This is a genomic window from Niallia circulans (assembly GCF_003726095.1).
GTDB lineage: Bacteria > Bacillota > Bacilli > Bacillales > Cytobacillaceae > Niallia > Niallia circulans_A.
This window is the reverse complement of record NZ_CP026031.1, coordinates 3,344,952-3,460,294: the sequence shown is the minus strand read 5'-3', so window position 1 is coordinate 3,460,294 and position 115,343 is coordinate 3,344,952. Positions and strand designations below refer to the sequence as shown.

At 36.6% G+C, this 115,343-nt stretch carries 113 protein-coding genes and 1 pseudogene (2 of these 114 cut by a window edge); 89 read left to right on the top strand and 25 right to left on the bottom strand.

Annotation, left to right across the window (positions count from 1 at the left end):
* From C2I06_RS16565 to C2I06_RS16530, 8 genes are all read left to right on the top strand, one after another.
* Positions 1-354: the 3' portion of a DUF2500 domain-containing protein gene (locus C2I06_RS16565; protein ID WP_095329622.1), read on the top strand. 21 nt of this gene lie to the left of the window's left edge; 354 of the gene's 375 nt are visible here — the last part of the coding sequence; its start codon lies beyond the left edge, outside the window; the stop codon is at positions 352-354.
* On the top strand, positions 351-836 hold the full coding sequence (locus C2I06_RS16560; RefSeq protein WP_095329623.1) for a GNAT family N-acetyltransferase: 486 nt from the start codon (positions 351-353) through the stop codon (positions 834-836). Before C2I06_RS16565 ends, C2I06_RS16560 begins: the two co-directional genes overlap by 4 nt.
* Positions 837-955: 119 nt before the next feature.
* Complete coding sequence (locus C2I06_RS16555) at positions 956-1,885, top strand: ABC transporter ATP-binding protein (protein ID WP_123258478.1); 930 nt, start codon at positions 956-958, stop codon at positions 1,883-1,885.
* Entirely contained in the window at positions 1,860-2,597 is a 738-nt protein-coding gene (locus tag C2I06_RS16550) for an ABC transporter permease (RefSeq protein ID WP_123258477.1), read from the top strand. Before C2I06_RS16555 ends, C2I06_RS16550 begins: the two co-directional genes overlap by 26 nt.
* A gap of 8 nt (positions 2,598-2,605) precedes the next feature.
* The gene (locus C2I06_RS16545) at positions 2,606-3,739 is read left to right on the top strand and encodes a sensor histidine kinase (protein WP_123258476.1); all 1,134 of its coding nucleotides are present in this window, start codon (positions 2,606-2,608) and stop codon (positions 3,737-3,739) included.
* Entirely contained in the window at positions 3,736-4,338 is a 603-nt protein-coding gene (locus C2I06_RS16540; protein ID WP_095329627.1) for a response regulator transcription factor, read from the top strand. Before C2I06_RS16545 ends, C2I06_RS16540 begins: the two co-directional genes overlap by 4 nt.
* 381 nt (positions 4,339-4,719) lie before the next feature.
* On the top strand, positions 4,720-5,463 hold the full coding sequence (locus tag C2I06_RS16535) for a hypothetical protein (protein ID WP_095329628.1): 744 nt from the start codon (positions 4,720-4,722) through the stop codon (positions 5,461-5,463).
* 5 nt (positions 5,464-5,468) lie between these two features.
* Positions 5,469-6,272, top strand: a complete 804-nt coding sequence (locus tag C2I06_RS16530) for a metallophosphoesterase (RefSeq protein WP_123259179.1) — start codon at positions 5,469-5,471, stop codon at positions 6,270-6,272.
* 44 nt (positions 6,273-6,316) lie between these two features.
* Here C2I06_RS16530 and C2I06_RS16525 read toward each other — a convergent pair whose 3' ends face one another.
* Positions 6,317-6,886, bottom strand: a complete 570-nt coding sequence (locus tag C2I06_RS16525; RefSeq protein WP_095329629.1) for an HAD hydrolase-like protein — start codon at positions 6,884-6,886, stop codon at positions 6,317-6,319.
* 1,343 nt (positions 6,887-8,229) lie between these two features.
* Here C2I06_RS16525 and C2I06_RS16520 point away from each other — a divergent pair.
* From C2I06_RS16520 to galU, 8 genes are all read left to right on the top strand, one after another.
* Entirely contained in the window at positions 8,230-8,976 is a 747-nt protein-coding gene (locus C2I06_RS16520; protein WP_095329632.1) for a DUF2087 domain-containing protein, read from the top strand.
* Between the two features lie 17 nt (positions 8,977-8,993).
* Positions 8,994-9,350 carry a GIY-YIG nuclease family protein gene (locus C2I06_RS16515; RefSeq protein ID WP_123258475.1) on the top strand — a complete coding sequence of 119 codons (357 nt, stop codon included), beginning with the start codon at positions 8,994-8,996 and terminating at the stop codon, positions 9,348-9,350.
* A 311-nt stretch (positions 9,351-9,661) separates the two neighbouring features.
* Positions 9,662-10,174: a GNAT family N-acetyltransferase gene (locus tag C2I06_RS16510; protein WP_123258474.1), complete on the top strand. Its 513-nt coding sequence runs from the start codon at positions 9,662-9,664 to the stop codon at positions 10,172-10,174.
* Positions 10,175-10,186: 12 nt separating this feature from the next.
* On the top strand, positions 10,187-10,696 hold the full coding sequence (locus tag C2I06_RS16505; RefSeq protein ID WP_123258473.1) for a DinB family protein: 510 nt from the start codon (positions 10,187-10,189) through the stop codon (positions 10,694-10,696).
* Between the two features lie 105 nt (positions 10,697-10,801).
* On the top strand, positions 10,802-12,829 hold the full coding sequence (locus C2I06_RS16500; RefSeq protein WP_095329636.1) for a Na+/H+ antiporter: 2,028 nt from the start codon (positions 10,802-10,804) through the stop codon (positions 12,827-12,829).
* A 136-nt stretch (positions 12,830-12,965) separates the two neighbouring features.
* On the top strand, positions 12,966-14,657 hold the full coding sequence (locus tag C2I06_RS16495; RefSeq protein WP_095329637.1) for an ATP-binding protein: 1,692 nt from the start codon (positions 12,966-12,968) through the stop codon (positions 14,655-14,657).
* A gap of 60 nt (positions 14,658-14,717) precedes the next feature.
* Positions 14,718-15,272: a YdhK family protein gene (locus C2I06_RS16490; RefSeq protein ID WP_095329638.1), complete on the top strand. Its 555-nt coding sequence runs from the start codon at positions 14,718-14,720 to the stop codon at positions 15,270-15,272.
* A gap of 344 nt (positions 15,273-15,616) precedes the next feature.
* Positions 15,617-16,513, top strand: a complete 897-nt coding sequence (gene galU / locus C2I06_RS16485) for a UTP--glucose-1-phosphate uridylyltransferase GalU (protein WP_095329639.1) — start codon at positions 15,617-15,619, stop codon at positions 16,511-16,513.
* Positions 16,514-16,912: 399 nt separating this feature from the next.
* Here the strand turns inward: galU and C2I06_RS16480 are convergent, their stop codons facing one another.
* From C2I06_RS16480 to selD, 3 genes and pseudogenes are all read right to left on the bottom strand, one after another.
* The gene (locus tag C2I06_RS16480) at positions 16,913-17,314 is read right to left on the bottom strand and encodes a hypothetical protein (RefSeq protein WP_123258472.1); all 402 of its coding nucleotides are present in this window, start codon (positions 17,312-17,314) and stop codon (positions 16,913-16,915) included.
* A 149-nt stretch (positions 17,315-17,463) separates the two neighbouring features.
* Positions 17,464-18,524: pseudogene (gene mnmH / locus C2I06_RS16475) on the bottom strand (tRNA 2-selenouridine(34) synthase MnmH).
* An 18-nt stretch (positions 18,525-18,542) separates the two neighbouring features.
* Positions 18,543-19,592, bottom strand: a complete 1,050-nt coding sequence (gene selD / locus C2I06_RS16470) for a selenide, water dikinase SelD (protein ID WP_095329641.1) — start codon at positions 19,590-19,592, stop codon at positions 18,543-18,545.
* Positions 19,593-19,790: 198 nt separating this feature from the next.
* Between selD and C2I06_RS16465 the strand changes: the two genes are divergently transcribed.
* Positions 19,791-20,843, top strand: a complete 1,053-nt coding sequence (locus C2I06_RS16465) for a permease (protein WP_095329642.1) — start codon at positions 19,791-19,793, stop codon at positions 20,841-20,843.
* 20 nt (positions 20,844-20,863) lie between these two features.
* Here the strand turns inward: C2I06_RS16465 and C2I06_RS16460 are convergent, their stop codons facing one another.
* Positions 20,864-21,991 carry a GntR family transcriptional regulator gene (locus C2I06_RS16460; RefSeq protein WP_095329643.1) on the bottom strand — a complete coding sequence of 376 codons (1,128 nt, stop codon included), beginning with the start codon at positions 21,989-21,991 and terminating at the stop codon, positions 20,864-20,866.
* Positions 21,992-22,427: 436 nt separating this feature from the next.
* Between C2I06_RS16460 and C2I06_RS16455 the strand changes: the two genes are divergently transcribed.
* From C2I06_RS16455 to mgrA, 4 genes are all read left to right on the top strand, one after another.
* On the top strand, positions 22,428-23,387 hold the full coding sequence (locus C2I06_RS16455; RefSeq protein ID WP_095329644.1) for an acetylxylan esterase: 960 nt from the start codon (positions 22,428-22,430) through the stop codon (positions 23,385-23,387).
* A gap of 244 nt (positions 23,388-23,631) precedes the next feature.
* On the top strand, positions 23,632-25,023 hold the full coding sequence (locus C2I06_RS16450; protein ID WP_123258471.1) for a glycoside hydrolase family 1 protein: 1,392 nt from the start codon (positions 23,632-23,634) through the stop codon (positions 25,021-25,023).
* A 91-nt stretch (positions 25,024-25,114) separates the two neighbouring features.
* Entirely contained in the window at positions 25,115-25,990 is an 876-nt protein-coding gene (locus tag C2I06_RS16445; RefSeq protein WP_123258470.1) for an ROK family protein, read from the top strand.
* Positions 25,991-26,269: 279 nt separating this feature from the next.
* Positions 26,270-27,262, top strand: a complete 993-nt coding sequence (gene mgrA, locus C2I06_RS16440) for an L-glyceraldehyde 3-phosphate reductase (protein WP_123259178.1) — start codon at positions 26,270-26,272, stop codon at positions 27,260-27,262.
* 420 nt (positions 27,263-27,682) lie between these two features.
* Here mgrA and C2I06_RS25120 read toward each other — a convergent pair whose 3' ends face one another.
* From C2I06_RS25120 to C2I06_RS16420, 5 genes are all read right to left on the bottom strand, one after another.
* The gene (locus tag C2I06_RS25120; protein ID WP_163186384.1) at positions 27,683-27,850 is read right to left on the bottom strand and encodes a hypothetical protein; all 168 of its coding nucleotides are present in this window, start codon (positions 27,848-27,850) and stop codon (positions 27,683-27,685) included.
* A 452-nt stretch (positions 27,851-28,302) separates the two neighbouring features.
* Positions 28,303-28,596: a MazG-like family protein gene (locus tag C2I06_RS16435; protein ID WP_095332542.1), complete on the bottom strand. Its 294-nt coding sequence runs from the start codon at positions 28,594-28,596 to the stop codon at positions 28,303-28,305.
* Positions 28,597-28,735: 139 nt separating this feature from the next.
* Positions 28,736-29,602, bottom strand: a complete 867-nt coding sequence (locus C2I06_RS16430) for a TetR/AcrR family transcriptional regulator (RefSeq protein WP_095332544.1) — start codon at positions 29,600-29,602, stop codon at positions 28,736-28,738.
* A gap of 158 nt (positions 29,603-29,760) precedes the next feature.
* Positions 29,761-30,639, bottom strand: coding sequence for an alpha/beta fold hydrolase (locus C2I06_RS16425; RefSeq protein WP_095332546.1), 879 nt, complete (start codon positions 30,637-30,639; stop codon positions 29,761-29,763).
* Positions 30,640-30,902: 263 nt separating this feature from the next.
* Positions 30,903-32,333, bottom strand: coding sequence for an MDR family MFS transporter (locus C2I06_RS16420; protein WP_123258469.1), 1,431 nt, complete (start codon positions 32,331-32,333; stop codon positions 30,903-30,905).
* Between the two features lie 386 nt (positions 32,334-32,719).
* On the opposite strand from C2I06_RS16420, the gene C2I06_RS16415 reads away from it, so the two are divergent.
* Both C2I06_RS16415 and C2I06_RS16410 read left to right on the top strand, forming a co-directional pair.
* Entirely contained in the window at positions 32,720-33,628 is a 909-nt protein-coding gene (locus C2I06_RS16415) for a glycoside hydrolase domain-containing protein (protein ID WP_123258468.1), read from the top strand.
* A gap of 78 nt (positions 33,629-33,706) precedes the next feature.
* A complete protein-coding gene (locus C2I06_RS16410; RefSeq protein ID WP_123258467.1) occupies positions 33,707-34,699 on the top strand; it encodes a Gfo/Idh/MocA family protein in 993 nt (330 codons plus the stop codon).
* Here the strand turns inward: C2I06_RS16410 and C2I06_RS25115 are convergent.
* From C2I06_RS25115 to C2I06_RS16385, 7 genes are all read right to left on the bottom strand, one after another.
* Complete coding sequence (locus C2I06_RS25115) at positions 34,665-34,874, bottom strand: hypothetical protein (protein WP_164463729.1); 210 nt, start codon at positions 34,872-34,874, stop codon at positions 34,665-34,667. The two genes, C2I06_RS16410 and C2I06_RS25115, sit on opposite strands and share 35 nt — an antisense overlap.
* A 51-nt stretch (positions 34,875-34,925) precedes the next feature.
* Positions 34,926-35,120, bottom strand: coding sequence for a hypothetical protein (locus tag C2I06_RS16405; protein ID WP_123258466.1), 195 nt, complete (start codon positions 35,118-35,120; stop codon positions 34,926-34,928).
* Positions 35,077-35,259, bottom strand: a complete 183-nt coding sequence (locus tag C2I06_RS25110) for a hypothetical protein (protein WP_164463728.1) — start codon at positions 35,257-35,259, stop codon at positions 35,077-35,079. Before C2I06_RS25110 ends, C2I06_RS16405 begins: the two co-directional genes overlap by 44 nt.
* A gap of 145 nt (positions 35,260-35,404) precedes the next feature.
* Positions 35,405-37,279, bottom strand: coding sequence for a DHA2 family efflux MFS transporter permease subunit (locus C2I06_RS16400; protein WP_123258465.1), 1,875 nt, complete (start codon positions 37,277-37,279; stop codon positions 35,405-35,407).
* A 9-nt stretch (positions 37,280-37,288) separates the two neighbouring features.
* Complete coding sequence (locus tag C2I06_RS16395; protein WP_095332556.1) at positions 37,289-37,939, bottom strand: HlyD family secretion protein; 651 nt, start codon at positions 37,937-37,939, stop codon at positions 37,289-37,291.
* Positions 37,936-38,388, bottom strand: coding sequence for a MarR family winged helix-turn-helix transcriptional regulator (locus C2I06_RS16390; RefSeq protein ID WP_047942612.1), 453 nt, complete (start codon positions 38,386-38,388; stop codon positions 37,936-37,938). Before C2I06_RS16390 ends, C2I06_RS16395 begins: the two co-directional genes overlap by 4 nt.
* Positions 38,389-38,516: 128 nt before the next feature.
* On the bottom strand, positions 38,517-39,434 hold the full coding sequence (locus tag C2I06_RS16385) for an HD-GYP domain-containing protein (RefSeq protein ID WP_095332558.1): 918 nt from the start codon (positions 39,432-39,434) through the stop codon (positions 38,517-38,519).
* Positions 39,435-39,584: 150 nt separating this feature from the next.
* On the opposite strand from C2I06_RS16385, the gene C2I06_RS16380 reads away from it, so the two are divergent.
* The 4 genes from C2I06_RS16380 (at position 39,585) to C2I06_RS16365 (ending at position 42,326) form a co-directional block, all read left to right on the top strand.
* On the top strand, positions 39,585-40,148 hold the full coding sequence (locus C2I06_RS16380; protein WP_095332560.1) for a CBO0543 family protein: 564 nt from the start codon (positions 39,585-39,587) through the stop codon (positions 40,146-40,148).
* 59 nt (positions 40,149-40,207) lie between these two features.
* Positions 40,208-40,678 (top strand): CBO0543 family protein, encoded by a 471-nt coding sequence (locus C2I06_RS16375; RefSeq protein WP_095332562.1) that lies wholly within the window; start codon positions 40,208-40,210, stop codon positions 40,676-40,678.
* Positions 40,679-40,732: 54 nt separating this feature from the next.
* The gene (locus tag C2I06_RS16370; protein WP_123258464.1) at positions 40,733-41,053 is read left to right on the top strand and encodes a YnfA family protein; all 321 of its coding nucleotides are present in this window, start codon (positions 40,733-40,735) and stop codon (positions 41,051-41,053) included.
* Between the two features lie 175 nt (positions 41,054-41,228).
* Positions 41,229-42,326 (top strand): GGDEF domain-containing protein, encoded by a 1,098-nt coding sequence (locus tag C2I06_RS16365; protein ID WP_249877588.1) that lies wholly within the window; start codon positions 41,229-41,231, stop codon positions 42,324-42,326.
* A gap of 91 nt (positions 42,327-42,417) precedes the next feature.
* Here C2I06_RS16365 and C2I06_RS16360 read toward each other — a convergent pair whose 3' ends face one another.
* Positions 42,418-42,708, bottom strand: a complete 291-nt coding sequence (locus C2I06_RS16360; RefSeq protein WP_047942606.1) for an AbrB/MazE/SpoVT family DNA-binding domain-containing protein — start codon at positions 42,706-42,708, stop codon at positions 42,418-42,420.
* 188 nt (positions 42,709-42,896) lie between these two features.
* Here C2I06_RS16360 and C2I06_RS16355 point away from each other — a divergent pair, with 188 nt between their 5' ends.
* The 12 genes from C2I06_RS16355 (at position 42,897) to C2I06_RS16300 (ending at position 56,528) form a co-directional block, all read left to right on the top strand.
* Entirely contained in the window at positions 42,897-43,739 is an 843-nt protein-coding gene (locus tag C2I06_RS16355; protein ID WP_123258463.1) for an aldo/keto reductase, read from the top strand.
* A gap of 77 nt (positions 43,740-43,816) precedes the next feature.
* On the top strand, positions 43,817-45,043 hold the full coding sequence (locus C2I06_RS16350; protein WP_249928236.1) for a nuclease-related domain-containing protein: 1,227 nt from the start codon (positions 43,817-43,819) through the stop codon (positions 45,041-45,043).
* A 507-nt stretch (positions 45,044-45,550) separates the two neighbouring features.
* A complete protein-coding gene (locus C2I06_RS16345) occupies positions 45,551-46,915 on the top strand; it encodes a PTS sugar transporter subunit IIC (protein WP_095332572.1) in 1,365 nt (454 codons plus the stop codon).
* Between the two features lie 34 nt (positions 46,916-46,949).
* A complete protein-coding gene (locus tag C2I06_RS16340; RefSeq protein ID WP_249877593.1) occupies positions 46,950-47,243 on the top strand; it encodes a PTS sugar transporter subunit IIA in 294 nt (97 codons plus the stop codon).
* The gene (locus C2I06_RS16335) at positions 47,243-47,545 is read left to right on the top strand and encodes a PTS sugar transporter subunit IIB (RefSeq protein WP_095332574.1); all 303 of its coding nucleotides are present in this window, start codon (positions 47,243-47,245) and stop codon (positions 47,543-47,545) included. Before C2I06_RS16340 ends, C2I06_RS16335 begins: the two co-directional genes overlap by 1 nt.
* A 70-nt stretch (positions 47,546-47,615) precedes the next feature.
* Positions 47,616-49,082, top strand: coding sequence for a sulfatase family protein (locus tag C2I06_RS16330; RefSeq protein WP_235850328.1), 1,467 nt, complete (start codon positions 47,616-47,618; stop codon positions 49,080-49,082).
* Between the two features lie 31 nt (positions 49,083-49,113).
* Positions 49,114-50,994, top strand: a complete 1,881-nt coding sequence (locus tag C2I06_RS16325; RefSeq protein WP_164463727.1) for a BglG family transcription antiterminator — start codon at positions 49,114-49,116, stop codon at positions 50,992-50,994.
* A 492-nt stretch (positions 50,995-51,486) separates the two neighbouring features.
* Positions 51,487-51,981: a PTS sugar transporter subunit IIA gene (locus C2I06_RS16320; protein WP_095332578.1), complete on the top strand. Its 495-nt coding sequence runs from the start codon at positions 51,487-51,489 to the stop codon at positions 51,979-51,981.
* Between the two features lie 33 nt (positions 51,982-52,014).
* The gene (locus tag C2I06_RS16315) at positions 52,015-52,851 is read left to right on the top strand and encodes a PRD domain-containing protein (RefSeq protein ID WP_095332580.1); all 837 of its coding nucleotides are present in this window, start codon (positions 52,015-52,017) and stop codon (positions 52,849-52,851) included.
* Positions 52,852-53,004: 153 nt separating this feature from the next.
* Entirely contained in the window at positions 53,005-54,846 is a 1,842-nt protein-coding gene (locus C2I06_RS16310; protein ID WP_123258461.1) for a PTS transporter subunit EIIC, read from the top strand.
* A gap of 15 nt (positions 54,847-54,861) precedes the next feature.
* A complete protein-coding gene (locus C2I06_RS16305) occupies positions 54,862-56,196 on the top strand; it encodes a sulfatase family protein (protein ID WP_123258460.1) in 1,335 nt (444 codons plus the stop codon).
* 143 nt (positions 56,197-56,339) lie between these two features.
* Positions 56,340-56,528 carry a hypothetical protein gene (locus C2I06_RS16300; protein ID WP_123258459.1) on the top strand — a complete coding sequence of 63 codons (189 nt, stop codon included), beginning with the start codon at positions 56,340-56,342 and terminating at the stop codon, positions 56,526-56,528.
* Between the two features lie 487 nt (positions 56,529-57,015).
* Here the strand turns inward: C2I06_RS16300 and C2I06_RS16295 are convergent, their stop codons facing one another.
* Positions 57,016-58,080 (bottom strand): zinc metalloprotease, encoded by a 1,065-nt coding sequence (locus tag C2I06_RS16295; RefSeq protein ID WP_123258458.1) that lies wholly within the window; start codon positions 58,078-58,080, stop codon positions 57,016-57,018.
* Positions 58,081-58,246: 166 nt separating this feature from the next.
* Here C2I06_RS16295 and C2I06_RS16290 point away from each other — a divergent pair, with 166 nt between their 5' ends.
* The 4 genes from C2I06_RS16290 to C2I06_RS16275 all read left to right on the top strand — a co-directional run bounded on the left by C2I06_RS16290 (position 58,247) and on the right by C2I06_RS16275 (position 63,131).
* Entirely contained in the window at positions 58,247-58,804 is a 558-nt protein-coding gene (locus C2I06_RS16290) for a thioredoxin family protein (RefSeq protein WP_123258457.1), read from the top strand.
* A 154-nt stretch (positions 58,805-58,958) separates the two neighbouring features.
* A complete protein-coding gene (locus tag C2I06_RS16285) occupies positions 58,959-60,716 on the top strand; it encodes an ABC transporter ATP-binding protein (RefSeq protein ID WP_123258456.1) in 1,758 nt (585 codons plus the stop codon).
* Positions 60,709-62,550, top strand: a complete 1,842-nt coding sequence (locus C2I06_RS16280; protein WP_420845917.1) for an ABC transporter ATP-binding protein — start codon at positions 60,709-60,711, stop codon at positions 62,548-62,550. The genes C2I06_RS16285 and C2I06_RS16280 overlap by 8 nt, the downstream gene beginning before the upstream one ends.
* Before the next feature lie 77 nt (positions 62,551-62,627).
* Positions 62,628-63,131 (top strand): MarR family winged helix-turn-helix transcriptional regulator, encoded by a 504-nt coding sequence (locus tag C2I06_RS16275; protein WP_095332595.1) that lies wholly within the window; start codon positions 62,628-62,630, stop codon positions 63,129-63,131.
* 344 nt (positions 63,132-63,475) lie between these two features.
* Here C2I06_RS16275 and C2I06_RS16270 read toward each other — a convergent pair whose 3' ends face one another.
* A complete protein-coding gene (locus tag C2I06_RS16270; protein WP_164463726.1) occupies positions 63,476-64,324 on the bottom strand; it encodes a MerR family transcriptional regulator in 849 nt (282 codons plus the stop codon).
* Positions 64,325-64,344: 20 nt separating this feature from the next.
* Positions 64,345-65,508, bottom strand: a complete 1,164-nt coding sequence (locus C2I06_RS16265) for an MFS transporter (protein ID WP_095332598.1) — start codon at positions 65,506-65,508, stop codon at positions 64,345-64,347.
* A gap of 185 nt (positions 65,509-65,693) precedes the next feature.
* Between C2I06_RS16265 and C2I06_RS16260 the strand changes: the two genes are divergently transcribed.
* The 6 genes from C2I06_RS16260 to C2I06_RS16235 all read left to right on the top strand — a co-directional run bounded on the left by C2I06_RS16260 (position 65,694) and on the right by C2I06_RS16235 (position 72,775).
* On the top strand, positions 65,694-66,380 hold the full coding sequence (locus C2I06_RS16260) for a response regulator transcription factor (protein WP_123258454.1): 687 nt from the start codon (positions 65,694-65,696) through the stop codon (positions 66,378-66,380).
* Positions 66,381-66,392: 12 nt separating this feature from the next.
* Entirely contained in the window at positions 66,393-67,847 is a 1,455-nt protein-coding gene (locus tag C2I06_RS16255; protein WP_123258453.1) for a HAMP domain-containing sensor histidine kinase, read from the top strand.
* Entirely contained in the window at positions 67,844-68,953 is a 1,110-nt protein-coding gene (locus C2I06_RS16250; protein ID WP_123258452.1) for a WD40 repeat domain-containing protein, read from the top strand. Before C2I06_RS16255 ends, C2I06_RS16250 begins: the two co-directional genes overlap by 4 nt.
* Before the next feature lie 279 nt (positions 68,954-69,232).
* Positions 69,233-71,020, top strand: coding sequence for an acyltransferase family protein (locus tag C2I06_RS16245; protein ID WP_123259175.1), 1,788 nt, complete (start codon positions 69,233-69,235; stop codon positions 71,018-71,020).
* A gap of 40 nt (positions 71,021-71,060) precedes the next feature.
* A complete protein-coding gene (locus C2I06_RS16240) occupies positions 71,061-71,759 on the top strand; it encodes an SGNH/GDSL hydrolase family protein (RefSeq protein ID WP_123258451.1) in 699 nt (232 codons plus the stop codon).
* Between the two features lie 62 nt (positions 71,760-71,821).
* Positions 71,822-72,775, top strand: a complete 954-nt coding sequence (locus C2I06_RS16235) for an LCP family glycopolymer transferase (protein ID WP_123259174.1) — start codon at positions 71,822-71,824, stop codon at positions 72,773-72,775.
* 131 nt (positions 72,776-72,906) lie between these two features.
* On the opposite strand, the gene C2I06_RS16230 is transcribed toward C2I06_RS16235, so the two are convergent.
* Positions 72,907-73,815, bottom strand: coding sequence for an AraC family transcriptional regulator (locus C2I06_RS16230; protein WP_164463725.1), 909 nt, complete (start codon positions 73,813-73,815; stop codon positions 72,907-72,909).
* Positions 73,816-73,981: 166 nt separating this feature from the next.
* Here C2I06_RS16230 and melA point away from each other — a divergent pair, with 166 nt between their 5' ends.
* The 5 genes from melA (at position 73,982) to C2I06_RS16205 (ending at position 79,622) form a co-directional block, all read left to right on the top strand.
* Complete coding sequence (gene melA / locus C2I06_RS16225; RefSeq protein WP_123258449.1) at positions 73,982-75,283, top strand: alpha-glucosidase/alpha-galactosidase; 1,302 nt, start codon at positions 73,982-73,984, stop codon at positions 75,281-75,283.
* Positions 75,284-75,377: 94 nt separating this feature from the next.
* Positions 75,378-76,307, top strand: a complete 930-nt coding sequence (locus C2I06_RS16220; RefSeq protein WP_123259173.1) for an ABC transporter permease — start codon at positions 75,378-75,380, stop codon at positions 76,305-76,307.
* Between the two features lie 28 nt (positions 76,308-76,335).
* Positions 76,336-77,220, top strand: a complete 885-nt coding sequence (locus C2I06_RS16215) for a carbohydrate ABC transporter permease (protein ID WP_123258448.1) — start codon at positions 76,336-76,338, stop codon at positions 77,218-77,220.
* A gap of 16 nt (positions 77,221-77,236) precedes the next feature.
* On the top strand, positions 77,237-78,874 hold the full coding sequence (locus C2I06_RS16210; protein WP_123258447.1) for an extracellular solute-binding protein: 1,638 nt from the start codon (positions 77,237-77,239) through the stop codon (positions 78,872-78,874).
* 148 nt (positions 78,875-79,022) lie between these two features.
* The gene (locus C2I06_RS16205; RefSeq protein ID WP_095332610.1) at positions 79,023-79,622 is read left to right on the top strand and encodes a YesL family protein; all 600 of its coding nucleotides are present in this window, start codon (positions 79,023-79,025) and stop codon (positions 79,620-79,622) included.
* An 81-nt stretch (positions 79,623-79,703) separates the two neighbouring features.
* Here the strand turns inward: C2I06_RS16205 and C2I06_RS16200 are convergent, their stop codons facing one another.
* Together C2I06_RS16200 and C2I06_RS16195 are read right to left on the bottom strand one after the other, a co-directional pair.
* Positions 79,704-79,889 (bottom strand): hypothetical protein, encoded by a 186-nt coding sequence (locus tag C2I06_RS16200; RefSeq protein WP_095332612.1) that lies wholly within the window; start codon positions 79,887-79,889, stop codon positions 79,704-79,706.
* Positions 79,890-80,032: 143 nt separating this feature from the next.
* Complete coding sequence (locus C2I06_RS16195) at positions 80,033-81,148, bottom strand: mechanosensitive ion channel family protein (RefSeq protein WP_123258446.1); 1,116 nt, start codon at positions 81,146-81,148, stop codon at positions 80,033-80,035.
* A gap of 337 nt (positions 81,149-81,485) precedes the next feature.
* On the opposite strand from C2I06_RS16195, the gene C2I06_RS16190 reads away from it, so the two are divergent.
* From C2I06_RS16190 to C2I06_RS16060, 27 genes are all read left to right on the top strand, one after another.
* Positions 81,486-82,238 (top strand): YveK family protein, encoded by a 753-nt coding sequence (locus C2I06_RS16190; RefSeq protein WP_095332616.1) that lies wholly within the window; start codon positions 81,486-81,488, stop codon positions 82,236-82,238.
* Entirely contained in the window at positions 82,210-82,908 is a 699-nt protein-coding gene (locus C2I06_RS16185; RefSeq protein WP_123258445.1) for a CpsD/CapB family tyrosine-protein kinase, read from the top strand. The genes C2I06_RS16190 and C2I06_RS16185 overlap by 29 nt, the downstream gene beginning before the upstream one ends.
* 573 nt (positions 82,909-83,481) lie before the next feature.
* Positions 83,482-84,105, top strand: a complete 624-nt coding sequence (locus tag C2I06_RS16180; protein WP_235850330.1) for a sugar transferase — start codon at positions 83,482-83,484, stop codon at positions 84,103-84,105.
* Between the two features lie 16 nt (positions 84,106-84,121).
* The gene (locus tag C2I06_RS16175; RefSeq protein ID WP_123258444.1) at positions 84,122-85,054 is read left to right on the top strand and encodes a glycosyltransferase family 2 protein; all 933 of its coding nucleotides are present in this window, start codon (positions 84,122-84,124) and stop codon (positions 85,052-85,054) included.
* Between the two features lie 5 nt (positions 85,055-85,059).
* A complete protein-coding gene (locus C2I06_RS16170) occupies positions 85,060-86,211 on the top strand; it encodes a glycosyltransferase family 4 protein (RefSeq protein WP_095332624.1) in 1,152 nt (383 codons plus the stop codon).
* A 16-nt stretch (positions 86,212-86,227) separates the two neighbouring features.
* Positions 86,228-87,658 (top strand): hypothetical protein, encoded by a 1,431-nt coding sequence (locus tag C2I06_RS16165; RefSeq protein ID WP_141231361.1) that lies wholly within the window; start codon positions 86,228-86,230, stop codon positions 87,656-87,658.
* Entirely contained in the window at positions 87,639-88,772 is a 1,134-nt protein-coding gene (locus tag C2I06_RS16160; protein WP_123258443.1) for a glycosyltransferase, read from the top strand. The genes C2I06_RS16165 and C2I06_RS16160 overlap by 20 nt, the downstream gene beginning before the upstream one ends.
* A 38-nt stretch (positions 88,773-88,810) precedes the next feature.
* A complete protein-coding gene (locus C2I06_RS16155) occupies positions 88,811-89,962 on the top strand; it encodes a glycosyltransferase family 4 protein (protein ID WP_123258442.1) in 1,152 nt (383 codons plus the stop codon).
* Between the two features lie 19 nt (positions 89,963-89,981).
* A complete protein-coding gene (gene gmd, locus C2I06_RS16150) occupies positions 89,982-90,992 on the top strand; it encodes a GDP-mannose 4,6-dehydratase (protein ID WP_144547089.1) in 1,011 nt (336 codons plus the stop codon).
* A gap of 71 nt (positions 90,993-91,063) precedes the next feature.
* The gene (locus C2I06_RS16145) at positions 91,064-91,645 is read left to right on the top strand and encodes a glycosyltransferase (protein WP_095332634.1); all 582 of its coding nucleotides are present in this window, start codon (positions 91,064-91,066) and stop codon (positions 91,643-91,645) included.
* Positions 91,632-92,195: a glycosyltransferase gene (locus C2I06_RS16140; RefSeq protein WP_123258441.1), complete on the top strand. Its 564-nt coding sequence runs from the start codon at positions 91,632-91,634 to the stop codon at positions 92,193-92,195. Before C2I06_RS16145 ends, C2I06_RS16140 begins: the two co-directional genes overlap by 14 nt.
* A 14-nt stretch (positions 92,196-92,209) precedes the next feature.
* The gene (locus C2I06_RS16135) at positions 92,210-93,097 is read left to right on the top strand and encodes a glycosyltransferase family 2 protein (protein ID WP_164463724.1); all 888 of its coding nucleotides are present in this window, start codon (positions 92,210-92,212) and stop codon (positions 93,095-93,097) included.
* Positions 93,087-94,448 carry a lipopolysaccharide biosynthesis protein gene (locus tag C2I06_RS16130; protein WP_123258439.1) on the top strand — a complete coding sequence of 454 codons (1,362 nt, stop codon included), beginning with the start codon at positions 93,087-93,089 and terminating at the stop codon, positions 94,446-94,448. Before C2I06_RS16135 ends, C2I06_RS16130 begins: the two co-directional genes overlap by 11 nt.
* A complete protein-coding gene (locus tag C2I06_RS16125; RefSeq protein WP_123258438.1) occupies positions 94,445-95,368 on the top strand; it encodes a beta-1,6-N-acetylglucosaminyltransferase in 924 nt (307 codons plus the stop codon). The genes C2I06_RS16130 and C2I06_RS16125 overlap by 4 nt, the downstream gene beginning before the upstream one ends.
* Complete coding sequence (locus C2I06_RS16120; protein WP_123258437.1) at positions 95,365-96,426, top strand: polysaccharide pyruvyl transferase family protein; 1,062 nt, start codon at positions 95,365-95,367, stop codon at positions 96,424-96,426. Before C2I06_RS16125 ends, C2I06_RS16120 begins: the two co-directional genes overlap by 4 nt.
* A gap of 23 nt (positions 96,427-96,449) precedes the next feature.
* On the top strand, positions 96,450-97,637 hold the full coding sequence (locus C2I06_RS16115; protein ID WP_123258436.1) for a glycosyltransferase family 4 protein: 1,188 nt from the start codon (positions 96,450-96,452) through the stop codon (positions 97,635-97,637).
* A gap of 18 nt (positions 97,638-97,655) precedes the next feature.
* Entirely contained in the window at positions 97,656-98,861 is a 1,206-nt protein-coding gene (locus tag C2I06_RS16110) for a glycosyltransferase family 4 protein (protein WP_123258435.1), read from the top strand.
* Between the two features lie 11 nt (positions 98,862-98,872).
* Positions 98,873-99,184 carry a PqqD family peptide modification chaperone gene (locus C2I06_RS16105; protein WP_163186326.1) on the top strand — a complete coding sequence of 104 codons (312 nt, stop codon included), beginning with the start codon at positions 98,873-98,875 and terminating at the stop codon, positions 99,182-99,184.
* Positions 99,172-99,660, top strand: coding sequence for a lasso peptide biosynthesis B2 protein (locus tag C2I06_RS16100; RefSeq protein WP_123258433.1), 489 nt, complete (start codon positions 99,172-99,174; stop codon positions 99,658-99,660). The genes C2I06_RS16105 and C2I06_RS16100 overlap by 13 nt, the downstream gene beginning before the upstream one ends.
* Entirely contained in the window at positions 99,638-100,819 is a 1,182-nt protein-coding gene (locus C2I06_RS16095) for a nucleotidyltransferase domain-containing protein (protein WP_123258432.1), read from the top strand. Before C2I06_RS16100 ends, C2I06_RS16095 begins: the two co-directional genes overlap by 23 nt.
* Before the next feature lie 3 nt (positions 100,820-100,822).
* Complete coding sequence (locus tag C2I06_RS16090; protein WP_123258431.1) at positions 100,823-102,631, top strand: ABC transporter ATP-binding protein; 1,809 nt, start codon at positions 100,823-100,825, stop codon at positions 102,629-102,631.
* 22 nt (positions 102,632-102,653) lie between these two features.
* Positions 102,654-104,039: a sugar phosphate nucleotidyltransferase gene (locus C2I06_RS16085; RefSeq protein WP_123258430.1), complete on the top strand. Its 1,386-nt coding sequence runs from the start codon at positions 102,654-102,656 to the stop codon at positions 104,037-104,039.
* Between the two features lie 133 nt (positions 104,040-104,172).
* Positions 104,173-106,122: an asparagine synthase-related protein gene (locus C2I06_RS16080; RefSeq protein ID WP_095332655.1), complete on the top strand. Its 1,950-nt coding sequence runs from the start codon at positions 104,173-104,175 to the stop codon at positions 106,120-106,122.
* Between the two features lie 43 nt (positions 106,123-106,165).
* Complete coding sequence (locus C2I06_RS16075) at positions 106,166-106,303, top strand: paeninodin family lasso peptide (RefSeq protein WP_123258429.1); 138 nt, start codon at positions 106,166-106,168, stop codon at positions 106,301-106,303.
* A 122-nt stretch (positions 106,304-106,425) separates the two neighbouring features.
* The gene (locus C2I06_RS16070; protein ID WP_095332657.1) at positions 106,426-107,355 is read left to right on the top strand and encodes a phosphoenolpyruvate carboxykinase (ATP); all 930 of its coding nucleotides are present in this window, start codon (positions 106,426-106,428) and stop codon (positions 107,353-107,355) included.
* The gene (locus C2I06_RS16065; protein ID WP_123258428.1) at positions 107,352-107,651 is read left to right on the top strand and encodes a lasso peptide biosynthesis PqqD family chaperone; all 300 of its coding nucleotides are present in this window, start codon (positions 107,352-107,354) and stop codon (positions 107,649-107,651) included. The genes C2I06_RS16070 and C2I06_RS16065 overlap by 4 nt, the downstream gene beginning before the upstream one ends.
* A gap of 18 nt (positions 107,652-107,669) precedes the next feature.
* Positions 107,670-107,918 (top strand): helix-turn-helix domain-containing protein, encoded by a 249-nt coding sequence (locus tag C2I06_RS16060; protein WP_095332661.1) that lies wholly within the window; start codon positions 107,670-107,672, stop codon positions 107,916-107,918.
* A 344-nt stretch (positions 107,919-108,262) separates the two neighbouring features.
* On the opposite strand, the gene C2I06_RS16055 is transcribed toward C2I06_RS16060, so the two are convergent.
* The gene (locus C2I06_RS16055; protein WP_123258427.1) at positions 108,263-109,063 is read right to left on the bottom strand and encodes a hypothetical protein; all 801 of its coding nucleotides are present in this window, start codon (positions 109,061-109,063) and stop codon (positions 108,263-108,265) included.
* Positions 109,064-109,288: 225 nt separating this feature from the next.
* Here C2I06_RS16055 and C2I06_RS16050 point away from each other — a divergent pair, with 225 nt between their 5' ends.
* The 8 genes from C2I06_RS16050 to C2I06_RS16015 all read left to right on the top strand — a co-directional run.
* The gene (locus tag C2I06_RS16050; protein ID WP_123258426.1) at positions 109,289-110,035 is read left to right on the top strand and encodes a YveK family protein; all 747 of its coding nucleotides are present in this window, start codon (positions 109,289-109,291) and stop codon (positions 110,033-110,035) included.
* A complete protein-coding gene (locus C2I06_RS16045; protein ID WP_123258425.1) occupies positions 110,022-110,732 on the top strand; it encodes a CpsD/CapB family tyrosine-protein kinase in 711 nt (236 codons plus the stop codon). The genes C2I06_RS16050 and C2I06_RS16045 overlap by 14 nt, the downstream gene beginning before the upstream one ends.
* A 125-nt stretch (positions 110,733-110,857) precedes the next feature.
* The gene (locus tag C2I06_RS16040; protein WP_123258424.1) at positions 110,858-111,622 is read left to right on the top strand and encodes a tyrosine-protein phosphatase; all 765 of its coding nucleotides are present in this window, start codon (positions 110,858-110,860) and stop codon (positions 111,620-111,622) included.
* 112 nt (positions 111,623-111,734) lie between these two features.
* Positions 111,735-112,409: a sugar transferase gene (locus tag C2I06_RS16035; protein WP_095332671.1), complete on the top strand. Its 675-nt coding sequence runs from the start codon at positions 111,735-111,737 to the stop codon at positions 112,407-112,409.
* A 123-nt stretch (positions 112,410-112,532) separates the two neighbouring features.
* A complete protein-coding gene (gene pssD / locus C2I06_RS16030) occupies positions 112,533-112,982 on the top strand; it encodes a PssD/Cps14F family polysaccharide biosynthesis glycosyltransferase (RefSeq protein ID WP_123258423.1) in 450 nt (149 codons plus the stop codon).
* Entirely contained in the window at positions 112,983-113,474 is a 492-nt protein-coding gene (gene pssE / locus C2I06_RS16025; RefSeq protein ID WP_095332675.1) for a PssE/Cps14G family polysaccharide biosynthesis glycosyltransferase, read from the top strand.
* Entirely contained in the window at positions 113,475-114,611 is a 1,137-nt protein-coding gene (locus C2I06_RS16020; protein WP_123258422.1) for a polysaccharide pyruvyl transferase family protein, read from the top strand.
* Positions 114,612-114,640: 29 nt separating this feature from the next.
* On the top strand, positions 114,641-115,343 hold the 5' portion of the coding sequence (locus tag C2I06_RS16015) for a nitroreductase family protein (RefSeq protein ID WP_123258421.1). The gene runs 299 nt beyond the window's last position; the window shows 703 of its 1,002 coding nt (coding positions 1-703); its start codon is at positions 114,641-114,643; its stop codon lies off the right edge, out of view.

Sequence of the window (115,343 nt, the reverse complement as noted above, 5' to 3'; positions counted from 1 at the left end):
GGGGATATTATGTTTACAGTTGTACGCCTCTTTATTTTTCTTGTATTTGCTATTATTTTATTTAATGTTTTAAAGGGAATCTTTCAGTGGGGCAAGAACAATCAGCAGCCACGTCTTACTTCTGCTGCGAAGGTAATAGGCAAGCGAACAAGTATTCACGGCGGAGGAAATACTCATGCATATAATCATTACTTTGCCACATTTGAATTTCCGAATGGAGATCGCACCGAATTTCAACTGAAAGACGAAGAATACGGCATGCTGGCTGAAGGGGACAGCGGGGAACTGCAATTTCAAGGAACAAGATATTTAGGATTTACGCGAAATAAAAGGACAGGAGAAAATAGCGGATGAATTACACTATCCAAAAGATGACAGAAGAGGTGGCCAGGGAAATCCTTAGCTGGACCTATCCTGCCCCCTATGATTTATATAATGGGGAGGTAACAGAGGAATCGTTACAAGAATTTGCAGAAAACCCTTATTATGCGATTGAACAGGAAGGGAATCTAGTCGGATTCTATTGCACAGGCTTTGTTGCTCAGGTTCCAATTGGATATCTGTTTCAAGCATATCCAGAAGGATACCTCGATATCGGCCTCGGTATGCGTCCTGACTTAACAGGACAGGGACGGGGCATGGGCTTTATGCAATTTATTATCGATTCCATAGAAACGAAGCAGCCGTTGCGCTTAACAGTTGCAGCCTTTAATAAACGAGCCAATGCCTTATATGAAAAATTTGGCTTTCGTAAAGTTTCTGCTTTTATGAATGCAAATGATGTAGAGTTTTTCGTAATGACAAGAGAAGAAGGAAACAAACCGTGTTCTGGTTAGTAACCAGAGCATTTTTTTATAAAAAAATGACATTTGTCATCTTAAATTCCTGACATCTGCGACTAAACCGCCCCTTATTTGCTCGCTATACTAAGGATAATAGCTTGGAGGTGGAGTAGTTGGAAACAATTGTAGAGTTAAGGCATGTAACGAAAGAGTTTCAGGGGAAGAAAGCAGTTCAAGATATATCCTTTTCAATAAAACGGGGAGAAATGGTGGCAATCTTAGGAGCGAATGGCGCAGGGAAAACGACAGCGATGCGGATGATGCTTGGCTTAATTAAGCCTACCCGAGGAACTATCTCTCTTTTTCACAAGAATCCTAGACAAAAGGAAGTATTAGAAAAGGTAGGTGGGATGCTGCAGGAAGTTAGTGTGATGGACAGCTTGAAGGTAAAGGAGCTAATCCAATTAGTTCAAAGCTATTATCAAAGTCCGCTAGCGTTATCAACTCTGTTGGAACTAACGGGGCTTCAAGAAGAAGTGTGGAATCAACGGACGGAAAAGCTTTCTGGCGGGCAGAAACGACGCTTGAATTTTGCGTTGGCACTGGCAGGAAATCCTGATTTGTTGTTTTTAGATGAACCAACCGTGGGCATGGACGTAACGTCAAGAGAACAGTTTTGGCAAAAAATCAAAGAATTGAATAGGCAAGGAAAGACAATCCTTTTTACAACCCATTACTTACAAGAGGCAGACGAAGTAGCGGAAAGAATTATTATGATTAATAAGGGGGAGGTAGTAGGCGACGGTACGCCAGAGCAATTGAAGGAAAAACTTACAAAACCAAGGGTAATGTTTCAGGAGAAAACTCTTTATAGTCTAAATTTCTACCGAGAATTGCCATATGTTGTGGATGTACAGAAAGAGAAGGAGAAAGTAACGCTGATTGCTACAAATTCGGATCAGCTTTTACAAGAACTTTTCGAAAGACAGTTGGATATTCAGCATATTGAAGTAAAGCTTGGTCAGTTAGAAGAAGTTTTCTCGCAGTTAATGGAAGATACGAAGGGGGTTAATGAGAATGAAATCTTTTTGGATGCAAAGTAAAGCGGAAATCGTCCGAACACTGCGGAATAAATATTATATCTTTTGGTCCTTACTTATTCCCGTCCTTTTTTATTTTTTATTTACCAATATTTTCACGGCACCACGAGATGATGAGGCGTTATGGAATGTACATTATTTAATGTCGATGACAACATTTAGTATTATGGGGTCTAGTATTATGACATTAGGAATCAAAATTGTGCAGGAAAAAGCAGAAGGGTGGACCATTTTCCTGCATATTACGCCTCTTTCCCAATTTGCTTACTTTGGGGCTAAGATGGTGGCACAAACAGTTATTCATTTATTTTCTATCTTGGTAATATTTACAGCTGGAGTCCTTATTAATGGGGTACATCTTTCTTTTTCCCAGTGGATGTTTTGCGGAATCTGGATTCTCTTCGGGTCCCTCCCGTTTCTAGCGCTTGGAACGATTATCGGTAATATCAAAAAAGTAGAAACGGCTTCAGGAATTAGTAATCTATTATATATGTCTATGGCAATAACAGGAGGAATGTGGATGCCGATTGATGTGTTTCCAACCTTTATGCAGCAAGTGGCGAAATGGGTTCCTTCCTATCATTTCGCTAATGGAGCGTGGGAGATTATTAGAGATCAATATCCATCCTTTCTAAATTATCTGATGATTATCGGGTATCTTCTCCTATTTATGGTATTATCAATTTATATTGGAAAAAAACAAGAGGCGGTGTAAGGCGCAAAATGGATACCAAAAAGAGATTCGAGCTTTTTCCGAAAAGATATGGTTTTTTTCCTTATATCTTTTTAGTATACGTATTACTTCCGATTATTCAGGTAATGCAGGAGAAGGGGATAAAGCAATTGATTGGTATCCTGCTTGTACTTGTTTTCCTCCTGGCGTATCGACAATTATACTGTCATATGGAAGAGAGTATATTTAATTATTGGCTGGTTGTGCAAATCTTGATAGTCATGTTTTTTAGTATCTTCTATGATCCTAATCTATTATTTATGGGGTATTTTCCTGCTAACTTTATCGGATATTACTCAGGCAAAAAGTACTTCTATTACTTTTACAGCCTTTTCGCCATTTCTTTGGTTATTCCAATTATTTTTAGTTGGAAGGGTGTCAATCCTCAGTCTCTCTTTTTCTTAGTGCCGTTCTTTATCATTATGCTGATTTCTCCTTTTGGAATCCGCTCGATGAACCGACGGATGGATTTAGAAAGACAATTAGATATAGCGAATGAGCAAATTAGCCATCTTGTCAAAAGAGAAGAACGAATGAGAATTGCTCGAGATTTGCATGATACGCTCGGCCATACCTTATCCCTGCTGACATTAAAAAGCCAGCTTGTCGCAAAAATGGTACCGGCTCAACCAGATAGTGCTATACAGGAAGCAAAGGAAATGGAAAGCATATCACGCTCGGCATTAAAGCAAGTTCGCGAGCTTGTGTCTGATATGCGCGCCATAACCATTCGTGAAGCAATAGTAGAGATACAGACAGCTTTACAGGCAGCAGAGATAGAAAGCGAACTAACAATCGAACTAGAAGATGAAAAGGTCCCGCTTTTAACCCAGAATATTATTAGTCTCTGCTTAAAAGAAGCAGTAACAAATATAATCAGGCACAGTGCGGCGACCATCAGTAAAGTATTGATTCAACAACGTTTAGGCGAGATAGAGCTTATCGTGCAGGATAACGGGAAAGGGGTGAAGGCGGAGGAAACGCAAGGGAATGGATTAAAGGGAATGCGTGAAAGACTGGAATTGGTTGACGGAAAATGGAGTATGACATCTGATTCGGGAACCACTATTCACATCATTGTCCCCATTATTCAAAAGGAAGGAAGAGAGGAGGAGATATTGTGATACGAATTATCATCTCTGAAGATCAGCGCATGCTAAGAGGAGCATTAGGAACCTTGCTTAATTTTGAAGAGGATATGGAGGTCGTGGGACAAGCAGAAAATGGCGAACAGGCATTAGAGCTTATAAAAAAATATAATCCAGATGTCTGCCTATTAGATATTGAAATGCCTATTAAAAGCGGCCTGGATGTCGCAGAGGAATTACAGCGGCAGAAATCCCCCTGTAAAGTGATTATTTTAACGACATTTGCGCGACCAGGATATTTTGAAAGAGCGCTAAATGCCAATGTTCATGGCTATTTATTAAAGGATGGTCCTAGCGAGGAATTAGCAGAAGCTATTCGCAAAATCATGAACGGCAAAAGAGAGTTCGCCTCTGAACTGATTTTTGGCAGTATAGGAAAGGAAAACCCATTGTCAAAGCGCGAAAGAGAAATATTAGTACTGATTGAAGAAGGGAAATCGGTAAAGGAGCTTGCGGCAATGCTTTATTTATCTTCTGGAACGATTCGCAATTATATCTCAGAAGCAATCAGCAAATTAGGGGCAAAAAACCGAATGGAGGCCATTGCCGAGGCGAAGCGGAATGGTTGGTTATAATATGCCCTCCTCCTCCTCACAGCTTATAAAAGCTAAATCCCCCACAGCATAATAAATTTTCGAATCCCAATAGGATAACTTAAAGAGAGCTGCTTGACCGTCAAAATAGAAAATAAGGAGATAGCAATCTTCATGTTACTTCCTGAAAAATATATAGATAAGGATATCTACTCGTGATTATTTGAGACGGAAAAGAATAAGATGATAAAAGCATATAAAATCAATAATTGATTTTATCGCATGCCTAAAGGCTAGGATAACCATCTCAGCAAAACCGACTGATGGAAGTTTTCCTTAACTTATGCTTATTTTCCAAAATTTTAACAATTTATTTTCTTATTTTGATAGAATATGAGTAACTATCCTTTAGGAGGAACAAATATGGTAGATAGTCAGAATTTTAGAAGGGGAATGGGATATGCCTTCATAAAACTAGCAGGAGCTGGTTTTGCGGCAACACTCTTTTTTTCTTATATTTTTCTATCGAGTTTCGATTTATATTTATTTTCACATGAAATTGAAAATCCATACTTTTGGATAGGCTTTTTTGGCTTTGGAATTCTTATTTCGATCGTAATAGATTGGGTATCTAACTATTTTCCAAAGCTAGAATTATTATTATATATTGTGGTTGGAGTCTGTCTTTTTTTGCCGATTATGTGGAATGTTCTACCTATCCTTGCTATCGTTTCTGGTTTTAGCGCGATTTTATTCTATATAGGGATTAAAATAGCCGCAAAAGTAAGTTGGTTTAAGTGGATATTTGCTTGTACACCTATTCTCTTTCTTTTGTTAACAATCCCAGACTTCACGGTGAAAAAAGAATGGAATACAGTAAGAGGCGAACAGTCCTACGAAGCCTATTTTGCTTATTTTAACGGGGAGGATGAGGTTCCGATTAAAGCGAAAAAAGGGGAAAGGGTTACCGTTCACATTGATTTTACCAATCGCAATGGCGGTGGCTTCGGGTATTATTTGATAGATGAAAAAAATCGAAGAATTGGCATAAGTAATGAAGAGAAAAAAGTTTTAACCTTTGATGCAAAAAAAACAGAAACCTATAAGCTTATTGTGACCGGAGATGGATTACAAGGTGGATTTGAGGTGAACTGGGAGAAAGAGTGAATATAGTGAAAAAAAGAGTGTTGCTTCTTGCTATTTTAATAGGCATATGTATATTTTTTTCATACTACCAGAATAATCATTTATCGACCTTGAACTTTACTCTCTCGTCTCCCAAAATAACAAAGCCGATAAAAATAGTGCAGTTATCGGACCTACATAGCAAGCAATTTGGAAAAGAGCAACAGCGTTTAATACAGCAAGTAAAAAAGCTAAAACCAGACCTGATTGTTTTTACGGGAGACCTTGTGGATTCAAAAAAATACGATAAGCAAAAAAGTATGACTTTAATGGAAAGGCTTGTTAAGCTAGCGCCAACGTATTATGTAACAGGTAATCATGAATACTGGTCAGGGGAATTTCCGTCGCTAGAAGCGAATTTAAAGCATGCAGGTGTATTTGTGTTAAGAAATGAACAGACTCTTGTAGAGGTTGGAGGAGAAACGATTAATATTATGGGTGTAGATGATCCAACCTTTTTATCTAGAGAGGATGAGCTAGTTGAAATAATAGGTGGATTGAAGGATGAAGAACATTTCAATTTATTGCTTTCCCATCGGCCAGAGCTTTTTTCTCTCTATGAAAAAATAGATTTAGTTTTAACAGGTCATGCCCATGGTGGTCAAGTAAGATTGCCCTTTATCGGTGGAGTCGTCGCACCAGATCAAGGATTCATGCCAGAATACACAGCTGGTATGTATAAAAAAACAGACACAGCAATGATTGTGAATAGGGGCTTAGGAAATAGCATCATTCCCCAGCGGATTTTTAATCGCCCTGAAATCATCGAAGTAGTGTTGGAAAAAGAGTAAAGAGCATTCCGTGATGGAAGGAATGCTCTTTGTTATCTTTATCATTACGCCTTCATTGGGTATACTTTGAAAAAATCAGCAAAGTTTGAAAGTTGAAAGTCAGCAAATTCACATTGATTTTGAAATATACAAGTTTGTATGCCTAATTCCCTAGCCGGAATCAAATCTAGTTCTCTATCACCAATAGCTAAGTCAATAGAATACTTCGTGTGCAAATAGTGATAGGCATCAACCGCAGGCTTCCGCGGAAAACCATTCTCCAATGTTACTATTTCAGCAAAATAAAGCTCCCACCCATAGTGCCGAAGAAAATGGACAACACCATTATAGCTTTTATGCGTCATAATTACATTTGTTTTCGCAGCTTTCAAAATCTCTTCTACCCCTGTAAAAGGTTTTACCTCATCCGCAGCAATTCCTTTATTCATAAGCTTAATCTCACTTCGCTGCTGGTCTGATATGTTGAAATATTCCATCGCATGAGAAAAAGATACTTTTAGCTCTTTATAGATAAGGGCTTTGTCCACCTTTTCACCTAATACCTTATAAATAATATTTGTATAAGCAGGATACGTATCAAATAACGTACCATCAAAATCCCAAAGAATATTCATCCATATATCCTCCAATAAAAGCTGTTTCTTTCATGGTAGTACACTTGTTTGGGAATGTCCATTCAGAGATTGATAGATGGAGAGTTAAGATGAAAGAGAGCAGGGAAGAGAAAAAAGGCGTTCATAGCGCAGATGAAAACCAAAAAGGAGAGCAGGGAAGAGAAAGATGGTGTTCATAGCGCAGATGAAAACCAAAAAGGAGAGTAGGGAAGAGAAAGATGGCGTTCATAGCGCAGATGAAAGCCAAAAAGGAGAGCAGGGAAGAGAAAAAAGGTGTTCATAGCGCAGATGAAAACCAAAAAGGAGAGCAGGGAAGAGAAAGATGGTGTTCATAGCGCAGATGAAAGCCAAAAAGGAGAGCAGGGAAGAGAAAGATGGTGTTCATAGCGCAGATGAAAACCAAAAAGGAGAGCAGGGAAGAGAAAAAAGGCGTTCATAGCGCAGATGAAAACCAAAAAGGAGAGCAGGGAAGAGAAAGATGGTGTTCATAACGTTGATGAAAACCAAAAAGGAGAGCAGGGAAGAGAAAAAAGGCGTTCATAGCGCAGATGAAAACCAAAAAGGAGAGCAGGGAAGAGAAAGATGGTGTTCATAGCGCAGATGAAAACCAAAAAGGAGAGCAGGGAAGAGAAAGATGGCGTTCATAGCGCAGATGAAAGCCAAAAAGGAGAGCAGGGAAGAGAAAGATGGTGTTCATAACGTTGATGAAAACCAAAAAGGAGAGCATTGAAGAGAAAAAAGGTGTTCATAGCGCAGATGAAAACCAAAAAGGAGAGCAGGGAAGAGAAAGATGGTGTTCATAGCGCAGATGAAAGCCAAAAAGGAGAGCAGGGAAGAGAAAAAAGGCGTTCATAACGTTGATGAAAGCCAAAAAGGAGAGCAGGGAAGAGAAAGATGGTGTTCATAGCGCAGATGAAAACCAAAAAGGAGAGCAGGGAAGAGAAAGATGGCGTTCATAGCGCAGATGAAAGCCAAAAAGGAGAGCAGGGAAGAGAAAAAAGGCGTTCATAGCGCAGATGAAAGCCAAAAAGGAGAGCAGGGAAGAGAAAGATGGTGTTCATAGCGCAGATGAAAACCAAAAAGGAGAGCAGGGAAGAGAAAGATGGCGTTCATAGCGCAGATGAAAGCCAAAAAGGAGAATAGAGAAGAAAAATAGCTTGCATAACCTAACTCCAATAGAAGCTGAAAAAGAAAGAAACCCCAAAAGCCTCAAAGCACGCCAAAGATCCATCAACAAAAAACTCCTAAGACTATTGACGATTATCCAAAGAAAGTTTAATATTTAACTAACGTAAATAATAATTGTTTGTAAAATAACAAACGAATTAATGGAGTGTTTATAAATGAATGTTTCATCTTATTTTCAAAATGCAACGATTGATGAATTAAAAAAAGGTTATATAGAGAATTCAGATTCGTATCTTTGTCTTTTATGTGGGGAGGAGATCGAGAAAGGGGTTATCTACCCGGAAGGCGGCAGATTATATGAAGCGGAAAAGTACATGAAGCGTCATATCGAGGATGTCCATCAATCAGTTTTTCATTATTTACTAAGCTTAGATAAAAAGCTGACAGGGTTAACGGAGCATCAGACAAAATTGCTGGAGCTGTTTTATCAGGGAAAAAGGGATGAAGAAGTGAAAGAGGAGTTGAAAATCGGCAGTGCTTCAACCATTCGGCATCATCGTTTTGCTCTTAAGGAAAAAGAAAGGCAGGCGAAAAATTTTCTGGCAATAATGGAGCTGCTGAAGGAAAAGGACCATCATGCGCCAAGCTTTGTCCCTGTTCATCCTACTGCTGTAATGGTTGACGACAGATATAATATCACGGAAGAAGAGCAGGAAAAGATAGTAGCCAAATATTTCAATAATGGTATATTAAGTAAATTTCCAATCAAACAAAAGCAGAAATTAGGGGTGCTTCGGGAAATAGCGAAGTATTTAGATGCGCAAGAAAGCTACACGGAGAAGCAATTGAATCAACATTTAAAAACAATTTACGATGACTATGTTCTTATTAGAAGATATTTAATCGAATACGGATTTCTTGACCGTAAAGCAGATGGAAGTCTTTACTGGTTAAAAAAATAAGAGAAAGGTGAATCACAATGGATCGAAAAAAAGAGTTGAAAATGCAATATAAAGAAATTCCAGTTGAAGCCGGTATTTATACAATCACTAATAAGAAGAATGGGAAAGTCTGTGTCGTTAGTACAAGAAATTTCAAAACCATTAATGGCGTGAAATTTTCCTTGGAAAATGGCGGATATGCAAATAAAAAACTGGTGGACGAATGGAAGCAATATGGAAAAGAGGCATTTTCCTTTGAGATAGTAGAAGTATTAAAGCCAAGGAAAGATGATCCTTATTACAATGAAAAGGAAGAGCTGACTAAGTTGGAAGAAAAGTGGCTGGAGAAATTACAGCCGTTTGGAGATAGTGGCTATAATAGCAGGAAAGAGTAAGGGATGTCTTTAATAGACATCTCAGTTTGTCGATAAAAAGGTATTGGTGAAGTAGAATTGCATTTTTATCGTTGCTTGGAGCGGAAAGTAACCCCTTGATTCAAAGAGGTTAATAAATATTTTTTTAGTTAAACTTCTATTTCCAAAATACAGGAGTTTGTCTACAGTCTGGGATGTCTTTAATAGGACATCTTTTTTCATTAGATAAGGTAGATAATACTTTCATTTTTCGCCCCAAATTGGTATCTTACTTAATAAGATTATAAAATTAGATGGAATTTTTCAAATTATAGAAAAAAGGGGATATGGCGATGATCCGTGAGATGAAGGAAACAGATTTAGAAGAGGTTTTGGAAATATATAATGATGCTATTTTACATACAACGGCTGTATATGATTATCGTGCACATTCCTTAGAAGACAGAAAAGCATGGTATAACCAGAAACTGGAGGGCGGATATCCTCTTTTTGTTTTCGAGGAGGCTGGGAGGGTGCTTGGTTTTGCAACATATGGACCATTTCGCGCATGGCCTGCTTATAAATATTCGATTGAGCATTCGGTGTATGTTCATAAAGAAGCAAGAAAGAAAGGAATTGGCACACACTTATTAAAAGCGCTGATCGAGCGGGCGGAAGAAGAGGGATATGCAACCCTTATTGCAGGAATTGACAGTACGAATAAAGGAAGTATTTTTATTCATGAAAAATTAGGATTTACGTATTCAGGCACGATCAAAAAAGCCGGCTATAAATTTGAGAAATGGTTAGATTTAGCTTTTTATCAGCTAGAATTAATAGGACCTAAATCTCCAGTAGAAGAATAAGGAGGAGTCAGCATGATAAGACCAGCAATTTGCGATTATCCAGAACATTATCGGGGGTATGTAGGCTTAGTTCCAGAGGGAGATATTATTGCAATAATTAATGCTCAAATAGAAGAAACAGTTGCTTATATAAAGAAAAACGAAGACCGAAGAGATTTTCGCTATGCAGAAGGAAAGTGGTCGCTCATCGAAGTAATTGGTCATATGATCGATACGGAGAGAATTCAGGCATATCGCTTAATGCGGATTGCTCGAGGAGATAAAACACCATTAGCCGGCTATGATGATGAAGGCTATGTGGAGAATGCCCGCTTTTCGACAAGAACAATAGAGGACCTATTAGAAGAATTGGTGGCAGTCCGCAAATCTACGGTAAGCTTGTTGAGAGGTCTTTCAGAAGATACTTGGGAAAACAGGGGTTTTGCTAATAATGGAGAATTTACTGTCCTGGCTCTTGCTTATATTATCGCCGGTCATGAGCTTCATCATTTGAAACTGATAAAGGAAAGATATATGGTTTAATTATGGATTGAGGTTCCTGTTGGGAATCTCTTTTTAATCTCATTCCAACATAATCTACATAAAAAGGAGAAAAACTAGCATAAGAATCTGCAAGGAGCCAACAAGATGGAGTTATTAATAACAATTATTTTATTATTATTTTGTTTACTGATTTCAAATATTGTCAGTCATTATCTTCCCTCTATCCCAACTGCCTTAACGCAAATTGCCTTTGGAGTAGTGATGGCACTTCTCTTCTCCGACTTTGAGCTTGAACTAGAGGCAGAGTGGTTTTTGCTTTTGTTCGTTGCCCCCTTGCTCTATAACGATGGTAGGCATTTTCCAAGAGAAGAGCTATGGAAGATGCGCACTTCTATTTTAGGCAATGCCATCATTTTAGTATTGCTTACAACTATCGTTGGCGGCTATTTTGTTCATTGGCTTATTCCCAGTATCCCGCTCGCAGCAGCTTTTGCTTTAGCGGCAATTTTATCCCCGACAGATCCAGTAGCTGTCAATGGGATTGCGAAACGTATTCATATTCCGGCAAGTGTGCTCAACCTTGTAAGAGGAGAATCGCTGATTAATGATGCTTCAGGACTAGTGGCATTTAATTACGCAGTTGCTGCTGTTGTCACAGGATATTTCTCGATTACAGAGGCATTGACTGATTTCACGTATACCTTTTTTATAGGAGCTGTAGCAGGACTTGTTTTAAGTCTCCTTATCATCATCATCCGCTTTATTTTACGAAAACAGGGAATTCAGGATGTTACATTTCACTCCTTGTTACAGGTGCTGACACCGTTTCTAATTTTTATTATAGCGGAGGAAATGCTCCATGCTTCTGGGGTGATTGCTGTTGTAGTAGGTGGAATTATTCACTCCTTAGTCAGTGAACGAACAGAAACGATGCTTGCGGAGGAACAGGTATTAACGGAAAATATTTGGTCTATCGTTATCTTTATTCTTAACGGAATAGTCTTCTTATTACTCGGATTGAATATCCCATCTTCTATTGTGGATACAGTGGAAGATCCTTCTTTAAGTAACTGGTTAATTATCGGATATGTTATGTTAATTGGAATGGTTATTCTTGGTATTCGCTTTTTCTGGTCCTATTTATTTTCCATTTATGAATATAAAATGAACAAGAAGAGAGAAATTGAAAAGCCGAGTATTAAACATACTTTACTTGTCAGTCTAACAGGAGTCCGCGGGGCGGTAACAATGGCAGGGGTGCTGTCTATCCCCTTTGTCATCCATACTGGTCAAGGATTTCCTGAGCGTTCCTTAATTCTTTTTCTAGCTGCAGGTGTTATCATGTTCACTTTACTTGCAGCTACGATATTTTTGCCATTTCTTAGTAAAAGTAGTGGAGAGACAGAAATAAATGATGAAGATCTAGTAATTAGGGCAAAGAAAAAAATTATGCTTTCTACTATTGATAAGCTCTATTTAGAAATGAATGAAGAAAATACAGCGGCTGCTTATGAACTAATTGATGAGTATAAACGACGCATTAAGCAATTAAATTATCAAGTGGCAAGAACAGAAGAGGAAGAGAATAATTATTCAGCCTTGGTTGAAATTAGATTGCGCGCCTTAAAAGAAGAACGTAACTATGTACACCAGTTAGTAAAAAAGGAAAAAATTTCAGAAGAAGTGTTTGCGATTTTTGAAAAATCATTGGATTATCGCGAAGAAATTCTATGTACCAATGTGCAGACTGGGACGAGATTTCTGTTTGGAAAGGCCATGAGAGGCTGGAAACGTTTTGTTCGGAAGCACCGCGGCAATAAATCCGATCGAAGAGAACAAATTCGTATTAGCAAAGAAGTTCTATTAAATTCGATGAAATCTGCTCTTTTCTATTTAGAACAATGGAAAGAGACAGCGGAACATAAACAGCAGGTGGAATCCGTTATTTTAGAATACCGACGGATGGTCGATCGCTGGGAAAAACCAACTGCATCATTTAATGAAAGGCTGCAGGAACAAATAGAAGAATTGCGTCTAGGTATCGTGGATCAGCAACGTGCAGCCATACAGAAGATGTATGAAAAAGGAGAAGTGAATCGAGAACAGGCGAAAGAACTTCGTAGATTTGTTCATTATATTGAGAGTGTAACATTGTATGAATATGAAGAATAGATGGAGAGAGAGTTCCTTCCTGCATAGTAAGGAAGGAACTCTTTTTGAAAAAATAATAAAATCATCCAAATAGTCGGAAATTTACATGCTATAATAAAAGGATATTAAACTTTATAAAGAAAGTTGGGGGTTTTTAATGGCTGTATATACTCCTCAGACAAGGTTTCATCCAGAGGTTGCTCTTACAAATCTCTCTGATATGACAAGTGGCGCCCATATCTTGTACTTAATGAACGATGAAGATAAATACATAACTAATGCGGCGTCCTTCTTAAAAACCGGTCTGCTTTTGGAGCAAATAGTAATTTTTGTCGATCAGAAGAAAATATGGCCACTAATAATAAAAAAGTTGGAAGCGAACGGATTACATACTAAGCTAATTGATAAAATAAACTTTATTAATAGTGAAGATGTTTATTTTAAAAACGGAGAGCTATGTTTGGAGAATATGTTGGAGGCAAGCAAAGACTTGGTGGATCCTACCCTTTTTTTCAATAAAGAAATTACCATCCGTTATTGGGGGAAAATAATACCAAGAGTCTTAAGTGAAAAAAGTAACATAGACAAATTACTTCAATATGAGGATGAAGTGGATGAGTACATAAGGAATTATCATAATTATACGGTATGTGTTTATGACGGGATGGAGTTATCAGCAAGCAATTATATACGCTTAAAAAAATACCATCCATATGTGATGACAGATACGGAATTTACATTATCCAGTGTTTATGAAAAAGAAATCTTACCTCCATCCCCCGTGCGAAATGGTAAATATGAAGAGACAATTGCCAATTTACAATTAGCACAAACCTACTATTCCCGGCTAGTAGAGGACATGCTAGACGCGGTATTTATTACTTCCAACAATATTATTATGTATGTAAATAAAGCAGCTGCAAAGTTACTAGATGCAGAAGATCTTGTCGGAAAGTCAGCTTATGAGATTATGGAGCCAGATTTTCTAGAAAACTATTTAGATAAAAATAGAAATATATGGAGAGAAGAAATTTCGACTCCGTATGAAATGCAGCTGATTACCTCAAAAGGAAAAAAGGTAGAGGTAGAAGTTTTAGCTTATCCGTTTCTTTTTGAAGATTTAAGTTCCACCATTATTATCATTGCTCGAGATATAAGTGTCAGAAAAGAGAATCAGCAGCTTCAGATAAAAAATGAAAAACTTGGAATAGCAGGACAACTAGCAGCAAGTATTGCCCATGAAATTAGAAATCCTCTCACGGCTATTAAAGGTTTTTTAAAGCTGGCATACCAAGGTGCGATGAAATTAGATGATATTTATCCAATCCTTGATCTTGAAATCAATCGAATCGAAACAATCGCAAGCGAGCTAATGTTCTTAGGAAAGCCAGCCAGATCAGAGATTAAAGAAACAAATATTGGAAAAATTCTTCTCGATGTCTATACATTGATGCAATCACAAGCCAATTTAGATAATGTTGTCATTAATTTAGATACATATGGAGATCATTTAATTACATTATGCAATGTGGATCAGATTAAACAAGTTTTTATCAATTTGGTCAAAAATGCGATTGAAGCAATGGATAATGGCGGCACCATAAATATGGAAGCAAAGCTTGATGGAAAATGGGTAGTTGTTACTATTAATGATAATGGGAAAGGAATACCAGATGAAGTAAAGAATAAGCTGGGGGAACCCTTTTATACAACAAAAGAAAAAGGAACCGGGCTAGGGCTAGTAATCTGCTATAACATTATCGCAGAACATAAGGGCAAAATAGATTTTGTCTCAGAAGATGGAATGGGTACCACATTCACAATCCAATTACCTCTCGCTAATAAATAGACGTATGTTTAAAATAACCTCTAAAGTGAAAGAATTCATAATAATAGAGGAGGTAATGAAATGAAAAGAAGGCATTTTTACATGGCGGCGATTTTTGCCGTACTGTTACTATTTTACGGTTGTTCATCTGGTGAAAAAAATAGCGATGGTGAAAATCAATCTACGCAAACTCAGCATGAACACAAAGAAACAGGATCTTCAGATATTCCCGATGACCTAGAGCCAGCATCAGATCCAACTTATAAAGAAGGTAGTCAAGTCATCTTAAAGGCAGATCATATGGAAGGAATGGACGGAGCAGAAGCGACGGTATTAAATGCATTTAACACGATTGCGTATGAAGTGACTTACACTCCGACAACAGGTGGAAAACCAGTCAAGCATCATAAATGGGTTATCCAAGAGGAAATAAAGGATGCTGGAAATGAAATGCTTGAAAAAGGGACAGAGGTTACCTTAGAAGCAGATCATATGGAAGGGATGAAAGGTGCAAAAGCAACGATTGAATCCGCTGAGAACACAACCGTATATATGGTAGATTATCAACCGACAACAGGTGGCGAAAGGGTAACAAACCACAAGTGGGTCACCGAAGAAGAAGTATATCCAGAATAATATTAGAAGAAAAGGGTTGTCATCACAACTCTTTTTTTGTATGCTGAAATAATAAGTTTTCTGAAAATTATAGATGTAATTAATGCTTATTAGGGATAATTTGACAAAATATTGTAAAAAGTGATAAGTTATTAAAAAATACATATACAACTATTCTCAAAGAAAAGCCAAAGTGATATAATAGTTGTACGTTATAAAGAACGAAGTGGTAGGATGATAGGATTTTATACAGAACATCTTTGTGTTTTTTACTAATAATTTACAAAGAAGAAATTCGTATTTGAATTCCTTTTTAGCAAAAAAATGGTATAATCAAAAGTGAATTGCCTAAAGGAGGAAATAAGTTGAAAAAAGTAAGAAAAGCGATCATTCCAGCCGCTGGTCTAGGTACTAGATTTTTGCCAGCAACGAAAGCGATGCCGAAAGAAATGTTACCAATTGTCGATAAACCTACTATTCAATATATCGTAGAAGAAGCAATTGCTTCTGGTATTGAAGATATTATTATCGTTACAGGTAAAGGAAAAAGAGCGATTGAAGATCACTTCGATTACGCACATGAATTAGAACAGAATCTTCGTGATAAAGAGAAATTTGAATTGCTTGAGAAAGTTCAATATTCTTCAAATCTTGCAGATATTCATTATATTAGACAAAAAGAGCCAAAAGGCTTAGGACATGCTGTATGGTGTGCAAAAAGCTTTATTGGCGATGAGCCATTTGCTGTTTTACTTGGTGACGACATCGTTCAGAGCGATACACCATGCTTAAAACAATTAATTGACCAATACGAAGAAACACATGCTTCTGTTATCGGCGTTCAAACAGTGCCAGATAATGAAACACACCGTTACGGAATTGTCGATCCAGGCGAGAGCGAAGGAAGAAGATACCAGGTGAATAATTTCATTGAAAAACCAGCTCCTGGAACAGCACCTTCTAACCTAGCAATCATGGGTCGCTATGTGCTAACGCCAGAAATCTTCATGTACTTGGAAAATCAAAAAACAGGTGCAGGCGGAGAAATCCAATTAACAGATGCCATCCAACAATTAAACCAAATTCAACGTGTTTTTGCTTATGATTTCGAAGGAGATCGTTATGATGTTGGTGAAACATTAGGATTCGTAAAAACAACATTAGAATTTGCTTTACAACGCGATGAAATGCGAGAAGAAATTATTGAATATATGAAAACGGTACTGGATAAAGCTGATCTAGATAAAATCAAAGTATTGTAATAAGAGAACGCCTTTTGGATGTAGATAATCTGCATGTGAGAGGCGTTTTTATTTGGAATTTGTGGTGTGAGTGAGAGGGGGTTGGTAGTTGCTGGTGGTTTGGCTGATAAGTACTGAGGTTTGGCTGATAAGTTATGAGGTTTGGCTGATAAATCTGAAGTTTGGCTGATAAGTTATGAGGTTTGGCTGATAAGTGCTGAAGAATGGCTGATAAATCTGAAGTTTGGCTGATAAGTACTGAGGTTTGGCTGATAAATCTGAAGTTTGGCTGATAAGTACTGAAGTTTGGCTGATAAATCTGAAGAATGGCTGATAAGTTATGAAGTTTGGCTGATAAATCTGAGGTTTGGCTGATAAGTACTGAAGTTTGGCTGATAAATCTGAAGAATGGCTGATAAGTTATGAAGTTTGGCTGATAAATCTGAGGTTTGGCTGATAAGTTATGAGGTTTGGCTGATAAGTACTGAAGAATGGCTGATAAATCTGAAGAATGGCTGATAAATCTGAGGTTTGGCTGATAAATCTGAGGTTTGGCTGATAAATCTGAGGTTTGGCTGATAAATCTGAGGTTTGGCTGATAAATCTGAGGTTTGGCTGATAAATCTGAGGTTTGGCTGATAAATCTGAAGTTTGGCTGATAAATCTGAAGAATGGCTGATAAGTACTGAGGTTTGGCTGATAAGTGCTGAAGAATGGCTGATATCCTAAAATCTCTTCGTTTAATTTTGCTCTTGTCTCAGTGTTTCTAGCCAATAATTCCAAATCTCCGCCAAAATTAGAAGGATTACCACAAAACGGCACTCAAATCGACTCCACATTCAATCACCACTGCAAATTCCCTTCCTTCATTTAACATTCTACTCGCACCACGCCTTCCAAACTAAAAAAAGCTTTATCACTTGTCCTCAATAACAAGTAATAAAGCTATTTCCAAAAGCAAAGTTTCTAAATTAGTTCACTTCACTCTTCGCTGAAGTCCGACTCTTCTTTTGCCAAAACTCCTTCACTTTGATGATCGCATCCTCTGTGTTTTGCACATATAAATCGATAGTTTGCTCATCTTTATATTGTAAAGCCGTTCTTTCATAGAGTGGATCATAATAGTAGGTTAACAGCAATTCAACAGCTTCAGCATAATTTCTAGTCTGCAGAGCTTCTTCAATTTTAGCAGCCGCGGGTGTGTGGATGCGCCGTTTGATTAATTGGAATGCTTCTACACATTCATCATGATGATCGGCTGGAGAATAGTCAGCCAATATATGCTGAACTCGCTCCTCGATGGGCATATGAATAAATAGCTGAAGGCCAGCCTCCTTTTTTTCAGAAGAAAGTTAGGCATCAGTACTTTGCCAATCCGCTTGCTTTCACCTTCCATTAAAAAATAGGGAGAAGCAGGCAGCTTTTCGATTTCACCGACAAGCAAGGAGTCGAAAGTCTTCTGATTATGGGGCTTGAGTCCAATTTGTCCGAAGATGGAGCCACGATGATTGGCCATTCCTTCCAAGTCCAATACAGGAAGTCCTTCTTGTTTTAAATGCTGTAAAATAACAGTTTTATTGGAACCGGTGTAGCCGTTTAAGACAATTGCTTCCTGAGCCATTTCCATTGTATCTAATTGGTGGATAACCCATTGACGGTACGTTCGGAAACCGCCTTGCAAGCGGTAGCTATGCACGCCCATTAAATCAATAACGGTTGCCGCTGTTTTACTGCGCATGCCGCCCCGCCAGCAAAAGACCACTACATCCCTTGATAATTCTTGGAAGGACTGGATGAAAGCAGGCAGTTTAGCAGACACGATTTCCAAGCCGCGAGCTTTTGCCGCTTCCACACTTACCTGCTTATAAAGAGTCCCAACTTCTGCTCTTTCCTCATCTGTAAAAAGAGGGATATTGATACTGCCAGGAATTGTATGCTCGTTAAATTCAGAAGGAGAGCGAACATCTACTAAAGAAAATTCCTTTTTCTCCCGTAATTCAAATAATCGTTCGATTGTTATATCTTGAAACAAGGTAGCTCCGCCTTTCTCTTACCCAACAAAAATATGGCCAGGGCTCTCTTCTGTGACTTCTCCAATGATCGCCGCTTCTACACCGGCATCAACTAATTCTTGCAGCAATGCATCTGCTTGTTCACCTTCCACCGAAATAAGCAATCCGCCAGACGTTACAGCATCACATAAAATCAACTGATCAAGCTCATCTAAGTCAGAAGCAAAAGTAACATCGCCTTCTAGGTGGGCAAAGTTATTTTTCGTACCGCCAGGAATTACTCCTTGTTCCGCTAATTCTTTTACGCGTGGAAGAACAGGAACTTGATCGCGCTTAATATGGATGGTTGTATTGCTTCCTTTCGCCATCTCTGAAGCATGTCCAAGTAATCCAAATCCAGTTACATCTGTACAAGCATGCACATTATAAGCCTCCATCACTTCAGCCGCCTTCTTATTCAGTGTAGCCATAACTTTTGTCACACGATCAATTTCTTCTGCTGATAAAAGACCTCTTTTAATAGAAGTGGTTAGAATACCGACACCGATTGGTTTTGTTAAAATTAGTTTGTCAGTAGGCTTAGCACCGGCATTTGTACGTACTTTATCTGGATGAATGGTTCCAGTGACAGCAAGACCAAATTTGGGTTCTTTATCATCAATGGAATGTCCGCCAACAAGGGTAGCTCCAGCCTCTTTCACTTTATCGCCAGCACCTCGCATAATATCAGCCAAAATTTCTTTTTCCAAAACAGAAATAGGGAAAGCCACAATGTTTAGGGCAGTTAACGGTTTTCCACCCATTGCATAAATATCACTTAAGGCATTTGCTGCAGCAATTTGTCCAAACGAGTAAGGATCATCCACAATTGGCGTAAAGAAGTCGACTGTTTGCACGATTGCTAATTCATCTGTCAGCTTGTAAACGCCAGCATCATCGCTTGTATCTAAGCCAACAAGAAGATTTGGATTTTTCTCTGCTGGTGGTAATGTACGAATAACTTCAGATAAGTCAGCAGGACCAATTTTGCAGCCGCAGCCCCCTTTGGAGGATAAAGATGTAAGTTTAACGGAATAAGACTGTGTCATATGACACCAACCTTCTTTCTAGTAAATTAAATATTTTTTATTAAGTATCCTTCTCTATTATAAAGCAATGGGCGGTTCATTGCATGCCTAGTAGATTGGATGGGAAAAAAAGGAGGTTGAATCATTTTTCGGGTACCTAAAATTTAAAATATGATATAATTTATACGCAATTAATCTAATATATCGAAGGTGAAAGTGATGAGTACGTTAGCAGAGGAGCAATCAAGCAAAAAAAGAACGTTTTGGTTCGCTTTTCTATTTGTTTTAGTCGCAGTAATCGGTCTCACATATGTGAAATGGTGGCCATATTATCATAAAGCCATCCTTTCTTTTCAAACAAATTCTATCGGAGATTCGATTTTACAGGATCAAATTTCCGGAACATTCACATGGAGTGCCGCAGTAGATTATACGGTCACTTACTTCCAATCTGTTTGGAAGGCAGCAATTTTAGGTATTCTACTTGGTTCCCTTGTGCAAGTGCTTCTGCCGACTGGCTGGCTATTAAAGGTGCTAGGAAAAACGAGCTTTGGCAGTACTGCAGCAGCAGGACTAGCATCCATACCAGGAATGATGTGTACTTGCTGTGCCGCGCCAGTCGCTGTGGGGCTTCGTAAAAAAAATGCTTCCGTCGGCGCAAGCTTGGCTTTTTGGATTGGGAATCCAACCATCAACCCAGCAACCTTAATTTTTATGACCTTTGTCCTTTCTTGGAAGTTTACATTATTACGTCTTATCGTTGGACTAGTTTTAACATTTGGCATTAGCTATTTTGCCAACCGCTTTGTTAAAAATCCAACTCCTGTCTCTGTGGATAAATTAATAGAAGATGCGGAAGTAGATAAGCGTCCATTTTTAAATAGATGGCTTACTTCTCTTGGAAGCATGGTTCTTTATGTGGTACCGGCCTATGTTCTGTCCGTATTAATTCTAGGGGCAGCGCGTTTTTGGCTCTTCCCGCAGCTAAGTGACAGCATGTCTAATAGTTTGCTTGCTATTCTGCTTTTTGCAGTTGCTGGGATGCTTTTTGTTATTCCAACAGCCGCAGAAATTCCAATTATTCAAACGTTAATGGCGATGGGTCTTGGAGCAGGACCAGCTGCAGCCCTGCTTATTACACTGCCAAGTATAAGCTTGCCATCTTTATTGATGGTAGCAAAATCCTTTCCAAGAAAAGTGCTCGTATTTGTATCCATATCGGTAGTCGTTTTAGGAATTATCAGTGGATTAATAGGAAAATTAATATTCTAGTATGTTAAGATCCGCGTGTGTCAATACACGGCGGATCTGTTCTTTTTTACAATGTTAGTGGAGGAACGGATGACTAGTTCTGGTTCATAAATAATCGGGTCTTTCAAGAAAAGCGTGTATTCTTTTCCTTCAATGGCTGCAATTATTCTTCTAGCTGCATCTCTTCCCATATGACTTTTCGGATGGGCGATAGTAGTTAAGGGAAGATTTGGTGAGTCAGCTAATGCAGTATCATCGAAGCCAACAAGGGAGATATCCTCTGGTACAGATAAATGCAATTTTTGTAAAACTTTTTGAACAATAACGGCAATATTATCATTGTAGCAGACGATAGCAGTAGGTATATTCTTTCGATTTGTAAGCGTATTCAAAATTTTCTCCTCCAAACCAGCATGTAATTCTTCTGTTGTAAAAGTAACGACAAGCTCTGGTGCAATCGGAAGCTTTTCATTTCGCAGCGCCTGCAAAAAGCCTTGCATGCGATGAACGCCTTGTAAATCATCTGATTGAAAGAGACCAAGAAGTTGTTCATGCCCAAGCTGGATTAAATGATTTGTTGCCATATATCCGCCTTTTACATCATCCATGATTAAATAGAAGGGAGAAAGCTGCGAATAATATTGATTGATCATTACATAGGGAATATGGCGTTCCTCCAGCTCCAGGTAATAATCTAGATTAGGATTGAAATGACTACTTTTCGTAGGTTCTAAAATAAGCCCATCCATATTCAAATCAAGGAGCTTGCGGATACATAATCGCTCCTTTGCATGATCATTTTCCGTACAAACTAATGTTAAAGTATAGCCTTTTTCTGTTAAATAAGTTTCCATTCCACGGATAATCGATGGAAAAATATAATCAGAAAGATAAGTGGTCATCACCCCAATGTTTTTCCCATTCGCTATTTTCTTACCTTTTCTACTAGCAAAAGGTTCCCCGCAAAAGGTGCCAACACCCTGCTCCCGATAGAGCCATCCCTCATCGACAAGCTCTCCAATCGCTAATCGAACCGTGTGCCTGCTTACATCAAACAGCTTCGAAAGCTCATACTCCGAATAAATCCGATCCCCCGGTTTCACCCGTCCATTGATTACCCAATCCTTTACCGATTCCATCACCATTACCTTTTTTGAATGTCGCCCCATTGTAAGTCCCCCTTTAAATGCAAATCTGTTACTTCTAACAAATGCAGCCAATTCCGCAGATATACATTTTTTATTGTTTTTGTGAAAAGTTTATTGGATTGGAGAGGATGAGGGGGAGCCCACAAGCAAAGTTGACAGAGTCGCAAGTAAAATGGAGAGAGTCGCAAGCAAAAGTAGCAAAACTGCAAACAAAGTTGAATAAACCGCAACAATACCATAAATGCTGCAACCTCATCCTCCATCAGCTCCAACAAAACACATAATCAGCAAGTATACAAAGAAAGTTACTCAATAAAATAGCCAATAACCGCACTTATAATCGAAAAAATACTTCAATAAAAGTTTTGGTTTTACATTAAAAGAAATAAACATAGACATTTACAATTACAAGTATAAACATTATAATGAAAACGATAACAGTTCGGAGGTGTCCTTCATGAAAAAAGAGCAGGTAATCAATGAATATCGAGAATATAAAGGATCTGGTCGAAAGCCCGCGGATTATGATGCGTATTGGGATAAAGCGATACAAGAGCTAGCAGAACAAAGCTTAGATTACGAGTTAGAAAGAGTAGAGATTCCTTCCAAAACGGCAGAGTTTTTCAACTTATATTTTACAGGTGTAAAAGGTGCAAGGATAAGATGCCAATATATCCGCCCGAAAAAAATAGAAGGAAAAGTGCCTGGGATGCTGATGTTTCATGGTTACCATGGCGATAGTGGGGACTTTGGTGATAAGCTTTCCTGGGTAACAGAGGGGTTCGCTGTTCTTGCGATGGATTGTCGCGGGCAAGGCGGAGAGTCAGAAGATAAGACAACGGCGAAAGGAACGACATTAAAAGGATTAATTATCCGCGGGGTCGAAGAAGGACCAGAGAGCCTTTATTATCGAAGCGTATTTTTAGATACTGCTCATGCAGCTAGAATTTTAATGAGCATGGAGGAAGTTGATGAAGAGGCTATTTCTGTTCAAGGTGCCTCACAAGGGGGAGCTTTATCATTAGTCTGTGCAGCACTGGAACCGAGAGTGAAAAAAGTAGTAGTGCAATATCCCTTCCTTAGTGATTATCGCAAAGTATTTGAGTTAGACATTAATTCATCTGCATATGAGGAATTGGCATATTGGTTTCGATTCCGCGACCCAATGCATGACAGAGAAGAGGAGTTTTTCGATACATTAGAATACATTGATTTACAGCATTTGGCACCGAGAATTAAAGCAGAAGTAAAGTGGGCAATTGCGTTAGAAGATGGAGTTTGTCCGCCAGCAACGCAATTTGCTGTGTATAATCAGATTTCTTCACCAAAAGAGATGATCTTCTTCCCAGAGTATGGGCATGAATATTTGCCGAAGCTCGGAGATAGAGTCAGGGGATTTTTGTTAAATCATGAGTAGAATGATTATACTCAAAGAAGAAACACTAGAATTTTATTTATCAAATGGATTAATAGGTTATTTATTTCATGTCATTGAAAAAACATCCTGGCTAGAGCATCTTTATTTTTGGTAAAAGCAAACCGACACTTGATAATTCTCAATACATACTAGAAAGAGAGATTCGTCCTTCTATTAATCAAATAGAGGGGAATCATCCTTTTACTTTAGAGCATATAAGAAAACAATAAGGGAGATTAGTATCATGAAAAAATTTCCGGAAAATTTTTGGTGGGGTGCAGCAACATCTGGGCCGCAGAGTGAAGGCCGTTTTAATAAACAGCATGCGAACGTTTTTGACTACTGGTATGAAACAGAGCCGGAAGTATTCCATAATCATGTAGGACCAGATACAGCATCTAATTTTTACAATAGTTATGTAGAAGATATTGCATTAATGAAAGAGATCAACTTAAACTCTGTTCGTACATCGATTCAGTGGACACGTTTAATTGATGATTTCGAAACAGCAAGCTTAAACGAAGATGGCGTACGGTTTTATAACAATGTAATTGATGAATTTATCAAGCAAGGGATTACACCTGTAATGAACCTGCATCATTTCGATTTGCCTGTCGAGCTGTATCATCAGTATGGCGGCTGGGAATCTAAGCATGTCGTTGATCTTTTTGCCAAGTTTGCTCGCCGCTGCTTTGAATTATTCGGCAATCGCGTGAAGCATTGGTTCACGTTTAATGAGCCAATGGTCATTGTCGATGGGCAATATTTATACCAATTCCATTATCCAAAAGTAGTAGATGGAAAAAAGGCAGTACAGGTGGCATATAACTTGAACCTAGCATCTGCAAAAGCCATTAAAGAATTCCGCGACTTAAAAATGAACGAAAAAGGCGCGAAAATAGGCACAATCTTAAACCTAACTCCGTCCTATCCAGCTAGCGATAAGCCAGAAGATGTGGAAGCAGGAAGAATTGCGGACCTCTGGCGCAATGAAATGTTCTTGCATACAGCCGTTTACGGAGAATTCCCGCCTGCATTAGTGGAACTTTTAACAAAGGATAAAGTAATTTGGGAAGCAACAGAAGAAGAGCTAGCGATTTTAAAAGAAAATACCATTGATACACTTGGGGTAAACTTCTATCATCCTTCGCGCGTAAAAGCACCAGATGTAGCACCAAACAGTGTCGGGGACTGGATGCCAGATCGCTATTACGATCATTACGCCATGCCTGGGCGTCGTATGAACTTGGATAAAGGATGGGAAATATTCCCAAAGGCGCTATACGATATTGCCATCAATATTCGTGATAACTATAAAAATATCGAATGGTTTGTATCAGAGAATGGCATGGGCGTTTCCCGTGAGGAACGTTTCTTAAATGAAGAAGGCGTAATCGAGGATGATTACCGCATTGGATTTATTCAAGAACATTTGGAATGGGTTCATAAGGGAATCGAGGAGGGCTCTAATTGTTATGGCTATCATTTATGGACTCCAATCGATTGTTGGAGCTGGATGAATGCCTATCGCAACCGCTATGGATTTATTTCAAACAATATTCATACCCAAGTGAAAACTATTAAGAAATCGGGTTATTGGATTAAAGAAGTAAGTGCCAAGAATGGGATTGAATAATTAGGAAGAAGATCATCGCTTAATTTTTGCGGTGATCTTTTCTTAAAGCATATAATAAAAGTGAAAGCGTACACAAATGGAGGGTGTTCAAATGTCCTTATTAGTAATGGATATAGGCGGGTCTTCCGTCAAGTTTGCTGTCTGGGAAAAAGAACAGCTAGTGGACAAAGGCTCTTTCATCACACCAAAAATGTGGGATGTGATGAAACAAGAAATGATGCAGTTAAAAGAAAAAATGGACGCAAAATACACTATTGAGGGCATTGCAATTAGTGCTCCAGGTGCGGTGAATCAAAGAAAAGGAGTGATTGAAGGGGCAAGTGCTGTTCCTTATATTCACCACTTTCCGGTTATATTCGAGTTAGAGGAACTATTTGGCTGTCCTGTTTCCATGGAAAATGATGCAAACTGTGCAGGTCTGGCGGAAGTATGGAAAGGTGCCGCTCGTGGAATGCAGAATGTTCTGTTCGTAGTTATTGGTTCGGGAATTGGCGGTGCAGTTATTGTGGATGGAAAAATTCGTCATGGGAAGCATCTATTTGGAGGCGAGTTTGGATACATGCTGCTAAAAGAGGATAAAACCTTTAGTGACCTAGGGACGGCTGTCAATATGGCGAAACGCTATTCCAAGAGAATGGGATTAGAAACTCCGTTAAGCGGCAAAGAAGTATTCGAACTCGCCGAACAAGGAGATAAGGCAGCAAAAGAAGAAGTAGAAACGTTCTATCACTATTTGGCAACAGGCATCTACAATCTGCAGTATAGCTTCGATCCGGAAAAAATCATAATTGGCGGCGGTGTCTCTGCTAAGGAAGGCTTACTAGACGAGTTGAACGTTCATCTTGCCAGAGTAGTAGAAAGCACAAAAATCGCTCCATTCATTCCCGACGTAGCTATATGCGATTTTCAAAATGATGCCAATTTAATTGGTGCTGTTTATAATTATGAGCTTGTTTTTGGAAAGTAGGAAATGGAAAGTGCGGAGTCGCAAGTAAGTGTGAGGAAGGCGCAAGCAAAGTGTGGAGAGCCGCAAGGAAACTCGCAAGAACTGCAAATAAACGGACAAAACCCACAAGTAATCTAGTGAATCGCGCAAACAAACTTTCGTAGCTCTCAAACTAACTGGCATAGTATCGCCGAAGTAGCCGCTGACCATTAAACAACGATTAAGATTCAATATATTGCTAGTCCACAATATTATTTTTTTCAAAAAATAGTAGTTAAAATAATGGGAGAAGAGGGACGAATTATGTATATGGCAAATGAAAATAGGTATGAAAAGATGATCTACAATCGTGTGGGGAAGAGTGGATTGAAATTATCGGCGCTATCACTGGGGCTGTGGCATAATTTTGGGGGTGTCGATTTATTTGAAAATAGTCGTGCTCTTGTAAGAAGAGCGTTTGATTTGGGGATTACGCATTTTGACTTGGCGAATAACTATGGGCCGCCTGCTGGTAGTGCGGAGGAGAATTTTGCAAGAATCTTAGAAAAGGATTTACAGCCGTATCGGGATGAGCTGATTATCTCCACAAAAGCAGGATATGGGATGTGGGCTGGTCCTTATGGTGATGGTGGCTCGAAGAAATATTTAGTGGCTAGTCTTGATCAAAGCTTAAAGCGGATGGGGCTTGATTATGTGGATATTTATTATCACCATCGTCCAGATGAGGAAACGCCATTAGAGGAGACGGCCGAGGCTTTGGACTTATTGGTCCGTCAAGGTAAAGCGTTATATGTTGGTGTTTCCAACTATTCATCGGAGCAAACAAGAGAAATCGCGCGGATTTTTGAAGAGAAAAAAACGCCATTCATTATTCATCAGCCTTCTTACAGCATGTTTAATCGCTGGATCGAGGATGGATTGAAGGATGTTTTAGTGGAAAAACAGCTTGGAGCGATTGCCTTCAGTCCACTTGCTCAAGGATTATTGACAGACCGCTATTTAAATGGCATTCCTGAGGATTCTCGTGCCAATCGGGAAACGGGACTATGGCTGCATAAAGAAAATGTGGATCAGACGATCGATAAAGTCAGAGCTTTAAACAATATTGCGAAAGAACGAGGGCAAACCCTTGCCGAAATGGCCGTGGCCTGGATTTTGCGTGATGGCATTGTCACAAGTGTACTGATTGGCGCAAGCAAGGTAAGCCAAATTGAAGACAATGTGAAGGCACTGGATAATATTCGTTTTAGTGCGGAAGAGCTTGCTGCTATTGATAAGGTGCTAAAAGGATAAAGAGAAAACCACTGCTGGAGCAGTGGTTTTCTCTTTAATTAGCTAAGCGTTTGATCATTTCTAAACACATTCTTGCATTATGATAGGGACATTTCCAGGAATCGACGATATTTTCTTGTGTTTGATACTTTTCATCGCGGAGGGAAGAAATAACTTCGCCGTCTGCGTCAATGCGGGAGTACCATTCACCGCCCTCGCGCTTATCCTGGATAGTTGCTTGAATGTATTTCCATACATCCTCACTATACATTAAATAGTTTGGGATATTAGACGTTGCGGAAGCCGATTACCGTTTTTTATCGACTTACACCAATTAGAACAACTTGTTTATGGCATTATGTTTGTCTATATTTCCTATTTCATTGCTGAAAACCTAAATAAAAATGGGGGAAGAGGATGCTATCCATGTTCCCCGTTAATTTATAAATGAAAGGTATTTTTTTTCAAACGAGCAATAATATACTCTCCTTGCAGAAGCATAAATAGAAAAAACAATGGGATGGCAAGAAAGACGAGTTTACGGTGCCATTGTAAGTTGCGATGAAGGAGAAATGCCGAAAACAAGTTAGTCAGCAGAAAATTAGTCATAAAAAAATCACCCTTTTTTCTCTTAGTGTGATAAGAAAGAGTGATTTTTATTCAGGAGTCAGCAGCTGCGATAGCTTAAAGTGCAGACCGACATGTTGGGAACACAGGCATATCTAGCTTTTTCCCATATGTATTGGATTGTATAGCATTCATTCTATCTCATAAATAAGACTTCGTTGAATATTAGAGGAAAAAAATATATATTTGGAATAACATGACAAGAAAACGGCCTTTATTATTATATTTTTATCGTTTAAATCCTATAGTTAGGAATTTTCTTATTCTAATCAAAGACTCACTAGTCCAGTATTAAGAATCAAAGCTCTTTGAAAAATTTATTTGCTGCGTTGTAAAGGCATTTTGACAAAAGAAGTAATTACCACTCCAACCTTTATTCCGAGCTGGTATTATCTGTTCATTTCAACAGACTCGCTATAGCACAGGCTTTTTGTTTAACTTATTTTGTTTTCCCATTTATTCATTTTTTTATCTAGTAAGTCATACAGCTCTTCTTCTTGATTAGAAAGCTTATAAAATAATGATAAAGCAACAAGGAGAGTATCAACACATTCTTCCTTAATGTCTTCTTTATTGAGCTGTTTATAGTCGCTTCCACTTGCATTTGAATAAGAAAGCACAGCCTGCGACACTTCCCCAGCTTCTTCTGATAACTTTAATGCCATTTGCTCCAGTGTCTTTGGCTCCAAGTTACTCAGCTTCCTTACTCTCTCTAAGTAGTTGTTCATGGTATTCTCTCCTTACACTTATTTAAATATAGGTTAGTTAAATCCATTGATAGCCTTCAATTTATTAAGGTAGGATAGCGCTTTTCAATTAGCTACACTGCTGATTTATATAAAAAAGTGTGTTACATAACATTTAACATTATTGATAAATATCTTTTTGCGTATGGATAATGTCAAATAATTCTTTCAATATATTTTGATAAGATAAATCTGTGGAGGAAGATAGTGTCTGTAATTGACGAATAGCACCTTCACAAACACCCCATCTTGTATAAGAACTTTGAGTTTCTTCTAAAATAAAACTTATTAATTCTTTTTGCTCTTGTGATAATTCATCCCAACTTATACACTTGTCAAGTAATTTTCTTATTTCCCTAATAGCTGATTCTTGATCGTCGGCTGAATTAGCTGATTTATACGGAAATAAAACTTGATTCGTTTGTTTTGTAATCTCAATGTTATTTTCTAAACGTAAAATATTATAATCTAGAATATCAGAACTACTTATATTCAGCTTTATTTGATCGGAATATCTAAACTGATAACCTAAACTTCCAATAAAATGTGTGGATAAATCCATTGCACTTTTTTCGATCTCTTTTCCATAAACGTCTATTAAGCGTTTTGACAGCCAATTTAGTTCTTTATAATGTCTTTCTTGCATGTAACTTTGTAATTCTTCATCATTTTCGCCCAAAGAGATATTATACAATTCCGAGATTTTCTCCGTCCCATAAATGGAGTGCTTTACTCGAAGCTGGGAATGAAATAGCTGTTTATCATATGGACTTCCTTCCAGCAATAACGTATCTTGTTGTTCGTCAACTTTTTCGTCAACTTTTTGAATAATAGAAAGAATCAATTGTGATTTTGTAGAGAAGTAATTATAAAATGTACTTTTGGAAACTTTTGCTTGTTCCAAGATATCTTGGATTGCAGTATCATGATAGCCTTTTGTTCGAAATAATTGTTTAGCTGCTTCAATGATTTTTTCTTTTTTACTCATACAATTTTAACTCCTTAAAATATGATGGTTATCATTATAATACCAATCTACCATAAAAACAGACTTGAGTACAGAAAAATAAACTTCGGTTTATTTTTAAGAGAGGATGAAAAGATAAAAGCCCCTCATGTAATATCAATAAGGGCTTTTATCTTTTTCTATTTATTAAAAAAATTTAAGACGCGATTATTAATTTGTTCTGGCTTCTCCATCGACATCAAATGACCTACTCCTTTTATAATCTCTGTCATAATATGAGGAGAGGAGTTCTTGGCACGATTAAAAGCTTCCACAGGATCATACATTACTTCTTCTTCTCCAAGTAACAGAAGAAGTTGAGTCTGAATTTGAGCTAATTCCTCATCCTCAAATACATAGGGGAATGCTTGTTTCACCTGAGTTGCTTTTGGTGGAGAAGACACAGTGTCCTTCATTCCAGCTATTAATTGTTGTTTTATTAGAGGGTCAACTGTATAACGGTTGCCAAAAATCCAGTTTAAAAAGTTGTTAACTCCTGCTTCATTACTAACCAATCCGATAGCGTAAGAATAGAATTCAGGCTGAAAAGGAATATAAGTAGCAGCTGGGCTCATAATAACAGCTTTATTCACCTTATCAGGGAAAAAGGTCAAGAAATTAACCGTATGTAAAGCACCATAGGATAAACCTACAATATTTGTTTTAGCAATTTTCAAAGAGTCTAGTACTTCATTTAACCAAGAGGCATAGCTTAATCGATTAGAGAATGGTTTCTCTGCAATGCTTTTATTTGTATCACCTAAAATATCAATACAAATGACTCTATAATGCTTACTCCATTCTGCCACATTTGGATACCACATGGTCGAACTCATTTTAGCACCATGCAAAAGGAGTAGTGGGGGAGACAACTTATCTCCACTCTCAATTATATAGGTCTTTCCATAAGACGTTTCTACAAAATAAGAGGAAAATTGTGTTGGCCATAATGCTTTTAATACGTTATCGTAAGATTGAATGTATGTACTTTTTGGGTCGTCTGACTTTAAATGATTCATTTGAATTCCTCCACATAGTTGTTTTTACTAAAACTCACCAATCGTTTTAGTTAAGTTTTAAGAAATAAATTATGACTGATTTTAGATCACTGTTTGTTAAGAGTTCTTAAGTTACAAATAGATTAATAGATGGAACTTTTGTAAGTCGATTTAAATAATTCCCCAATATCTCTAAATTTCAAAGCTATATCGAATTTCCAGATATCCTTTCTCCTTTTAAAAAAGTACCCATAAGGCAGATGACTTAATAGAAGAGATACTGTTTATTCAGCTTTATTCGATGGAGACTTTATAAAAAAACATAGTATAAATGCGATGACGATTAGAATTAAGCCGGATATAAAGGCATTCTTAAGACCATTCAACAACGGAATAAAGGAAGAGTCTTCGTAATAGCTTGAATATTTGGTCACAGTAGCCGACATAACTCCAACCATGACTGCGGAGCCTAGTGAGGCAAACACTTGTCGAACAGTATTATTTATTGCAGAACCGTGACTTATCAAATCATTAGATAACGCATTTATTCCCGCAGTGGCTAACGGCATCATGACAAATCCCATACCTAGCATTCTAAATGAATAAAGACAAACAATCCACCAAGTAGCTGTATTGTTAGAGAGGTATAAGAATGGAAAAGTTGCTGCCGCTAGAATGAACATGCCCATTATTGATATTTTTTTAACGCCATACTTATCAAATAATTTCCCTGATATTGGAGAAATAATACCCAGTACAATCGCACCAGGAAGCAATATTAGCCCCGATTGAAGTGCTGAGAAGCTCTTTATAGTTTGTGTATAAATAGGTAAAAGAATTTCAAATCCAATCATTGTCATAAAAATAATAGAAACGATCATTGTAGACAATGTAAATGTTCTACTTTTAAAAACTTGTAACTCCAAAAAAGGTTGGGTGAGTTTAAATTGTCGATGGGAAAATAAGATTATGATTAGGAGACCAGCTATGCAAGAGAACCCTGTAATTTTATTTTGCCACCCTATATTACCTGCAACGCTAATCCCATATAGAAGGGAACCTAAACCTAAGCTACTAAGTATAATAGAAAGGATATCAATCTTCGGTTTATTTAAATTAATGACGTTTTTCAAATAGAAGCATGCCAGCAACATGTTAATCACAGCAATTGGGAGAATAATATAAAATAAGTATCGCCAATTAAAATAATCAACAATCCACCCAGATAAAGTAGGAGCAATAGCGGGAGCAAATGCAATAACAATTCCTACTAACCCCATAGCCTCTCCTCGTCGTTCAACCGGATATACTAAAAACATTAATGTCTGCATTAAAGGAATAATCAATCCTGAACCAACCGCCTGGATGATACGTCCTAATAACAGTATGTTATATGTAGGGCTGAGAGCACAAATTACTGTGCCTATTACAAAGCTTACCATTGCTGTCATATATAATGTTCTATTATTTATTGTATTTAACAAAAATGCTGAAGTGGGAATCATGATGCCACTGATCAACATAAATGCAGTAATGAGCCATTGTGCGTTAATAGCACTAATGTCTAAGTCAACCATTATCTTTGGCAAAGCTGTGACCAATAACGTTTGGTTTATGATAGTTAAAAAAGTACCAATCATTAAAACGATGACAAATCCGGCTCTACTAAATGGATTTCCATTAATGTCAATTGGATGTGTTCTAATATTTGTCATTCTTCTTATCCACCTTTTTTTATAAAATTGTACTAAAGTATATTTTTTTGAACTCGAGTACAATATCATGATAAAAGTGAATAACAAAGATGTCAATAACTTTTTTGATCCGGCACCACTATTTGATGAGCAAAATTAGGACTGGATACGACTTCCAGTTGCCGTTTATTCATACTCTTTAATGATTCTTAAATAGCAACAAAGAATAACTTTCTTTTCTCGCCAATATAGATAGGATGAAAGAGATAGCTCATTGCAGAATTTTTTCCCGTTTTTCTTTCCAAGATAATAGTTTCACTACATGACGACATGCATTTACAGATGGAAAAGGTGCTGACCATTTATTTGCTTTTTTTCTATATAAAAAGAAAAAGGAGTGGGTCAGAATGACAATAGGCTTTGATTGTGCTACCAAATTAACAGAGAAAATGGCAAAAGACTTGTATGGAGCAGGATTTCGTTATGCCGCACGCTATTTAGGGGATAGCTGGAAGTCCTTTAATAAGAAAGAGGCTGAAGTGATTCAGAAGGCAGGAATAAAGCTAATTAGTATTTTTCAAAAAAGCGCTAATAAGATTTCCTATTTTACAGAAAAGCAAGGAACAGTAGATGGGAAGGACGCAGAAAAGTGGGCAAAGGCAGTTGGACAGCCGGCAGGAACCGCTATTTACTTTGCAGTTGATTGTGAGGTTACAGGAAAGCAAATGGCACAAATCCAAGCTTACACTGCGGCTGTGAAAAAGGAACTAAAATCCTACAAAATAGGCGTATACGGTTCCTATGGAGTAATGCATGCCATGAAGGGGGAAGTTGATTACTTATGGCAGACCTATGCATGGTCACGGGGAGAAGTCGCTCCCTTTATTCATATGTATCAACATGAAAATAATATCATCCTAGAAGGCGTCAACATTGACCGGAATCAGATTATGCAAAGTCCTGGACACTGGGGAGCAGACAAAATGCAGGCGAATAAGTACACTGTTCAGCAGGAAACAGGTGCCTTTCTAACAGCAGCAGATGCTAAAGCTGGCCAAAATAAAAAGGGAATCGTCAAGCCAGGAACATACTCGATTTTTAACACATCCCAAGGAATGATAAATGTCACGAAAATAGCAGGAAAACCGGGGGCATGGATTAACCCGCAGCAAGAAACAGTCCACATCGTCTCCAGTGGTGAAACGTTAACGAAAATTGCCAAAATCTATGGAACAAGCCTATCATCCATCCAAGCAAAAAATCCACAGATTAAAAATGTGGACCTTATTTACCCTGGGCAAGCGATAAAAATCTGAATTGACTAGACATATTTTGTGGAAAATGAAGGGTTTTCAAAGGCGAAGAGCGAATAAAAAGGTGAGGTGAAAAAATAGATGAAAAAGATAGAAAAAGAAGTTCGATGGGGAATTATTGGCTGTGGAGATGTGACAGAAGTAAAAAGTGGACCAGGCTTTCAACTAGCTGAAAACTCAAAGCTAGTGGCAGTTATGCGCCGCAATGGTGAATTGGCTAAGGATTATGCGGAGCGTCATCATGTTTCCAAATGGTATGACGATGGAGAAGCGCTAATAAATGATCCAGATGTCGATGCTATTTATGTCGCTACTCCACCAGCTTTTCATAAAGAATATGCACTTCTTGCCGCAAAAGCAGGGAAACCAGTGTATGTTGAAAAACCAATGGCAAGAAATTATCAAGAGTGCCTAGAGATGATTGAAGCATGTAAACAAGCAGATGTGCCTTTATATGTTGCCTATTATCGACGTGCACTTCCTCGTTTTCTAAAAATAAAAGAAATAGTCGACAGCGGTGTGCTTGGGGATATTCGCTTTGTGCGAACAATCCAATACCAGCCACCTTTAAAAGATGATCAAGCATGGAGAGTGCAGCCAGAACTTGCAGGCGGTGGACTATTCCTTGATTTAGCGAGCCATACATTGGATATTCTGGATTTTCTGCTTGGACCGATTAAGGAGGCAGAAGGATTCGCAACCAACCAAAATGGCAGCTACGAAGCAGAAGACATGGTGACCGGCAATTATCTATTTGAATCAGGTGTGCATGGAACAGGGACATGGTGTTTTGGCGCCTATGACCATATGGACGAAAACGAAATTGTCGGAAGCAAAGGGAAACTGACTTTTGCAACCTTTGGGAATGGTCCCATTACGTTAACAACCTCAGAAGGAATGGAAGAGTGGGTAATCGAAAATCCACGTCATATTCAGCAGCATATGATTCAATTGATGGTGGATGAGTTAACTGGAAAAGGCACTAGTCCAAGCACAGGCGTAAGTGGAGCAAGAACCAACTGGGTAATGGATCAGCTGATTAAAGGGTATTATGGGGAAAAGGCATCTCGTTGAGAGGTGCTTTTTGTGTGGCAGCGCTGACTTTGTTTTGGCTGATATTTTCCAAGTTTGGCTGATTCTCTCTGTACTTTGGCTGATATTTTCCAAGTTTGGCTGATACCCTCTGTACTTTGGCTGATAAATCCCAAGTTTGGCTGATTCTCTCTGTACTTTGGCTGATATTTTCCAAGTTTGGCTGATTACCTCTGAGCTTTGGCTGATATTTTCCAAGTTTGGCTGATTACCTCTGAGCTTTGGCTGATATTTTCCAAGTTTGGCTGATAGCCTCTGTGTTTTGGCTGATATTTTCCAAGTTTGGCTGATTCTCTCTGTACTTTGGCTGATATTTTCCAAGTTTGGCTGATTCTCTCTGTACTTTGGCTGATAAATTCTCAGTTTGGCTGATTCTCTCTGTACTTTGGCTGATATTTTCCAAGTTTGGCTGATACCCTCTGTACTTTGGCTGATAAATCCCCAGTTTGGCTGATACCCTCTGTACTTTGGCTGATTCGCCCCTTACTTTGGCTGATATCTGTCAAAGTTTGGCTAAAAAACCGGTTATTTTTGCTGATCATCTCCTCTATTTCAGCATATTAATGACAATATTGCTAAAAAATTAACTTTCTATCTTACGACACTCTTTCATAAACCAGTTTTCTTTTCAAAAAATAAAATCCCGAAGCACCATCTTCTGCTTCGGGATTTTTCCTATTTTTAACTTTATTTCGAACTTGCAGTAGCTCTTCGGATAAAAAACGATAGCACTAATGCAACACTCGCAATAATTGTAGCTACAATAAAAGCGTCATTAATTCCGCTGATTGTAGATGCTTGAGTTGCTTTTCCATAAATCGTAGAAATCGCTAGGGTTTGGCCTGCTCCAGTCGGAAGTCCTGTGAGACCAGCTAAGCCTTGACCAAGCTGAGCTAATTTCTCTGCAATATATGGGTTGGCAGACGAGATAATGTTGTTATAGTTATCTAAATGAAAAGCGGTACGATTAGTCATAACTGTGATTAAGAAGGCAGTACCAATACTTCCCGCAACCGTTCTTGCTGTATTGGAGACAGCAGTCCCATGGCTTGTTAAGCTTAATGGAAGCTGGTTCATTCCCTCTGTCATTACCGTCATCATAATAAACGACATCCCGAACATCCGGAAAATATAAAGCATCATGAGATGAGAATAAGATGTCTGCATCGTTAATTGAGTGAAGCCCCATGTGGTGAGAACCGTAATGACTAAACCGATGATCGCTAGTGGTCTTGCCCCGAAGCGGTCAAAAAGTTTACCGGAAATTGGTGACATGATTCCCATCACAATCGCACCTGGCAACATTAATAATCCTGAATCGAGGGCAGTGAAGCCACGGATATTCTGCAAATAGATTGGTAAAAGCAGCATTGCCGCAAACATTGCCATATTGACAATCATGCTTACTAATGTTGTTAAAGTAAAGATACTATATTTGAATACACGTAAGTCCACCATTGGCGCTTCTGTTGTCAGTTCTCTCCAGACGAAGAGGCATAAGAAGATTACTCCGATAACAAGAGAAAGAACAACTACTCTGCTATCCCAGCCGTTATTTCCTGCTTCACTGAAACCATAAAGTAAGGAGCCTAGGCCGACTGTACAAGTGATAAAGCCAATTGTATCAAAGACTGGATTGGATACTTTCGTTACATCCTTCATCCACAGAATAGCGATAATTAAATCGAGAATGCCAATTGGAATAACAAGCTCGAATAAAACTCTCCAAGAATAATGACCGATTAACCAGCCTGATAAAGTTGGCCCAATGGCTGGGGCGAAAATCATAACGACGCCCATAATTCCCATTGCTGTTCCGCGTTTTTCGGGCGGAAAAATAATTAAAAAGACGGTCATTAAAAGTGGCATTAGTAAACCGGCACCTGCTGCTTGGATGATACGCCCAATTAGGAGCATCGAAAATCCAACAGAGGTTGCACAGACAATGGATCCGATAGTAAACGCGGAGATTGCTGAAATCAGCAGTTTCCGTGTTCCTAGTTTATTGATTAAAAATGGGGTGATTGGGATAAACACTCCATTTGTCAGCATATATCCAGTGGACAGCCATTGGACAGTACTTGTTGATACATTTAAATCGTTCATGATATGTGGAATGGCCACATTTAGTAAAGTTTGGTTCAGAATAGCGACAAATGCACCTAGCATGAGGGCAATAATCACTTTGCCGCGGTGGATTTCTTCGCCCATTTCAAGTGGTTTATAAGGCGCTTTTGCTGTTTTTGATTCTTTGGCCACAGCTGCTGGCTCCTCTTCATCCGCTATTTCGTTAGATTCGACCGCATTAGCAAGGCGTTCCTCTTCATCGGATATTCCTTCATTTGTTTCCATTGCTTCTGCTACGCCATCTTCTTTCTTCGATGGCTCTTCTTGTTTCACCATCTCTGATTTTGTAAGGGATGACGCAGTGTCATTTTCCTTCTTGGCATCTTCCATAACGCGGTTTGGTTCTGCTACTGTCTTCTTTTTTCGTAAAAGAAGATTGATGATCAGCAGGAGGAGGATGCTTCCTATAATATAGCTTGTGATGTAAGTGGTCATATCCATCACCTACTTATGAATTCTTACGGAAACGTTCATACCTGGAATTAGTTTTAGTCCGCCGTAGTTATCGATAGAGATTGTTACCGGAACTACTTGTGTTTCTTTTGTATAGTTTCCTGAGCTGTTGTTGCTTGGCAGAAGGGAGAATGTTCCTGCTGTTGCAAGTCCCAAGCTGTCTACTTTCCCTGTTAAAACAGTCTCTGGGAAGGCATCTACATATAAATCAACTTCTTGGCCAACTTTTACTTTGTTAATATCTGTTTCATCGACATTTGCTGTTACCCATAGATTTTCTAAATCATAGCTTTTAGCAAGGGAAGTTCCTGCAGCAACAAATGTATTTGGAACAGCGCTAGATTGAACAAGGGTACTATCTTCTGGAACGGTAATATCCATTTTATTTGTACCTGATTCTGTTACAACTTCTACAGTACCAATTTTTTGGTTTTTGTTAAAAGAAGTACCTGCTTCGCCTTTCCAGTCCGTTAATTTCCCTGTTGCTGGTGATGCGATGCTGATTTGTTGTCCAGCAATTTGTGCATTATCTGTTTTGATATAGGAAACAGATTGATCGTAGAAGTAATAGCCGGCAAACCCTCCGCCAACTAACACAATCAATAGGATAATATTTAATAAAATCATGCGTTTACTATTCATGGTTGTTCCTCCTCAATTTCATTTAAAATGGTCAGTATTTTTTCATTTAGCTCAAGTAATTTGTTTATGTCTTCCTCTGGAAGCTGCATAACTTCTCTCACTTTGCCCGCTAGAATGGAAGTTCCGGCGAAATATTGCTGCATGACGTGCTGACCTTCTGCAGTTAGTTGGATGTTGACCGATCGACGATTGTTTTCAGGAATGGTTCGTTCAATTAATTGTCGTTGGGATAGTCGATCGATAACGCCACTAACGGTGCTTTTGGTTAAAGATAGTTTTGTTGCAAGTTCTCCAATGCCGATATTAGGGCAGAAATAAATTCTGTACAGTGTCTTTAGCTGCACGGCTGTTAAATCCAGTTTCTTCGCATCAAGGTGCACTAGGTGGTTATAGGCTTTATTAATGCGAGAATAGGAGCGGATTAATTCATTATTTAACGACCCGTTCATCTGAAATTTTTCTCCCTTTCTAATAGTTTTTATCAGAACTGTTCGTATGCGAACTATTGGATTTTCGCATATTTTTTTAAAGAAGTCAACGGATTTGGTGAGATCTTATTAAGGAAATCACTAATTTATTAATCAGCTGTAAATGGTTTGTTTTCTTCTTCAAAAAGAGCGAGAAAGGCATCGACTACGTTTGGGTCAAACTGCTTTCCTTTATTCAGCCTAATTTCGTGGAGAATTTCCGCTAAAGGAAGTTCTTTTCGATAGACACGTCCAGAAGACATCGCGTCGAACGTGTCTGCTACTGCGACGATACGAGCAAGCAAGGGGATTTCTTCTTCTTTTAATTGTCGTGGATATCCTTTTCCGTCAAAACGCTCGTGGTGATATAAGACAATATCTAATATTCCGCTGTTTTTATATTGCTTCACATGTTTAATGATTTCATACCCTTTTGTTGTATGTGTTTTTATTAATTCGTATTCTTCTTCTGTTAACTTTCCAGGTTTTGTTAATAAAGATTCTGGGATGCCAATTTTTCCAATATCATGGAGTAATCCCCCGATATGAATAACCTCACATAAATGATGAGGGAGCTTCATTTTTTTGGCGATTTGCATGGCGTATTTTGCGACGTTTTTCGAATGGTGCATCGTATAGGAATCTCGGGAGTCTAGTGCGTTTGAAAGTACTTTTGTTAAAGCTAAATTATCTTCCATCACTCTTTGCACACGGGACATAAAGGCAACGGATATGAATGTGATAAGAAGGTAGGTTAATAAATAGGTAATAAAAGTAAGCATAGACGAAGTATGTGGATCCGGAATGAAAAAAAATCTACAAATAACGACTAGAAACGTCAACATTACAATTTTCCAAAGAGAGCTATTGTAGAAGCCGAGTCCCAGAAAAATAGAGCATAATATATATAAAATAAAGTAATTATCATGGTTTTGCAGAATATAGCGATTTAAAATGATACTAATGATAAAGAGAATAAAGAATAAATAACGAAAATAAGCAGGATTATTCCAAATTCGATGATGCATATCGGACCTCCAGTGCTAATCTTAATCGAACCAACCTCTATTAATGGAAGCATTCCCTATTCTTCTAATTTAATAAGCTTTGCAGGGGAGAAATATTTTCTAAAAAAAAGCTCATACTACAAAAATGAAAATAATTCCTGAGGTGATCAGATGAATGACCAACAACGTTCCTTTTTTGATCGATTAGTTTCCATTCAAGAAAAATATACAAAAGAGGCGCAAGAGTATTGGAGTTTGTATTCAAGCATAGATTCATGGCAATTTTGGGTGGTGCTGCTTATGTTAGTTGTTCCCCTGATCGTCTTATATTTTACCATTGACCGCAAGCGGATTTTCATCATTGGTTTCTTTGGATTCGCCGTGCATATGTTATTTTTCTATGCAGATGCAATTGGTATTCGCTTTGGGTTATGGGCCTATCCATACCAGATGCTGCCTTTCTTACCAAGCTTTTCGTTAGATGGGTCGATTATTCCAGTCGCGGTTATGCTAGTATTTCAATGGACATTAAAACACGGAAAGAACTTCTATCTATATGCTGTCATTTTAGCAGCCATTTTTGGTTTTGGCTTTAAACCATTGTTAACAAGCATTGGATTATTTGAACCATATAAATGGGTTAACTTTTTTCATATCTTCTTGATTTATTTGCTCCTATATATTGGTGGATATTTAGTAACAAAACTATTTATGAAATGGCAAGAAGATGAGTAATTTATCTGATTTCGGCAAGGATAAGAAAGAACATTTTAGTATAGATTGGAGTCTATTCCATGCTCGTTCTTATCCTTATTGTGCTTTTATTTAATACGCTAGCCTATAGCATACCAAAACGTTTAACTCCTATTGAAATGTTGACAACAACACTATTTGCAATGTTAATTCAGTTATTAACAGATATCTATCTTAGTTTGAAATATAATATTTATGGTTACTTCGAAAAAGGACCGGATTGGGAAAGCTTTATCTATATTCTGGGAATTTACCCTGCGGTCAATATTATTTTTCTCAATTGCTTTCCGTATAAAAAGAGGCTCAGGAATAAGATAGTTTATGTTTTTGTCTTGGTCGTCCTTGCCATGATCTTTGAAACGATATTTATTTGGAGCGGTACCTTCTATTTAAATGGTTGGAAGCAATCATATTCTATATTTACTTATCCAGTTCTTTATGTCACGCTCCTTCTCTTTCATCAATTTACGGTGAAATTATTGAAAAGAAGCAGGAGAGAAAGCGACCATTAAACTGCCTCCAATTTGGTATAATAAAGGAAATACTAAAATCTTAGGTGGTTTGACATGACAATTCTTCTATTTATCATCGCCGGTATAGCCGAAATTGGTGGAGGCTATCTTATTTGGCAATGGCTTCGCGAAGGAAAACCCTATTATTGGGGGATTTTTGGCGGGATATCGCTCGTTTTATATGGTGTTATTGCAACCTTCCAATCTTTTATGTCCTTTGGTAGAGTATATGCTGCATATGGAGGAATTTTTATTATTCTCTCCGTATTATGGGGGTGGGGCATAGATAGAAAAACACCAGATATATATGACTGGATAGGGGCAGGAATTTGTTTAATAGGTGTAATGATAATGGTTTTTGCACCGCGTCATTAATTGCTCGTTTTGGGATACTTCCTTTCAAATGTGTAAAGTGATTCCTCTATAAATCCTCTTGAATAAATATCCCCTAGGAATAAGCATCTTTTACAGGGACAAAAGTAGGAATAGTTTCCATGTAACTAGAGTGGATAATCATTCGCAATTCAACAAGAGATAACATGAAAATAGGGTGATTGACATTAAAATAACGTTCCATGCCTTTTTAAATAATATGACATTAATAATTGCTTTTATGTTTTTGGCACTTCAGTTAAAAGAATATCTTGTCTTGCGATATAAAAATATTCTCAAGTATATGTGGGTTACTCCAATCGTTGTTAGTCTATTAAGTATTGCAGCCATGTGGGAACCACTAATTTATGGGGAGGTGCGATTGGATTTACGAGGTGTTCCGATTTTTTATATTTCTTATTTATTGGGATGGAAATGTGGATTAATCTCGACCATCCTACCGGCTTTATATCGTTATCAGCTTGGTGGAACCGTTGTAATGGAAGGAATATTTCAGGCAATCATCCTGCCCTTTATAATAGGCGCTTTTTTTCAAAATAAGAAGTCCCATAATCCACCATATTCCATTGTAAATATGAAGCATATGCTAAGCGCATTTTTCTGCTACCAGATCTTAAGGTTATTCCTTATTCTGCAGACAACTCATGTTTCGTTTATGACAGTAATTGTCCTGATAGTATTCGAGTTCATTGCCGTTCTCAGCATTTTTTTTATGCAAAATGGGGTAAGTAGAAAACAATTATTACGAAAAGAACTAGAATATTATTCAAGACATGATAGTATGACCGATTTATACAATCTTCGTTTTTTTCGGACCAATGTTGAAAAATTAATGCAGCATAATGTTCCCATTGTCATTGCCATGATGGATGTGGATTATTTTAAAAAATATAACGATACCCATGGGCATCCAGCTGGTGATGCTGTACTACGTACGATTGCACAGTTATTAAATGATACGATGAGACAAGAAGACGTGTTTGCTCGATATGGCGGCGAAGAATTTATAATGTGCTTTACCAAAATAACGAATATGCAAACAGCTGCAACTATTGCCGAGCGATTTCGGAAAAATGTGGAAGAGTATCGATTCTTTGGGGAAGAGACACAGCCTAATGGAAAAGTAACCGTTTCTGTTGGAATAGGTGGTCTTTCTGCGGGGAAATCACTAGACGAATTAATAAAAGAGAGTGACCAAATGCTATATAAGGCGAAGAAATTAGGAAGAAATGTAGTAGTCTGCAGTTCCTCCTAGGCGAGAGTCTGCCCTTCTTAATGAATCGATTTCCATAGAAAAAGACAATTCCGCTGTGATTGAAAAAGGTGGAATTGTCCTATTATAAAGTTTACTTCTGTGATTCACTTGCAAAGACAGTTTCCAACTCTTTCATTAATAATGCTGCGCCTTCTTTACTTAACACAAGCTTTCCATTCCCAACCGTGATATTATCGGGGGAGACTTCTCCTGTAATGGCACATTCTTCAAAAGCTTTATATTTTTGGAAGACAATTTTTTCCCCTTCGACAAAAATTTCTAAAGGATCTTTAATTTCAATTCCTAATGTTCTTCGCAATTCTCTTGGAATAACAATACGACCCAATTCATCCACTTTACGAACAATTCCTGTGCTTTTCATACTTTTCCCTCCCTATACAATTTTTAATATATATCCTATATTTTAACATACAGTCTCGGAAAATGAAGAAATATTTTGAAGTAAAGATAACTTGCTGAAAGCATATCACTAGAATTAGCTACTAGGTTTCCACTATACTTTTTTTGAAGAGGAAATCTTTTCTAATTCATAGAAGGAGGATATTAATCATGCATACAACTATTCCACAAATCACGCTTAATGACGGTCTTGTTATTCCAGCAATTGGTCTTGGTACTTATAATTTACGAGGAGCAACTGGGGTTCAGGCCATGACATCAGCAATTGACATAGGCTATCGGTTACTAGATTCTGCATTCAATTACGAAAATGAAGGCGCAGTTGGAGAAGCAGTTCGCCGTAGCACCGTAAGCAGACAACAGTTATTTATTACCTCCAAACTTCCAGGACGCCATCATCAATACGACAAAGCCATCTATACCATCCAAGAATCACTATACCGCACCAAATTAGATTATTACGATTTATTCCTAATTCACTGGCCAAACCCAAAAACAGACTTATATGTAGAGGCATGGCAAGCCTTAATTGATGCCCAAAAATGGGGACTCATCCGCTCCATCGGCGTATGTAACTTCCTGCCAGAGCATCTCGACCGCTTGAAAAAAGAAACCGGCGTACTGCCAAGCATTAATCAAGTAGAGCTCCACCCATTTTTCTCTCAAAAAGAACAACTGGCCTACGATAAAGCAAACGGTATTGTAACCGAATCATGGAGCCCGCTCGGCCGCGCCAATAACGTGTTAGAAAACGAAACAATTAAACAAATAGCAGAAGCCCATGGAAAAACAATATCCCAAGTCATCCTTAGATGGCACACCCAACTAGGAGCATTACCAATCCCAAAATCAAGCTCCCCTCAACGCCAACAAGAAAACTTAGAGATATTCGATTTTAAACTGAACGAAGACGAAATGGATAAAATTTCCATCCTAACCCGTGCTGACGGGCGAATTGCCGATCAAGATCCAGCTGTTTATGAAGAGTTTTAAGATAGTTTGACTAATTGAGCGGGGTGGTTGGAGAAGTTTGATGTGAATGGATTGAAATATGGGGAGAATTGGCTTGATTGGGGTGGGTTTTGCTGAAGCAGGCGAGGAAATCAGCGGATATCAGTCGAAGTTGGGGTGGAATCAGCCAAAGTGCGGGGGATATCAGCCAAAGTAGAGTAGGAATCAGCCAAAGTGAGGTTGGAATCAGCCAAACTGGGAAAATATCAGCCAAAGTGAGGGTGGAATCAGCCAAACTAGGAAAATATCAGCCAACCCCAATCCCTCTCCCCACCAAAAAAAGGATTTTCAAGCAAACAAATAGAATAAATGAAATAGAGAAAGGAAGTGGTAAATTGTTTATAAACGAAATTGGTAAGAGCAATAGATTAAAAACTACGGAAATTCTAATCAAAAGATTAAAAGAAACGTATAAGCTTAGACCGAATGTAATGGAAGATTTAAGGAAATTGTTAGCAGGCTATCGGGGTGAGAAAGATATGAAGTATTACTTTCAATTTTTGCCAGACAAAGATTGCCTCATCATTCATAATCTTCGCCTCTACGATGGAAAAACATATTTCCAGATGGACTATCTCATCCTCACGCAAAAATTTGCTCTTATTGTCGAATGCAAAAACTATTATGGAGAAGTAGAGATTGACTCCAACTTTAATCAGATGATTCGCAAAGTAGATGAAAAGGTAGAAGGCTATTCGAATCCAATTTCCCAAGCAAAAAGGCACCAACGTCAATTGCAAAAGTACTTTCAACTGCATAATCTCCCGCCAATCCCCATCGAATTCATCATAATATTCAGCAGTTCATCTACTATATTAAAAGGAAGTCCAGCTATCAGAGATAAAGTCATTCACAGTCATAGTTTTTTAGAAAAATGGGACAATCTCTCTCAAAAATATAAAGTGACTGTGGTAGAAGGGAAGCTCCTCCGCAAAGTATCCAAAAATCTCTTGAAAAATAACACTCCTGAAAGTATCGATCTACTAAGAAAATATGGAATCCCACAAAGTGACCTCATCACAGGTGTACAATGCCCAGCATGCGAAAAATTTGCGATGATACGTCAAAAACGCAAATGGTTCTGTCCTCACTGCCACACATATGACAAAAATGCCCATCACCAAACAGTGAACGATTATTTTTTATTAATAAAAGCCACTATTACAAATAAAGAATTCCGGCAATTTGCCAACATATCCTCACGTGAAACAGCTGCTAAAATGCTAGTAAGAATGAATTTGCGAAGTATAGGAGAAAATAGAGGAAGAAAGTATCAAAACCCATAAGCAATCAGGATAAATATTCGAATGGATGATGAGTAGAGAATGAAAATGTACTCATTATCCATTAATTATTGGGCAAGGTGAGGGAGGAATCAGCCAAACTGAGAAAATATCAGGCAAAGTGGAGGAGGAATCAGCCAACCTGGGAAAATATCAGCCAAAGTGGAGGAGGAATCAGCCAAAACTAGGAAAATATCAGCCAAAGTAAGGGAGAAATCAGCCAACCTGGGAAAATATCAGCCAAAGTAAGGGAGAAATCAGCCAACCTAGGAAAATATCAGCCAAAGTGGGAGAGGAATCAGCCAACCTGGGAAAATATCAGCCAAACATTGACACAGCATGGGAGTTCGCTAACTCATATTTTCATATATAAAGTAAAAAAGGCATGTAAAAAGCATGTCTTTTTCTTTTTCCAGTTTATCTGGTAAATATCTAAATGGAACTAATATGGTGCTTATCTATAATGAAGATAGAAGTTAAAACAAAATAAAAGATAAAGGGGGAATAAAAATGTTTGATAAAATGATGGGAAATATAGAGAAGGTTATGGGGCCAGTAGCAGATTGGGCATCGAGCAATCGTTATTTAAAGGCTATTATGACAGGTATTTTGGCTACGCTTACACTGACTATTGTTGGAGCCTTAGGAGTTATTATTGGGAAGCCGCCGATTCCTGAAGTAGTTTTTGATTCAGAGAGTATATTTGCTAAGATGCTTGTAGGTTGGGCGAATTGGGGGGACAATCATTTATGGATAAGAGGAATAAATGATATTTCTACTGGAATAATTGGCATCGCTTTCACAATGGGGTTGACATATAATTTAGCCAAACATTATAAGCTGAATGAGCTGGGTGCCCTAATTACTAGTCTGATGATTTATTTTTTCATTGTAGGAGAGCCAACTTCTATACTGATTAATGATGTTGCCACCTTACAAGTTAATATGAGTGCATTTGGCGCTACGGGTATATTTTCAGGGATTATTATTTCGATAATTGTTGTAGAAATCATTCGGTTATTTCATGTGAAAGATATAGGCATTAAATTTCCTGATTCTGTACCGATTTATGTGAAAACTTCATTTAATGCAATTTTACCAGGTATTGTCACGGTATTGGTTTTCATCCTTATTAACGGTATATTAACTGCTTTATTTGGAGTGAAGCTTCCTGAATTAATTACTACTATCTTTAGTCCGCTTGTAAATAATTTTGATAATGTATTTTTAGTTGGTTTGTTCATGCTCATAATAAACTTATTTTGGTTTATGGGAATACATGGCGGAAGTATCATTATGCCCATTATATTACCGATAGAACTTCAAAATATCGTTGAGAATCTTAATAACTATTCAGCTGGGCTTCCTTATGACAAGGTATTTACTACACCGGTACACTTTGGATTTATTTTGATTGGAGGAGCAGGAATCTTTGCTCTAGCTTTCCTTAATTTTTTTAGTAAATCTAAAGGGTTGAAGCAAATAGGAAGAATTGGCTTTATTCCTTCTGTGTTTAATATTAGTGAACCAACGATGTTCGGAACACCAATACCTTTTAATACGAAATTGTTCATACCGTTTGTTACTGTGCCGGTTATTAATACAATAATTACTTATGCAGCATTTGATTGGTTCCATTTTATTAATTATCCTATCTTAAATGTACCAGCCCAAACACCAGTTATCTTAATTGCGATGGCAGCTTCTGCATCTGTGAAAGCAGGATTGGTTGCCTTGATAATCATTCTTGTGGACATTGCTATATATTATCCATTTCATAAGAGTTTTGAGAAAGACATGATGAAAGAAGAACAAGAGGAAGAACAAATGACAGCAAGAAGTAATGATCAAGAAAGTGGCATAAGCGTCCAATAAGGAAGGAATGAAAGCGAAGATGGAAGAGACAAAAATGAATTTAGAACAACTGTGTATGGAAATTATCCTATATAGTGGAAATGCAAGAGCATACATTTTAGAATCAATGGATTATATAAAGCCTAAAAAGAAAGATAAAATAAACGAACTTATGTTGTTAGCGAAAGAAGAATTAAATCAAGCTCACAAGAAACAAACTACGTTATTAGCAGCTGAAGCTGGGGGGGATGGAGTTCAAATAAGTGTATTGTTAATCCATGCTCAAGATCATTTAATGACAACCATTACGATGCGAGACTTAATAGAAAAACTTACGGAGGTATTATAATGAATATTTTATTAGTATGTGCAGGCGGAATTTCAACAAGTATCCTAGAAAAAAGTATTAGAGATTCGTTTGGTCCGGAAAAAGCGGATTGGACAGTAGAAGCCCATCCAGTTGATCAACTAGAGAACTTAATTGACCGATTTGATGTCGTTTTATTAGGACCACAAATTCGTCATAAATTAAGAACGGTAAAGAAAGTAGCAGATGCAAATGGGAAGCCATGCGAAGTCATTGACAGCCGAGATTATGCGATGGCAAAAGGAAGCAAGGTGCTTAAAAGAATAGAAGAACTAATACAGTAATGTAAATAGGTGGGAATAATTTAGTTCCCACTTATTTTTATAAAAAACAAAAGTTTGAAATAGGAGGTGGATGACAAGAAAGATAATCTTTCTTGTTGCGGGTATGAAAAGGCCAAATATTGTAATGATAGTAGCAGATCAATGGCGAGCAGATTCCATTAGTTATACAGGTAATACTACAACGGTAACGCCCAATATTGATAGTTTAGTAGAAGATGGTGTAGGTTTTTCGAATGCATATTGTCAACTGCCTGTTTGTGTCCCAAGTCGAAGTTCCTTTCTTTCAGGTTGGTATCCACATACAAAAGGTTTTAGAACGATGCACCATTTAATGGGAGAAGAGGATCCGAATATATTAAAGACATTAAAAAAAGAAGGATATCACGTATATTGGGGCGGACGTAATGATTTTTTACGTGCCGATGTTGATGTTGCAGAATATTGTTCTACAAGGGATAATCAGTATGCAGAATTTTTCCGCAAAATGAGAGAAGCTCAACCAAAAAAGAAGGAGTCCAAAGACTTCGATTATTCTCATTTTAAGGGAGTAAAAGAAAGCCCTGCTAAGTTAGATTGGGAACAAATTAATAATGCCATCGAATTTCTTCAGGAAGAACGATATGAAGAAAATCCTTTCTGTGTTTATCTGGCCTTAAGTCTTCCTCATCCACCTTATCAAGTAGATCAGAAATGGTATGAGCAAATTAAGAAAGAAGATATACCAAATCCAATTCGCCTTACAGAAGAAGAGTGGAAACTAAAACCTAGCATTTTAAGGGGGATAAGAGAAAACCAGAAGCTATATAATTGGTCAGACGAACAATTAAGAGAAATGAAACACGTCTATTATGCGATGGGAACAGAACTTGATCACTATATTGGGGAGCTGATTGCGACATTAAAGGATAAAAAACTATACGATGATACTTTGTTTATTTTCTTTAGTGATCACGGTGATTATACGGGAGATTATGAAATAGCAGAGAAAAACCAGAATACCTTTGAAGATATGTTAACAAATGTGCCCCTCGTTATTAAGCCTGCTAAAGGTATGGAAGTGAAGCAAAGGGTAACTGCAGCTTTGACAGAGTTAATCGACATTCAGGCAACTATCTTAGATATTGCTGGTATTACACCTGATTATACTCATTTTGGAAAGTCTCTTAAACCTGTATTAGAAGGAAAAGAGGAGCATAGAGAGGTAGTTTTTTCTGAAGGTGGAAGATTAGAAGGGGAATCACATTGTATGGATGCAGGTCATGATCCAAGTAATGAATATTGGGCTAGAACGATAGAACAAACAAAAATGCCGCAGCATACGAAGGCTATGATGATTCGGGATCAATCTTATAAATATATCTACCGTTTGTATGAACAAGACGAGTTTTATGTATTAACAGAAGATCCATATGAAACATGCAACAAGATTAATGATGAAAAATATGCCCCTGTTATTCAAAGATTTAAAGAAAAAATGCTGAAACACTTCTTTGAAACGGGAGATGTCGTGCCACAGCGATATGATAAGCGTACGTAATTTTTATTGGATTTAAAAAAGGATGATAAACATGAATTTAATAGAGAAAGATATGAAATTACTGGAAGAATTTCTTAGAGAAGAGCAATATATACCTATTAAAAATTTAATGTTTGCATTTGGCGTAAGCGAAAAAACAATCAGAAATTCAATAGGTAGCATAAACGTCTTTTTAGAGAAATTTAATAGTAAGATAGTGGCCAAAAGAGGAGAAGGATATTATCTTCGTACGAGCAATAGAGAAGAAATATTAAAAAGTATCACCAGGGTTAGTGATACGCCCTTCTTTTCTTCTTCTGATCTATTAGAAAATGTATTCAAAAGACTGATTGAAGAGGTTAAGTATGTAAAACTAGAAGAATTATGTGATGAATATTATGTAAGCAGAAGCAAAATGAGCAGCATAATTTCTAAGTTGAAAAAGGAAATTCAAACATATGGATTAGTGTTAAAGAGTAAGCCACATTACGGATTTAAAATAAGTGGCACGGAGTTAGGGAAAAGGTTAGCTATTGCTAACATGCTTAGACCAAAAATATATTTAGATGGAACGCCAAAGTTATTTTTTATTGAAGATTTCATTGTGAAGGAATGGAAAATTAGAGATATTAATTGTTCAGATATAGTGCTTCAGAATATTATTTATCATATAAAAATTATGATTAGACGTGTTTTAGCAGGGCATCCTATTGATATTCCCACAGAAAATATGACGGAAGGTTCGTTAGAGCATGAAGTTTCTCAATCGATTATAGAAAAGGTAGAGAATGTATTTACAATGAAAATGTCTGATGCTGAAATAGTCTATGTATATTCTCATATTAGTGGTCAAATTTTTCAAAATGATAGCCAGGCTGGAATGCATATATCGGATGCAAGAATAAATATGATTATTGATAGTTTTTTAGAAAAGATAGAATCGATGTATGATATTTCTCTATGGAAGGATCAGAAGCTTCGGTCTGGCCTTCTTATTCATTTGCGTCCTTTGATAGGAAGGATTATGAAAGACATTCATTTGAGGAATCCCATTCTTCATGATATAAAAAAACAATTTGCCTTTGCTTTCAATCTAGCAGTATTGTTAGCGGAAAAGGTGAATTCCATTTTTAAGTGTCAGTTAACTGATGATGACATAGCTTATTTGACAATGCATATTGGTTTGGCTCTAGAAAGAGACTTTAAAAAATTTGATGATAAGAACTTCAATCGAATAGCTATTATATGTACAACTGGGCAAGGTACGGCTCAATTACTTAAATTTAAGATAGAGCAAACATTTCCAAAAGCTCATATGATTAAAAACTTCTCTTTATATCATCAAGAAGATGTTATAGCCTTTAATCCTGATATTATATTCTCCACTGTTCCTGTTGACATAAATAACATACCAATAGAAGTGATTAGTCCTTTTTTCACAGAAGAGGAGAAACGAAAATTGCTAGAAGAAAAGTCTAAGGTGAAAACAGAATATATACTAGATAAGTATTTTTCTAAGGATTTGTTTCAGAGTAATTTGGACTGTAATGACCAAAAAGAGGCAATTACTAAAATGTGTGATTTAATAGGGAAAACAGGAATAACGCCTCCAAATTTTGAAGAACTTTGTTTAATAAGAGAAAGTTTGGCTAGTACAGCTTTTGGAAATCAAATTGCCCTTGTTCACCCCATAGAACTTTGCTCAGAAGTAACGAAAATTGGCATAGGGATTCTAAAGAAACCGATTGATTGGTCAGGCTTACCTGTTAAAATAATTTTTACTATTGCACAAGCTAAAAGCAGTGAGGTTAGAGATTTGTTACTATTCATACAAGAATTAGTGCATAATAAAGAGCTGATGATTCAACTATGTGAAGTAAATTCATTTGATGAATGGAAAGAAACTATCATTTCTTATTCTGAAAACTTGTGAGCTACTAATTTATATAATAGCCTTTTCCTCACAAGTTTATTTATTAATTTGCACACTTTCATCCGTTTTGGATAAAAGTGTGTTATGATGTGAATGGAAGAACAGAAAACTCATTCGTACTATTTAATGTAGATTGAGGGAGATAAAATGAACGTAAAGAAGTCCTAGGGCCTAATGCCAGAAATTGTTGCTACAGAGGGTGCCTGAGGAATTGACTTAATGAGGCGCATAAACAAATGGTGAAGGATTATATTTGTTAAAACTATAAAACGTATTATCCATACACAATCGAGAAAATTGGAAAGTTAATAAATAGATAGTAAGCGAATACAAAAAATGATTGACAACGCTTTTATTCTATTATAAGATAAAATCAATTAATATATCGAGGATTTGTTACTGTTCAATCAGGCAAGACCTAAGACAATTGGGAGGAATGTTTCTCTAGTTGTTTTAGGTCTTTTTTTGTCAAAATAAAGGAGTGTATGGAAATTGGTACTAGGTAAACTATTTGGAAACAATAAAGCAAAGCAAGAAAGATTAAAAGCACCAATCACAGGAAAGGTCATTCCAATAGAAGAAGTTCCGGATCCTGTTTTCGCTGAAAAAATGATGGGAGATGGGATCGCTTTTGTCCCAGCTGAAGGAAAAGTAGTTGCTCCGATCGAAGCAACAGTAAAACAAGTGTTTCCAACGAAACATGCTATAGGATTGGAAAGTAATAATGGTTTAGAAATTCTGATTCATATTGGGTTGGATACAGTTAATATGAAAGGAGAAGGGTTTATCGTTCATGTAAAAGAAGGCGATCAAGTATCTATTGGAGATATACTTGTTGAATTCGATTTAGAGAAAGTGGAAGAAAATGCGGCTAGCACTATAACCCCAATGGTTATATTGAATAGAGATAATGTGAAGAGTCTGGAAAAGAAATATAAGGAGCAAGGGAATGCTGGAATTGAGGAAGTTCTAATTGCCTCTTTATAATAAAACCCTTCATTTGAAAAAGGGGATGGGATAATGCTTAGGATTAATAAGATATTGAATAATAATGCAGTAGTTATTATAGAAGAGGGCACAGAAAAAATTGTGCTTGGTGCAGGTATTGCCTTTCAAAAAGGGAAGAATGATTTAATTCAAGAGAGTAAAATTGAAAAGATTTTTATCTTGAAAAATGAAACGAAACAATTTCAGGAATTGCTAGAGTCATTGCCAGAATCCTATATAACGATAGCAGAAGAAATTATTTCTTATGCGGAGGAATTTTTAGAAGTTGAGCTGAATAGTCATATTCATATTGCGCTAACAGATCATTTGGCATTTGCCATTGATCGGATGAAAAAAGGGATAGCCATTCGCAATAGATTATTAAGTGAAGTAAAGATTTTATATCCTAAGGAGTATGAAATTGGGGTATGGGCGATTAACCAAGTAGAGAAAAAACTTGGCATTCAACTTCCTATTGATGAGGCTGGATATATAGGCTTACATATCCATACGGGAACAATGAATTCGAATAATGTAGATGTCCCTTTAAAGCGAACGATGATCTTACAAGATTTATTGGATATTGTTGCAAGTCAGCTTAATATGGAAATTGATAAGGATTCCTTAACATACCATCGATTTTTAACGCATTTAGAATTTGTTATCAGTAGAATGGAAAAAAATGAGGCATTTCATGAGATGGATGACGAGATGCTCGATATTGTGAAGAGTAAATATAAGAGAGCATATGAATGCTCAGAAGTGCTAGCGGTGTTTTTAAATCAAGAATATCAATACGAAGTGCCAGAATCAGAAGTTGGGTTTTTAACCTTGCATATTCAAAGACTTTGGGACAAAAGCAATAAGTAGAATACAGGGGATTGTTACTGTTCAATCAGGCAAGACCTAAAAAGATAGAGAAATATTCTCTCTGTCTTTTTAGGTCTTGCCTTTTTCTATTGCTAGCAACAACAAGAGGAAAGATTGCACTAGTTTAACAGGTCTATTTACGGGAGGTTTCAAATGGATTTCCAACAGATATGCGCAAATATTATGAGACACCTTGGAGGCATTGAAAATATTAAGTATGCCGAGGCATGTGCAACTAAATTACGGTTAGGGCTAGTGAGGGAGGATCAGGTAAGGCTAGAGGAATTAAAGTCATTACAGGGAGTGTACGCAGCACTATTTCGGGAGGATGAACTGCATATACTTCTTGGAAAAGATAGCACTTATCAATTGTACCTTGAAATGAATAAACAACTAAAAAATCGAGAGTCGCAACAGAACAGGGACCAGTGTGAGAGGAGAGAAAAAAATATGTTTAACAAGCTTTTTGGTAAGTTTCAAATGTTTGGGAAAGCAATTATGCTTCCAATTGCTGTATTACCTGCCGCAGGACTTTTATTAGGAATTGGGGGTGCTTTTTCTAACCCTAATACAATTGCTCTTTATCCATTTTTAGATCATACGATTTTACAGGCGATTTTTACGATAATGAGTTCCGCGGGAAACATTATATTTGGAAATTTACCTTTAATTTTTGCTATTGGAATTGCGGTTGGCCTAGCAAAATCCGATAAAGGGGTTGCTGGACTTGCATCCGTTCTTTCCTACCTTGTAATGAATGCATCGCTAAATGCAATGTTACAAATTACCAATAAGTTAGCTACTGAAAACTTAGCTGGCGTTGGGCAGGGCATAACATTAGGAATTCAGACATTACAAACAGGTGTATTTGGCGGTATCATAGCTGGTTTAGTTACATACATGCTGCACAGCAGATTCAATAAAGTTCAACTGCCACAGTTTTTAGGATTTTTTAGTGGATCCCGTTTTATTCCTATCATTACTTCTGTTGTATCCATCTTCCTTGGAATAGCCATGTATATAGTATGGCCGCCAATTCAAGAAGGAATCGCTCAATTAGGTGGACTTGTAGATAAAACAGGATATTTTGGAACCTTCTTATTTGGGTTTGTTGTAAAGTTATTAGGGCCTTTGGGATTGCACCATATCTTTTATTTACCTTTTTGGCAAACCGGCCTTGGGGGGACCTTAGAGGTCGCGGGGAATGTTGTGCAAGGAGCGCAGAATATCTTCTTCGCTCAATTAGCAGATCCAAATGTTGAACAGTATTACATTGGAACAGCACGTTTTATGAGTGGGAAATACTTCCCAATGATGTTTGGATTAATTGGGGCAGCCTTAGCGATGTATCATACAGCGAAACCAGAGAATAAAAAGAAGATATTTGGTTTACTGGCAACAGGAGCATTGACTTCCTTTTTAACTGGTATTACAGAACCGTTGGAGTTTGCCTTTTTATTTGTAGCGCCAGTGTTATTTGTAGTACATGCAGCTTTTTGGGGACTATCTTATATGATAGCTCATATCTTCCATATTACAGTGGGAATGACCTTCTCTGCTGGATTAATTGACTTGACTTTATTTGGAATTCTACAAGGAAACGATAAAACAAATTGGATTCTGATTCCCCTAATAGGGATAGTCTTCTTTGTTGTTTATTATGTAGTATTTAGATTTCTAATTGTGAAATTTAATTATAAAACACCTGGAAGAGAGGACGAGGAGTTGGCAGAAGATGCAGCTGCCGCAACAGATGGAAGTAGCAGAGCTGCAACCATTATTTCTGGATTAGGTGGAAAAGATAATTTATCCGAAGTTGATAATTGTGCAACTAGATTGCGCGTAACCGTCAAAGATTCTTCGAAAGTATCAGAAGCTGTATTAAAAGGTACAGGTGCTAAGGGAGTAATGTTACGTGGAAATGGAGTTCAAGTAATTTATGGACCACATGTATCTATTATCAAAACAGAGATTGAAGAAATAGTAGGAGAATAAAAGGAGTGAATATAAATGAATAAACCTAATATTGTTTTTATGATTTCGCATGATACAGGTAGACATTTAGGCTGTTATGGAAAAGCTGTTGAATCTCCTGAAATTGATCGATTAGCTGCAGAAGGGGTGCGCTTTGATCAATTCTTTTGTCCAGCACCTCAATGTAGTCCGAGTCGTGGTAGTATCTTAACAGGTTTGTATCCACATAATAATGGATTAATTGGTCTAGCGCATTATGAGTTTGGAATAGAGGAAAGCATCGATACAATGCCTACTAAATTTTCCGAGGCTGGCTATGAATCAGCTTTAATTGGATTTAGCCATGAGACAGTAGGACACACAGAAAGAGGCACTTGGACTTCTTCTTATAAGCTAGGATATGACCGCTATGAGAAAATTGAAGGATCAAGAGCGCCGCAAGTGGCAGATAGTGCAGTGAAATACCTGCAAGAAAAAAAGGAGGATGGTAAACCCTTCTTTGCAAATATTGGATTTTGGGAAACACATCGTACTTTTGATGAGTATGAACCATTTGCAGATGAAATTTCAGCAGTAGAAGTACCAGAATATTTACCAGACACGGAAGCCATTCGTAAGGAAATTGCGTTAATGAATGGTTCTGTAAAAGTGCTAGATGCTGCAATAAAAAGAATTATGGACACATTAGAAGAAACAGGTTTAATAGACAATACAATTGTTATTTATACAACAGATCACGGAATAGCGTTCCCAAGGGCAAAAGGAACGTTGAAAGAAGCAGGATTAGAAACAGCTTTAATTTTCTATAATCCAAAACTGTTTGGGAAAAATGTTGTTTCGACGGAATTACTTTGCAATATTGATATTATGCCCACATTATTAGACTTAGCGGGCTTACCGATTCCCGATGATTTAGATGGGAAAAGCTTTGCTCCATTATTATTAAAACAATCTAATGAGAAAATTCGTGAGGACTTCTTTTGTGAATTAACCTGGCATGATAATTACCATCCAATGCGCGGAGTGCGGACAGAGAAATATAAGTATGTGAAAAATTTTGAGGATGGTCCCAAAATTTATATGCCGATGGATATCCACAGCAGCCCATCAGGAGCTGAGGTTCGCAAAGAATATTATGTACCAAATGAGGCAGAAGAGTTGTATGACCTAGAAAAAGATCCATTAGAATATAAAAATCTTATCCATGATCCTGCATACTCTGAAGTAGCAAGGCAATTGCGCGAAAAAGTGGCAAATTGGATGAACGAAACAAAAGATCCTTTATTAAAAGGAGCTGTACCCGGCATTGCCTCAGCAAGATGGTCTGAAGAAGCTAAGATAGGTAGAGCATATACAAAAAGGCAAAAATAAAATAAAAAGAAGCTCCAATTAGTCTAATTATAGACTTTTATTGGAGCTTTTTTTGGAGTGAAGGGAATATTCGATGAAATGGATGAGAGGATATAAGAAAATACACTTTATTAGCGAAAGTTTGGGCGAAGGTCAGCCGAGTTATGGATATATTAGGAGAAGCGGGAAGAGGATCAGCTAAAGTTAGGGTGGAATCAGCGGAAAGCGTGGGTGGAATCAACCAACCTGAAGAAATATCAGTCAAACTGAGGGAGGAATCAGCCAAACCGAGAAAATATCAGCCAAAGTGGGGGAGGAATCAGCCAAAACTAGGAAAATATCAGCCAAAGTAAGGGAGAAATCAGCCAACCTAGGAAAATATCAGCCAAAGTAAGGGAGAAATCAGCCAACCTGGGAAAATATCAGCCAAAGTAAGGGAGGAATCAACCAACCTAGGAAAATATCAGCCAAAGTAGAGGTAGAATCAGCCAACCTAGGAAAATATCAGCCAAAGTGGAGGAGGAATCAGCCAACCTAGGAAAATATCAGCCAAAGTAAGGGAGAAATCAGCCAAACCTAGGAAAATATCAGCCAAAGTGGAGGAGGAATCAGCCAAACTGAGAAAATATCAGCCAAAGTAGAGGTAGAATCAGCCAAAACTAGGAAAATATCAGCCAAAGTGGAGGAGGAATCAGCCAACCTAGGAAAATATCAGCCAAAGTGGAGGAGGAATCAGCCAACCTGGGAAAATATCAGTCAAACTGAGGGAGGAATCAGCCAAACTGAGAAAATATCAGCCAACCCCCAACCCAAACCAACTCAATCCCACCCCACCAAAACTCATCCTGCCAACAAAGTCTTCATCAATCGCTTCTCTAGCACAATATCGGTCATATTCGGATTATGCTTCTCCAACTGAGCTCCTTCTTCGCAAAGCGCAGTTGCTTTTTGGCGATCGCCATTTACGTGCAACTCATATGCGGCGGCAATTCGTTTATTGCTCATCTGTTTGATTGCTAAGAAGCGTTTTACTTCTTTATTCTTATAAATAGATTGGACTTCTTCTTTGTCACCTTCCAGCACAGTTAACAAAAACAAGCGCTCTTTGGCAACCTCCACTCGGAAAAGGGAGATTAACTCGTCTTTCCTTGCCCACAGTAAGTCATTAATTCTCTTTGCTTCTTCAAAATCGAGGCGGTCCATTGCGCGCACTTGTTGCATGCACAGTCCCCACTGGGAAAAATAATCCTTCCCATCATCGCCATCGGGCAGTGCAAATAGTTCTTCTGGCAGCTCCTGATAAGAAATGCCATTGGAAGTTTGCGCATTAATATAGAATTGACTAAATAGCTGCCATTGCTTTTTTTCGTTGCTCCACGCCATTTTTAATGTCATCCCATCGTTAAAACCATAAGGAATAATATTTGTGACTCCAATAAAGAGGCCAAGGAGTACGAATAGAGTGACAGGGATAGGAAAAGCATTCCCGTATACAATCAAAGCAATGCCGCCAACCACTAAACTACTGAGAAAATTTATGATAACTCCGCCGCATAAATACAACTTAAAGGGATACTTGCCTTTCACATATTCGGGAGGAGCCATTAAACACTGGCCTAATGTGCCTGGCACATGCAGCTTTTTCCACTTTAAACCGTCTTTAGTGGCAACGACCATCCAGGAAAAAACGCGAAAGGAGACAAGGGAATAGCCAGTTAATTTTCCGAAAATAAGATGTCCACCTTCATGTAAAATAATATGTATAATATAAAATGCAAGGAAACAAACGACTCCAAGAAGAATATTCGTGATAGTCCATTCTTGCGATAAAAGAGTGAGCATAAGTGCTCCGCCAAATACTCCTCCAATCAAAGCCATTCCTAGTGTTGAAAAAAATTTCTTCATGCCATAACTCCAATCTTAAGAAATCTTGTTAAGTTAATTGTAACAAAGCCCTATACATTCATCTATCAAAAAAAGCAATTTATCCCAAATCGTCAAAATAGTATGAAACACATAGACATAGTAAAATAATAGAGAAGGTCTACATAGAAAAGGAGCGTGTACCATAATGAAGACAGAGCAACAATATTTTGAAGAAGGCACAACGATTCAAACATATATGGAAAACATGAGTACATTAAAAGAGGAAAGCCATGAAGTATATGAAAACTTCTCTTTGCCGCAAGATGGTTTTACCGAAGAATTAAAAAAGCATAAGTTACATTTCCTAACGATTACGGAAGATTGGTGTGGCGATGCGATGGTGATTAATCCTGTTCTTCGCAAAATAGTAGAAGCGGCGGATTTGCCAATGCATGTGGCATTGCGAGATGCAGATACAGATTTAATTGATCGCCATTTAACAAACGGCGGCAGAGCGATTCCTATGGTGCTTATTTTAAATGAACAAGGCGAGTTAATTGGCAAATGGGGACCGCGTGCACCAGAAGTCCAAGAAATAGTTAATGAAGGGCGTGCCAAGCTTCCTGCAAAAGAGGATCCAACATTTGCGGAAAAACAAAAAGATTTTTACGAAAGCCTACAGAAGAGATATCGCACCGAGCCAGCTATTTGGACATATGTATACAAAAGCTTTAAGAGCAGAGTCCAAGAGATTATTAAATAAACAGACAGCCCTTGAATTTGAGGGCTGTTTTTTAATTGGTAAAAGCTTTTGTTTGACATCGAACTCTAAAATCATTAATATAATCGCATACGATATATCGGATGCGATGTATTTAGTGAGATTGATGTATGGCTGCAGGGGGAGGAATGGATTCATGATAAATATTTTTAAAAACTTTCAAAAAAAGGACTGGATGTTCATTTCATGTGCATTAGTCTTTATTATTTTACAAGTATGGCTTGATTTAAAGCTGCCAGATTATATGTCTGAAATCACAAGACTAGTGCAGACAGAGGGAAGTGAGTTAAGCGACGTTTTAGCTCAAGGTGGATTTATGATGCTTTGTGCGATCGGAAGTATGGTTGCTTCGATTATCACGGTTTTCTTTGCTGCGAAAGTGGCCGCAGGCTTTTCGAATCGTCTGCGCAAAAAGGTTTTTGATAAGACATTATCTTTTTCGATGGAAGAGCTGTCTGGTTTTTCAACAGCTAGCTTAATAACTCGTTCGACAAATGATATTATGCAAGTTCAAATGCTGATTATATTAAGCTTACAAATTGTTATTAAAGCACCGATCATTGCCGTGTGGGGAATTTTAAAAATTACCGGGAAAAGCTGGGAATGGACCGCTGCTACAGGCGTGGCAATTGCGGTGTTATTAGTGCTGATTGCTACGATTGTGCTAGTTGCTCTTCCAAAATTCAAAGTTATCCAGAAGTTAACGGATAATCTTAACATGGTAACAAGAGAGCATTTAAACGGAATCCGGGTTGTTCATGCTTATAATGCAGCAAACTATCATGAGGAAAAATTTGAGAAAGCAAATAAGGAATTAACGGATACAAATTTATTCACTTCTCGAATCATGGCCCTGATGATGCCGACGATTTCCCTGATAATGTCGGGGATGACGCTTGCCATCTATTGGATTGGAGCAGTGTTAATCAATAATGCGGCAATGGCAGACCGCTTGCCGATATTCTCAGACATGGTTGTCTTTTCTTCCTATGCGATGCAAATCATTATGGCGTTTATGATGGTTTCCATTACATTTGTTCTTCTTCCTCGTGCGGCAGTTTCGATTAAGAGAATAAACGAAGTCCTGAATACCGATGTGAAAATTAAGAGTGGTTCAAAAACAAATGGAGACAAAGTAGGAGAGATTGAATTTCGCGATGTGAGCTTTAAATACCCTGGAGCGAGTGATTATATTCTCCGAAATATTAGCTTTACTGCTTCTAAAGGGGAGACTGTTGCGATTATTGGTTCTACTGGGAGCGGAAAAAGTACTCTGTTGAACTTGATACCTCGCTTTATGGAAGCAACCGAGGGCGAAATTTTGGTAGATGGTCTAAATGTGAAGAATTATAAGCTAGAAGCATTACGAGACAAAATTGGATATGTATCGCAAAAAGCAGTTATGTTCAGTGGCTCTGTGTCTTCCAACATTACGTTTGGAGAGGAAGATAAGGATTCAGTGGAACAGATAAAAATCCAACGAGCAGTGGAAATTGCGCAAGGAAAAGACTTTATTGAAAAAATGGATCAGCAATATGAGGCGACGATTTCACAAGGTGGAACCAATCTTTCTGGTGGACAGAAACAAAGATTATCGATTGCACGTGCCATTTATAAAGATCCAGAAGTCTATTTATTTGATGATTCTTTTTCCGCGTTAGACTATAAAACAGATCGTGTCCTCCGTTCTAAACTGAAAGAAGAGATCCAAGATGCCACTAATATTATTGTGGCACAGCGAATTGGAACGATTAAGGATGCTGACCGCATTCTGGTATTAGATAAAGGCGAAGTAGTTGGAATGGGGACACATGACGAATTAATGGTAACTTGCGATGTTTACCAAGAAATTGCTTTATCACAATTATCAAAGGAGGAACTCGAAATTGGCTAAGAAAAACGAAGTAAAAGAAGAGAAAAATCCAACCCAAAATGAGGAGTTGGGGAACCAACCAGCAAAATCGATTCCTCCGCGTGCAAAAGGGATGAATTTTTCCAGTTTAAAGCAGCTGGTAATTTACTGTAAAGCTTACTTTCCGATTATCATCTTTGCTTTAATTCTGGCGATGACAGCGGCAATTTTTAGCATTATCGGTCCTGATCAGCTAAGCAAAATGACGGATTATATTACAGCAGGACTGATGGGAGACATTGATCTAGATGCTGTATATGATGTAGCGATTCTGTTGGTGTTCCTATACGGTTTAGGCTTTATTTTTAACTATGTGCAAGGCTATATTATGGCAACTGTCACCCAGAGAATTTCAAAACAATTAAGAAGAGACATTTCGGTAAAAATTAACCGTCTGCCTTTAAAGTATTTTGATAATACAACAACAGGTGATGTCCTTAGCCGGGTTACAAATGATGTCGATATGGTGGGACAGACGATGAACCAAAGTATTAGCAGCTTAATTACGGCTATTACTATGTTCGTCGGTTCCTTAATCATGATGTTCTACACCAACTGGATTATGGCAATTGCAGCTATTCTTTCCACCTTTATTGGTTTTGCGTTTATGTTCTTTATTATTTCGAAATCACAGAAATACTTCGCTCAACAGCAGCAAGAGCTTGGAAAATTAAATGGTCATATTGAAGAAATCTATTCTGGCCATAATGTCGTGAAAGCTTATAATGCAGAGCAGCAGGCGAAGGATGACTTTTTTGCTATCAATACACGATTATATGAGAGTGCGTGGAAATCGCAATTTATGTCAGGGCTGATGATGCCATTAATGATGTTTATTGGAAACTTTGGTTATGTGGTTGTATGTATTGTCGGGGCTGCTCTTGCTGTAAATGGCCATATTTCATTTGGTGTTATTGTTGCCTTTATGCTGTACATTCGCTTATTTACACAGCCGCTGCAACAAATTGCGCAAGCAGCGACAAATCTGCAATCCACAGCAGCAGCAAGTGGGCGTGTGTTTGAGTTCTTGTCCGAAGAAGAACTAGCAGTAGAAGAGGAGAAAACAGCAAAATTGGCAAATATCAAAGGTGATGTGGAATTTAAGCATGTCCGCTTTGGCTACAGTGAAGATAAAACAATCATTGAAGACTTTTCCGTACAAGTAGCCGCTGGCCAGAAGGTCGCAATCGTAGGACCGACTGGCGCTGGAAAAACAACATTAATTAATTTGCTGATGCGCTTTTATGAAATAAATGGCGGCGAGATCACAATTGACGGGATTCCAACCAACGAAATGACAAGAGAGGCCCTGCATGAGCTTTTCTGTATGGTGCTGCAAGATACTTGGATATTTGAAGGGTCTATTCGCGACAATATCGTCTATTCAAGAGAAGGAGTATCAGATGAAGAGGTAGAAGCTGCCTGCAAAGCAGTTGGCTTGCATCATTTTATCAAAACATTGCCAAACGGCTATGATACTATCTTGGATGACAAAACAAGTTTATCAGCAGGTCAAAAACAGCTTATCACCATCGCACGTGCCATGGTAAAAATGGCGCCATTACTTATCCTAGATGAAGCGACTAGCTCCGTGGATACCCGTACGGAATTACTGATTCAAACAGCAATGGATAAGCTGACAGAAGGAAAAACTTCCTTTGTGATCGCCCATAGACTTTCAACAATTAAAAATGCCGATTTAATACTTGTCATGAAAGACGGCGATATTATCGAAGCCGGAACACATAAAGAATTAATCGAGAAAAATGGATTTTATGCTGAGCTTTATAATAGCCAGTTTGAAGAAGCATCGTAATAAAAAGATTCTCATCGAAAAATTCGCTAGAATGTTGCGAGTTTTTCTTCCAGCTTCTTATAGAAAGGAGTTAAGAAATGTTAGATAGGCCGACATACATTTGGGAATCGATTGATTTTTTGAATCGATTTATTATGAAGAGCCGCCAAAGGTACGCAGAAGAGCATGGACTAACTGCTCCTCAAGCGCGTCTCATCCTAGAAGTTTTCCTTCATAAAAAAATAAGTGTGAAGGAGCTTACCCAAAATCTGCGTATCACACAAAGTACTGTTTCGGATATTGTAGAACGACTGACAGAAAAGGGCATTCTGATAAAGAAACCGAATCCGAATGACAAACGCTCCGTTCAGATTATGTTAACAGAAAGAATGGTAAAGAGAATTGAAGAAAAATCCCCAAAGCCCAATCAACAAATAATGGGATCCGTCTTAGATCATTTGCAGCCAAGCGAGCAAGCAAAAGTCGAAGAAGGAATGAGATTATTGGTAGCCGCTGTCGGTAAGAAACTGGAAGCAGACGGTATTGATGATTTAGAAGATTTCGAAGTATTATTTTTGCCAAAGGAAAAGAAATGCAAATAAAAAAGTCGGGTCTAGGACCTGACTTTTTTGCATGGAATGTATTTTTGCGACTTAAAAGCTTGTATCTATTGAAAAAGGAGGATGCTTCCTGTAACAGAGAGAAGTTCTCTGAGCTATTGGACGAAAGTTCTCCTAGCTAACAGAGAAAGGTTTTCAGCGCCTCTTATCGCCAGCATCCAATGTTTCCAGTAACAGAGAACAGCTCTCTAATCCCATTTCCCCAGGTATCCTTAGCAAAAGGTAACATAGGAAGTCTCTCCGTTCCCTTTTGTTACTCTACTCATATATTCGGTAACAGAGCAGGCTAAGTGCCATAATCCCTTAAGCTAACAGCCCCAAAAAAGTTATCCAACATTATTTTTCCTGCTCTCATCCTCCGCAACCCGCACGCTAAATTCACTAATATATTCTTCTTTCTTATGGTAAAGCCCCACCGAGAATGTTTCGTAAATGTCGCTGGTCACGGTTAAGTTTTGTTCCTGGACATAGTGAAGGAGCTTTTGCAAGGTTTGAAAATACTCTGTAAATATGGAGGATTTTAATTTGATACATACATATGTCCCCTTCGGAATAACTGCTCGCTCTGCTTCATTGGAAAGGCTGGATAGCTGTTTTCGTAAAGGGACTGGTGTGTAAAGATAGCTATAAGTGATCTCTTCCACTTTTTCATATTGTTTGAATGGAATAATGGAGCCATAGCCATTGTTGCGAAACTCTTCCTTTGTTGCTTTCTTTAGGTTGCTATAGGAAGGATTAAGAATGTTCTGTGGTCCAATATTTTTAACGCTTGTTTGGATAATGGCCTGTTCTTCCTTTTCCATTAGGATGATTTCTCCAAACGGATATTCTTGTCTTTGCAATTCTTCGCGGAGCTCTCGAATGGACTGTTGCGTCTCCAGTAAAGAAGCAATTTTTTCAGATATTAGCTCTTCTTGTTTTTCCAAAAAAGCGACGAAATCCAAGTTATCTGTTTCTTGGATTTCTTTAATCTGCCCAAGAGGTGTGCCGATTGAAATAAGCAATTTAATAATATCAAGACGGTATAATTGAGTATCCCGATAATAACGATAATTCGTTTGGGGATCGACATAAGCAGGCTTAAATAAGCCGATTTTATCATAATGGCGAAGTGCTTTAATGGTAATATTCGCTACTTTTGCGACTTCTCCAATGGAGTAAAGTTTCTCTTCCATCTTAATCAACTCCATCCATTCTAAGATTTAGCTAATGATTTTTGTCTCCAAATAAGAGTCAAGGCGATACCGATCGCTAAAAAGACAGCTGCGAAATAGAAAGGATAATTTAAATCAATATCGAATAATATTCCTCCAATAATCGGGCCAAATACATTACCAATGCTTGTGAACATGGAATTCATCCCGCCAACAAAGCCTTGTTCGTCTCCCGCGATTCTAGAAAGATAGGTCGTCACGGCTGGTCGCATTAAATCAAAGCCAACAAAAACGATAATCGTAACAAGGAGAATGAGAGAGTACGAATGTACGATCGTTAAAAGCAAGACTAATATAGTGGAAAAAAGCAGGCTGTATCGAATTAACAGAATTTCGCCCATCCACTTTGTCAATTTTTCAAATAAGGCTACTTGTGCAATAACCCCAACCGTTGCCCCACCTGTTATGATAATTGCAATATCCTTTGGCGTAAATCCAAATTTATGATCGACGAAAAGCGAGAATAGTGATTCAAAGGAAGATAATCCAAAGGATGAAATAAAGATAATGAGAAAAGAAATAAAATAGATAGGCACGAAAATTCGCTGCCAGCCCACCTTTTCTGCATTTGCTTGATTTTCCTCTGTACGTCGCTCAGGTTCCCTTAAGGCGAAAAAGGAGAGAATCGCAGCTGTAAAGCCTAAGATTCCGGCAAAATAAAAAGGCATACGCGTCCCAATTTCTGCTAAAAATCCGCCAATTCCTGGGCCAATGATAAATCCAGTGGAAATAGCAGCAGACATATAGCCAAGTGCTTTCGGTCTAGCTTCCATTGTAGTAATATCGGCAATAAAAGCCGTAACAGCAGGCATAATAAACGCCGCACTAATCCCGCCAAGCACACGTGAAAGAAAAAGAATACTGACCGTTTTCCCAAGTCCGAATAATAATTCAGACGCTCCGAAGATAAGTAGTCCAATGACAATCATGCGCTTTCTACCAAATTGATCGGCCCAGCGACCAGCTATAGGAGAAACAACAAGCTGGGCAATCGCAAAAGCTGCCACCATGTAACCAACAATCGCTCCAGAAAGATGAAGCTCATTCATAATCGTAGGAGTTACAGGAATAACCAGACCAATACCGAGAAAGGCAATGAATAAATTTATAAGTAAAATAGAAAGAGTAATATTCTGTCTAAGCATAATGTTCGTCTCCTTAAGAAGTATCTACAAACATTAAGTGTAAACTCTCCTCTAAGGGTAGAGTCAATGGAATGAGTAAAGTTCCCGAAGAGAATCTTTCATAGCCTAATCGACGTTATTCTAGTTGTGCTATAATAAATTTCAAATAGTCTTAAACTATATTATACAAATTAAGGATGATCAATGTGAATAAAATGAAAATTCTTATAATAGAAGATGATGAGCCAATTGCGGACTTATTGTCGTACGGTTTAGTAATGGAAGGTTTCCAAACAAGAATTGAAACATCCGGAACGATGGGGATAAGAGCAATCGATTCGTACAACCCTGATATTATTCTTCTTGATTGGATGCTGCCAGACTGCAGTGGATTGGATATTTGTAGAAAGGTAACAACAGATTATAATATTCCAATCTTAATGATTACTGCTAAATCAGATATTGCAGACAAGGTTATCGGGTTAGAATATGGGGCAGATGATTATATTACAAAACCATTCGATATGCGGGAAGTTGTTGCTAGAATTCGAACTATTCTTCGTAGATTGGAGCAATCGCTTAATGAGTCTAATCAAAAAACAAATAATGAAATTTCTTTTGGAAATACTATCATTATTTTAGAGGAGAGACTTGTCAAAAGAGATGGTGTCAATATTGAACTAACCCCAAAGGAGTTTGATTTATTAATAACTTTAGCTGGGCATAAAGGCAGAATATTTACTCGTTCAGAATTGCTTGATATCGTCTGGGGATATGACTTTGTAGGAGATACACGTACTGTTGATACACATATTCAAAGGCTGCGTAAAAAACTTGATGCGGCAGATCTTATTAAAACAGTATTTGGCGTTGGCTATAAATTCGAAAAGTAGGTGCAAGATAAGATGTTAAAGACCATTAGATCTAAATTTATTGTTGGATTTTTTCTTATTTTTTTACTATCTTTTCTTGCGCTTAATCAAATAGTTAAGGAAATAATTTGGTCAAATAATGAGAACGTTGTTACGTCAGATTTAGTGGAATTAAAAAAAAACAGCAATGTATATGTTCGCCAATCATTTTTGATAAACCACTTTAAAAATAATAGACTTTATTTCGGTGATATGGCAGAAGAGATAGTTCAAGATTTAAATTACTCTACTGGGAGTAATATCAGTGTATACAATTTAAATGGAAATTTATTAGCCTCCTCCGACGAGAAAGCTTTCTCTGGAGCAAGGAAAGAAGATTTACAGCAAGCTATTAAAGGAGAAACGGCATACCATATTACCTATGATCGAAGGAAGGCTATTGTCCATTTCTCTTATCCGGTTATTATAGATGGATCTAAAGTTGGTATCATGCGTTTTTCTAAAGATTTTAGTCTTCTTTATAATCAAAGTGAGAGGATATTAGATTTCATTTTTTATATTGCATTAGCCATTTTTGGAATAGCCTTTCTTTTTTCTTATATTCTTTCTAGACATATCACTGTTCCGCTGATTAAACTAACACAAGCATCCAATGAAGTAAAGAAAGGAAATTTAGATGTTAATATTCAAATTAATAGAAAAGACGAGATTGGGAGATTGGCTGTTAATTTCAATGATATGATTCATCAAATTGATAGTCAAATCACAACCATTGAAAAGGATCGTGATCGATTAAAGGAGTTGAATGAGAAAGAAAAACGCTTTTTTGATAATATAACTCATGAACTCAAAACGCCATTAACTTCTATTCTTGGGTATGCAGAAATAATAAGTAAAAAAGGGGAATCGGATAGAACATTTTTTGAAAAAGGGATGAACCATATCATTGGCGAAAGTCGTAGACTACATAAAATGGTTGTTAAACTTCTTGAAGTATCTAAAGGAGTGAAGAAAGATTATCCATTTGAAAGAGTGGAAGTAGGAAAGATATTAAATGACGTATGTGATTCTATGTCCTTTCGAGCTGAACGTTATAAGAAAACAATCGTTCGTAACTTTTCCAAGAATCTCTATGTAAACGGACAGCCTTATCGGCTACGTCAGCTTTTTATTAATCTTATAGATAATGCAATAAAGTATAGTTCGCCACAATCAAAAATAATAGTCCAAGCAGAAGTAATTGGAGAAAAGGTATATTTAGTGTTTGAAAATCCTAGTGATTCTATTACAAAAGATCAGTATGATAACCTCTTTGAACCATTTTATGTGGTAACGGATAATGTGGAGGAAGGGAGTGTTGGTTTGGGACTAAGTATAGCTAAATCCATTGTTGAAGATCATGGAGGAGTGATTAATATTTTTCATGAGAATCATTCTATTACTGTGAAAGTAGAACTAACCCACATGAAAGGTGAATATCGATCATGAAGAGCAATCGACTGATGAGGTGGATCGGAATAGCTTTATTTATTATTATTATTTTGTCTGGGTGTACGATAGGGAAAAGATCGGAAACGATTATTATTCCTAGTAAGCATGAGAATATTACAATAGAGCAGGAAAGTCACTCCTTCCAAGTCGAGACCATATATCGTCTTCCTAAGCCAGTTTACTTGTTAGGTTGGAAGGATAGTGGCTCAGTTGTGGGAATATTTCAGGAGAAAGGTGCTTCAGAGAATATTACAAATGAAATTCAGCAAATGAAATTTCCGTATGAAGAAGTGGAGAGTCTCCAAAAGATTGATAATAATATGGTAGACTTAATATTGTCGCCAAATGGAAAAAAAGTAGCACAAGTAAGCACTCAAGCAACGGCAAAGTTATTAAAGTTAATTTCACTTGATAAGAGTGAGGAGGTTAAAATTACTTCAGGGGAAGAAATATTCCTTCAGGATATTACATGGTCTAACAATGGTCAGTATCTTTGCTTTCTTACTATCAGTCCGCTTCAGAAGAATCAAGCCCAAATTGGCGTCTATGACACTATTTCGAAAAGCTCCCAAACATATAATCTCGAAAATTTTGATAAAAGGGGAACTTTAATTGGACTGAGTATTTCGGATGATGGAAAAAATTTAGTACTGTCTCTGCTGCAAAATAGTAATAGTTCTATCGCTATAGTAACTATTCATAATAATCAAGTCCAGATTCAGTATGAGCGCCAGACTGGAAGTAGTCAGAGTGCATGGTTAAACAATAATCAGGTTGTGTTTCTTGGTACGGATCAAACATTATATGAATATGATCTTCGAAATGATGAAGTGTCTATCTTATTGGAAAAGGTAGATAACTTCGAGTTCTCAAGAAACGGAAAAAAGATTGCTTACTCTCTAATTGATCAAGACAGTACTTTTGCTGGGGCGTTGCAAGGGAAAAATATTCTTTATCAAGAACCAATTTATCATGGGCTGTCGGTTTCCGAAATGAAGTGGAGCCCTGATGATAAAAAACTTTTGTTATCTGGAAGAAAAACATATACCCCAAAACAAAGTTCTCTATTAGAGGAAGAAGCAGTTATTATTGATTTTAAATGAATAATTTGATTAAGAAGTTAGGTAGTCTTTTTTTAAAAGATTGTCTAACTTTTTTTGATGAAATCAAAATAAAAAACGATAGTAGAATAATTATTAATATTTAGATAATTTATTTGTGACATTTTGTTTACAAGTCGTCCGAACTTTGGTCGCATTTTTGTTTTATATTAAAAAAGTAAGAGAAAGAGAAGGGGATACAAAGTGATTTCTTTCAAGAATATTAATATCTCTGGGTTACTTTTATCTTTTTTAATAATCAAAAGTAAGGATTTGAATACAATGAGTCATAACAACACGAAACATTTTTCGAAATATCATAGAAGTAGACGATATATGTCAGGTTTAGATGGTCTAAGAGCGATATCTGTCCTTGCGGTTATTGCATATCATCTAAATATCAAATATTTCCAAGGCGGTCTGCTAGGAGTTGGAATATTTTTTGTGATTTCGGGCTATCTCATTACAGATCAGATTATAACAGAGTGGCAGAGACAAGATAGCTTTAACTTGTTGCATTTTTGGAAACGAAGAGTAAAAAGGCTTATTCCAGCGGTGATTTGGATGCTTTTTTGTGTAAGTATATGGCTTTTAATTTTTGATTTTGAAAGGCTGCAATCACTGAAGGGGGCTTTCTTTTCTTCTATCTTTTATGTGAATAATTGGTGGTTAATTTTTCATAAGGTCTCTTATTTTGAGAATTTTGGTCCGCCTTCTCCAATTGGCCATCTATGGTCCCTTTCTATTGAAGAGCAATTTTACTTGATATGGCCAGTTATTTTGATGGTTGGATTAAAAAAAGGGAAAGACAGATCAAAGCTGACTATTTGGGTTTTATTCGCCGCTATATTATCAGCACTGTGGATGGCTTGGGTTTATGTACCTGGTACTGATCCTAGTAGGGTTTATTATGGGACAGATACGAGAGCTTTCGGTCTACTCATAGGAGTGAGTTTAGCCTTTGTTTGGCCAAGTCAAAAGTTGAGTTATCAAGTGTCAAAACAAGCTCGGTATTTATTAGACTTTGCAGGTGGTACTTGTTTGTTATTAATCATTTTAATGATCGTTAACTGGAATAAATATGATATTTTCTTATATCGAGGAGGATTTGTACTCCTAAGTGTGGTGACGACCATTTTAATTGCAGCATTGGCACATCCAGCAAGTTCCATCGGGAAGTGGCTGTCGTGGAAGCCGCTACGCTGGATTGGGGTTCGGTCATATAGTCTATATTTATGGCACTTTCCAGTCATTATTTTATCCAGTACATCAAATATAGAGCATACGAGTATTTTCCATATAACGGTTCAGGTAGCTCTTAGCTTTATTTTAGCTGCTATATCGTATAAATATATCGAAGAGCCTTTTAGACGAGGGACGTTTAAGAAAATGGAGCGTAGTAGTTTATTACACAAATCTATTCTTCGTCGGATTTATTTGGGAACGATTTTATTGATAGTCTTTTTTCTTATTATTTTTAAAGGGTATCTTACGTTTTTTGAAAAGAAACCATTAGCTGCAGAGGTGATAATGGGACAAATCCAAGAAAACGGCGATGCCAATAAAAAGACAGAAAAGATAGATGAGGGCAATAAGCAAGCAGGAAAAAGAATTACAGTGATTGGAGATTCTGTTATTCTTGATGCTGCTCCTTATTTAAAAGAAATGATTCCTGGAATAGTGATTGATGGCAAAGTAGGTAGGCAAATGGTACAAGCGCAACACGTAATCGATAACCTACAACTAGAAGGAAAATTAGGAGAAACAGTTGTGATTGAACTTGGGACAAATGGATCCTTTCATTCTAATCAATTACGTAATGTATTAGAATCCCTTCAGGATAAGAAACGAGTTTTTATTGTAAACACTCGTGTTCCAAGAGATTGGCAAGATATTGTAAATAGGAATATTACAGAGATCGCTAATGAATTTGCTAACACAACACTTATTGATTGGTATTCAGCAAGTGAAGGGAAAGAGGATTACTTTTATGAAGATGGAGTGCATTTAAGTGCAACAGGAGCGAAGATTTATGCATCCATTATTGCAAATAGAATAAAAGAACAATAGAAAGAATGGTAGTTAGATAAGAAAGAGGAGGAATTTAAACATGAATAAAATATTTGCAGGAATACTACTTATTGTGTGTATAGGACTTGTTATTTTCTATAATCAACAGAGCAAGGAAGAATCAATTGATATGCAAAATGAAGAATTAGATGTTCAAATTGATAAAGCGAAAGAATCTAATGTTGCAACAAATGAGAGTAGACAGGAAGATAAATCGCCTTCAGAAAAAAAGGAGAATGTTTCTTTAAGCCAAGAAGCAAGCATAAATGGAAAGAAGATAACGATTATTGGAGACTCCGTTATAGTAGGTGCTGCTCCTTACCTGGAAAAGATGTTGCCAGGCATTGTAATTGATGGAAAAGTAAGTCGACAAATGAATCAAGCGAACGAAGTAATAGATCAACTAAAAGCTCAGGGGAAACTAAGAGAGGAAATGGTTATTGAGTTGGGAACAAATGGACCTTTTTCTCAAGAAATCCTTCATGATCTACTAGGCTCCCTTAATGGTTTAAAGCATATATATCTAGTCAATACTAGAGTTCCTAAAGACTGGCAAGATAAGGTGAATTCGGATTTACAAGAAGTTGCCAAAGGATATAAAAATGTTACTGTAATAGATTGGTATAGCGCTAGTCAGGGAAAAGAGGCGTACTTTGGGCCAGATGGTGTACATTTGAAGCCTGAAGGTGCAGAATATTATGCGAATTTAATTGTAGATGCACTGAAGGCAGGAAAGTGAAAATTAAGGGTTAAGAGAACGTAAAATAGTACAGAAAATATTGATAAGGAAAGAGATGTATGATGGGAAATTTAATCAAACAAAGAAAGATAAACTTAAAAAGGATTGTTTTATTTGTTGTAGGGTTTTTATTAATTATGGGTGGCACAGTCAGTTATGCCATTTATCAAAAGGTAGATAAATCAGTTGATAACATGTATGAGCCTTTGCAAAAAGATAGTCTGCAACAGGGGGAGGACGTCAGTATAAAAGATCGTAAACCAAGAACATTTTTATTATTAGGCGTTGATGAACGTCCAAATGATATCGGGCGTTCTGATACCATGTTATTAGTAGCGGTTAATCCAGACAAAAAAAAGACAACAATTGTGAGTATTCCACGCGACACAAGAGTTTTTAACACATTGAAAAATCGCTATACTAAAATAAATGCAGCTTATGTGTACGGTGGAGTAGAGGGTTCTGTCAAAACAGTTGAGCAGTTTTTAAATGTCCCTATAGACTATTATATTAAGGTGAATATGGAGGGATTTAAAGATATAGTGGATACGGTCGGCGGTGTTACAGTTAATAATCCGTTTGACTTTACACTTGAAGGTGTGCATTTATCAAAGGGAAAACAACATTTGAATGGAAAAGAAGCGCTTAAGTATGTTCGAATGCGGAAAGAGGATCCACGAGGAGATTTTGGTCGGCAGCAGAGGCAACGAGAGGTACTAAATCAAGTTATTGATGAAGGAACAAAGATATCCTCGATAACAAGCTATCCTAAATTACTGAAAGTACTAGAGAACAATGTGAAGACAAACTTAACGTTTGATCAAATATTGGATGCACAGAGAGCCTATAAACCAGCAATCCAAACAATAGAAGAATTAGAAATGGAAGGGAAAGGGGAGAAAATAGATGGCATCTGGTATTATACGGTAACAGAAGAAACTAGAGCGGAATTATCAGAAACATTGAAAACTCAACTTTCAACGAATGAAAATTCCACTTCTATAAATAATGACTGATATATTTAGGCAGTTGAAAATAGATTAGAATTATTAAAGAAGAGGACAGCTCTCTGTCTGATAAGACACTAGAGCTGTTCTTTAGCCTAAATAAAATATTAAAAAATAACGTCTGTTATTTCCACATTACCTTAATGAAAAAGAGAACTCGGTCCAATAACCTCATCAAAGGGCACGAAATTCTCGCTGTTTCGATACTTTCCAGGAGACACGCCGATGATGGAGCGGAACACCTTGGTGAAATAGTTTCCATTGGAGTAACCGACTCGTAAGGCAATTTCTTCAATGGTTAAGTCCTGTTGTTTCATTAATTCAATGGCTTTATTTAACCGGATTCTTGTTAGGAAATTCATAGGGGTGATTTGCATAATGGACTGAAAAAGTCTGGAAAAATGATATTTGCTAAGTCCGGATGCTTCGACAATATCATCTAAAATGATTGGATTTGCATAATTATGTTGAATGTAGCGCACGGCATTGGATATCGATTCTGGTATGGTTTTATTGGAATGGCTTGTATGCATTAGATAGCGTTTAAGCTCCATGATGAATGTATAGGCAAGGGAAGAAGATTCAAAGGCATCTTTAATTTCTTCATGAACCGCTTTATCAAAAAGCTTAAAAATAAGCTGATTTGGATAGGCGTTATCGTCCAAACGAAGAATATTTCCATGCTCTTTCACTATTTCATGATAGCTTCTCCACACTTCTTCCCCATATAAAGTGATATGAATAAACTCCCACTCTTGACTATCCTTTGGAAGATAATAGGTATGATCACTAGGGATATTGACGAAAAAAGCGTATCCGGGCTTTAAGCGAACTTTCTGATCTTGAATGATGATTTCTCCTTCTCCTTGCAATGTATATTGAAAAATAATCTTCCCCTTCTCTGATCGTTTAAGCCCATCCCAATAATAGGAAGCACTATTCCTTTTCTCCCATCCTAACGTATAAATACCTGCTATTCGTTGTTGTTGCTTTTCAGGAAAACGAAAAAAGTAAGTGCGATAAGTAGTTAATGGATTATTTGACAGCAACATTTTACCACCCTTTCAAAATATCTTACCATTGTAAGTCTTTCTGTCGCATTTTAAGATGAGTATAACAAGGGAATGTTGTCTGAAAAGTGGATAATTTGTAAATTTTTTGTATAGCAAGATTTGTACTATTTCCCTTTAGCACTAACGAAATAAGGAGGAAGATATGTCGAAAATCACTTTTTTAGGAGCAGGGAGTACGATATTCGCCAAAAATCTACTAGGAGATTGTATGCAGGTAGAGGCATTGCAGGGATTTGAGTTTGCACTCTTTGATATTGATTTAGAGAGATTGAATGATTCATTTATGATGTTGCATCAATTAAAGGAAAATTTAGATGCAAATATAGCGATACATTTATACACAGATAGAAAAGAAGCTTTAAGAGGAGCTAAGTATGTTATTAATGCCATTCAAGTAGGGGGATATCGGCCAAGCACAGTTATTGATTTTGATATTCCGAAGAAATATGGACTGCGGCAAACGATTGGAGATACGGTTGGAATAGGAGGCATCTTTCGCAGCTTAAGAACTGTACCAGTTATGTTTGAGTTTGCAAATGATATGGAGGAGGTGTGCCCTGACGCTTGGCTGTTGAACTATACGAATCCTATGGCTGTGTTAACAGGGGCGATGTTAAGGAACACCGCTATTAAAACCGTTGGATTGTGTCATAGTGTGCAGGTATGTGCCGATCGTTTATTAGATGCATTGGGAATGGCTAAGGAGAATGTCCAATGGAAGATTGCGGGGATAAATCATATGGCTTGGTTGCTTGAAATAACACAGCACGGCAAAGATTTATATCCAGAAATTAAAGAAAGGGCAAGGGAGAAGCAGAAGGTCCTTCATTCGGATAAGGTACGTTTTGAATTGATGGAGCGATTTGGCTATTACGTTACGGAGTCATCGGAACATAACGCCGAATATCATCCATACTTTATAAAGAAGAATTATCCTGAACTAATAGACTATTACCATATCCCGCTAGATGAGTATTTACGCCGCTGTGAAAAACAAATAGAAGGATGGGAAAAACGAAAAGCGGAGTTAGTTGGAAATAAACATGTCACTCATAAACGCACCCATGAATATGGTTCCTACATCATCGAAGCAATGGAAACAGACAACTCTATTAAAATAGGCGGAAATGTGCTGAATACAGGTAGATTGATTAGTAACTTGCCAGAAAAGGCATGTGTAGAGGTTCCTTGTTTGGTGGATGCAAGCGGGATTCTCCCGACCTATGTAGGAGATCTGCCAGAGCAATTAGCTGCACTAAATCGCACAAATATTAATACACAACTACTAACAATCGAAGCTGCCATCACGAAAAAGAAAGAGTATATCTACCAGGCTGCATTGTTAGATCCCCATACAGCTTCTGAACTGTCCATTGATGAAATCGTACAATTATGTGATGAATTAATTGAAGCACATGGTGATTGGCTGCCTGCTTATTCTTAAAATAGCTGTTTACAAAATGCGCTTAATCAAGCTGAAAGATGGAAGGTAGGTGAGGGGTGTGGATAGCTCGTCCGCTATAGAAAAAGCAGCACAGATGAAGATAGCAAGGAAAAGCGAGAAAAAGAAAATAGTAAGGAAAATAAGAAAAAATTGGGATCTTTATTTATTGATAATTCCGATTATTGCATACTTTATTATTTTTAAATACATCCCAATGTATGGTTTGCAAATTGCGTTTAAGGATTTTATTGCAGTCGATGGTATTTTCAATAGTCCATGGGTTGGATTGGAACACTTTGAGCGTTTTTTTCAGAGTTTTTATTTTGAACGATTACTCTCGAACACGCTATTAATTGGTTTATATGAATTAGCGGTAGGATTTCCAATTCCGATTATTCTTGCCCTCATGATTAATGAAGTAAAGAATAAGTACTTTAAATCTTTTATCCAGACAATTACATACGCGCCCCATTTTTTGTCTGTCGTGGTAGTAGTAGGAATTCTTTATTTATTCTTATCTCCACAAACAGGCATTATCAACCAGCTAATCGTCATTTTAGGTGGAGAGCCAATTTACTTTATGGCAGAACCTGCATGGTTTAAAACAATCTTTGTATTTTCTGGAGTTTGGCAGAATATGGGGTGGAGTTCGATCATTTATTTGGCAGCTCTGTCAGCGATTGATCCACAATTACAAGAGGCAGCCAAAATAGATGGCGCAAGCAGATTGCAGCGGATATGGCATATCAATCTTCCGAGCATCAAGCCAACTATCATCATTATGTTGATTTTACAATGCGGTAGCATTCTTGGTGTAGGATTTGAAAAGGTCTTTTTAATGCAGAACTCTTTAAATATGAGTGCATCAGACGTAATCTCGACCCATATTTATCGGACAGGTATATTGGGAGCTGATTATAGCTACTCTACGGCAATTGGTTTATTTGAATCCTTTGTTAATTTGATTATTTTATTACTGGTGAATTATACGGCTCGGAAGGTAAACAAGGTCAGCTTATGGTAAGTACAGTGTTTGGGAGGGAAAATCCTTCATGTTAAAAAGAGAAAGTGTTCGAGACAAAGTGTTTGTGGTGGTAAATTATACCCTTTTAGCAATAATTGCCTGTCTAATGATTTATCCATTAATTTACGTGTTAAGTGCATCATTTAGTAATCCAGCACGTACGGTTTTAGGGGATATTTGGCTATTCCCGAAAGAGCTGACAGTAGATTTGTATGTGAAGGTATTTCAAAATGAAAAAATCTTAATCGGCTATCGAAATACTATTATCTACACAGTGTTTGGAACATTTATTAATTTATTGTTTTCCGTTATGATTGCTTACCCTTTATCACGGAAAGATTTTTACGGACGAAATATGATTACTGTTTTTATTATGATTACAATGTTTTTCAGCGGGGGCATGATTCCTACCTACTTATTAGTGAAGGATTTAGGAATGCTGGATACAATTTGGGCAATTGTTTTACCTGGCGCCGTTTCGGTTTATAACGTGATTATTATGAGGACATTTTTTCAAAGTATCCCAAATGAACTGCATGAGGCAGCATCCATTGATGGATGTGGAAATATATCCTTTCTGCTGAAGATTGTCATGCCGTTATCAATGCCCATTATCGCCGTAATGACATTGTTTTATGGAGTGGGGCACTGGAATGCCTACTTTGATTCCCTTATTTATTTAAATGATGAAAGCAAATTTCCATTGCAGCTTTATTTAAGACAAATGCTGATTCAAGAGGATATGTCTGGCATGTCGAGTGCAAGTGACAATGCCATTTCAGAGCATTTAATGCAAATTGAAGGACTTAAATACGCAGTAGTTATTGTAGCAAGTTTGCCTATGTTAGTGCTTTATCCATTTCTGCAAAAATATTTTGTAAAAGGTGTCATGATTGGTTCAATAAAGGGATAAATGAGGAGGAGAAAAAATGGTTAAGTTCAAAAGAAGGAAATTGATTACGGTGACAACAGCTTTAGTAATGAGTGCTTCCTTGCTAGCAGGGTGTCAAAAGAGCGCATCTTCTGATAAAAAGGAGAATAAAGTGACGACAGAGTCTGTTGACAATGTGAATAAAGAAGGATTTCCAATTGTCAAAGAACCGATCGATTTAACATTTTTCACAGGAAAATATGAACCGAATCTTGATGACTATGAAGAAACATTGGTGTTTAAAACATATCAGGAAAAGTCTGGCGTGAATGTGACCTTTAATGAGGTGCCTTTTGCAACGCTAACAGAGAAGCGAAACCTTGCTCTTGCAAGTGGTGAGTATCCAGATGTCTTCTATTCTTCGCGGATTCCATCAGCAGATCTCTATAAATACGGCAAGCAAGGAATTTTTATGCCGCTAAATGACTTGATTGAAGAATATGCACCAAATATTAAGGCTGCCATGGACAAGCATCCAGATATAAAGAAAGGTTTAACGATGCCGGACGGAAATATTTATTCACTCCCTTCTTACTATAGCCCGGAATTTTTGCCGATGCTTATTGGTAAACCAATTTGGATAAAAGGAGAATGGTTAGAAAAATTAGGGATGGATGAGCCGAAAACGATTGATGAATTTTATCAGTATTTAAAGGCTGTAAAGGAAACAGATCTTAATGGAAATGGCAAAAAGGATGAGATTCCATTAAGTGCGACAAGTATTGCCCAAATTATGGACTCGATTAAAGGCTCTTGGGGTGTTGGCACAAGAGGATTAGGTCATAAATTTGTCGATGTGGATCCAGAAACAAATGAATTAAGATTTTTCCGCACAGACGACCGTTTTAAAGAAGTGCTCGAATTTATTCATAAATTGAATAAAGAAGGACTGATTGACGGAGAGATTTATACGATGGATGACAATAAATTGAATGCGAAAGGCTCGCAAGGAATTTTAGGAACAGCGATCGTTCCGAATCCAGAGACAGTCTTCACTAATCAGAAAGACTACATTGGTTTAGGCGGATTAAAGGGACCTCATGGTGATACATTATACAGTCATGTGAAATCACCTCTTGTACATGTTGGAGCATTTGCGATAACAGATAAAAATAAGAATCCGCAAGCGACTATTCGTTGGATTGATTATTTCTTCGGGGAAGAAGGGGCAACATTGCAATTTATGGGAGTAGAAGGAGAAACGTATGAAAAAAATGGCGATGGGAAACCTCAATTCACTGAAAAAATTACCAATAACCCAGATGGATTAACTTTTGACCAAGCTCTAACACCGTATGTTACCTGGATGGGAGGAAGTTATCCTGGGTATGTACAAGAAAAGTATTTTGGTGGATCAGAAGCTTTACCAAGCTCTGTAGCTGTTGGAGATAAAGTACAGCCAGATGCTCCAAAAGAAATCTGGAATGGTTTTAACTACACGGATGATGAGTTGAAATTCAAGCTAGCTACAGGAACTGATTTAGAAACATTTATCAATGAAACAGAAGCTGCATTCATTGCAGGAGATAAAGACTTTAGCGAATGGGATCAATATGTAGAGCAAGTAAAACAAATGGGGCAAGATCAATATTTAGAAGTAGAAAAAGCAGCTCATGACCGTTACCAAGCTAATTAAAATAGTTAAGCGCTGAAATAAGCTAGCCTAATAGGAATAGTTAGCTCAAGGATTTATCTTTAGCGACTATTCCTTAAGCTGTGGCATTTTCTGTAGATGTTAAGAGGAAAAGAAATCGGAATATGTGCTCAAAAAGGGAGAGGAAAAGATGGATGGACTTTTTGCTCGAGTGTACCATGGGAGTCAGATAGTCGCAAAATTAATGTATGTAAATGCGCTTTGGGTTGGCGGAATCATACTTGGAGGGGGTATATTCGGCTTATTCCCAGCCACTATCGCTTTGTTTTCGGTTGTGAGAAAATGGATTATGGGAGATAAAGACCTTCCAATTATAGCGACATTTTGGCGTTACTATAAATCGGATTTTAAAAGAGCCAATATATTAGGCTATGCCTTATCCCTAATAGGGTTTTTTCTCTATTTTGATTTGAGGTTTTTTCAGACAGAAATGAATCCAGGTTATGGAATTATTAGTCTGATATTTTTATCCTTACTGTTTTGGTTTTGTGTGGTCTTATTATATATTTTCCCTGTATATGTCCATTATGATTTTTCGCTAGTTCAATATGTCAAACACGCCATTATTCTTTCCTTTGCACGCCCTCTCCAAACGATGGCCATGCTAGTTGGAATTATCGCTGTCTATTTGTTGTTTCAATATATACCGGGGCTAGTGTTTTTTATAGGTGGAAGTTTACTAGCGTATATTTTAATGTTTTTAGCGTCTTTTTCGTTTGCGAGAGGCTGAATAACGAAAAAACGTCTGAAAAGGTAGCTTTTCTAGACGCTTTTTTTGGTGTGTCTATAAAAAGTAAAAGCAATTTAAGTTCTATGGCTGTCGATACTTTTGAAATCTAATTCCATTGTCACCTGTGTTGCTTAATTTTCTTCTTAAACTTATTACATCCTTATAAATTTTCATGCTTATGATGATCAAGGACGTACTCAATATACTTGATAAAATCGTGCTCGCAAATAACAGCCAGATGATTTTCTTGGCACTATTCCATAACATTGTGACACCCCCTAGTTAGAAGGTATTGTTTGTAAAATTAAGAGTGATTATGCTGTTTTTGGGCTTGATAAGTTCTTCCATTTATAAACCGAATAGAAAAACAGCTTTAAGTGCAAAATACACTTAAAGCTGTCCTCTAATACTTACTCCCCAGTCATCAATTTCTTCCCATCCTCTTTCTCCGGCAAGTAAATCTGCTGACTAGGCAAGGCAATTTCAATTCCATGTTTCTCTAGAATGCTAAGTATCTGTAAATTTGTATCTTCTTTCACCGCTAAGTATTCAGCCCAAACAGTTGTCTTCGTAAAAAAGTAGACAAAGACTCCTAATGAATAATCGCGGAAATCGGTAAATCGAACCATTATCGTATCAGGATGTACACCTGGATGTGCATGAAGCATAGCTTCAATTTCTTTTAATGCTGTTTTGAGCTTTTCATTTGGTGTACGATAGGAAATGGCTAGTTCATAATCAATTCGTCGTTTTGACATCTTTGACCAGTTTGTAATTGCTTCATTGGAAAGCTTCGAGTTTGGAACTGTCACGATTGTATCCGCAAATGTCCGAATTTGTGTACTACGGAAGGAGATATCCTCAACAGTTCCTTCTACAGAAGGCGTCTGAATCCAATCTCCCTTTGCAAACGGCTTTTCGGTAATAATGACAACCCCGCCGAAGAAGTTAGCAACCGTGTCCTGTGCAGCTAAGGAGAAGGCAAGACCTGCAACTCCGAGACCAGCGACAAAGGCGCCAATTTGAATATGCCATGTATCTAGAATACTCACAGCCGTAAAGATAACGACAAGCATGCGGAAAACTCTTCCTAAGAATGGAATAAGCATACTATCAGCATCTAATTTTGTTCGCGAAATCATTCGTTCAAACGGATTCGATTGATCGGAAAAGTAATTAAAAATTCCCCAGCCAATTAAAGCGATTATAAACGATCTAAAAACTTGTTGAACAAAGTTAAAGGTTGTAATCGGGAATGGTAAGTAAGTTAAAGCCAAATAAGTTCCAAGTATGACCCAGAACCAGCGTAGGGGCCTTTCATATGCTAAGAAAATTTTTGAAACAATATCTACAGGTAATTTTTTTACCAATGCTAAGATTAATTTATAAATGTACTTAGTAAATAGCTTTCTAAAACCTAAGAAAACTAAAAAGATTAACAAAGCGATACCTAAATCAATCCAGTTAAACCGCTGAAAAGCAGTTATAAATCGCTCTGATTGTGACCACACTTGCAAATTACCCATTAAAAAATTCACCTCGCCCATCATTATAGCATAGGAATACCCGGACTCTTATCAATTCAATCAATGGTAAATAAACTGTAATATGAGAAAAGTATTTTTAACTCTTTTTCATGAAGAAATTGACTTAAAAAAATCTCTTTTATTATCTAGTTTTTTAACAAATATATATAACAGAATAATGTATGTACTTACATTAAAGTAAAAAAATTATAAATCACTAAAAATTACTATGGCAAATAGAAAGAAAAGATGTATAATGGACATAGGTTCTTTATAAAGAACGAATATTCAATGAGTGTAATTTTATAAAGCACGAATAATCTGGGAGGTATTCTATTTGGAAGGAATAAAGTCGGTTAAAGAGATTTTAGCTATTTTGAAAAAAAGAATGTTACTTATTATGATGGTATCCATTGGAGCTGGCATTGTAAGCGGCTTATATACTAATTATAAAATAACGCCACTCTATCAAAGCAGCTCACAGCTTTTGGTTAATAAGAATATTGAAAAAGTCGTTGATGTCAGTGAACTGGATGTAAGATCCAATATGGATTTAATCGATACATATATTGTTATTATCAGAAATCCAGTCATCTTAAATGATGTGGTTGAAAAGCTCCAATTACCAATAACGGCAGAGCAATTAAGTAGTCAAATCCAAGTTGCTAAACAAGATTCTACACAAGTTTTAAATGTAACAACTACAGACACTAATCCAGAACGAGCTGCAAAAATTACCAATACTACTATTACTACTTTTTTAGAAAAATTGCCATCCCTAATGAAGGTTAATAATGTGCAAATAATGAATGAAGCAATAGTAAATGAAAAGCCAATCAGCCCTAGTATAACTGTTAATATAGCAATTGCGGTTGCTTTAGGGGGGATTATGGGAGTGGGATTAGTCTTATTATTTGCCTTTTTGGATACGACCGTAAGATCAAAATCAGATTTAGAAAAATTAAATATAAAGGTAGTTGGAACGCTATCTGCTATTTCTGAAAAAGACAGAATCCCTCAATCACTTATGGAATCCTTAAAAGCAGAAAGGAGATCGTTAAATGTCACCACTACCGAAACGGAAATCTAAATTAGAAAGGGTAAGTAATCTATTATCCCACCTAAAACCCAAATCGCCAATCAGAGAACAATACCATGCAATACGTGCTAGCATTCAGTTAGCTATTAATGAAAATCAGATTAAAACCTTAGCAATTGTATCAGGAGAAGAATCAGAAGGAAAATCTACCTTTTCTGCTAATCTAGCAATTGCCTTTGCAGAGGTAGGAAAAAGAGTTCTTCTTGTAGACTCCAATTTTCGTCATCCAACATTACACACATCATTTGAAGAAAATAATGAAATTGGTTTAAGCACTATACTAGTAAACAGGGATAGGCTAGAAGAATGTGTAATAGAAACACCTATTGACCATCTTGACCTGTTAACGAGTGGACCTGTGCCTCCTAACCCATCAGAATTACTCGGTTCACCTGCAATGGAGGTGTTAGTAAGTAACGTATCCCACCAGTACGATATGGTTATATTTGATACGCCATCACTAGTATCTGTCGCTGATTCTTTATTACTATCGAATATATCAGACGGGGTATTAATGGTTGTGCGCAGCAATAAAAACAATATAGAAACCGTTGAATTTACACGGGATATGCTTTCGAATTCTAAAGCGATTTTTTTAGGTGCAGTGCTTAATGATGAGCGTGTGAGTAAAAGGCAGCGTAAAAAAGTGAGAATAAACTAGAGCTGAAAAGAAAACTGCTTAACTTAAGCGTTTTTTATAAATAAACTCCATTCGACAAAAAGTGCTATTTCCTTCTATTAGATACATTGTTATAATGACGATTAGTCAATCGTTCTTCAAAAAGAACGATTTGCTTTTAATGTAAATAAAGTATTTTAAATTAAATCTTTTATGATCTTACAATATAGACCTTTATAAGGCTATATATTTTTGAAGATTCGTTCTTTATTAAGAATATTATGGTTTTTTGGTGATGTCTCTTAACCAATATCAATAGAGGCACTCGGTCACGCTGTGGGTAGAATAAAGGCTCTACCTTAGCGCTAGTCTGCAAAAGTGTGATGTGAGGGGAGGTTAAATGCCTTATTTAAGAAATTTTAACGAAGGAAACAAGTTCGTTTTCTTCGTTAAGTTTTTTTAAAGAGAAATAAATATTATTATCATTGTTACTAGATAAATAATATTTATTGTAACTAGAACATATTAATTAGCAGTTAACAAGAAAGCTGGTGAAAGTAGTTGTCGTTAGGAGAAAAATCATTAGTAAGAGAATTAAATGTAAGGACAGAAGTAGTGCTGATCAAAGAGCAGAAAGCTTATCTTCTTTTCAAAAGGGTCTTCGACATTCTCTGTGCCATCATAGGGCTGCTTATACTTTCGGTATTATTTTTCATTATTGGGTTATTAATAAAGCTCGAGGACAAACAGGGATCAGTCTTTTTTAAACAGACGAGAATTGGAAAAGACGGAAAACCCTTTGAGATGTATAAGTTCCGTTCTATGGTATCCAATGCAGAAGACCTTAAAGCCTCGTTAATGGATAAAAATGAGGCTACTGGTCCTGTGTTTAAAATAAAGGACGATCCAAGAGTAACAAGAATCGGCAAATTTATCCGCAAGACTAGTATCGATGAACTTCCACAGTTAATAAATGTTTTAAAAGGAGAAATGAGTTTAGTAGGACCAAGGCCTTCCCTTCCCCAAGAAGTTGCTGCCTATTCATCATATGAAAGACAAAGATTAAAGGTAGTTCCAGGCATCACCTGCTATTGGCAAGTTGGTGGAAGAAGCAGTCTTAGTTTTAGTGAATGGGTAGAGCTTGATCTTAAATATATAAGAGAAAGAAACCTATTTATTGATTTTAAGTTAATCATTAAAACCTTTTTTGTCCTATTTGGATCAAAGGATGCGTTTTGAGTGGAGGGATGAAGAAATGGAAACGTCGGTAATTATCCCGACCTATAAGCGGACAAATGATTTAAAAAGATGTTTAGAGGGATTATGCAGACAACTTCATAAACCTGATGAAGTAATAGTGGTAGTTCGTGATACAGATAACCAAACTGCAAGCTTTCTAAAAGACTATCAATCTATTATTTCTATTAAACAAGCAATCGTAACTCGACCAGGTCAAGTTGCCGCATTAAACGAAGGGCTGCAGCAGGCTGCAGGAGAATTCATTTGTATATTAGATGATGATACAGTGCCGCATACTCACTGGCTTCAAAAGATAATCGATATATTTAAAAGTTCTGAGCAAATTGGCGGGGTCGGTGGGCGTGACTGGGTAGTTCACGGCAACCACAAAGAAGTGGAAAGGAAAGATCCTGTTGGAAAAGTACAATGGTTTGGTCGTGTCATTGGAAATCACCATCTAGGGTATGGAGAAGCTCGTGATGTAGATGTTTTAAAAGGAGCAAACATGAGCTTTCGCCGTAAGGCAATTGCTGGATTATCTTTTGATGAAAGATTATTAGGGCAGGGAGCACAAATACATAATGATATGGCATTTAGTTTAAGTGTAAGAAAGCGGGGATGGAGGCTGGTATATGACCCGGAAGCAGCAGTGGATCATTATCCAGCTCCGCGATTTGATCTCGATCAGAGAGGGGAATTTAATAAGGAAGCGTATTTACAAGGGGTATTTAATGAAACTTTGATCTTATCTGAATATATGTCAAATCCGATCCGAAAATTATTATACATAGGATGGTCTATAATGATTGGTACATCTGACAGACCGGGAATATTACAACTTATTCGACTTTTAAAGAAAAATCCAAAATCCAACTTCCAAAAATTCTCCGTAAATATTCATACTCGATTAGGAGTTCAAAAAAAATTAAAAACCATAGTAAGGAGTTAAGCTAGATGAAAAAGAAACTAGCGATTGTTGCCCATAACATAAACAATAGAGGTGGAATGGAAATTCATCTCTCAGAGATGATTAGGCGACTAAGTAATGAATATGAGATCACTGTTATTGCTTCTGAATTAAGTGGGGAATTTAGCGAAGTTAAATTCATAAAAATTCCAGTTCCACAGAGACCTGTTTTTCTAAAAAGTGTACTTTTTGCGGTTATAGCAAGTCTTGTTTTGTTTATTAAAAAATATGATTTAGTTCATACAACAGGTGCAATAGTTTTTAACCGAGTAGATATGTCTACTATTCATTTTTGCCATCGGGCATATAGAACTCTTGGACTAAATGATCGTCTCAAACATACAAAATCATTTGCTCATAAAATAAATTCTTGGCTACAAGGCAATTTTGCTTTATGGATGGAAGGGGTTTGTTATCAGCCAGACCGTATTCCGCATCTAGTAGTCGTTTCTGAACATGTTAAAAAAGAAGTTTTAAAGCATTTTCTTTATAAAGAAGATGATATAAGTATTATTTATAACGGGGTTGATGTTTCAGCTTTTAGACCAGCATCTATTGAAGAGAAAAAGCATTATAAGAAAAAATTAGGAATTCCTACAGAGGCTTTAGTATTCGTTTTTGTTGGTGGGGATTGGTCAAGGAAAGGTCTAAGAATTCTATTAGAGGCTTTTCAAGAATTATTATCGAGGAATGCAGAACTAAAGGCAAAAGTATTAGTAGTAGGAAAAGGGGACAAATCAGCAATATTGAAAGATTTTTCTAAGGAGGTAACCGATCATATTATTTTTCACGGCTTCAAAGAGAATCCAGCCGATTTATATAGATTGTCAGATATATATGTTCTCCCTAGCTTATATGAAACGTTTAGCATTGCATCATTGGAAGCAGGGGCATGTGGTTTACCAGTCATTATGACTTCTGTTGGTATTGCTAATATAATTGCCGAAGATAACATTACAGGGTATACCGTTGACAGAAATAAGGAATCGGTTTTAGAAGCAATGGAAAAATTAGCATTAAATCCAGAATTAAGAGACAAGATGTCATTCCAAGTTAGACAACGATCGCTAAATATCACTTGGGATGATACGTATAAGTTATTTCAAAAGCAATATGAGAATTTAATTGATGTGTCTTAAAAGTGAGGGCTGAATATTGACTACTTTTCTTTATAGAAGAAGATTAATGGAGTTAGGGATTCTATTCTTAGCTCTTCTTGTTGTTGGCAGACTTTCAATAAGTCCTGGAAATATAAGAGTACTTATATTTGCTAGTCTCTTTATCATTACATTAGCCATGTTAGCAATCGTTAGAGAACGTATCATTTTCTTTTTAATTGTCTACTTAGCTTTCATGGGCTTAATTCGAAGGGCGCTAATTCCTATTGCAAGCTGGAGCTCATTTGATCCTTTACTAATACTTGGACCAAGCATAACGATTATTTTAGCTCTTTCTTTATTTTGGGAATTGAAAAGTCAACAGAACCTAGGAGAAGAGAAGCCGGATAAATTAATGGTTGCTCTTTTTATTTTTGGTTGTGTACAAATGTTTAATCCATACTCTGGGAGTCCGATATCAGGTTTCGTAGCCGCGATATATATAATTGTTCCTTGGTTATGGTATTTCATTGCATTCTACAAAATTAAGCAAAAGGATATAGTCAGGATTTTAAATATTGTAGAAGTAATCGGTACACTGATTGCACTTTATGGCATCTACCAGACATTCTTTGGAATTCTTCCATTTGAACAAATGTGGGTGGATCTGACGGGGTATGCTGCTTTGTATCTAGCAGAAGATACAGTAAGAGCAATTGGCACATTTCCGAGTGCACAGGAATTTGTTTATTTTACAATGATTACTTTTATGATTGGATTTACAAAGTTGATATTAAAGAAAAACTGCCTGATTCATCTACCAGTAGTTCTTATAACTCTGCTATCCATCTTTTTTGCCAGTTCTAGAACAGTTATTTTTTTTATGGCTATAGCTTTAATAATGATTTTGATTGTATCTAAGAAAACGCTGCTTCAAAAAATAGTAACAGGATTAATATCAATTATGGTCCTATTCTCTATTTGGTCCCTTTTACCTCGTTTAAATCCATCATGGTTTGGCGTTGCTGAACCAGCAGTACAACATATGATAGAAGGTTTGGTTGACCCGTTATCAGAAGAACAAACTGGTTTAGGTCACATTGAAAGGATTGTTGAAGGAATGAAAACAATCGCCACTAATCCCATTGGGCACGGCATTGCATCTGTAACAAAAGCTGCTGATAAATCAGGGGGAAAGGATGCTATGTCAACAGAAATGGACCTTTCTAATATGATAGTAGCATTAGGTATTGGAGGAGTTATATACATTTTAGTAGTTATTATGACAATGTATAAACTTATCAAACTAATAAGTAGGCAAAGGAAAATAGAATACATCATGGTATTAGGAATTTTGGCAGGGGGAATTGGAAATTGGGTAAATGGAGGATTCTATACAACCTCAATACTAACATGGCTGTTAGTAGGGTGGATTCATAAACAATATAGTAGTTATCGAGGTGAAGTTCATGCATATAGTAGTCATTAGTCATGCTTGTGTTACAGATATCAACCAGCAAATATATGCGGAAATGGAGAAAATGGGACATAAAGTTGATTTAATAGTACCTAGTAATTTTATTGCTCCAGGGCTTACTGATAAGCCAATTTCAGTTAAAAGATGGCCGGCATTTAGTGGAAGAATTCTACAAATCCCAATATATTTTAATAAAAGTATTCCACTCCATTTCTATAAAAAAAGTTTAAAACAATTTTTTCAAAGTAATAAGCCAGATGTTGTCTATGTTGCGGAAGAACCCTATTCAATTAGTTGTTTTCAAATTTTAAAAAGTGCTTTAAAATACACCAAAGCAATTGGATTTTATTCGGCACAAAATATAAAAAAAGACTATCCCTTCTTATTTCGAAAGATGGAAAGGTATGTTTATAAAAACTCCTCTCTTGCAGTAAGCATTAGTGAAGATGTTACATCAGTATTAAAAGAAAAAGGATTTAAAAATCAGATTTGCCAAGTTCCTCTAGGAGTAGATGAAGACCACTTTCATATTTCTGCAGATTTAAGAGAAGAGGCAAGAATGGAAGCGAATATACCATCTAATGCCTATGTAATAGGATTTGCTGGCCGTCTTGTAAAGGAAAAAGGTATTGATCTATTAATTAGAGCATATAGTTCCATTTATAAAAAAATAAGTAATATGTACTTGTTAATTGTAGGAAGAGGACCTTTAATAGATGAGTTGAAAAAATTAGCAATAGAAATGGGTGTGAAAGAAAGAGTCATTTTTATAAATAAGGCTGTTCATTCCGAAATGCCTAAATGGTTTAATGGGATGGATATTCATGTTCTGCCTTCTATTACAATGCCTAACTGGCGAGAGCAGTTTGGCAGGGTTTTAATTGAGGCCGCTGCATGCGGGGTACCTTCTATTGGAAGTTCTAGTGGAGAGATTCCTATTGTACTAGATAGCTTAGGGATGGAAAACGTATTTGAAGAAGGAAATATAGCACAACTTACTAAGGAGATATTAAAAGTAGCTCAGAAAACAAGTAATTCATTAGATATTAGAGAATTCTCTATAGCCAAATATGGAAATAAGGGGATTGCTGCTCGATTAGTGAGCGCTTTTGAAAAGGTTATGTAAAAATAAACTTAAAATCTAGTATAAAGGTAGTGTTAGTGATGACCAATAGATTATTTATATCTATAGACTTTCCACCAGAAAAGGGGGGAATTCAAAACTATGTATATGGGCTTGTTTCTCATCTTGATCCTATGAAAACAGTGGTTTTAACTTCTAATAGATTAGGAGAGGACGTCTATAAAGAATTCGATGGCAAACAGTCCTTTCCAACGTATCGAATCGGATTTTCTAACAAGGTGTCCATAGTCAAACAAGTAGTGCAGCTATTTGTTTTATTTTTCTCTATTTGGTCCATTAAAAGAAACCATCATATAAAGGAACTCCATTTCGGAAATATAATGCCGATTGGATTAGTTGGTCCGTTCGCTAGTAAATGGTTAAAGGTAAAATTTTATCCTTATATTCATGGACTTGATTTTCTTGAGTCTAAGACCAATCCATTAAAGTATAAGTTACTAAATTATAGTTTAAAACATGCCACGAAAATAATATGTAATAGCAATTATACGAAAAATGTGCTGATACAATCAGGTATCGATGAAAGTAAGTTAATGGTCATTCATCCAGGAATCCATGCCAATCTTCAATCTAAAAAGTTACATAAAGAAGCAGTAGTAACTAAGTACCAACTCCAGGATAAATTTGTTTTGTTAACAGTTGGTCGACTAGTAGAGCGTAAAGGCCATGATAAAGTACTAGAAGCATTAAAGGAGCTTGTGCAAGATAATCCGAATATTAGATATATTATTTGTGGCAAGGGGCCAGAACGTGAAAAGTTAGAAGCACAGATAAAGAAATTACAATTAGAGAAGTTTGTAATTTTTACAGGGGCCATAGATCAGAACGAATTGGAAGCATTATATGAGGCAGCGGATTTATTTATTATGTTGAATAGGGAATTGAAAGAGCAAGGAGATGTAGAAGGCTACGGGATCGTCTTTTTAGAAGCGGGCATGCATAAATTGCCAGTTATAGGAGGAAACAACGGAGGAGTGCCAGATGCAGTAGTGAATGGAACGACTGGCTACCTAGTAAATGCTACAGATATTCAAGAGGTAGTAAACACGATTCAGAGGTTACAGCAAGATAAGCGGCTAATAAAGGAAATAGGGATAAATGGATATAAGTGGGTTAATAGCAATTGTTTATGGTCGAGTAGAGTGAAGCTCTTAGACAACCTAGAGGGATAAAGGAAGGATGGCGAGATCATTGAAATCTGCACTGATTACTGGGATAACTGGTCAAGATGGAGCTTATTTAGCACAATTGCTATTAAATAAAGGATATAAAGTGTTTGGGTTACTGGCCAGAAGGAGTACAGATACATTATGGAGACTAGAGTATCTGCAAATTAAGGAAGAAGTGGTATTAGTTGACGGAGATATGACAGACCTGTCTTCTTTGATAAGAGCATTACAGTTAGCCAAACCTGATGAAGTATATAATTTAGCAGCGCAAAGCTTTGTTGGGACCTCTTGGGAACAGCCAGTATTAACAGGCAATATCACAGGTATAGGAACAGTGAATATTCTGGAGGCTATAAGGTTAACGAATCCAGGGATAAAATTCTATCAAGCATCAACAAGTGAAATGTTTGGATTAGTGCAGGAGGAGATTCAAACAGAAAAAACACCATTTCACCCTAGGAGCCCTTATGGAGCGGCTAAATTATACGCACACTGGATGACAATTAATTATCGAGAAAGCTATAAAATGCATACTTCTTGTGGCATTCTTTTCAATCATGAGTCGCCATTGAGGGGAATTGAATTTGTCAGCAGAAAAATCACAGATGCTGCGGCAAGAATAAAGATGGGGATACAAAAGGAATTGAGGCTGGGCAATATAGAAGCCAAAAGAGATTGGGGCTATGCAGCAGATTATGTAGAAGCAATGTGGCTAATGCTGCAACAAGAATCAGGAGATGATTACGTTATATCTTCTGGAAGAACAACAACTGTACGCAGACTTTGTGAAATCGCCTTTAGCTATCTTGATTTAAATTATCAAGACTATGTAGTGATAGATCCTCAATACTACCGTCCAGCAGAAGTAGATGTTCTCTTGGGAGATTCATCGAAAGCGAGAAGAAAGTTAAATTGGAGAGCGAAGACAGAGTTAGAGCAGATGGTAAAAGTAATGGTGGATGCGGATGTACAGAGAATAAGGAAAGAACTAAACAGCTATCCTTCTCTTTTTCCTAAATTAGCAAATTTATAGAAAATTAACTTTGAAGTAGTCAAGAACTGCTTCTTTTTTATGTATAAAAATGGCGAAAAGGAGGGGAGCCAGTGAAGCAAGTTGGAAAGATTAAAGTACTGTTCCTAGTACACACGGCAATAATTGGAGGGGGAGAAAGAAGTTTAATTGATATATTGACCTATATCAACAAAGAAAGATTCCAGCCCACATTAGTATGCTTTGAAGACGGTCCACTTGTGGAAAGAGTATCGGAAATTTCTGGTGTGGAGGTTGCTGTCATTCCATTTTCCGAGAAAGTATTGAAGTATAACAGAGATGAAAAAAGTACCTTAAGGTTCTTGTCCATATTCTCTTTATTTGTCCCAATGGTTAGACTTTTTTCTTTCATGTATAAGAATGAGGCAAAGATTGTCTATTCTAACTCAATGAAAGCCCATTTTATTGGACTTGTTGTTGGGAAGCTGGCATTTAAAAAAGTTATTTGGCATGTAAGGGATATTATTGATGGTGGAATAAATAAGAAATTATTTGTTTTGCTGTCAAAGTTTGCGGACGAAATTATATGTATTTCAAAGTCTGTATCCAGTCAATTTGGAAAAACAGAGAAGACAAAAATTGTCTATAACGGAATCCTTCCATTAGAGGAGGTTAGAAGTCGTGAGGGAATTTAAAGTTGCTATTGTTGGTCAGATAGCTAGATGGAAAGGGCAAGACGTGTTCATTAAGGCAGCAAAGCTTTTGCACCCAAAGTACCCCGAGATCAAATTTTTGATAATTGGAGATGTATTGTTTGCGAAAGAAGAAGAACTTCAGTACAAGAATCATTTAATAGAATTAGCAAAGGATTGTAATTATATTCAGTTTCTAGGTCATAGAGAAAACGTTTTGGCATTACTGAAAGATATCGATATCCTAGTGCATGCTTCTACTAGAGCAGAGCCTTTTGGCAGGGTGATTATTGAAGGAATGGCTTCTAGAAAGCCAGTAATCGCAGCTGGGATAGGAGGACCGTTGGAAATTATTGAAGATGGAGTAACTGGAATCTTATATCAACCAGGAAATGTTGAAGAATTGGCTTCCAAATTGCACAGATTAATAAAAGATGAAGATCTATATCAATCTATTTCAAATAAAGGGTACGAGACATATCAGCAAAAGTTCAATGTTTTAAACACGGTTTCTAAAGTAGAAGAGTTTATAGAATTAGTTTCTAATAAATGATTGAAGGTGGTTTGGTGGAATTAATATCCATTTGTATTTGTACTAGAAATAGAGTAGATGATTTGAAGAGTGCGATACATTCTATATATCAATCTACATACAAAAACTTTGAGATCATTATATCTGACGACAGTACAAATGATGAGTCGGAAAAAATGGTCACCGAGGAATTTCCAAAAGTTAAATATATACAGGGACCTCAGAAGGGACTTTGTTTTAATAGGAATAATGCATTAAAGCTTGTATCAGGATCGCGGGTTATGTTTATGGATGATGATGTTATCATGTCATATGATTTTCTAGAAAAAATCATAAATGGATTAATGAAGATAGAGCCCGCAAAACGCAAAAGGGCAATTATGACTGGAATAGAAATAAATAATGGTTCTGAAGTGTATCCGAACAAAATTGATTTTTTAGGGTTTCAGACTAAAGCGTATAAAAAAAAGGAGCCATTAAACACAATCATTATCAATAGTACTATCTTCCCTTTACAGATGTTTAAAAAAATTCAATTCGATCAACAGTTAGTTTATGGATATGATGAAGTTGATATAGCAGCTAGGGCACTTGCGCTAAATTATAAAATATATCTATGTAAAGATGCTATAAATAATCATTATCCCTCTGCAATTAATAGAGATTATTATCTGCCATATAAAGAAGCTTCTAGAATTTATGTAACATTTAAAAAGTATTATAAGCTTGAAAGAAGTATAGCAAAAGCGTTATTTTATTTAGGTTTTTGTTATGTTCACATGTTGGGCTATCAAGTTAAGAAAAACAATATAAAGGCGTTTTCCTCAACTTCTAATATTATGAAGAGAGCAATAGAGTATATAAGAAACTTAGAAAGTGAAATTGCATTTTACAAGGAAAAGGAAAAAGAGAATGAAATCTAAAAATAGGTTCTTATCGAACTTTATTCAGACATTTCAAAGTGAATTTATATTAATTATCATTACTCTAATTTCAGGGATTATAATTGCAAGAGTTTTAGGACCAGCGGGGAGAGGAGAATATTTAGCGATAACAATTTGGGGCAATCTATTAATGTGGTACTTTCATTTAAATATATATCAAACAGTTATTTATTATTGGCACAAAATGAAAGATAACAGAGAAAATTTATTGAAAACTTTGGCTGTGACCAGTCTTTTTCTAGGATTAGTTGCCACACTAGTAGGTGAATTTATAATTATTCCTTATGTAATGCCGAGTTTAGATAGTGAAGTTTTAATAGCGGCACGTTTATTTCTAATAGGGATTATACCAGGCATTATAAGTGAGGTTATTTTGGGAGCACTAGCGGCTGAGGAAAAATTTTTATTTGCGAATATGATGAGGATAATAAATCCAACTATTTCTACTACCTTTCTTATAATCATTTATTATATGGGGTTACTTGAAGTTTCAAGTGCTTTATATATATTACTTGGCTCTAATACTATTATTGCAATCGCTACATTTTTCATAGGGTACAAAAATAACTATTTTTCAGGGGATTTCCACTGGGAATTGATGAAAACTTTATGGTATGGAATGAAAGCTCAAGGAGGAACTGTTGCGGGGGCAACTTCAGCCAATGCTACTCAATTAGTATTGTCAGCGATGCTGCCACCAGCTGCACTTGGCTTTTATTCAGCTTCGGAAAGCTCAGTCAAGCCTTTGTCCACAATATCTACAGCATTGCAAAGAGTGAGTTTTCCAAGGTTAGCTGGATTATCTGCAGATCTTACACATCAAAGAACTTTGCGAATATGGACAAATAGCTTTATTGCAAACTCTATAACAGCTCTACCTTTCGCATTGCTACTTCCTTTATTGATACCAATCGTTTATGGGAAAGAATATATTCCATCTATTATACCTGCTGAAATATTAATTATTTATACATTTGTAAGAGGACAATCAATGATTATTAGAAATTCAATAAATGGTTATGGAAAAACCTTTATAAATACAACGACTGAAATAATATCCACCATTTTTATCTTTATCACTCTATCATTTACAGTAAAACATTGGGGAGTAATAGGCGCCAGTGTTATTGCTGTTTTATCATCTATACTAAAACTTATCCTATATTTAGTAGAATATAATAAACATATCCATCAATTGAAGCTGGTATATTTAATACCTAGCTTAGCAGATTTCAAGGCAATGATAATGGCTGCATTTAGTATTGTAAGAAAGGGAGTGTGGAAACGAGGAAGAATTAATAGCAAAATGGAAAGGGAAGTGTCTAAATGATAAGAATAGCTTTTATCCTTTTGGTTCATCAGAATCCAGACCAGATAATTAGGTTAGTAAATAAGTTAGACTCTCCTCATACTGATCTTTATATACATATTGATTCTAGGGCGGGAAAGACATTTATATTGAAGCTTAAAGAGAAACTAGAAAATAAAAAAAATGTGTATTTCATTAAAAATTATAAATGTTATTGGGGAGATTTTAGTTTAGTAAGAGCAACTTTGGAGGGATTGAGAAATGCTGCAACCGCAAATATCAAATATGATCATTATATACTACTAAGTGGTCAAGATTATCCAATATATCCAATCGAAGACATATTAAATTTCTTAGAGAAGAATAGGGAGAAATCTTTTATAGAATACACTAAGTTTTCCGAGATTAATTGGTATGAAGGTGGTTATGCCAGAACAAAGTATTGGTTCTTTAGGAGATTGCAGAGAAAGAAAGGAAATCCTTCGTTTTTAAATAAGGCAGTTTCCAAAACATGGAGTATTGTTAGAAAAAAGCTACCTGCAAGAAGGTTTCCTAATGATTTTCAGCTATATGGAGGATCCCAATGGTGGTGTCTAACAAATGAAGCAGTTCAATTTATTCTAGAGTACTTGCGTGAATACCCTCGTTTTGAAAAATTTTTTCATCATGTTGAAATACCTGATGAGATAATCTTTCAAACATTAGTGTTGAACTCACCATATAAAGATAAAGTTATAAATGACAATTTAAGATTTATGATATGGAGAGACACGACTAGCAGCCCCTCCATATTAATAGATAAAGATTATAACAGTATAGTCAATAGCGCTTCCTTATTTGCAAGGAAATTTGATATAAAAAAGGATACAAAGATACTTAAATTAATCGATGATTTTCATTTTGATATTCAAAACCTTGATAGAGAAAGGAGTAAGCTATGATTGTTAAAATGAAAGAGAGAATACCTTTGAACTGGAAGATAAATTATAAGTATTATAAATCAGCTACAAAATTTGTGATTCCATATGGAAAAAAAGATTTAAAAATATTTGTCACTATTGCATCTGATTATGGAAATTTAGGAGATATTGCTATTACTCAAACCCAGATTGCTTATTTGCAGACTATATATCCTAGTTATAATATAATCAGTGTTTATGCTAGTGAAACATATAGTGCCATGAAAGAAATGAAAAAAAAGTGCAGCGAAAAAGATATAATTACCATTATAGGTGGGGGAAATATGGGAGATTTATACAAGTCGTACGAAGAGTATAGAAGAACCATCATAAGGTATTTCCCTAAAAATAAAATAATATCATTTCCTCAAACAATCGACTTTTCCGAAACAGAATCAGGAAGAAAAGCACTTCTAAAAACGCAAGAAGTTTATTCGAGACATAGAAACCTACATCTATTAGCTAGAGAACCTATTTCATATGAAATAATGAAACGACTGTTTCCTTATAATAAAGTTTACCTTGTTCCTGATATTGTTTTATCACGAAACGAGGCTGAGCCAATTTTAAGTAGAGAGCATATTCTAGTTTGCTTAAGGAATGACATGGAAATTAACCTAGAAGAGTCTTTTAAAAGAACCCTCATAACTTTATTAGAAGGCGAAGTGGAACCACTAGTGTATTATGATACACATTTAGGCGATGGCGAAATAACGATGAGTAAAGGAAAAGAAGAATTAGAGAAGATATTTCATGCTTTTAAGAAATCCAAAATAGTTATTACCGATCGATTACATGGAATGATTTTTTGTGCAATAACCAAAACTCCGTGTATAGTTTTCCAAAATAGTAATCACAAAATAGAGGGTACTTACAATCAGTGGCTAAAGGGAATAGAATATATAAAATTATTGGATCCAACTGATATGGATACTATTAGAAGAGCGATTAAAGAGATGAAAGAGATAGATTTAGACAAAAGTGATATTTATAACTTCAAATTGGAATTTCAACCTTTGTTAGATGCACTTAACAACTAAAAGATAAATGGAGGTGTTAAACATTGAAAACAGCCATCATCCACGACTGGTTAGTAGTCTACAGCGGGGCGGAAAAAGTGCTGGAGGAATTACTTAAACTCTTCCCAGATGCAGATCTATACAGTACGGTCGAACATCTAGAAGCCAAAGATCGACATTTTATTCAAAATAAACAGGTGAAAACAACCTTTATACAAAAGCTTCCTTTTTCGAAGAAGAAGTATCGAAATTATCTTCCTCTTATGCCGTTAGCAATCGAGCAATTGGATCTTTCTAAATACGATTTAATCATCTCCAGTTCTCATGCAGTTGCAAAGGGAGTGATAACAGGTCCGGATCAGCTCCATATTTCTTACGTATATTCACCAATACGCTATGCCTGGGATTTGCAGCATCAATATTTAAGGGAATCGGGTCTTGAAAAGGGAATAAAAAGCTGGATAACAAGGTTCATTCTGCACTATGTTCGAAACTGGGATTATCGAACAGCAAATGGTGTGGATTTTTTTATGTGCGTATCTGACTTTATTGGGCGGAGAATTTGGAAGACGTATCGGAGGGAAGCCAAGACAGTATATCCTCCAGTAGATGTATCTGCGTTCACGTTAAGAGATGAGAAAGAAGATTTTTATTTAACTGCCTCACGGATGGTACCGTACAAAAAGATAGATACCATTGTAGAATCTTTTTCTTTATTGCCAGACAAGAAACTAGTTGTCATAGGAGATGGTCCAGACTTTAAGAAAATTAAAGCAAAAGCTGGACCAAATGTTATGTTGATGGGGTACCAGCCTTTTGAAGTATTAAAGGACTTTATGCAGCGTGCGAAAGGCTTTATTTTTGCTGCGGAAGAGGATTTTGGCATTGCTCCATTAGAAGCGCAAGCATGTGGAACACCTGTTATTGCATACGGGAAAGGCGGGTCTCGGGAGACAGTTAGAGGATACAATGAATCTACCAGTCCAACAGGGCTCTTTTTTTATGAACAAAATGTGGAAGCAATTGCGGCAGCTGTCCAAAAGTTTGAGCATATCCAGATAGATTCGATTAATTGCCGAAATCACTCCTTATATTTTTCGAATGAACGTTTTCAAAAAGAATTTAAAGCGTTTATTGATACCAAAATCAATGAATGGAGAATAGAAAAAGCTTTAGCAAGTGAAAAAGAGGCAACTTCTGAACACTGGCTGCATAAGAGAAAGAAGGCATGATAAAAAGGAGGCATTCCTATGAAAACAGCAATTATCCATGATTGGCTGGTAGTTTATAATGGGGCAGAAAAAGTACTAGAGGAGATACTCAAGATTTATCCAGATGCAGACCTTTACAGTACAGTCGATTACTTAGATGAGAAAGATCGGCATTTTATTCAACATAAGAAAGTGAACACGACTTTTATTCAAAAGCTTCCTTTTTCGAAAAGGAAGTACCGTTCGTATCTTCCCTTAATGCCATTAGCCATTGAACAATTAGATTTATCTAAATATGATCTCATTATCTCTAGCTCCTATGCTGTAGCAAAAGGGGTCATAACTGGACCAGATCAGCTGCATATTTCTTATGTTCATTCTCCTATTCGCTATGCTTGGGATCTTCAGCACCAATATTTAAAAGAAGCAGGGATGGATAAAGGAATAAAAGGATATTTAACTAGATTTCTACTGCACCAAATTCGTAATTGGGATTATCGAACAGCAAATGGTGTAGATTTTTTTATGTCTAATTCTGATTTTATCGGAAGAAGAATCTGGAAGGTTTATAAAAGAGAATCCCAAACAGTATATCCGCCCGTGGATATCTCTAAATTTAGCTTTTATCCAGACAAAGAGGATTTCTACCTTACTGCTTCCAGGATGGTTCCTTACAAGAAAATAGATACAATAGTTGAAGCATTTTCTCTGATGCCAGATAAGAAATTAATCGTAATTGGCGACGGTCCGGATTTTAAAAAAATTAAGGCGAAAGCAGGTTCAAATGTTCACTTGATGGGCTATCAATCCTTTCAAGTGTTAAAAGACCATATGCAGCGAGCAAAAGGTTTTATCTTTGCAGCGGAAGAAGACTTTGGCATAACCCCTCTAGAAGCACAGGCTTGTGGTACGCCAGTCATTGCTTATGGAAAAGGGGGGTCCTTAGAAACGGTCAAAGGATACAATGAATCGCTTCATCCAACGGGGTATTTCTTCTATGACCAAACTCCAGAAGCGATAAGAAGGGCTGTGGAGCAATTCGAACGATTACCATTCAATCCAGTCCACTGTCGAGAGCATGCTTTGAATTTCTCTCCGGAACGGTTTCGTACAGAATTCAAACAGTTTATAGAGGAAAAAATAGCGCACAAACAGCAAATTTGGGAAAAGGCAACGAAAATCAATGTAGTAAAATCTTATATCATTTCAGACGTTCACTGGACAAAGAAACAATCAATCAGTTAGGAGCGATGATGATGTTATTAAATGAGGAGTTAGTGAGAGATTGTTTTTATCAAGTTAATAAAGAAAATACATGTAAAGAATTAAATAGCCAAATGTATATATGGAATGAGCAAAATAATACGTATTACAAGATTGGAGAAATAGGGACTGTGATATGGGAATATTGCAAGTATCCGATAAGTGAGCAGCAAATCGTAGCAATGTTAATGGAGGACTATGAAGTTTCAAAAGAAGAATGTGAGCAGCAAGTAGAATATTTTTTAGCAGAATTATTAGCAGATAATTTACTAATAAAGGTAGATTTAAAAGCATGTTTAGAGTGATACGGAAAGTCAAGAAATTTATAGAAATGGATTTTAAACTAAAATGCCTAATGATGGAGGCATTTATTTTTTTGGCAAGAGGTAGGTTTTTGAAACTATTGCCATTCGCGAAAGTTGCTCCTAGTCTGGGCGAAGAATCGATGGAAACGGAAGTTCAGGTAAATGGCAATGAAAAGATGATAAAAGATGTATCTTTGGCGATTGAGACGATGAGCAAATATACATTTTGGGAAAGTGCTTGCCTTGTCCAAGCAATTGCAGCAACGAGAATGTTAAATAGAAGAAAGATTCCAACCACTTTATATCTAGGTATTGCTAGGGACCAAGCAGGCAAAATGGAGGCACATGCATGGGTTAGAAGTGGTTCTCATTATGTGACAGGTGCACGCGGTAAACAACGGTTCACCGTTGTGAATACATTTGCCGGTGGTATGAGTAAAAGAGGTGAAAAGAATGAAGGGATCAGAAGAAATTGATCTGCATAGCTGTGCTAATGAACTGCAGTTGTTATTAAGGCTATTGAATGAGGAAGAAGACTCCGTAAAACTGATAGAAGAATTTCATAAAAAGGTAGATTGGAAGGATTTTCTTCAGTTAGTTTATTTTCATAAAGTGTATCCATCCATCTATTTAAGATTGTCTGGTACAGACTCTCCCTATTTGCCTAACAACGTAGTCAAACTAGTAGAGGGTTTATATAAAGACAATACAATCAAAATGCTCCAATTGATCAAAGAACTAGATAATATTTCAACTGCATTAACGAAGAATGAGATCCGCATGCTGACTTTAAAAGGACCAATTCTTTCCTATTATTTGTACGGAGACTTATCTTCTAGAACTTCCAACGATCTTGACATTCTGATTTCCTTTCAAGATTTAAAGTCGACGATAGAAATACTTCGAGCAAAAGGATATGAAATGGAGTATGAACCACCACGAAAATTAAAAGACTGGCAAAAAAGAAACCATCATCTTGAATTCCTTCATAAAGAGAAAAATTGCAAAGTGGAGGTGCATTGGAGACTTCATCCTGGTCCTAGTAAAGAGCCGAGCTTTGAAGACTTATGGAATAATCGAAAAACGGTGTCTATAGGGACAACAACATTCTACACATTAGAAGAGGAAACATTATTCTACTATCTTGTAACACATGGAGCGCGTCATGGCTGGTTTCGAATTCGGTGGCTAGAAGATATTGTGCAACTGTTGAGGAGAGAAGAAGATATTAATAGTTTTCCAATGGTCTTTATGGAAAATCAAGCCTGCCACCTCTATCAACAAGCGCTCTATTTAGTAGAAAACCTACAATTAAGCCCAAAAAGGTATCAGAGAAAGATAAAGAAGCAATCGAAGGGACTTGCACAAAAGGCTTTTCTATTCATGAGAGAAAGAATCAACTTTTTTCATCCTCCAGACAAGACATGGGATAAGGAAGGAAAAAAGTATCTATTTATGATGAAACCATTTAAGCAGAAGGCAGCTTACATTATTCGGAAATTCTATGCCAATTCATGGGATGCAGAAGTGCTTCCTTTACCAAAATCATTGCACTTTCTTTATCTTCCATTAAGACCGATTTTATGGCTGTGGCGAGTAATTTTAAAGCAAAAAGTTTCACTTAGGAGACTTTAGAAAATGAGAAATCTTATTGTTTTTTTTAAGAAACTGCAGGCAGTTACTGGAACGAAGATGTATCTTAATATTTTTCTTAGCATTCTAATAAGTGCCCTTGAAGGAATTAGCATTTATCTTTTAATACCAATGCTTTCTGTTATTGGATTGTTGAATATGCAGATAAACGATCTGTTTCCTATTACTTTAATAGTAGCAGCAATGGAAAAGCTGCCTTTTCAACTAAATTTGACTTCTGTCTTATTGATTTATCTTATATTGATAGTTGGCCAGGCTTTGCTGCAACGGAGTCAAACGATTTTAAATACAGATATCCAGCAGAACTTTATTAAACAGTTGCGACTAGAGACATATGAATCACTTATCAAAGTGAAGTGGGAATACATGCTGAGAAAAAGAAAGTCGGATTTTAACTATATTCTCACAACAGAAATATCACGAGTCGGCGTGGGAACACATAGTATTATCCAATTAATCAGCATTGTATTTTTTACTATTGTTCAAATAATGCTGGCTTTTCTCTTATCACCATCCTTAACAAGCATTGTCTTAATTAGTGGTGGGCTACTTAGTGTTTTTATGAGGAAATTCGTGAGGAATTCTAAAACAATCGGCAAAGAAACAACAGAGTTAATGAACGATTACTTTGGAGGAATTACAGAACAGTTTAGTGGAATGAAAGATATGAAAAGCAATATGCTTGAGCCATCTTTCTTTGATTGGTTTCAGTCTAAGTCTCATTTAATACACCATAATGTGATGAATTTGGTTCGCTTAAATGCTAAGTCTGTATTCATTTATCGACTGATGGCTGGTTTCTTGATTGTTCTTTTTGTTTCTATTTCTTTTTCCTTTCTTAAACTGCCGCCAGAGAAGCTTATGGTAATTATTTTGATTTTTTCAAGATTATGGCCGCGATTTTCCTCCTTGCAAAGCAATGTAGAACAAATTGTTTCCATGTTTCCGGCATTAGATCATGTTCTGCGTGTTCAAGCGGAAAGTAACAAAAGCCAAGAATGGAGTACCTTTCGCACAAGGGAATGGGAGCCGTTTATTCTCGAACAAGCAATAGAATGTGACCATGTCTATTTCCGCTATCAAGCATCTCAGGAAGGCTGGACACTAACAAACGTAAATATTCATTTTCCGCTTAAGAAAACAACCGCAATAGTTGGGCCGTCAGGAGCGGGAAAGACGACATTAGTCGATTTAGTAATGGGCTTGCTGCAGCCTGAAAAAGGCAGATTGCTTGTAAACGGAAAATCGTTAACAGAGGAGGAGTTACTGTTATATCGGAATTCCATTAGTTATGTTGCTCAGGAGCCTTTTTTATTTCATAGCAGCATTCGAGATAATTTATTAATGGTTGCCCCAAAGGCGACAGAACTGGAATTATGGCAAGCTTTGTCATTTGCTGCTGCGGAGCACTTTGTTAAACAGATGCCGGAAGGATTGGATACGGTTATTGGAGATAGAGGAATAAGGCTTTCAGGCGGAGAGCGCCAGCGTCTTGTTTTGGCGAGGGCCATCTTGAGAAAACCAGCTATTCTCATACTAGATGAAGCAACAAGTGCATTAGATAGTGAAAATGAACAGAAGATTCAGCAGGCTATTGATCGATTAAAAGGGAAAATGACGATAATCGTAATTGCTCATCGTTTATCAACGATTCGAAATGCAGATAAGGTATTAGTCTTGGAATCTGGAAAGGTAATACAAGAAGGAGAATATAAGCAATTGACGCAAACAAAGGGAGCGTTAAGAAAAATGCTTGTTTCCCAAGAATTAGCTGGAAATCAAACGTTGGCTTAATTTCAAAAAGGAGAGGATGAAATTGAAACTTGTTTTATTGTCTGGCGGCTCTGGCAAACGTCTATGGCCGTTGTCCAATGATGCCCGTTCAAAGCAGTTTCTGAAAGTGTTAACCGATGAAGAGGGCAATAAGGAATCGATGGTTCAAAGAGTATGGGGACAGCTAGAAAAAAATGATCTTGCTAAGGATTCGCTGATTGCAACAAGTAAATCACAAGTGGAAATGATTCAAATACAAGTGGGAACACAAGTGCCGATTGTGGTGGAACCAACAAGAAGGGATACATTTCCAGCAATTGCTCTAGCTGCTGTCTATTTATATTCTGTTAAAGGCTGCAGTCCTCATGAAGTGATAGCGATACTTCCTGTTGACCCTTTTGTAGAGAATCACTTTTTTTCAAAGGTAAAAGAGCTTGAGAAAACGCTGATAGAAAGTACTGCAGAGCTTGCTTTAATAGGAGTGCAGCCAACCTATCCTTCTGAAAAATATGGATATATGGTTCCTTATGATGAAGAAAAGAGGAACTATATCCGAGTATCCGCCTTCAAGGAAAAGCCGAGACGAGAAGAGGCAGAAAGACTAATAGAAAGTGGCGGATTATGGAACAGTGGGGTGTTTGCTTTCCGAATCGAATATCTGCTTAATATCTTGTTGGAAAGAGGCTACCCTATTCAATATGAACAACTAGTAAGTCAATATCACCTATTACCCCATAATAGCTTTGACTACGAGGTGGCAGAGAAGGCAGAGCAAGTAATTGCTTTATCTTATACGGGCTATTGGAAAGACCTTGGAACCTGGAATACGTTAACAGAGGAAATGCAAAATCCGATTAGTGGAAAGGGCTTTGTTAGTAAAGGGATCACCAATTCTCATATTGTAAATGAGTTGGATATTCCTATTACATTAATTGGTTTAGATGATGTGGTGGTGGCGGCAAGTCCAGATGGTATTTTAGTAACAAATAAAGAGGATAGTCTGAAAGTGAAGGAAATATTAAAAGACCTAATAGAAAGACCTATGTTTGAAGAGAGAAGGTGGGGCTGGTATAAGGTGCTAGAACACACGAAATATCTCGAAGGAAATGAAGTTTTAACAAAAAGAATATGTGTAGAAACCGGGAAGAACCTGAGCTATCAAGTTCATTACAAACGAAGTGAGGTATGGACAGTTGTTAAAGGAGAGGGTGTCCTGGTATTAGATGATCAACTACAGCATATTCGGTCAGGGGATGTTATTCATATACCTCTAGGAACAAAGCATGCTTTAAGAGCAACAAGTACAATGGAAATTATTGAAGTACAGACTGGCAGTGAGCTAGTTGAAGAGGATATTTATCGATTCTCTCTAGAATGGAAACAAATAATGAATGAAATAACCTTTAAAAATCTCGCGATAAATTTATAAACAGGTATTGCTAGGAAGGCTTTAGTATGATATGTTCTTAATAAAGAATAAGGTGGGGGAACACTACTTAATATTCGTATTTTTTTAACTGTTTCGTTCTTTATTAAGAATAAATGAAGGTGAAGTACAATAAATGAGTGGTATAGCTGGAATCTTATATGAAAATCAAGCGAACATAGCAACGGAGTATGCTGGGAAAATAATGAATGGGTTTCAAGGATTCCCTTCCGATGATATTCAAGTATATAGCAGGATGAATATTTTCCTTGGCTGTCATGCACGGTGGATTACACCAGAATCAATGGGAGAGAGAAATCCCTATTACGATAAAACGAGCGGGGTGGTAATTACCTCTGATTCTATTATCGATAACCGAATGGAATTGTTTCAATCCCTGCAGGTTGATTGTTCCTTGCAGCAAACTATTTCTGATACGCAGTTAATCCTTCTTGCTTATCTTAAATGGGGGGAAGAAACCCCGAAATATCTGATTGGAGATTTTGCCTTTTTTCTTTGGGATGAAAGGCAGCAAAAGTTATTTGGTGCAAGAGACTTTTCGGGAAGCAGAACTTTATATTATGTGTATAAGGATAGGCAGTTTTACTTTTCAACAATAATAGAATCGTTATTGAAATTACCAAATGTTAAGCAACGGTTAAATGAGGAATGGCTAGCTGAATATTTAGCTATTGCTGGGGTAGTAGATACGGTTGATTCTTCCATTACGCCTTTTGTCGGGATTGAGCAAGTGCCGCCATCACATAGCATCACAATTGAAAAAGGAAGGAAAAAAGTAAAGAGATATAGTCAGATAAGCTCGGAAGTAAAACCAATACATTTACCTAGTGATAATGACTATGTAGAAGCATTTCAGGAGATTTATCAATCAGCTGTTCAAGCAAGGCTTAGAACCCATAAAAAGGTGGGGTCTCAGTTAAGTGGTGGATTGGATTCAGGATCGGTTGTCAGCTTAGCAGCCAAACATCTTCCAGAAGATGCTGGCTTACATACTTTTAGCTATATACCACCTAAAGATTTTATTCCATTTGGTCCGAAGAATTTAGTAGCCAATGAATCATCCTTTGTACATAAAACAGTGAATTATATTGGCCGTTTGCAGGATCATTATCTGGATTTCGAAGGGAAGGATTCCTACAAACAGATAGACGAATTTTTAGAAATAATGGAAATGCCCTATAAGTTTTTTGAAAATTCATTTTGGATTAAGGGGATTTTTGAAGAGGCGCAAAAACGGGACATTGGTATTCTTCTGAATGGAAATCGCGGAAACCTGTCTATATCGTGGGGAGGGGTGCAGGATTATTTTCCTCTTCTGCTAAAACAATGTAGATTGCTTAAGCTCTATAAAGAAGTGGAAGCATATAGCAAAAACATTGCAAGACCGCGGAAAAGGGTTGCTGCGATGGTGCTTAGAGAAACTTTTCCTTTTTTAAATCAGCAAAGGAAGAAATATACAACGGGAGGGCCGCCGCCGCTGATTAATCCAGAGTTTGCAGCGAAAACAAGAATATATACGAAATTAGCAGAAGCAGGAATGGATGCAACAGGATGGTTTTCTGAATTAAACGCATTTGAGCAAAGGAGAAGACATTTTGATGACTTATTTCACTGGAATGCTTCCAATACATTCATGACCAAACTTTCGCTGAAATATGGATTAATCAGTCGAGACCCGACAAATGATATACGAGTTATTCGTTTTTGTTTGTCTATTCCAGAAGATCAGTATGTACAGAAGGGAATGGATCGTGCCCTGATAAGAAGAAGTACGGAGGGGTATTTGCCTGATGAAATACGACTGAATCAGCAAATAAGAGGGGCTCAAGGGACGGATTGGCTTTATCGAGTGATTCCCCATTGGAAGAGTCTATTGCAGGAGGCTAGGGAGGTTTCAAAAGATCCAGTGATTCTTTCTTATATCAATTATAATTGCTTGAAAAGGGGACTGGATAAGTTAGGAAAAGGAGCAATTTCTGAATACGCAGTGGATCCTGATGTCCGAGCATTGTTCAGAAGCATTATCGTGTATCGGTTTCTAAAGAAGCTAAAATTGGCAGGATGAGTAGGAAGATACTAGATCTTTCAACTTGAAGGGAGGTGATAAGATGAATAAGCTTGAATGGAAAGAGCCGAACTTAGAAGTTTTAGATGTTAAAGAAACGATGGCAGGACCATTTAATAACAATAAGTTAGATGCAACGTATGAAACGGGAACGCCATTCCCTGATCTTGGCTGGAGCTAATGCTCAATTCCACTTTTAGGACATAATAGTTATATTTTTTCAATCTGCCTCCATCCTTCGCTGCTAAGAAGGTTGAGGCTTTTCTTTTTGAAAGGATAAGGAAGAAGGTGTAGGAGGGAAATATGATAACAAAAAGCGCATTTCGTTATTATGCTTTTGGATGCCATGTGTACAGCGAATTCATGCTGCCGGAGTTATGTAAAGAAGAAAAGGTAGAAGCCATTCCAGAACTAGTGATTAAAGAAAAAGACCTGCGGGAATATTGGAATGCTAAAGCAAAAGCAAATAACTATTTTGTCATAGAGAGGGATATGGTTCTCTTCCATGTTCCAAATATCGCGATATTCTTAATCGAAAAAGGAGAAAGCATTTCTATCACGTTGTTGTCGGCAAATAAAATGGATGAAATGCGTCTCTATTTATTAGGTACATGTATGGGTATTCTGCTCATGCAAAAACGAATTCTTCCTCTTCATGGCAGTGGAATTGTGATAGAGGGAAAAGTATATGCCATTGTAGGGGACTGTGGCGCGGGCAAGTCCACATTAGCAAGAGCATTTTTACAAAAAGGCTATAAATTGATAAGTGACGACATTATTCCAGTCCAATTAAATAAAGGCGGAAATCCAATTGTTATCCCTACCTATCCCTATCAAAAGTTATGGCTTGAGAGTTTGCATGAGTTTGAAATGACTAATCGTTCTTTCAAACCGATTGCTTATCGAGAAGAGAAATTTAGTGTGCCGATAGAACAGCAGTTTGAAACAAGCTGTCTCCCGCTGGCAGGCATCTTTGAGCTCACAAAAAAGGATGGAGAGAAGATTGAAATAAAAGAAAAACGGAATCTTGAACGGCTGCAAATATTGTATAAGCATACTTTTCGGAACAGCTTTCTACAACCATTAGGTTTATTGGAATGGCACTTAATAACCACATCTAAATTCTTAAAAAGTACCTTTATTTATAAAATCGAGCGGCCGAAATCTCGCTTTACTGTAAATGAACTGGTAGAACTTATTTTAACAAAGCAAAAGGGAGAAGAAGACAAATGAGGAAAACACAAACGCAAATAGATAAACAGACGATCGTTGTGCAAACCCTAGGACATATTGTGAGTGATATGAATGGAGAAAAAGTAATGTTAAGCATTGCGAATAGCAAATACTATAATTTAGGCCATATTGGAGGCGATATTTGGGAATTAATAAAGGAGCCAATCTCGATTGACAGAGTGGTAGCTACCTTAATGGAAAAGTATGACGTAACACAACGAAAATGCGAGCAGCATGTTTGTTCCTTCTTGGAAACATTAAAAGAGGAAGGTTTGATTACAATAAAGAGTACCTAAAGGAAAAGAGGAGAATGAATGATTGGCGAAAGAATTCGATATTTACGTCAGCGAAAAGGTTATTCGTTATCTAGGTTGGCAAAAGAGGCAGAGGTATCCAAAACATACTTAAGCAACATCGACAGAGGCTTACAAAATAATCCCTCTCTACACTTCTTAGAAAAAGTAGCGGCTAAACTAGGAACAAGCGTGGAATACTTAATTAGTGATGATTTTGAAAAGGATATGCTTAATAATAATGCAAGCAGTAAAGGAACGATCAAATAGACGTAAGAGCCATCAAAAGATACATAGTTAAACTTTGATAAAGGGAAAGTAATCCCCTTTCTGCCTACTTTCCCTGCAATCCCTCCTAAAAGATTTTAATCCTCCCATCGTTCTTCATTTTCATTCATTATGTTATTCATACAATTACAGCAGACAGACATCCTTTAAGGTTGAGTAAAATAATATATATAATAGAAGAAACTAGGTAGCGCTTACAGGAAAGAGATAGGAGTAAAGTAATATTTACAAATATTCAGAAAATGTGATAACATGCTATCCATGTGCGTTATACAGAACTATTTTCTTGAAAAAAAAAGCGAGAAATTCTCGCTTAATGAAAAGATTTATTCTGATATAAGTTTTTTAGACAGATAGCTGCTCCAAACTTTAAAGCCTTGTTCATTTGCTTGTGATCTATCACCTAACTCAACGTAATAATCTTTAAGTTTTAAATCATTGCTCTCAGGCCATGCTTCCCAATGATTCCAATAGGGAATTTCTTTCGATTCAGCAAATTTCTTCAAATCGCTTACTTGCATAGGATAGAGGCCTGCATTATACAGGGGATGTGCTGGCATTAAAACAAATGTTACATCTGGCAGGACATCTTTTGTTTCATTAATCACTTGGTTGACATTCAATAAGGTTGTAGAAATATCAACTACTCCGTTATCATTCAACAAAAAAGGCTCCCAGATAACCATATCTGGCTTCTGTTCGATAATAGATTCATATTCATTATTATTTACATAATCGGATGAAGTTTCTTCATATGTAATGCTATCAATTGTTACATATTTATCATATTTACTAGCTAATGCTTCTTGCAATGGTGTAATTAACCCAAGCTCTTGATCACCAATTTCATCGGAACCAACCAATAATATATGAAAGGGTTGTTTCTCTGTAAGTTTCTCTTCCAGTACTTTCTGTGCACTTTCTGGCCATGACTTTGCAAAGCTCATATAGTAATCAAGACTAAAGTACTGGTCTTTATTCTCTTTATTTTCTACTTTACTATCTGCTTCTTTAGTAGGATGGATGTTAGATAGAGGACGGTCCTCCCGAATATTCCAATGGATATTCCCAATAACAAGAATAGCCACGAGAATAATAGAAAGGATGGATAAAATAATAGCTTTCATTGAAACCTCCTAAAATTTAAGTATAGTCTTTTAGTAATCTACCAAATTAGTACATTAGATAGGAAACTTCTCCCTTTTTAAAAAAATATATATCAAAAATGTAAATTAATTGATATAGTAAAACACGTAAAAACTTTTCATTTAAAATTATGACAAGAAATGACAATATATGCAACGTTATATGATATAATATTTTTGGTTTTTATATTTTTCTAGGAGGAAGTCATGGAAGAAACTATTAGTCTAAAAGAATTATTTGATACGTTAAAGAAAAGAGTATCACTTATTGTCTCCATTACATTAGTAGCAATGATAGTAAGTGCTGTTGTAAGTTATTTTATTATTACGCCAGAGTATAAATCATCGACACAAATTCTTGTAAACCAGGCAAAAGATGATTCAAAAGCTGTATTAAATTCAGGGGAAGTACAAGCAAACGTACAATTAATAAACACGTATAGTGTTATTTTAAAAAGTGCGGCTATCTTAAATATTGTAAAAGACGAATTGGATTTAGATATGAGTGTGTCTACATTGAACAGTAAAGTTACAGTAGAAAGTTCACAAGGTTCACAGGTTATGACTGTATCAGTCACAGATGCTGACCCAACAGTGGCCTTGCAAATTGCAAATAAAACAGCAGAAGTATTCGAAAAAGAAATTAAGAATATTATGAGTATCGATAATGTCACTGTATTGCCATTAGCAGAAGATCAAGAAAATCAATCTCCTGTTAGTCCTAATCCACCATTAAATATTGCAATTGCAGCAATAGTTGGATTAATAATAGGTGGTGGAATAGCGTTCCTATTGGAATATCTTGATAACACAGTAAAAACAGAACAAGATATTGAGAAATTACTAGAGTTACCAGTACTAGGAGCTATTACAAAAATTGATGAAAGTTTTGAAGCAAAACAAAGAGGCACTCAAAAAGGAAGAGGTAGGGGGGATTTACTTGGCAGCAAGTAAAAGAGCAAAAAAAGGCGGACTAGGACTGAATAATAGAAGGAAGCTTATCGCAAAGTATGATCCTAAATCACCTATTTCTGAACAATACAGAAATATTCGAACCAATATCCTTTATTCAAGTATAGATGAAGAAATTCGGTCTATTTTAGTCACTTCTTCTGGACCTGGGGAAGGGAAATCAACCACAACTGCTAACTTAGCAATTGTTTTTGCTCAACAAGGCAAAACAGTGTTACTAGTGGACGCTGATTTACGTAAACCGACTGTGCATTATACGTTTAATTTAAATAATACAACTGGATTGACCTCTATATTAACGAACCAAATGGAGTTAATGGAAGCTGTTCACCAGTATGACGAGAAAAATTTATATGTTCTTCCAAGCGGTCCAATACCACCGAATCCCTCTGAGTTATTAGGATCAAAAGCCATGAGCTATTTCCTAGAACAAGCTTTAGAAGAATTTGATATTGTCTTATTTGATACTCCACCAGTTATGGCGGTAACGGATGCTCAAGTCCTGGCAAATCTTTGTCATGGAAGTATTTTAGTGGTAGGTAGTGGGAAAGCGGATAAAGATGCTGTGGTAAAAACAAAAGAACAGCTCGCTTCTTCTACAGGGAAAATATTGGGCGTTGTATTAAATAATAAAAAGAATGATAAAAATAGTAATTACTATTATTACGGCACAAACTAATATCTAACAAGATATAATCGAAAATACCGCCGGTATATGCTATTTACGGAAAAAATGATCAATGTTACTATTTGATAATGTGATAGAAAGATACTAAATGAATAAAAATAGAGAGGTGTAGCACGATGATTGATATACATTGTCATATATTACCGAATATTGATGATGGAGCACAGACATTAGAAAATAGTTTAGAGATGGCTAAGACTGCTATTAATGAAGGGATTACAACAATTATTGCTACACCTCATCATAAGAATAACCAATATATTAACGAGAAGTCATCCATTCTAGAAAAGGTTAATGACTTAAATGCTGTTTTAAAACAAGAAAACCTTCCTCTTAATATACTTCCAGGGCAGGAAGTTCGAATTTATGGAGAAGTGTTAGAAGATTATAATAAGGGTGAGGTTCTAACACTGAATCATACAAAATATCTTTTCATTGAATTTCCTTCTTCCTCTGTACCACGATATGCAGAAAGATTATTATATGAATTGCAAACAGAGGGGATTATTCCAATTATTGTACACCCTGAAAGAAACAAAGAATTGCAAGAAAAACCGGATCTTCTTTATAAGTTTGTAAAAAACGGAGCATTGACTCAAGTAACAGCATCCAGTGTAGTAGGATACTTTGGGAAAAATGTGAAAAAGTTTTCGGAACAGATGATAGAGCATAATTTAACTCATTTTATTGCTTCAGATGCCCATAATATTCATAATCGCACTTTTAAAATGGCTGAGTCTTTAGAGATGATTAAAGAAAATTTTGGAATGGATTATATTTATCTTTTTAAAGAAAATGCTGAATTACTAATTGAAGATAAAAATATAATAAAAGAGATTCCAGAGCGTATACAAAGAAAGAAGTTTTTAGGAATATTTTAATTATATAATTTACTAGATAACTAATAATAGAAGCTATAATAATTGTTATTGTAATTTTATTATTAGTTATCTATAGACTACATAAAAAAGTTAAGGGATAGGTGGTATAGTGATGTCTGAATTTTATAAGGATCAATCTCTGTATTTAGAAAAGAAAAAGAATATATCTGTAAATACAGCTCGAAGCTACCTTGTAATGAAAAGATCAATAGACATCATTGGTTCATTTTGTGGATTAATTGTTCTAAGTATCCTTTTTATTATTATTGGTCTTTTAATTAAATTAGAAGATCCAAAAGGGAAAGTTTTCTTTAAACAATTAAGAGTAGGAAAAGATGGAAGAGAATTTTATATGTATAAGTTCCGCTCGATGGCTTCTGATGCTGAAGAGCGATTGAAAGAATTATTAGCTTTAAATGAGGTTTCAGGTGCAATGTTTAAGATGAAGGATGATCCACGAGTAACAAAAGTGGGTAAGTTTATCCGAAAAACTAGTCTAGATGAATTACCGCAGTTGATTAATGTGCTGAAGGGTGAAATGAGTTTAGTAGGCCCGAGGCCACCACTTCCTCGAGAAGTGGCAGAATATACTCCATATGATAAACAAAGACTATTAGTAGTGCCAGGATGCACAGGGTTGTGGCAAGTTAGCGGGAGAAGTAATATTGGGTTTTCTGAGATGGTAGAGTTGGATTTGCTTTATATCAAAGAGAGATCTATTATGAAAGACATTAAAATTATCTTAAGAACAGTTTTAGTGTTATTTGGATCAAAAAATGCATTTTAATTTCGTAGGAATAATCTAATAAGCAGAATAATCGAGTAGAAATTAAGTTTTTAAAGATACTTTTAATAGTTAATAATTATTATTGTTTTAAAATAAATAGGGTAATTAGTGAGGAATAATATTATGAAAGTTTGTTTAGTTGGTTCAAGTGGAGGTCATTTAACGCATCTTCATATGTTAAAACCTTTTTGGGAAAATGAAGAAAGATTTTGGGTTACCTTCGATAAGAGTGATGCTAAAAGTATCTTAAAAAATGAAAAAATGTACCCATGTTACTACCCAACCAATCGTAATGTGAAAAACACAATTAGAAATACAATTTTAGCTTATAAAATCTTAAAAAAGGAAAGACCAGATATTATTATTTCCTCTGGTGCCGCTGTTGCTGTGCCTTTTTTTTATCTAGGAAAGTTATTTGGTTGTAAAACAGTGTATATAGAGGTATTTGATAGAATTGATTCACCAACCCTTACTGGAAAATTAGTATATCCTGTTTCTGACAAATTTATTGTTCAATGGGAAGAAATGAAGAAGGTATATCCTAAAGCAATAAATTTAGGAGGTATTTTCTAGATGATATTTGTAACAGTTGGAACACATGAGCAACAATTTAACAGGTTAATTATGGAAATTGATCAATTAAAAGCAAATGGAAGAATTGATGATGAAGTCTTTATTCAAACAGGTTATTCAGATTACGAGCCAAAGCACTGTCAGTGGACAAAGTTTGTAAGTTTTGATGAAATGACGAATTACATTGAAAAATCTCGTATAGTAATTACCCATGGAGGTCCAGCAAGCTTTTTAAGTGTTTTAGAAAAGCATAAATCCCCGATTGTAGTGCCTAGGAAATTTGAGTTTGATGAACATGTAAATAATCATCAATTTGATTTTGCAAAGAGAATCCAAGAGCGTGGTTATGGAATATATTTGGTTGATGATATAAAAGACTTATCTGAAACTATTAAAAATTTCTCGGATACCAATGAGGATTTTGTATCAAATAATACACAATTTATCGATCAATTCAAAATAATTATTAAAGATTTAATGAGGAGCAAGTGAATGAAAACAGTAGGAATTATGTCAATGCAAAGAATCTATAATTATGGATCATTCTTACAGGGTTATGCCTTAAAGCGGCTAATAGAAATGTCTGATCAGAATATTGAGGTGCAATTTCTAGATTATCGTCCGGGAGATCCTTTAATTAAAACTGATATTGCTGATAGGAAAAATAGTTTCAGTAGAAAGATTAGTAAAATTAAAGAATATAATCAAGTTAATGCTAAATTGATAGATAAGATTCGCTTTTTTAATCACAAAAGAACATATGCTAACCGTTTTTTTCCGCTTCTCGGTTTAACTGAACAACCTAATTATAATTATAATGTTGATGTACAAGTTATTGGTAGTGATGAGGTATTCAATTGTGTGCAATCAAATAGTAATGTTGGATTTTCTAGAGATCTTTTTGGACATAATTCTGAAGCAAAGAAAGTCATTTCGTATGCAGGGTCTTTTGGTAATACAACATATGAAAAAATAAATGAATATTCAATTGGTGAAATGTTAAAGGAAGATTTTCAGGCATTTGCTCAAATCTCCGTTAGAGATGAAAACTCTCGCAGTGTAATAGAAAAACTCACTGGCAATAATCCTTCAGTAAATGTAGATCCTGTTTTAGCATATGATTATATGAAATTAGAATCGAAAATTCCCAAAAATCGTCTATTTAAAGATAAATATATTATAGTTTATGGATATTCTGGCAGGCTTACTAGTGAAGAAAATAAAATGATTAAGGAATATGCTAGAAATAAAGGTGCTAAGGTAATATGTATAGGCGGCGTCCAAGATTGTTGTGATAAATTTATTGATTGTGACCCGTTTGAAGTTTTAGCTTATTTTCGTGATGCTGAGTCCATTGTTACTGATACTTTTCATGGAACAATATTTTCAATTATAAATAATAAACAATTTTGTACAATAATTAGAAAAAGTGTTGGAAACAGTTATGGTAACGAAGAAAAGCTAGGTTATTTATTAGGTTTATTTGGTCTTGATTCTCAACGTTCAGATAACTTATCATTAGATGGCTTGTCCTCAATATTATCTAATGAAATTGATTATGATAGTGTCAATAAAAAACTAAACCTAGAGAGAGAAAAGGCGATAAATTATTTGAAATCTAATATATAGTTGTACTTTTGATAAGAAGAGGAGTATATATGAAAACTAATACAAATAAATTGAAGGAATATGGAAAGAAATTTTTGCAAAAGATTCGTCTTCGTTATTTAGCAGGTAAAGATATAAGAAGATTTTCGAAAACAGCCTCCTTTTCAATTTATGATTGTTCATATGAACAATTATGTTCGAGAATAATATACAATGTTCATGCGATTGAAAAAGGATTGTCTCGTAATGAAAATATTCGATTAGGATTTGGTAAAAAGGCTCTTTCTGTTCTTAATGATGCTTTAGTGGTTTATACAAAAAGTGGCTATTCTCAGGATAGTTTTCCTTATAGACAAGGGCGTTCTATTATACTGCGGTATAAAAAATTTCACGAGAGTAAGAATTTTGATGTGAGTTTTTTGAGTGAAATTATAGATAGCACTTTTTTGGAAGATTACAATCAAGTATTTAGAGAAGCAGGAACTAAAACTATTTATCGAGAGGAAAAAAAGCAAAATCATAATAAGGATTTTTATTCATTAGCTCAAAATCGATATAGTATTAGAGAGTTTTCTGGACAACCTATAGATATAAATAAAGTGAATAATGCAATAAAGAATGCTGGAAAAACTCCCTCTGTTTGTAATAGACAAGGATGGAAAGTTTACGTTGTAACTAATAAAGAAAAAATGAAAAATTTACTATATTTGCAAAGAGGGTTTAAAGGATATCCCAAATTGCCTGAGGTGGTTT

Coding starts and splice junctions, on each gene's coding strand:
- C2I06_RS25120 (WP_163186384.1), bottom strand. CDS start 27,850: ATGACTAATTTTCTGCTGACTAACTTGTTTTCGGCATTTCTCCTTCAT.
- C2I06_RS16215 (WP_123258448.1), top strand. CDS start 76,336: ATGTTAAAAAGAGAAAGTGTTCGAGACAAAGTGTTTGTGGTGGTAAAT.
- C2I06_RS16155 (WP_123258442.1), top strand. CDS start 88,811: ATGACCAATAGATTATTTATATCTATAGACTTTCCACCAGAAAAGGGG.
- C2I06_RS16380 (WP_095332560.1), top strand. CDS start 39,585: ATGAATGACCAACAACGTTCCTTTTTTGATCGATTAGTTTCCATTCAA.
- C2I06_RS16065 (WP_123258428.1), top strand. CDS start 107,352: ATGAGGAAAACACAAACGCAAATAGATAAACAGACGATCGTTGTGCAA.
- C2I06_RS16560 (WP_095329623.1), top strand. CDS start 351: ATGAATTACACTATCCAAAAGATGACAGAAGAGGTGGCCAGGGAAATC.
- C2I06_RS16510 (WP_123258474.1), top strand. CDS start 9,662: ATGATCCGTGAGATGAAGGAAACAGATTTAGAAGAGGTTTTGGAAATA.
- C2I06_RS16535 (WP_095329628.1), top strand. CDS start 4,720: ATGGTAGATAGTCAGAATTTTAGAAGGGGAATGGGATATGCCTTCATA.
- C2I06_RS16240 (WP_123258451.1), top strand. CDS start 71,061: ATGAATAAAATATTTGCAGGAATACTACTTATTGTGTGTATAGGACTT.
- C2I06_RS16070 (WP_095332657.1), top strand. CDS start 106,426: ATGATAACAAAAAGCGCATTTCGTTATTATGCTTTTGGATGCCATGTG.
- C2I06_RS16060 (WP_095332661.1), top strand. CDS start 107,670: ATGATTGGCGAAAGAATTCGATATTTACGTCAGCGAAAAGGTTATTCG.
- C2I06_RS16125 (WP_123258438.1), top strand. CDS start 94,445: ATGATAAGAATAGCTTTTATCCTTTTGGTTCATCAGAATCCAGACCAG.
- C2I06_RS16050 (WP_123258426.1), top strand. CDS start 109,289: ATGGAAGAAACTATTAGTCTAAAAGAATTATTTGATACGTTAAAGAAA.
- C2I06_RS16455 (WP_095329644.1), top strand. CDS start 22,428: ATGAAAAAAGAGCAGGTAATCAATGAATATCGAGAATATAAAGGATCT.
- C2I06_RS16160 (WP_123258443.1), top strand. CDS start 87,639: ATGCATATAGTAGTCATTAGTCATGCTTGTGTTACAGATATCAACCAG.
- C2I06_RS16495 (WP_095329637.1), top strand. CDS start 12,966: ATGGCTGTATATACTCCTCAGACAAGGTTTCATCCAGAGGTTGCTCTT.
- C2I06_RS16040 (WP_123258424.1), top strand. CDS start 110,858: ATGATTGATATACATTGTCATATATTACCGAATATTGATGATGGAGCA.
- C2I06_RS16035 (WP_095332671.1), top strand. CDS start 111,735: ATGTCTGAATTTTATAAGGATCAATCTCTGTATTTAGAAAAGAAAAAG.
- C2I06_RS16255 (WP_123258453.1), top strand. CDS start 66,393: ATGTTAAAGACCATTAGATCTAAATTTATTGTTGGATTTTTTCTTATT.
- C2I06_RS16465 (WP_095329642.1), top strand. CDS start 19,791: ATGAGTACGTTAGCAGAGGAGCAATCAAGCAAAAAAAGAACGTTTTGG.
- C2I06_RS16355 (WP_123258463.1), top strand. CDS start 42,897: ATGCATACAACTATTCCACAAATCACGCTTAATGACGGTCTTGTTATT.
- C2I06_RS16110 (WP_123258435.1), top strand. CDS start 97,656: ATGAAAACAGCAATTATCCATGATTGGCTGGTAGTTTATAATGGGGCA.
- C2I06_RS16425 (WP_095332546.1), bottom strand. CDS start 30,639: ATGAATCATTTAAAGTCAGACGACCCAAAAAGTACATACATTCAATCT.
- C2I06_RS16490 (WP_095329638.1), top strand. CDS start 14,718: ATGAAAAGAAGGCATTTTTACATGGCGGCGATTTTTGCCGTACTGTTA.
- C2I06_RS16360 (WP_047942606.1), bottom strand. CDS start 42,708: ATGAAAAGCACAGGAATTGTTCGTAAAGTGGATGAATTGGGTCGTATT.
- C2I06_RS16055 (WP_123258427.1), bottom strand. CDS start 109,063: ATGAAAGCTATTATTTTATCCATCCTTTCTATTATTCTCGTGGCTATT.
- C2I06_RS16075 (WP_123258429.1), top strand. CDS start 106,166: ATGAATAAGCTTGAATGGAAAGAGCCGAACTTAGAAGTTTTAGATGTT.
- C2I06_RS25110 (WP_164463728.1), bottom strand. CDS start 35,259: ATGATCAGCAAAAATAACCGGTTTTTTAGCCAAACTTTGACAGATATC.
- C2I06_RS16400 (WP_123258465.1), bottom strand. CDS start 37,279: ATGACCACTTACATCACAAGCTATATTATAGGAAGCATCCTCCTCCTG.
- C2I06_RS16435 (WP_095332542.1), bottom strand. CDS start 28,596: ATGAACAACTACTTAGAGAGAGTAAGGAAGCTGAGTAACTTGGAGCCA.
- C2I06_RS16220 (WP_123259173.1), top strand. CDS start 75,378: ATGAAGATAGCAAGGAAAAGCGAGAAAAAGAAAATAGTAAGGAAAATA.
- C2I06_RS16285 (WP_123258456.1), top strand. CDS start 58,959: ATGATAAATATTTTTAAAAACTTTCAAAAAAAGGACTGGATGTTCATT.
- C2I06_RS16315 (WP_095332580.1), top strand. CDS start 52,015: ATGCTTAGGATTAATAAGATATTGAATAATAATGCAGTAGTTATTATA.
- C2I06_RS16130 (WP_123258439.1), top strand. CDS start 93,087: ATGAAATCTAAAAATAGGTTCTTATCGAACTTTATTCAGACATTTCAA.
- melA (WP_123258449.1), top strand. CDS start 73,982: ATGTCGAAAATCACTTTTTTAGGAGCAGGGAGTACGATATTCGCCAAA.
- C2I06_RS16445 (WP_123258470.1), top strand. CDS start 25,115: ATGTCCTTATTAGTAATGGATATAGGCGGGTCTTCCGTCAAGTTTGCT.
- C2I06_RS16205 (WP_095332610.1), top strand. CDS start 79,023: ATGGATGGACTTTTTGCTCGAGTGTACCATGGGAGTCAGATAGTCGCA.
- C2I06_RS16310 (WP_123258461.1), top strand. CDS start 53,005: ATGGATTTCCAACAGATATGCGCAAATATTATGAGACACCTTGGAGGC.
- C2I06_RS16245 (WP_123259175.1), top strand. CDS start 69,233: ATGAGTCATAACAACACGAAACATTTTTCGAAATATCATAGAAGTAGA.
- C2I06_RS16450 (WP_123258471.1), top strand. CDS start 23,632: ATGAAAAAATTTCCGGAAAATTTTTGGTGGGGTGCAGCAACATCTGGG.
- C2I06_RS16370 (WP_123258464.1), top strand. CDS start 40,733: ATGACAATTCTTCTATTTATCATCGCCGGTATAGCCGAAATTGGTGGA.
- C2I06_RS16100 (WP_123258433.1), top strand. CDS start 99,172: ATGTTTAGAGTGATACGGAAAGTCAAGAAATTTATAGAAATGGATTTT.
- C2I06_RS16525 (WP_095329629.1), bottom strand. CDS start 6,886: ATGAATATTCTTTGGGATTTTGATGGTACGTTATTTGATACGTATCCT.
- C2I06_RS16550 (WP_123258477.1), top strand. CDS start 1,860: ATGAAATCTTTTTGGATGCAAAGTAAAGCGGAAATCGTCCGAACACTG.
- C2I06_RS16295 (WP_123258458.1), bottom strand. CDS start 58,080: ATGAAGAAATTTTTTTCAACACTAGGAATGGCTTTGATTGGAGGAGTA.
- C2I06_RS16175 (WP_123258444.1), top strand. CDS start 84,122: ATGGAAACGTCGGTAATTATCCCGACCTATAAGCGGACAAATGATTTA.
- C2I06_RS16185 (WP_123258445.1), top strand. CDS start 82,210: ATGTCACCACTACCGAAACGGAAATCTAAATTAGAAAGGGTAAGTAAT.
- C2I06_RS16265 (WP_095332598.1), bottom strand. CDS start 65,508: ATGCTTAGACAGAATATTACTCTTTCTATTTTACTTATAAATTTATTC.
- C2I06_RS16090 (WP_123258431.1), top strand. CDS start 100,823: ATGAGAAATCTTATTGTTTTTTTTAAGAAACTGCAGGCAGTTACTGGA.
- C2I06_RS16095 (WP_123258432.1), top strand. CDS start 99,638: ATGAAGGGATCAGAAGAAATTGATCTGCATAGCTGTGCTAATGAACTG.
- C2I06_RS16020 (WP_123258422.1), top strand. CDS start 113,475: ATGAAAACAGTAGGAATTATGTCAATGCAAAGAATCTATAATTATGGA.
- C2I06_RS16195 (WP_123258446.1), bottom strand. CDS start 81,148: ATGGGTAATTTGCAAGTGTGGTCACAATCAGAGCGATTTATAACTGCT.
- C2I06_RS16345 (WP_095332572.1), top strand. CDS start 45,551: ATGTTTGATAAAATGATGGGAAATATAGAGAAGGTTATGGGGCCAGTA.
- pssE (WP_095332675.1), top strand. CDS start 112,983: ATGATATTTGTAACAGTTGGAACACATGAGCAACAATTTAACAGGTTA.
- selD (WP_095329641.1), bottom strand. CDS start 19,592: ATGACACAGTCTTATTCCGTTAAACTTACATCTTTATCCTCCAAAGGG.
- C2I06_RS16235 (WP_123259174.1), top strand. CDS start 71,822: ATGGGAAATTTAATCAAACAAAGAAAGATAAACTTAAAAAGGATTGTT.
- C2I06_RS16105 (WP_163186326.1), top strand. CDS start 98,873: ATGTTATTAAATGAGGAGTTAGTGAGAGATTGTTTTTATCAAGTTAAT.
- C2I06_RS16330 (WP_235850328.1), top strand. CDS start 47,616: ATGACAAGAAAGATAATCTTTCTTGTTGCGGGTATGAAAAGGCCAAAT.
- C2I06_RS16200 (WP_095332612.1), bottom strand. CDS start 79,889: ATGTTATGGAATAGTGCCAAGAAAATCATCTGGCTGTTATTTGCGAGC.
- C2I06_RS16170 (WP_095332624.1), top strand. CDS start 85,060: ATGAAAAAGAAACTAGCGATTGTTGCCCATAACATAAACAATAGAGGT.
- C2I06_RS16410 (WP_123258467.1), top strand. CDS start 33,707: ATGAAAAAGATAGAAAAAGAAGTTCGATGGGGAATTATTGGCTGTGGA.
- C2I06_RS16415 (WP_123258468.1), top strand. CDS start 32,720: ATGACAATAGGCTTTGATTGTGCTACCAAATTAACAGAGAAAATGGCA.
- C2I06_RS16210 (WP_123258447.1), top strand. CDS start 77,237: ATGGTTAAGTTCAAAAGAAGGAAATTGATTACGGTGACAACAGCTTTA.
- C2I06_RS16275 (WP_095332595.1), top strand. CDS start 62,628: ATGTTAGATAGGCCGACATACATTTGGGAATCGATTGATTTTTTGAAT.
- C2I06_RS16270 (WP_164463726.1), bottom strand. CDS start 64,324: ATGGAAGAGAAACTTTACTCCATTGGAGAAGTCGCAAAAGTAGCGAAT.
- C2I06_RS16420 (WP_123258469.1), bottom strand. CDS start 32,333: ATGACAAATATTAGAACACATCCAATTGACATTAATGGAAATCCATTT.
- C2I06_RS16080 (WP_095332655.1), top strand. CDS start 104,173: ATGAGTGGTATAGCTGGAATCTTATATGAAAATCAAGCGAACATAGCA.
- C2I06_RS16335 (WP_095332574.1), top strand. CDS start 47,243: ATGAATATTTTATTAGTATGTGCAGGCGGAATTTCAACAAGTATCCTA.
- C2I06_RS16390 (WP_047942612.1), bottom strand. CDS start 38,388: ATGAACGGGTCGTTAAATAATGAATTAATCCGCTCCTATTCTCGCATT.
- C2I06_RS16250 (WP_123258452.1), top strand. CDS start 67,844: ATGAAGAGCAATCGACTGATGAGGTGGATCGGAATAGCTTTATTTATT.
- C2I06_RS16505 (WP_123258473.1), top strand. CDS start 10,187: ATGATAAGACCAGCAATTTGCGATTATCCAGAACATTATCGGGGGTAT.
- C2I06_RS16300 (WP_123258459.1), top strand. CDS start 56,340: ATGGATATATTAGGAGAAGCGGGAAGAGGATCAGCTAAAGTTAGGGTG.
- C2I06_RS16385 (WP_095332558.1), bottom strand. CDS start 39,434: ATGCATCATCGAATTTGGAATAATCCTGCTTATTTTCGTTATTTATTC.
- C2I06_RS16305 (WP_123258460.1), top strand. CDS start 54,862: ATGAATAAACCTAATATTGTTTTTATGATTTCGCATGATACAGGTAGA.
- C2I06_RS16375 (WP_095332562.1), top strand. CDS start 40,208: ATGCTCGTTCTTATCCTTATTGTGCTTTTATTTAATACGCTAGCCTAT.
- C2I06_RS16120 (WP_123258437.1), top strand. CDS start 95,365: ATGATTGTTAAAATGAAAGAGAGAATACCTTTGAACTGGAAGATAAAT.
- C2I06_RS16290 (WP_123258457.1), top strand. CDS start 58,247: ATGAAGACAGAGCAACAATATTTTGAAGAAGGCACAACGATTCAAACA.
- C2I06_RS16520 (WP_095329632.1), top strand. CDS start 8,230: ATGAATGTTTCATCTTATTTTCAAAATGCAACGATTGATGAATTAAAA.
- C2I06_RS16340 (WP_249877593.1), top strand. CDS start 46,950: ATGAATTTAGAACAACTGTGTATGGAAATTATCCTATATAGTGGAAAT.
- C2I06_RS16515 (WP_123258475.1), top strand. CDS start 8,994: ATGGATCGAAAAAAAGAGTTGAAAATGCAATATAAAGAAATTCCAGTT.
- C2I06_RS16430 (WP_095332544.1), bottom strand. CDS start 29,602: ATGAGTAAAAAAGAAAAAATCATTGAAGCAGCTAAACAATTATTTCGA.
- C2I06_RS16545 (WP_123258476.1), top strand. CDS start 2,606: ATGGATACCAAAAAGAGATTCGAGCTTTTTCCGAAAAGATATGGTTTT.
- pssD (WP_123258423.1), top strand. CDS start 112,533: ATGAAAGTTTGTTTAGTTGGTTCAAGTGGAGGTCATTTAACGCATCTT.
- C2I06_RS16395 (WP_095332556.1), bottom strand. CDS start 37,939: ATGAATAGTAAACGCATGATTTTATTAAATATTATCCTATTGATTGTG.
- C2I06_RS16325 (WP_164463727.1), top strand. CDS start 49,114: ATGAATTTAATAGAGAAAGATATGAAATTACTGGAAGAATTTCTTAGA.
- C2I06_RS16500 (WP_095329636.1), top strand. CDS start 10,802: ATGGAGTTATTAATAACAATTATTTTATTATTATTTTGTTTACTGATT.
- C2I06_RS16460 (WP_095329643.1), bottom strand. CDS start 21,991: ATGGGGCGACATTCAAAAAAGGTAATGGTGATGGAATCGGTAAAGGAT.